Raw genomic sequence first — 115343 nt, 5'->3', positions numbered from 1 at the left:
TATAGATATTACTAGCGATTCTTGAAAAAATACTTTGTTAACGCTATTATGGTTTCAGGAATATTGTAACAATTAAATATAAATGAGGCGAAGCTTTGAATATGTCAGATCCTATTTTAGTAAATGTTACAGAGGAAATTGTGCGTGGTTTAGTAAGTTTTCTACTACGAGGACCGGAATATCAAACATTTTGTAAATGTGAAATCTGTGAACTTGACGCAGTGGCACTTACACTGAATGCATTGCCTAGCAAGTATGTTACATCTATGGAATCCCGAGATGAAGCATTCAAAGTGATGAATACTCCTGGAAATATCGAACGGATCAATAAAGAGATTATTCATGCATTACATGTGGTAAATAAGTATCCTCGACATAAGGAAGAACCAACTTCTATTTGAAGTTGGTTCTTCACGTTTTTGAAAAACAAAATGGTCAAGGAAATCTTAGTGAATGATGTGATGCAATATATGAGGGTGACTTCCGTTCCAGGCTACTCGCTTTCCCCGCTGTGCTCCGTGCAGGGTCTCGCCTGTCTCGCTTTCCCACGGGAGTCGAGTAGCCTTCCACTCCAATCAAAAAATAACGTAGAACTTTAATAAATTTATTTTATGTCAAAAGAGAACGTTAGGGCTATTTCAAAGTAATCAAATAGTCTTAAAACAAACGCCATTGTACATGCTGTCGCTTCGCTTTCGTGCAGAAAACATTTGTTTCCGATGCTACATTAGCACTTTGTATTCTTACAAAATACAACTTGCTGAAACTTCACTTAATTTATAGCGTCATCCAGAAGATACACGCTATGAGAAATGGTTGATCTTCGTTACGACTGGGCGACTCCTTGGGGGTTAGCGTCACAGATGAGACCCTGGAGCGAGCCAGTAGGGGAACGAAGGCTAAGAGCATCACATCCTGTGATAACGCCTTCGTGACCAACATCGTGTTGGCCTAAGCGGCTCAGCGGACGTCCCCAGAAAGCTCTGCTCTGTGTGAAAGCGTAGCGTCAGCAAAACAAATGTTTATCTGTGCGAAAGCGAAGCGTCAGCAACAAAGCACACTGTCGGAACGGAAATCAACCCCTCATTTTGTCGTAAAGCCATACTTTATTTAAAATGACACCTTAATTTCATCGGCACAAATTTTCTAACTAAAGGGGAGCTAACATATGAAGTTGGTTCTTTTTATGGTGCACATGTATTGTTTTTCTGGCATATGTATTTTCAGTTAACTTTTAAGGCAAGCTTGTAGTAAACTAGAGAGTAAGAAAAGGAAAGAGAGGGAATAGGATATGCCAACACCTAGTATGGAGGACCATATCGAACAAATATATTTATTAATCACTAATAAAGGGTATGCTCGTGTGTCTGACATTGCTGAAGCATTATCTGTTCTTCCTTCTTCTGTTACAAAAATGGTTCAAAAATTAGATAAAGATGGTTATTTAGTTTATGAAAAATACCGTGGTCTTACATTGACGCCTAAAGGAGAAAAGCTTGGAAAACGTCTTGTACAGCGCCATGAGCTTCTAGAGCAATTTTTGCGAATCATTGGTGTAGATGAAGAGCGAATATACAATGATGTAGAAGGTATCGAACATCATTTAAGTTGGAATTCAATCGATCGAATTGCGGATCTTGTGCAAGTAATGGAAGAAAATCCGGACATCGCGAAAAAACTAGAGGCATCTAAAACACATCATAACTTTTAATTTCTATCAGCGAATGTTTGTGTAGCGAAAGTGAAACGTCAGCTACAGATGTCTTTTGTAGCGAAAGTGAAACGTCAGCTACAGATGTTAAAATCTTCGGCGGATAAGTTTTTTTGCGAAAATGATGGTAAGAAGGAAAGGAAGACAATATGAACGAATTAAAATCAGGTGAAGTTGTTACATTAACTGTGTTAGAGCAACAAGCATCGAAATGGATCTTAACAAATGGAGTTGACGAACTGCCCTTAAATGCTTCAGAGGTAACAGAGCCACTTGCAGTAGGTGACCGCCTTGAAGTATTTTTATTTGCGGACCGTCGTGGTGATTTAGCGGCTACAACAGCTATCCCATCTTTCGTACAAGGGGAATATGGCTGGGCTCGAGTTCTAAAAGTAGTCGAGCGTGAAGGAGCATTTGTAGATATCGGTTCTTCACGCGAGGTGCTAGTGAAAGCTGAAGATTTACCTGCAATAAAAGAACTTTGGCCGGCACCAGGCGACCATTTATTTATGACATTGCGCACTGATCGCAATGGTGATTTATTTGGACGTTTGGCAACTGAAGAAAAAATTTCGGAATTATATGAAGGTGCATTTGAAGACATGCACAATAAAAACATTAAGGCACGCCCATACCGTTTATTACCAGTTGGCTCATTTTTATTAGGTGTAGACAATCCGTACCGTATTTTTGTCCATGAATCAGAGCGTAATGAAGAACCTCGTCTGGGACAAGATGTTGTTGTTCGTATTATTGATGTAAAAGATGAGGGTTCGATGAATGGTTCACTTTTACCACGTAAACATGAGCGTATTTCAGGTGATGCGCAAAGAATTTTAAATTACCTACAAGAGGTAGGAGGAAGAATGCCATTTGGCGATAAATCCTCACCAGATGAAGTTCAAGAAATGTTTAACATGAGTAAAGGTGCATTTAAACGAGCGTTAGGTACACTTATGAAAGCTGGTAAAGTGAAACAGCAGGATGGGTGGACAGAGGAAATTTAGTGTAGAAGACATTCTTCTACATAAAGAGTATGAACGACTACTAAATAAAATTAAAGAAAATGACGAGAGCCCTTTGAAACCTTCTCGTCTTTTTTTCGTACTAATAATTGTTTAGTTATTGATTGGCATGCATTTTACAGGCCAAATGAGTTTTTGGACGAAAGGGGTCACACAATTTTGAAAAAAACATGGATAAAAATACTAACAGCGACAATGTTAGTATTTGGCGTGATGGCACCCGCAACAGGTTTTGCGGCTGATAATACGCCACCTAAAGCAATTGATGAAAAATTAGGAGTACCGATTGTCGTATATGGTGCAAACTTATCTGAGGCAGAAAAAGAGTCTGTAAAAAAGTCATTAAAAGTGAACGAAGAGCCTGAAGTTGAAGAAATAACAGTATCAGGTCAAGACTTAGCTAAATACATTAAAGATAGTAATTCAAGTTCCCGTATGTATTCTTCTGCCAAAATCACGCGTAAAAATGCAGGAGAAGGATTAGTTATTGAAATTGTTACACCATCAAACATTACACAGGTTACATCTGAGATGTATGCAAATGCCATGCTAACTGCAGGTATTGAAGATGCAACAGTACAGGTGGCTGCACCTAAAGCAGTAACAGGTCATTCAGCGCTTGTGGGAATATACAAAGCTTACGAAGTAAAAACAGGTGAAAAGCTTGATACTGAGCGTACAGATGTTGCAAATGACGAGCTATCAGTAGCAACTACTCTTACGCAATCGGCAGGAGTTGACGATGCCAAGGTTGCAGAGTTACTAACAGAAATCAAAAAAGAAATTGCAGAAGCAAAGCCAGCGACCAAAGAAGAGGTTGAAAAGATTGTGCAAGAGCAATTAAACAAGCTTGAAATTAATTTAAGTGAAAAGGACCGTCAATTGCTAGTTGATCTGATGAACAAGATTAGTAAACTAGATATTGATTTTGGTAAATGGTCTGAACAATTAGATGATATTAGCAATACGATTAAAGAAAAATTCGGATCGCTAATGGAGGATAAAGGATTCTGGGAAAGTGTGAAAAGTTTCTTTGCTAATTTAAAGGATACAATCGCATCATGGTTTAATTAACCCGGACCAATTACATCAATGTAAAATTGATAGAAAAGAATCTGCAACACTTTCTCCTGATTGTTAGAGAAAGTGAGCGGATTCTTTTATTTTTCTAGAAGGTTTAAACTTTTTTAAAGTGCCACTCACTAGCTTTGTAAAAATATAAAAAGCTATGGTACTATGATAAAAAGGAGTGGTGAGAAATGGAATTTCAATTACAACAGCTAGCGGATAAAAAGCATGCTTTTGTTTATGAGCAAGAAGGGGAAAGATTAGCGGAAATTACGTGGCAGCAACAGGGTCAAGTAATGGTCATGGATCACACATATGTATCAGATAAGCTCCGTGGCCAAGGGGTGGCCAAAAAATTGTTGGATCATGCCGCAGCCTATGCACGTGAACAAGGCTATAAAATGGAAGCGGTTTGTTCTTATGTAGTTGCAGCATTTGAAAAATCCGACGCTTACAATGATGTAAAACAATAAAGTGAAACTTTAATCAGTGGGGATTTTTTTCATCCCCACTGATTATTAGTCTTCACCAATCGGGTGTTTACGGGCAGTTTTAATCCAACTTTACTTCTTTAGTTTTGCTAAAATTTTATGGTGAAAACTATTGCCCGTTAACGCGGGATAAAAATAAGCCGATTGCCTTTTAACTTCTTTCAGTAAATGTTTTTGTAAAACACTTACTGAAAGAAGTTAAATCCTCCGGAGGATGTCACAGAATCGGAAAGGAGTTCTATGTGCTTGCATAAATCCGATTATGTACGCAATTATGCCAAGGCATAATTGATTTTTTATAGACCATTCATGTAGCTCCTTACAGTAAAATACTATAAATTAGTATTGTTAAGATGCCTGCTCCACCTATTAATGAAGCCATGTCTACCCAATCATATACTGAATCTAAATCTTTCATGATGATCACTCTCCTGTTATTAGTATAAATTCATTAATTCCCTTTACTTGTCCTTTGTAATCATAAAAAGTTACAAAAATATGGTGAGTATGAAAAAATGATTACCTTAAAATTTTGTAGAAGAATAATTCACTATTTGCGAAAAAATATAGATGTACTAAGAAATGTGTTTATAATATGGAGGCGAAGGGGAATAGATGACTCTCTCTCTTTATATATGCTGTAGCGTATATAAAAATTATGTTTAGTCCTCAAAAAATAGGGAAAAGATATATTACGGAGCTAGTTTTTATATTTTTGGGAGGGATTTATAATGGCCAAACGTAAAGGATCAGGTGTTATGCTAGTAGGGTTAACTTTAGCAGCATCTTATTTAAGTAAAAAAGAAAACCGTGATAAAGCATTGAGTATGTTTAATAATGCAAAATCTAAATTAGCATCTTATTTCAATACAACGAATATGGAGATGCATGGAAACATTACAGAGCGTATATCTACTGAAGTAGCGACAGAAGCAGGAACGTCTCCAACAAAAATAGCTTCAAATGAAATGGTTGCTGAAGGTGGAGGGCATACAGGTATCCATTACTTCAATGGAGAAATTCAGGAACAAGAGAAATAACAACAAAACCTTCTCATTTTACGTGAGAAGGTCTTTTTTGTGTACATATGATGATCGTTGCAAATACTAATAATACAATTCCGGTAAATATAAAGCCACTGACAATACCTAGTGAAAGCCATCCGAGTAATGAGGAACCTAGGACAACTCCTAGTGAGAAGAAGGCATAAAAATAACCATAGGCTTTTCCGCGGATTTCTGCCGTCGTAGAGTCGATTAAAAGTGAATTGACTGATGGGAATAAGAAGCCAAATCCGATACCATAGCAGGCCATTGCAATATAAAGTAACGTACTTGAATCTGCCTGACTAATTAATAATTGACTGATCCCCATTAAACCTATACCAAGTGATAATGTTTTGATGGGAGCAACCTTATCAAAAATACGATTAGTAGGCAAAATAAATATGAGAACAGCAATAATGCCAAACGTACTCATCAAAGTCCCACTTAAACGTGAATCAAAGCCTAAAGATTGCACTTTTAGTGGAAGAAGATAGGCAATAACTCCTTGAGAAAACATTAAAAAGAATGCACTGGTGAAGGCTTTCAATGTATCTGGATTATTAAAAAGTACATAAAAAGGAATGTTTGCAGTTGAAGCAGACTTTTCTTTTTTTACCTGATTTGATTTTAATAAAAAGAAGGCAAGTATCCCTAACAAGAGCATAAAGCATGCAGTTATATTAAAAACGAATGGCACGCTAGTACGACTCGCTAAAATTCCGCTAAATGCAGGACCGATTATTGCAGCGATACCAACAAATGCTCCAGAGACAGCACTGCCCTTACCTCTTTTTTCTTGCTCAGTAGCATTCGCTAAAAATGTGAAAGCAGCAGGAACGATAAAGCCCGCAACTAATCCATGTACAAAGCGGACTACTAATAGAATAATAGGATCTTCTACAAAATTATAAAGGGATAGTGAAAGACCTGTCGTTAAGAGACCTAGCATTAAAATAACGAATGGTCCTTTACGATCTGTTAAAAAACCAGAGATAATATTACCGAATGTATTGGCAAGGGAATACATGCCTACTGCTAGACCAGTTAAGAAGGCTGATGCCCCTAAGGATTCTGCATATGTACTCATGACCGGAAGTTGAGTAAATAGGTCGAAAAACGAAAAGAATATAATCAAATAAATAAGTTTCTTCATAGCTCCTCCGATAGAAAATTATATGTTAATGAGAATGAATATCACTCTTATTATACCACTATCGGCAAAAAAGAACGCCTCATAAGTTTTTTAACTTAATGAGGCGTTCCTAAATTATGAAAATTAAGCTTTAGCAACTTCTTTTTTCATTGTTTTGTTTTTAGCAAGATTTACGTGCCAAGAAAGTGCTTCCTCTAAAATATGAGGAGTTTGATGGCTACCAGTTGCTTCTACAGCACGGTTATAATAATCCCAAAGTTGTTCTTTGTAATCTGGGTGTGCACAGTTTTCGATAATTAAAGGTACACGCTCTTTTGGTGCAAGACCACGTAAGTCAGCAATACCTTGCTCAGTTACGATTACATCAACATCATGTTCAGTGTGGTCAACGTGAGAAACCATTGGCACGATTGAAGAGATAGCGCCGCCTTTTGCGTATGATTTAGTAACAAAAATACCTAGACGTGCGTTACGTGCAAAGTCACCTGAACCACCGATACCATTCATCATACGAGTACCTGATACGTGAGTTGAGTTTACGTTACCGTAGATATCTAATTCTAGAGCTGTGTTGATTGAAATTAGACCCAAACGACGGATAAGCTCTGGGTGGTTAGAAATTTCTTGTGTACGTAGGCAAATTTTATCAGCGTATTTTTCTAAATTGCCGTATACTTTTTTCTGTAATTCTTCAGTTAGCGTAATTGAAGTAGCTGCAGCAAATTTAACTTTACCAGCATCAATTAAGTTGAATACAGCATCTTGAAGTACTTCAGAAGCAACAACTAAATCTTCAAATTCTGAATCAGCGAAGCCGTCAAGTACAGCGTTTGCAACAGAACCAACACCAGATTGTAATGGCATTAATTGTTTTGTTAAACGACCCGCTTTAATTTCATCACGGAAGAAGTCTAATAAAATGTTAGCCATTGTTTGTGTTTCTTCATCTGGTGGTACGATTAATGAAGGAGCATCAGGCTCTTCAGAAATAACAATCGCTTTAATTTTAGCTGGATCAACTTTGATACCGATATCACCAATGCGTTGCATAGCATCAGTCATTGGAATCGCTTCACGTTTACCTTGCTCAGCTGGTACATAGATATCGTGGATACCTACTAAAGCTTCTGGATGAGAGATATTTAACTCGATAATAATATTCTCAGCGTATTCAGCAAAGATAGGTGAGTTACCCACTGAGTTTGTTGGGATGATGAAGCCATCTTCTGTAATAGCAACAGCTTCAAGGATTAAATGTTTAATTGGTCCGATAATTCCTTGGCGAACTAATTCAGCATTATGTGAAAGGTGAGCATCTACATATAGTACATCCCCAGAGTTAATTAAGTTACGAATACCTGCATCTCCTTGGAATGGTCCACGTTTGCGGATAACACCAGCTTCAGCTAAGTATTTATCAACTTCAGGTCCTAAAGAAGCCCCTGTATATACATCAATTTTGAATTTTTCGTTTTTAGCGCGCTCTACTAAGGCCATAGGAACAACTTTTGCGTCCCCCGCACGAGTGAATCCACTCATACCAACTACATCACCGTTTGAGATAAGTGCTGCAGCTTCATCAGCAGTAACAATTTTACTTTCAAGTTCTTTTAAGCCTAGGCGTTTTTGAATAATTGCATCCATTAAAAAGTCCTCCCCTAAAAAGTTTTATGGAAACCGATTACAAAACTAGAAAAAACGTGTAAGAATTTTCTGTTTATTTAGTTGTAGTATGACACCAACCATTTGAATAATACTATCACCAAATTGTCACAATTACTTTAGAAATAGCATTAAATTGAGTAAAAACAGGAAAAATGAGCATAAAAACGAATTTTCGACAGAGAAAACGTTTTAATGTAGAGGTGTATTGTATTTAGAGAATTTTACTTTTGAAAATTCAGTTATATAATGTGGAGTTGATTTCCGTTCCGATTGGTTGGTGAAGAGCATTTAAATTCAGCAAGAAAAAAAGTACAGCGAACAATTAAAATGCTCGCTGTACTTATAAAAAAATTAGAAACCTAAAGAGCGACGGAAGTAACTAGCATAGCGTTGGCTAACTGGAATACGAGTACCGTCTTTCATAATTAATAAAAACGTTGAATGAGAATCTGGTTGAATTTCATCAATGTAGTCAATGTTAACGATATAAGAGCGGTGACAGCGTATAAATGAGTCAGGTGCTAAAAATAGCTCAAGATCACTTAGGTTTAAGCGGTGGTAGCCTTCACGACTCATCGTTTTAACAAATGTTTTTCGAAGCTGTGTTTCAAGATAAATAACTTGATCATGTTTGATTGGGTACCAGCAGTCATCAATTTTAATAGTAATGTAGTTCGTTAAAAATGCTGATGGCTTTTGTGGGAAGATTGCAGTGATAGCACCCTTAGTTTCGCCTTCCTCCATTAAAGGAATACTCATGCCATAATATGCTACTCCAAATACATCAGGCTCAATGTAAGAGCTGATCTTTTGTCCGTAGTTTAACGCTTTATGAGCTGCTGAACCTTCTTTAATTGGGTCACCAGGCTTGATCTTTAAATCAACTTTTTTGCTTGCTTGGTAGTACAAGTATTCATTTGTATCGGAGATTGCGATAGAAGTATTCTCGGGGAAGAACTCTTTAATAATCTCCATAATTTCTTCTATTTGTTTTGGATCCACTATTAACACCTCGTCTAAACTTTTAAAAATAGTATTATCATCTATTTTACTACATATTCATATAAATTATATAGAGAAGATTTCGGAATAAAAAAGAGAAATGTCGATTGATGAAAAATATAGGTGTAAAACAACATTACATAATTTGTAACAAGTTTAAAAAAATTACTAATTCAGTTTAATATAAATATGGTAAAATTTAATTGTGCGAAATAAGTTTACGGGGTTTCTACTGTGTATATATGATAAATTAGAACTAGAGTGAAAGACAAAATGTGGTTGAAAGGAAATCGCAGAATATGGTAAAATTCACTGTATAGTCTATTTTTTTTTGTAACTGATGGTATAGTTGGGTTATTTTCATTATATAATTATGAAATATGACTCAATTCGTACAATTAATAAGGAAATACTATTTTCTTATTTTGAAATAAGTAGATTGGTGTCAAGAATTGTAACAGCAATTCGTGCAATCTGAGGAAAGATGGGGAAGATTATGCAACTACATCAACATTCTATGTCAGAAACGATATCCAAAAGATACTTTCAGGAAATCGATAGTATTAACCAATACATCGGTGTAGAAGAATTTTTTAATATTGAGTCGAAATTAGTATTTGAAATTTACCATTTAGAATCTGTAAAGGCTAAGAAATCTTTGCATAAATTAATTGATATTCTTTCCATACGTTTTGGCAAACAAGTCATTAAAATTGTTCGAAGTTATTTTTCTGTTTTGTCATCAATTGTTGCACGTAAATTGCTAGACAATCAAGTTCCTTCGAAAAAAGCTTTTGCTTTTAACATTGCTTGTAATGATATGATTGAAAATCAAATGAAAGACGCCGAATTTTTACAATTCGCTGATGATTTAATTGATTTTTTTGTCTATTTCATCGCAGATCGCAAGCAACCGACTTTTCGTCACCAGACCGTTAATAAAGTAATAATGTATATAAATGATGAATTGGAAAATGACTTAACAGTGGAAAGCATCGCAAATAATTTTCATATAAGTACTAGTCACTTATCACGTATTTTTAGAGAACATGTTGGTATTACACTTGTTGAATATCTAAATGTACGCCGAGTAGAAGAGTCACAGTACTACCTTAGACACACGAATAAAAGTATAACTTCTATTTCAGATCAATTCCATTTCTGTAATCAAAGCTATTTTACCCGCATCTTTAAAAAATATACTGGGGTAACGCCCAAACATTTCCGAGACGAGCTACATCATGAGTTTTATCGTTTTGAGATGGCGGAATCAGAGCTTCAAAACGTTTAAAGCCATAAAAAGATTAATAAATAGATGCGGACGTATTAGCGATGCTAAAGCTCGCATCTTTTTTATGCTTGCTATTTGATAATAATGGACCCGATAATGTATACTTCATTTTAGTTGATAAATAATAGTAGGTGGAAAAATGAAGAATTTGAAGCTATTTTCAATGCTTGGACTTGTCGTTTTTGTTCTTAGTGGCTGTCAAGCTGTGCAAAACAAAGAAGGTTTTTTCTATAGTATCTTTGTAAAACCTATGGAATTTTTATTGGAATTTTTCGGTAACACTATATTTTCAGGTAGCTATGGTTTAGCAATTATCGCAATTACGGTTCTTATTCGTTTAGTTTTAATGCCGATTATGTTAAAAAATTACCGTCAGCAACAAAAGATGAAAACGAAAATGGATGCGTTTAAACCTGAAATGGAAGCTGTTCAGAAAAAGATGAAGGAAGCTAAGACAAAAGAAGAGCAAATGCAGTATCAGCAAGAAATGATGGCATTATATCAAAAACATGGCATCAATCCACTCAACATGGGCTGTTTACCAATGTTAATTCAAATGCCTATTATCATGGGTCTTTATTTCTCTATCTTATATTCTACAGACGTGAAAACACATGAATTTTTATGGTTTAGCTTAGGTTCACCTGATATCGCTATGACAATTGTCGCAGGTATTGTTTATTTAGTTCAAGCACGTGTATCATTATGGACAGTACCAGAGCAACAAAAAGCACAAATGAAAATGTTTATTTATATTTCACCAATTATGATTGTCTTTATCTCGATGTCATCTATGGCAGCCCTACCACTTTACTGGTCGGTCAGCGGTGCATTATTGATTATTCAAACATATATCGGTCGAAAATTTTATTCGGAACATCCGGAAAAAGTAAACTCATAAAATTATTTGTCGAGGCGCTTATGTAGCCTCGATTTTTTTAGGAGGACAGTAAGATGAATACAAAGTGGCTATCATCTATTCTAGTCGCAATTTTTAGTATCGCGGCTATCGTATTTATTATCATAGGTAATTTTAACTTTGCGGTATTTGCAATGACTATTATGTTTGCCGTATCGAATGGATTTAGAGCAAAAAGTTTTAAAGAGCAAGGTTATATAAAAGAAGCCAAATGGATGAAGTATATGGCAATCTTTTTCTCAGTTGCTTCTATAGTAGTGTTTATTATTATTCTTACAGACTAACAGATTAATTTTGAAATCATTGGTGAAAATCTACACCCTAAATTGTGAACAGTGCTAAAATGAGACTATACCAATATAGTGGATCATCGCTAAAACGTGTGGTTGATTTCCGTTCCGACTGGGCGCTTTGTTGCTGACGCTACGCTTTCGCACAGATAAACATTTGTTGTTGCTGACGCTACGCTTTCACACAGAGCAGAGCTTTCTGGGGACGTCCGCTGAGCCGCTTAGGCCAACACGATGTTGGTCACGAAGGTGTTATCACAGGATGTGATGCTCTTAGCCTTCGTTCCCCTACTGGCTCGCTACAGGGTCTAGTCTGTGACGCTAATCCCCAAGGAGTCGCCCAGTCGTAACGAAGATCAACTTATTTACATAGTAAGTATCCGCAACTTTAGGTGATGAACCAATATAGTACAAAATAGTATCGGTACTTACTAGGACTGTTCTTTCTAAATTCTTTGAAAGAGGATACTTACCATGTAGTACTGGATAATTTTAAAAGGGGTAAAAAATAGTGAAAAAGAAACGTTTTCCACTCATCCTGGGTGCTTTAATCTCGGTGGCGCTTATTGCATCTATTTTCGTAGTTTATAACTATAAAAATAAACAGATAAGTAATGCATCAGATGAACATGAACAACAAACAGCAGAACCAACTAAAAAAGATTCACCTGTAAAAGAAGAGTCGAAAAATACAGCGGATAATCCGGTGAAGCCCGAGCAAAAGGTAGATGAAAATGGCTATATACCAAATCAAACATTACCAACTGAGCCGACATATATTAAAGGAATTTTATTAGCGAATAAAGTATATCCGCTACCATCTACCTTTGCGCCTGAAGAAATTCCAGAGGCACGTCAAGCTCTAAATAAAATGCTTGCTGCTGCAAAACAACAAGGTTTTAATTTAGTAGCTTTTAGTGGCTATCGATCTTTTGAATATCAAACAACATTATATAATAACTATGTAAATCGTGATGGGCAAGCTGCCGCTGATCGCTATAGTGCTCGCCCTGGTTATTCAGAACATCAAACCGGTTTGGCCTTTGATATAGGGGAAGTCGGTAAAGATAAATTATGGCTAACTGAAGAATTCGGTGAAACACCAGCAGGCCAATGGTTATTTACACATGCTCAAGACTATGGCTTTATTTTACGATTCCCCAAAAATAAAGAAGACATCACAGGTTATATGTATGAGTCATGGCATTACCGTTACGTGGGTGTAGACATAGCAAAAGACATAAAAAAACAAAATATAACGCTAGAAGAATATCTAGGTGTGAAATAAAAAAAGGGAAGAGAGTTGTTCGTAACGATACGAACTAGCTCTCTTCCTTTTCTACATTCTACAAGATTGGTGTTAATAAGCGTGAAATGGATTCTTTAAATTTTATTAATGCGGAACGATTTTGGTACATTTCCCAAGTTAATTCAGTGCAATCAAAAATATCCTTTTCAAACAGCTCAGCAAGCTGATGTGAAATCGTTGAGTCATAAATGAAGGCATTTACTTCAAAATTTAAACTGAAACTGCGTACATCAAGGTTGGCAGTACCAATTGTAGATGCTTCATCGTCAATAATAATTGCTTTAGCATGAATAAAGCCCTTTTCATAAATATAAACTTTTGCTCCTGCACGCAATAATTGTCCTACGTATGAATATGTAGCCCAATAAACAAACATATGATCAGGCTTATTTGGAATCATGATCCTTACATCAATGCCTGAAAGTGTCGCAATTTTAATAGCCTCTAAAAAACTAACATCAGGGATGAAATATGGCGTTTGGATATATATATACTTTTTCGCCATATTAATAAGCTTTAAGTAGCCCATTTTAATATGTTCCCAGTTAGAGTCAGGTCCGCTAGACACGATTTGTAAGCCCACATCACCTTTTTTCGGAATAGCAGGGAAGTAACGATCTGAATAGCCCATTTTCTGTTGTGCGGAAGCTTGGTTCCAATCAAGTAAAAAGCGTGTTTGTAATGGATGGACGGAACTTCCTTCAATACGTAAATGTGTATCTCTCCAATAGCCAAACTTTTTTTCTAGACCAAGGTACTCATCTCCAACATTAAAACCACCAATATAACCAATACGACCATCAATCACAACAATTTTTCGGTGATTTCTAAAATTTAAACGAGGGTTTATAAGTGGCAAAATGGATGGGAAAAATACTTCGACTTCTCCACCTGCAGTAAGCAATTCTTTAAAATGGCGTTTTTTTACATTTCGTGAGCCCATTTCATCATATAAGATTCTTACCTTAACTCCTTGCTTTGCTTTTTTAATAAGTGCATTAACAATGCGTGTACCTAGGTCGTCTAAACGGAAAATATAATATTGAATGTGAATATGATCTTTTGCTGCCTCAATATCTGCAAGTAGCTGCTCAAATTTATTTGCACCATCATCAAAAATATCAATGTGGTTATCCTGCGTTAATACAGCATTATTTGTTTTAAGATGCATGTAAATCATTTCTTTATAATTTTCCGCATTTTCGATCCGAAACTCGAACGTATTATCTCGAATCGCTTCTGTCTGATAGCTAATGAGGTTATCGATACCGATATCCTTACGTCCTTCCCAACGGAATAAATGTTTTTTTCGTAGTTGTCGTCCGAACATCAAGTATAAAATAAACCCACCTAATGGAATGAAAAATAGTACGAGAATCCATGCCCAGGTAGAAGTGGCATCTTTACGCTCCAAAAAAATTATGACCATTGCTGCCAAAATATTAACAAACATAATTAAAGGTACTAGATATCCAACATCGGTAAAAATACTCATTCCTACACCTGCCTTTACTATATTTGCACAATACACTTAGTATAACTTACTTTATAAGTGGAAAGAAGATATGAAATTTGGTTAGTAAGCATGGAAAAGGATTACCTCCAAACAAGAACGAGGTAATCCAAAATCCATTTTGCTTTGTTGAATTAAAATAGTTGTATTGTTGCTTTCGCATGGAAAATCATTGCTGAATGAAGATAAATGATTAGTAATGCTCCCATTGAAATAAAATATCAGAGAAATCCTTTTGGAGGAGCTTTTCTCGGTTAATAAAGAATTTCCCAACACCACTATCTGCCCACATAATACCGATTTCATCATTAGAGTCGATTTGGAGTAACAATACATCATATCGTTTAAGAAGCTGTGATTCATGACGGATATCCTCCTCTAAAAAATAGGCGTAACCGCCAATTTTAGCTCCAGCCCCTAAGAAGTTTTGTAAATAAATTTCCCGTATATCTACATCTTCTAATGAGGGAATTAAGTTTGGTAAATAATGTATAGCTCGATAATCTAAAGCAGAAACAGGTTCTTGAATCAGTTGAAATTGTAATGCTAGTTCCTGACGAATAGGGAACTGATCGTCTGCTACTTGTGCTAAAAACTCCTGACTAAGGGGTGTTGCTTCAAAATTTATGGTAGGATAAAAACGTATTTTATAAAATTGCTGAAAAATATCCTCGTGATAATGATCAGCATTCATGAAAATATTAGATGAAATAAAAAATTGCAGAATACCCTGAGATGGGAAATCCTTTAGAGGTGGCATTTCTGCAAAGTTAATTTGAGCTAATAGCCGCATGGGTTCACCTGCAATATCTTTCGGATATGTCTGGTAATTTGGTAAATAAGGTTCTCCAGCAAATTTACTTTCCGTTAACGTAGTTGATCGCTTAAAGGGTGTGATAATCATTGCTGAAATTAGTGTTTCTTCAATTTCAAAACGAAACGATTCTAGTTCTTTTGGAAGAAAAAAATTTGTTGTTTTGTTCATGCAGAGCCCTCCGATAGTCCGCTCCAATATTTCTTGATGCGTTTTACAAGCTTTGAATTACTATTAAGTTACGGCTTTTTATCAACAAATTATTCAAGGCGTAAAGATTTATTTGATGCTTTAAAAATAAATATTAAACTTATTGAAACGACAGCTATTGCTGCTGAAGTATAATAGCCTAAACTAGATTGCATAGTAAATAGCCAAGTAAAGAATAGTGGACTTAGAATGCGTCCCAGGTTATCCATCGAATAGGAAAGACCTGCAGCAGTTCCGTATTGACCACCAGATTCTTTAGTTGATAGAGATACAACGCATGTTCTTGCGAGTGCATTTCCTGCTGTGAAAACACAGAGAGCTAAACCTGCCATAAATAAGTTAACAGTTAAAGTGAATAAAAGCATACCCATTGCTGTGACAATTTGTGCACCTATTAACCAAGTTGTCTCGCTTCCATTTTTAATTCGTCTAACCACACCGCCTTGAATAGCTGCATCTACAAAGCCACTAAACATAAACAAATAACCAATTTGTAATGGTGTAATTTGAATTCGATCAATTTGGAACAACTGGAAAGTCGCTTCTACTCCTGCCAGCATAAAAGTTACTAAAAATGAGAACATAAATAAATAACGCACACGGTACTGCAGCATTTTTGTAGCACCCTTTGGCACAATTGCACGTTTATTTGTATCTTTTCTTTTTGTAGGTTCTTTTAAAACGAAACTTGCATAAATAAATAATAGTGCTATTAGTGTTGCAGAAGCGATGAAGGGTAGCTGCAAGCTATAGTGTCCGAGCATCCCACCAATTGCTGGACCGAAAATAAAACCGAGCCCGATGGACATGCCCATGAGACCCATATATTTATTGCGATCCTCCTCACTCGACATATCTCCTACAAAGCCTGTTACAGCTGTATATAGTGCTCCCGAGAATAAACCACCCACAACGCGTGAGATGTATAACATTACTAAATTATTAATAAATAATGAGAAAATAACAAAGCTTAAGCTAAAACCTACAAGACCTATTAATATAAGTTGCTTACGACCTACCTTATCGGACAGCATACCCCAAAGAGGAGCAGTGAAAAAACTGGCGAGCGAATACACTGTAAGTAAACCACCTACATGTATATTATCCCAATTTTGCTGAACTATAACCTCAGGTAAGACAGGTATAATAATTCCAAATCCAAGGTAGACGAGGAATTGGACAGACATTAATAATAAAATTGCCTTTTTCATACAGTCCCTGCTTTCATACAATATTTTAGTATGTATATTCTACCTCTCTTATTATTGTTATTACAAGAAAACGGAAGAATAAACAGTTTCAATACTTTCTTGATCATTCCTAAAGTAGGGGAGGATATTTTGTAAAGATGTATACGAAGGTTTTATATAGCGAAGGCTGGGTGACTTCTTAAGGAAAGCTGTAAAATTTGAGCGAGCGAAGTAGAGGAAAGAGGCTGAACACTGTATAAAAAATGACAAACTGTTAACAATGGAATTATATTGACACCGAAAATGAGTGGCGAACTAACGTAAGTAACTGGACTCATTCTATTTTTGATTTTTTGTATCGAATGTCGCATAGAGTATTAAATTATATCTAGGGTATACTACTAGAGGGTATATCGGTATTTTATTATGTTTGGATTTTGTTATTTAATGGTAAATGATTTGAAAAGAGGAAAAATTTACATTGTAACAAAAATGAAAAATTTTAAAGCAAAGTTAAATGGTATGATAGAAAGAGATTAACTCGTCAGACATCATACACTTTGCAAAAATGAAACTTTTTTGGAAATAAAACGTTATATAAATTCGAGGAAAGATTGAGGTGGAATGTATGACAAAAGAAGTAGATTTGAAAAAGATTGTTTCGAATTTATCTAAGTTGGGTGTAACAGCCACTGTAACAAAGTCTCGACTTGAACTTTTAAAAGTGCTCACACCACCAACGCAAACACCGCAAGTTCAAGCTTAACTCGTTTTACAAATAAAAATGGGTAGTCTCTTAATGAGGCTACCCATTTTTTATATCCGTAATTAATCGTCATCATCGTGAGTTGTAAACATGTAAGTACGATAGTGGAAACGCATACTGAAAACAAGACCGATGGCTAGAGCGTTCCCCATCAATGAACTTCCTCCATAACTTATAAACGGTAGGGGAATACCTGTAATAGGTAATAGCTGAATAGTCATACCGATATTTTCAAGTACGTGGAATGTAATCATTGCAATAATACCAGAACATACATATGTTGAGAATGGATCTTTCAATAACAGGGTAGTTTTTGTTAAATGATAGATTAATAAAAAGAATAAACAAATAACGATACTAGCGCCAATAAAACCCCATTCTTCTCCGATAACTGTAAAAATAAAATCGGTATGATTTTCGGCAACGTAAACTTCACGACCGCGGTAGCCTTTACCGAAAATCTCACCTGAACCAATGGCATTCAAGGAAGTAATTAAATGGTATCCCTCACTAGAAGAATATGAATATGGATCTAACCAAGAATAGATTCGAGCAAACTGATATGATCTTAAGCCGAATGTGTTCTCTAAAAAACTTTGCATATGGAGTGCCATCCATAAAAAAGAACCACCTACTATTGCGCCACCTAAAAAAGTTGGTAAAATAATTTTCCATGATACACCTGCTACAATGACAATAGCAGCCGTAATGGCGAAGAATACTAAGGCTGAACCAAGGTCAGGCTGCTTCAGAATAAGGGCTAAAGGTAATAATAGTGTAGCAATGATTTTACCTAGCAATATGAAATCCGTTTTTATGGATTTAAAAGTATAAACTTCGTGGTGCTTACTAATAAGTCGAGCAAGTGCTAAAATGTAAAAGGTTTTCATAAACTCAGAAGGTTGAATATTTCCAAGGGGTGTATGATACCAACTTTTTGCACCATTAATTTTTGCACCGATTTGTCCTGGACCTTCTGGCATGAAAATAAGCAGTACTAATAAGAAGATGCCTCCACCGTACATATACCAAGACAATTTTTTATATTGGTCAGGTTCAAAAAACATAACTACTCCAATAATTACTGAGCAAATGACGTACCATCGCAATTGTAAAGGAACATAGTTAACGCCGTACTGACCTGATGTTTGCGCCGACGAAATGGCTAACAAACTTATGACTAGAAAGCAAAGAAGTATAAAAGCGAGCGTCCAGTCAAAACGATTCGCGAAATTTCGTTTATTTTCCATACAAGCCACCTATATCAAAATAGTATCTCTTTAATGAGTAAATTTGATTAAAATTAATTCTGATTCAATATACTACCAAATATATTTATGATGAATCCTCAAGAGGCGAATATTAAACCGAAAGTAGGGGGAGAATATTTGCTTTTGGTTTAGAAATCCTCTCAAATATTTGTAAGAAATGAATAGAATTATATTCGTTCTAAATGTGCTCATTCCGAGTAGTTAAAAAACATATATGCAATAGCATCTTTAACATTCATATTATAACGTAAAAAACACTTTTACGCCTGTGAATATTGTTATGACGATTATTAACATAAAATGTTTCAAAAAATTCAAGTTTAGTTTTATAATATAGTGAAGAATGGGGTGATGGTTGTGGCTAAAAAATTGAAGTCAGCTGACGATTTTATGTATCATATTTATGTTCATATGAATGAGGTCAATAAATTTGTTGTTTTTAGCGGGCTTAAATTCTCGCAATTTGTGGCTGCACTTGAACCACTGCATCACTTACTGTTATTGAAACATACCTATGAAGATGGTTCTTTTAATATGCATACTCAGTTCGATTATATATCAGAAGATGAAGTACCTCAGTTTGTAAAAAAAGCTACAGAATCCAAAGAATTATGTTGGATAGACTTTATGGATGAGAAGAGGCTAGACCAACTAACACCGATGGAACAAGGAGAGCTGCTTTACATTAGTCATAAAAAAGAACCGATTACTTCGCCATTTTTTAATAAATTACAAAATCGATTTGTCTATTATTCTTCAGATTTAGAGAAAATGACTAAAGTTTATTTTCGCCATTTAAGTGATTCCGATTTACTCCTTGCTAATGTTTTGAACAGTTTGATTCGTGAAAAGGAACGTAGCACTGGTTTTTGGCGACGGAAGGTGAAATCGAGTATTCCTGCTATTTCACCGGAATTTTTGCGTGCCTATCGTTCTTTTACTAAAGATGGGGCACTGTTATCATTGTATAGAATTGAAAAGCCTAAAGTAGCTTACGGTATCGAAATTCGCAATCTGTCAGAGTATTCCTATCCGGATGAGGTATGGGATGATTTAAAAAGTACAATTTTGAAAAATGAGCACGATGAATTGATTTATATTATTTAACTTCTTTCAGCGGATAAAAGGATGTTAGCCTGAAATCATCGCATCCATGCGATAATGGCTAACTGACCTGCGTCACGCAGGCTTAAGCACAAAGCTGATTCTTGACGCAATTATGCCTAGGCATAATTGATCTATTCATTTGTACGTAGAATGAATATACACTAAATCTCACCGTCAAAATTACGGTGAGATTTTTAACGTCATTCAGTAATTATTTTGATGTTTTGCGTAGCGTTAGCTACAGATGTTTTATGTAGGGAAAGCAAAGCGTCAGCTACAATTACGGCAAGGCGAAATTGATGTCATTTATAAAGACGTTTCATGATAAACTAATAGTACTCAAGAAGTATGTGGAGGGCACAAAAATGAAAAAAAGAATCGGTTTATTATACGGTGGAAAGTCAGCCGAGCATGAGGTGTCATTATCGACAGCACGTGCAGTCACGGGAGCTTTGAATTTCGAGGAGTATGAAGTATATCCGATTTTCATTACCCTTGAAGGGGAATGGCGCCGCGGTGAGCGTCTAAAAAAACCCGCAAGTACAATTGAAGAATTACAATTTGGTGATAATGCCACTATTTTAGAAAATAATATTACAGATTTTTTAATTGATAAAGATGGTAAATCCATGAAATTTGACGCAATTTTCCCATTGCTTCATGGTACTAATGGTGAAGATGGTACTGTACAAGGTTTACTTGAAGTTCTAAATCTACCTTATGTAGGAAATGGTGTATTAGCATCAGCAACTGGCATGGATAAAGTAGTTATGAAACAATTATTTGAAATTGCCGGCTTACCACAAGTTCCATATACGTATTTTATTCGTAGTGAATGGGCTAATGAACAGGAGGCTATCCTCGCTCGTTGCGAAGAAAAACTGGATTGGCCAATGTTTGTAAAACCTGCAAACTTAGGATCGAGTGTTGGAATTAGCAAGGCAACAAATCGCGATGAATTAGTGAAAGCTATCGAAATAGCCCTACAGTATGATCGTAAAATTGTAATTGAGCAAGGTATAATTGCTCGTGAAATTGAACTTGCTGTGCTAGGAAATGACTTCCCCGAAGTTTCTGTACCAGGTGAAATTAAACCAGTCACTGACTTTTATGATTATGACTCTAAATATAAAGATGGCTCAACAGTCCTTATTATTCCAGCAGAGCTTACTAAGGATACAGTATCTAATTTACAGGAGCTAGCTAAACGTGCGTTCAAAGCTATTGATGGGAGCGGTTTAGTTCGTGCGGACTTTTTTGTGACGGCCGATAACAGCATTTATATTAACGAAGTGAATACAATGCCAGGTTTTACACCTGTAAGTATGTATCCGCTTCTTTGGCAACATACAAATGTAAGTTACCCAGAGCTTATTGATCGTCTGATTACTTTAGCAATTGAGCGTTTTGAAGAAAAACAACAGCTTCACTATAAAAAAGACTGAGTGGGATTATTGTGAAAAAAACATTAAAGCAGTTAGCTACATGGTTAAATGAAGAAGTACCAGCTTTTGGTGACACGGTCGTATCAGGAATTTCCATTGATACTAGAACAATTCAACAAGGGGACTTGTTTGTTCCATTTCGTGGTGAAAAGGCCAATGGTCATAAATTCGTTCTACAGGCTATTGAAAAAGGAGCAGGAGCTTCTCTTTGGCAGAAAGATGAACCGAATCCACCTCAAGGTGTACCATTACTCTTTGTAGATGATCCAGAAGTGGCGCTTCAGCAAATGGCACGTGCCTATCGCAGTGAGCATAAGGCGAAGTTTATTGGCATTACTGGTTCAAATGGTAAAACGTCGACGAAAGATATTTTAGCAGGAACGCTAACACCATTTTTTAAAGTACAAAAGACAATCGGGAATTTTAATAATGAGCTAGGTTTACCTATTACGGTATTACAGCTAGATGAAGATACTGATGTTGCCGTACTTGAAATGGGTATGAGTGGTTTTGGTGAAATTGAGTTTTTAACGAAACTTGCTCGTCCACATATGACAGTGATTACAAACATTGGCGAGGCTCATATGCAAGATTTAGGCTCACGTGCAGGAATTGCTAAAGCCAAATTTGAAATAATCCAGGGAATGCAATCAGATGGAGTGCTGTTTTATGATGGAGATGAACCGCTACTACAAGAGTTAGTTACGAAAGAGCAGCAGTTGAAAGCGGTGGCATTTGGCTTAGAGAACGGCAATCTATTGTATGCAGACAATATTGAAGCAACTGCGGATGGAAGTAGCTTCTCTACACATGGTGTGATAGAAGGAGATTTCTTTATTTCAGTTCTCGGGAAGCATCAAGTGAAAAATACATTAGTGGCAATGTTAATTTCACAACAGCTAGGTTTAAATGATGACCAAATACGTGCATCCTTAAAACAAGTAGCTCTTACGGATATGCGCATGCAGCAAGTGAATGGATCAAATGGGGCATTATTTATTAATGATGCTTACAATGCGGCACCAACTTCTGTAAAGGCGGCTATTCAATTTGTTGCATCGACAACGATTCGCCCAGAAAAATGGCTTGTACTAGGTGATATGCTTGAACTTGGACCAAATGAAAAGCGTTTCCATGAAGATTTATCGAAGGATATTCATGCAGAAGAAATCGACTATGTATGTTTATTTGGCCCACGAATGGCTTATTTAAATGAAGTTTTAAAAGAGCGATTTGATGAGGACCATTTGTTATATGCAGAGGATGATTATACGCCAATTATCGAAAAACTACAGCAAGCTAACGAGGAGTCTATCGTTTTACTAAAAGGCTCTCGTGGTATGAAGTTAGAAACGATCTTACGTGCATTTACGAAGTGATGAAACAAGGAGTCGGTGGGACATTCTCTCACCGATTCTTTCTTTCATTCATCGACTTATATGAGTTACACATTTAGAGGTGAAAGAATGTCAGTAGGTGTGTTATGTATACATGGATTTTCAGGCGGACCTTATGAAGTAGAACCTTTTACTACCTATTTACGAACGCATACAAATTGGCTCATTGAAGAACCTACCTTGTCAGGGCATGGAGAAGAATTACAAATGCGTGGTTTCACTGCTAAGCATTGGTTAATGGATGCCGAGCTCGCTTTTCGTGCTCTTGCCAAAAAAGTAGATGAAGTAATAGTAGTTGGATTTTCAATGGGGGGTATTATAGCACTCTATTTAGCCAAGCGATATAAAGTGAAAAAGCTCGTATTACTTAGCGCTGCTGCCAAATATGTGAGTCCGAAGCAACTGGTCAAAGATTTTAAAATGTTGGCAACTGAGGCATACTATCGTAATTTGTCTAATAACGAGCTGTTTTTACGATACCGGCATAAGTTTAATCATGTGCCACTATCCTCAACGATAGAATTCATGAAGCTTGTTCGAAGGGTGGAGCCGTATTATAAAGATATTAAAATTCCGGTGTATATTGTACAAGGGAAATTAGACGGGATTGTGCCCTATCATACTGCTCGCTTTTTATTTGATCAATTAACTTCAAACGAAAAAACCTTGTATTTATCTGATACTGGCAAGCACCATATTTGTTATGGCGAAGATTGCTCTGAATGGTTTTCTAACGTTTTGTCATTTTTAAAGAGCTCTTAAAGTAGTCAGATTATTACGACTCATGCGTTATCGTTGCATACGTTTTAATCCCATGTTAGACTAGTGTAAGCAATGGATACATTTTGTGCGAAGACTCTTCATATTTGATTGAAGAGTACTTTTTTTTGAACACAACGGTTTTATTCTAAAGTGAATAATTACGACAGAATCAAACCGCTCGGTAAAGACCGGGCTTTCCTTTTCATATAAGAGAGCTCTATGTGACCAACATATAGAGAAAATTTTTAAGTAACGGAAACGTTCCACAACACAGGCTCGAATTTGCCGACAACTTCATCTGAAAATGTAACCATTTGTCAACTTAAAAGCAGAAAAAGGAGATTGAGAAGTTTGACAAATTTTTCAGAATTAAATATTAGCGAATCTACATTACGTTCTGTAAAGCGTATGGGATTTGAAGAAGCAACACCAATCCAAGAAGGTACTATTCGTTTTGCGATTGAAGGCCGTGACGTATTAGGTCAAGCGCAAACAGGTACAGGTAAAACTGCCGCTTTCGGGATTCCACTTATCGAAAAAATTGACCCGAAAAACCCTAACATCCAAGCATTAGTAATTGCTCCAACTCGTGAATTAGCAATTCAAGTTTCTGAAGAGCTTTATAAAATTGGTTATGACAAACGCGTAAAATTATTATCAGTTTATGGTGGTCAGGAAATCGGCCGTCAAATTCGTGCGCTGAAAAATAGACCACAAATTATCGTTGGTACACCTGGACGAATTATAGATCATATCAATCGTCGTACTTTAAAATTAGAAGATGTTCAAACATTAGTACTTGATGAAGCAGATGAAATGTTAAACATGGGCTTTATTGATGATATTAATTCAATCTTAGAAAACGTTCCATCTGAACGTCAAACATTACTGTTCTCAGCAACAATGCCACCAGCAATTCGTAAAATTGCTGAAACATTTATGCGTGATCCAGAAATCGTAAAAATTAAAGCAAAAGAATTAACAGTTGATAACATCGATCAATATTTTGTGAAGTCTGCTGAGCGTGAAAAGTTCGATATTTTATCTCGTTTATTAAACGTTCACCAACCAGAACTTGCAATCATCTTTGGACGTACAAAACGCCGCGTGGATGAGCTTGCACAAGCGTTATCAATTCGTGGTTACCTTGCTGAAGGCATTCACGGTGATTTAAGCCAAGCAAAACGTATTTCAGTATTACGTCAATTTAAAGAAAATAAAATTGATATTCTTGTGGCAACAGATGTAGCTGCTCGTGGGCTTGATATTTCTGGTGTAACACATGTTTATAACTTCGATATTCCTCAAGATCCTGAGTCTTATGTTCACCGTATTGGTCGTACAGGCCGTGCAGGTAAATCAGGTCTTGCGGTAACGTTTGTAACGCCACGCGAAATGGGTTACTTACGTATCGTAGAAGAAACAACGAAAAAACGTATGACACCACTTCGTCCACCAACAACTGACGAAGCTTTAGTTGGTCAACAACGCTTAGCTGTAGAGACACTTGAAGGTCTTATTGCGAACAACGACTTAGGTGATTATCGTACACTTGCTACAGAATTACTTGAAAACCATGATGCAATCGATGTCGTAGCTGCAGCAATTCGTTCATTAACAAAAGAGCCAGATGACTCGCCAGTAACAATTACTGAAGAACGTCCATTACCAATGCGTCGTGAGCGTTCTGGCAATCGTGGCGGAGATCGTGGACGCGGCGGCAACCGTAGCTCTAACGGACGTCGTGATGGCGGACGTGGCGGAGATCGTCGTGGAGGACGCGGCGGAGATCGTCGAGAAGGCGGACGCCGTGATGGAGGTCGCCGTGAAGGTGGACAAGGTCGTTCACGTGCCCCACGTCGTCACGAAGATTAATTTTATCTTCATCAAAATGATAAAACCTTACAGTCTAAGTGGCTGTAAGGTTTTTTTAACTTCTTTTAGCGGATGTCCATATTAAAATACGAAGCGACAGCACGAGAACGCCAAGGCGAAATTGATAAAACTTTGAAACAAAAAGATAATTAGTTACGTATACATAAATAAGGAAAGTGAGGGATCGATTTTGAGATCAGAACCAATGCATAAGATTTCCAGAAAAGGATTAACAGTGTGGCGTTTATATGGTGTATTGCAAACGATAATTCTTTTGATTATAGCGGCTTTAGTATGCTATGGCACCTATTATTTTGAATGGCCATCATTTATTTATTTCATTGCAGTTGTTGTAGTTATACTTAGTGCTATTCTATCTGCTTATCTATTTCCGAAAGTAAGATGGGAACGCTGGCGCTATGAGGTGCGTGAAAGTGAGATTGAAGTGCAACATGGTTTATTCGTTGTTAAACGTACGCTTATCCCAATGGTGCGTGTACAACATGTTGATACAACGCAAGGACCGATATTAAAAAAATATGGTTTAGGTAATATTTCAATATCAACGGCGGCAACTGTACATACGATTCCAGCCCTTGTAATGGAAGAGGCGGATGGACTTCGTGCACGTATTTCGGAATTAGCAAGGGTGGCAGAAGATGATGTCTAAGGAAGTTAATCGATTACACCCAGTATCGGCTGTTATTTCAAGTGCAAAGGCATTAAAAAGTATGATTTTCCCGTTAATTGTTATTATTATAACGAATGGTTTTCACTTCTCGTTTAATATTCATAGTGATAATTTTTGGCGAACTGTTTTCTTATTCGGTATATGGGGAGTAGGGGCTATACTTGCGCTTGTTAGTGGTATTGTTAAATGGCGTACCTTTGTATATTGGTTTGAAGATGGAGAATTGCGTGTAAAATATGGCTTGTTCGTTAAAAAGAAACGTTACATCCCTTTTGAACGTATTCAAAGCTTAAATTACAATGAGGGTATTTTTCATCGACTATTTGGCTTAGTAAAGGTTCAAGTTGAAACTGCGGGAAGCAAGGATAGAAAGCCAGAGGTAGAGTTAACGGCAATAAGAAAGGATGCGGCAGATGCAATAGAGCTGGAAATGCGTCGCACGAAGAACAAAGCCAATGAACAGACGAATGATGAACAGATGAGTAATGAACAGTCGCTAACCGAGGAAGTATTAGCGCCGATGATTTATCATATGTCGATACGTGATTTACTTATATTAGCCATAACTTCGGGCGGAATAGGGGTTGTTCTGTCTGGGCTAGCAGCAATTATCTCTCAGCTTTCAGATATAATCCCATATGAGAAAATCTTTGACGAGCTAGCGGACTTTGCTAAAATTGGCGTATTTTTAGTCGTGTTAACAGTGATATTCAGCTTAATTGTGGCATGGTTTGTATCATTTATTATTACATTGATCAATTATTATGAATATACAGTTCGAACTGAAGATGAAAAGCTTATTATTACAAAAGGGCTACTGGAGAAAAAACGAGTTACTTTACCGTTAAATCGAATTCAGGCGATTCGTATTGTAGAAAATCCATTGCGTCAATTATTTGGCTTTGCAACGGTTGTTGTTGAGAGTGCTGGGGGAAATGGTGGAGAGGGAAATGATAAAAAAATTGCGTTGTTCCCACTTATTCAGAAGCAAGATTGTTTGGAAACGTTAGAGCAGATTTTTCCGGATGTAAATTGGCGACCAGAGTTTATTCATTCGCCAAATCGTGCTCGTCCATTTTTTTACCGAATTGATTTCGTTTGGCTTGTACCTATAATTGGCGCATGTAGTTATTATTTTTATCCGTACGGGTTGCTTTCGCTATTGTTAATTCCATTAACGATATTAATTGGTAATTGGCAACATAAAACAGCTGCTTATATGATAGATGGAAAGCAATTAACTATGCAATATCGTGTGTTTAGTCGTATTACATTTTTTATGGAGAAAAAACGAATTCAATCTATTGGGACTACCCAAACGTATTTCCAAAAAAGAAAGAATGTTATGTCTGTAAAAGCAACGGTAATGTCGGGCATGACTGGTATGACAGGGAATGTGCGAAACTTAGAGCAGCAGGATGCTGAAACTATAGTATCTTGGTACGAACATTGAATGCGAGAATATGGCTAGTCCTCACAATTAATGTGGGGTTAGCCTTTTTTTATGAATCATTTGTTAAAACATTCGAACAACAATATACGAATGAGTGACAAACACCGTACTACTACGTTTATACTACGCTTTCGCACAAAAACATTGTGTTGATCTAAGTGGCTAATCAGATGCTCTTAGAAAAGTTTATAGTCAAAAAGGGAGTTAGGGACACATGATGATGATGATCCTTTTTTACCTATAAATATCCAAATATTCTATTTATAATAAAATTAATCAAACAAAAGGGGGAGTAATAGAAAGAGTAGTAGATGTAGCTACAATGCAACAAAACGTGAATAATAATGGCCTACAAACGGGGGGCTATTGGGGAATCTTGCAGGAGTGGCTATCTTCAAGTGAATTGGCAGCATAAATGGACAAGCATTAATACGGTTTTATTGGGAATAAAATAAAAAAATGAATATAACGCTAGCGTAAAAATAAAAGGAGCAACACTCGATGAAAGCTTATCATCAGAGAATGGCTCCACTTTGAATCTATTACTTACCTGCCATCTTTTGTTTACGCCAGCTTAAAATTCTTCTTGGATGTAAGTAGATGAGTCCGAGAAGGAACCCTGTTACTAAACCGCCCAAGTGAGCATAGACATTCACATTCGGCTGTAAAAAAGTCATAATAACACTTATCACAATGATTGGTAAAATAAGTTTTCGAAGCATCGGCATTGTACGGCGTGTGTAGTATACAAGTGCTCCAAACGCACCGAATATTCCAAAAACAGCTCCACTTGCACCGAGACTTGCATAGTTACTATCATATAGTAGATAGGTAGCCATGTCGCCTACAATACCGGACAATAAATAGATTGTAATAAAACGCGCCTTACCTGCAATTTTTTCAAGCTCTGGTCCGAATAAATACAGTGAAAACATATTAAAGAAAACGTGCAAAAAATCAGCATGTAAAAACATTGCAGAAAAAACACGCCACCATTCACCTGTTTGAACAAGGAAGTTCACTTGGATTCCGTAATTCAATACGTGGTCACCTATTTCAGGTAAAATAGTTATTACATAAATAATTAAATTAACCGCTATTAATGTTGAAACAATAGGATAATACTTTGTATATTGCTTGAAATTTTCTGTTCTACTAAACATAACTCCACCTCAATTTACAATCATTATACATGGCTTTTTAGAAATAGGAAAAGGAGAAGTTCAAATGATTAAAGGAATTGGTCTCGATATTGTAGAAATCGACCGTATTATTAAAGCAATGGGGAGAACAAATAAATTTAAAGACCGCATTTTATCTGAAAGGGAAAGAGTTTTGTTTGATTCACATACAGAAACTCGTAGAATAGAATTTTTGGCCGGACGATTTGCTGTAAAAGAAGCATTTTCGAAGGCGTTAGGAACTGGTATTGGTAAAGAATGTAAGCTTCATGATGTTGAAGTTTTAAGAGGAGAAGCTGGTAATCCTGTTTTATATTTTAAAGGAGAGCTTGTAAATGGATTTGTAAGCATAACACACTCTAAGCAATACGCAGCAGCGCAAGTAATATTATTACAATAAAAAATGTAAAACAAGCTTCCACCATATAAAGTAAAAGGGCTCATTATTAAAAGTTGCGGAAGACATTTATTAAAACTATAAGTTGATTTCCATTCCGACTGACGCCCTAAGAAAGCGCCAAGTCGGAGCAGAAATCAAACACTCTATGGTGGTAGCTATTAAAAAGCAAATAAATTTCTGAGTGAAGATAAATATATTGCCCATGTTCAAATGACATAACTGACAAATACGGTTCATATATTGTCGTAGTGGATTTGAAAGAAGGAAAGGGTGAAAGCGTGGGCAACCGAATAGTTAAATGGCTCGTCTTACTTTGTACGATATTACTTCTATCGGCATGTGGTACAGACTCACAGGAAAAAGTGTTGAAGAAAGTTAATGGGAAATGGGCAGAGACCAATGGTTATGAGTTAAATGCTACGATGGAGATTAAATCTGGTGGGAATCCAAAAAAATATGATGTAACTGTTTGGCATACGAAACCTGATTTCTATCGAGTGGAAGTTGTAGAAAGTGGGAAAGATGTTTCACAAATGATAGTGCGAAATGCAGATGGCGTTTTTGTTGTTACACCTACATTAAACAAAATGTATAAATTCCAAAGTGATTGGCCAAAGAAAAATAGTCAGGCCTATTTAATAGGTGCACTAGCAGAAGATTTAGCTCAAGATAAAAATTTAGTCATGAAAGAAGAGGACAAAGCATATATATTTGAAGCGGCTACTAGAAATAGCTATAAAAATAGTATGCCTCATCAAGTTATAACAGTCGATAAGAAAACAATGCTTCCAACTTCCGTAGTAATTATGAATGATGTAAAAGAAGAGCAAATTCGTATCACATTTAAAAATATTAAATTAGGTGTTCAACATGCGGCTAAAGAGTATGCGGTTGAGCAATTTACAGAAAAAGATGAACCAAAAGGGGAAAACGCTGCATCGCCAGAAAAAGATAACAAGGAAGAAAAGGATAAAGGCGATAAAGAGAGCAATAATAATCCCGATGGAAATGATGGGGAACAAGCAGTAAGTGCAGAAGTCGAAAATACAAAGTTCCAAACACATTACCCTGTTGTAAGTTTAGGAAATACGAAGATGGTGGATGAGAAAGTCATGCAAGAGGGTGGCATGGAACGTGTTATCTTAACGTTCGACGGTGACAAGCCATTTACAGTTATGCAACAGCCAGTTACGAAACAGACTGCAATGTTGCCAGTATCATCGCCTGGTGATCCTGTAGATTTGGGCTTTACAATTGGAGCTATTACAGATACATCTATTAGCTGGGAAAAGGATGGCGTCGAATTCTTTGTAGCATCTAGTAAATTGTCTCGTGAAGAAATGGTGCAAGTTGCCACTTCTATGACGATAGGTAGTATGAAATAATTACTCTAGCTACAGCTTTCTAAATGGAAAGCTGTAGCTTATTAAGAAGAATAGTGCAGTTTTGATGAATATTAACACTGTTTAGAAAGTGTTAAGTCATATATGATAAAAGTTATGTAGAAAATTAGTCTAAAATAGAATAACTTATGGTAAAACTGTAGAGCAAAAGTGATTTAATCAATACATATTGTTTTAATAAAATAATAAAGAGGGTATTCTAATGGAGATACAGCAGTATTTTAGACCAACCAAAGCAATTGTAGACTTACAAGCAATACAACAAAACGTAAAAAAATTAAAAAAGCTACTTCAACCTAATGTTCAAATTATAGCTGTCGTAAAAGCAAATGCATACGGTCATGGAGATATAGCTGTTGCAAAAGCGGCACTCGAGGCAGGGGCAACAATACTTGCTGTGGCAACGCCTGATGAAGCATTACATATTCGAGCGCATTTTGAAGAACCGGACATACTACTATTAGGCGCCTCTCCAATTTCGTTTGTGCCATACGCTGCCAAGCAGCGCATAATTCTTACGGCGTTTGCTAGTGAATGGGTACAGCAAGCTGCTCCGTTCATAACTAATGAAGTAAACCCTTTACGACTACATATAAAAGTAGATAGTGGAATGGGCAGAATTGGCGTTCGTTCAGAACAAGAATTATTGGAATTATATCAAACAATAAAGAATACAATAAATGTAGAGCTTGATGGGATATTCACACATTTTGCGACTGCAGATGAAGAAGATACCTCTTACTTCGATAGACAAGTGCAATTTTTTGAGAAATGTGTGTCAGTATTGCCTGAAAAGCCTAGACTTGTGCATGCATCAAATACAGCTACATCCTTAGTGAAAGATACACATTTACAATTTGATGCTGTCAGATATGGTATTTCAATGTATGGATTATCACCATCGCCTTATGTAGAAGGTATTTTACCATTTTCGTTACAGCCAGCGTTTTCGCTTGAGAGTGAGCTTGTTCATGTGAAACAGTTACAAGCAGGTGATTCAGTAGGCTATGGCGCTACTTTTACGGCCCCATCAGATATGTGGATTGGAACAATACCAATAGGCTATGCTGACGGAGTGATTCGTAAATTAGGCGGACAAGAAGTACTAATTGATGGTCAAAGAATGCAGATTGTCGGACGAATTTGTATGGACCAATGTATGGTTGCCTTGCCAAAAGCATATGCTATAGGTGAGAAAGTAACACTCATTGGACATCAAGGACAGGATGTTATTTCAATGAATGAATGGGCAGCAAAGCTTGAAACCATTAATTATGAAGTACCATGCATTATTACAGCTAGAGTTCCTAGATTATACATTTAACTCTAAATTAAAAATCGGAATCAATTATGCTGAGGCATAATTGATTTAGGACAAATGAATTTTTTATCAGAGCAACTAAACAACTTGGTGAATAAGTACTTACTAATCAATATGTTAAATTCGGGTAGATGAGTCAATCATAATTTTTGACATATTGCAAGGTGAATAAATCGGCATTTACCTTCGACAACCTACATATTTTTACAACTTGGACTTTAAATTGTCAGATATTTTGTCATTTCGTGTCTTTTCAACAATATCTTTCAATGGTAGAATGGGTAGTAATGAAAAGTGGATGGTTCCGTTGGAGGTGCTTGCTGTGTACGAGAAAAAGTTAAGAGAAGCTACAATTGCTGTTCAGGATAGACTATTTCTACAAACAAAGGAAGTAATTGAGAGTGAATCTTTTGCGCGTATTTTGTCGCGCAAAGTTTTAATGCAGGAGCAACCAAATCAAATACGGGAAGCTATGATGAAAGGATATGTTGAAATGTCTCATATAAATCTGAGTATTGCGAGTGAATGCTTGCAAGCAGAATATGAAGCACAACATACAGTGGAGCGTCTCGTTAGCGGGGGATGACACTTTGAATGTAAAACGTGGTGACGTTTTTTTTGCAGATTTATCGCCGGTAGTTGGGTCCGAGCAAGGGGGCACTAGGCCGGTGCTGATTATTCAAAATGATATTGGAAATCGATTTAGTCCGACTGTCATCATCGCAGCTATTACTGCACAGATTCAGAAAGCAAAATTACCGACGCACGTCGAAATTAATGCTGAAAAGTATGGTTTTGAACGTGATTCGGTTATTCTGCTCGAGCAAGTGCGGACGATTGATAAGTCAAGATTGACAGATCGTATTACACAACTTGACCATGCGTTGATGGAGAAAGTTGATGGTGCATTGATGATTAGTTTAGGGCTTGTTAAATTTTGATATACATATGTGTATAGCGGCATCGAGATGTTTTCATCTCGATGCTTTTTTGTATTGTTCCTCCAATATACATATTAAAATCGCTTTTAAAAAATGATGCACATAGATTTGAGGTATATTCAAGATCTAAAATTAGCATCGATTTTTGAAAAAGTAATGAGAGGTTTAAGAAAATATACATAGAATTTACCTTCATTCAGCAAAAGTGTTTCTCTGTGCGAAAGCGAAGCGACAGCAATAAAATTTTTTTTGTGAAATACAAACTTAGCGACAGCAACCATTTCCCTGAGGTAAAATCTTTAATATAATTAAAATATTTAAAATATTTAGGTAAGTAGGTCGAAAAAAAGTGTAAGAGTAAAACTCCGAAAGGAATTGGGGGGACAGCAGTGACAATTAAGTCTTCGGTTGAGATTATTACTGAGTGGGATATAGTTGCAGCAAGACAACTGGGGCGTGACGAAGCAAAAGCGCTTGGATTTGACACTGTTGATCAGGCTCGAATCACCACAGCTATAAGTGAACTAGCTAGAAATATATATTTATATGCAAGGATAGGTGTCATTGAAATTGAAAAATTTGAGTCAGACACAGAGAAAAAAATAATTGTTATAGCAACTGATCAAGGACCAGGAATAGAGGATGTTCGGAAAGTGATGGAGGATGGTTACTCTACTTCAGGTGGGCTAGGTGCAGGTTTACCAGGCGTTAATCGATTGATGGATAGTATGAATATTCAATCGGTTATTGGTGAGGGAACAACGATAAGAGCTGAAAAATGGCTGCGTTAGGATGTGGAGTTGTTGGATAGATTAGAATCTCAATATAAAAAGATTTTGTCAGATTATATGACTGATCAAACTGAAAAGAATTTGTATATTGCTCAAAATTTCACTCGTCAGTTAATCCAAAATAATATATCTCCAGAGGATGTTGTAAGTATTCATAAAAACGCAGTTGAAAAGCTATTTCCTTGTAGAATGAGTGAAGAACAGCTTGCATATGATTTTCTTATCGAAGTGATGGTGCATTATGGAATGGCTCATAGGGAGCACCAAAGCTTATTACAAAAACAAGCTGAGTATGAGATAGAAATGAAAATTGCTACAAGTATCCAGAGTACATTACTTAAAACAGAGGTACCACAACTTTTAAATATCGATTTAGGAATGATATCTATTCCAATTCGGAAAATGAATGGGGATTATGTCCACTTTTTATATAATCGAGATGATTATTTGAGTGTAGCTGTGACGGATGTGGTAGGTAAAGGTGTTCCAGCCGCATTATGTATGTCTATGGTGAAATATGGTTTGGAGGCATTGGATTATGCATGTGGAGATCCTTCATATGTATTAACGGTCATTAATCGAGTAATTGAAAAGAGTGTAGATGACAGTATGTTTGTGTCTATGTTCTACGGTTGTTTGGATATGCGAAAAAGCATTTTTTCTTATGCTTCTGCCGGTCATGAGCCAGCTCTTCATTACAGTGCTGAACGCAATCAATTTATCCCTTTGGAATCAACGGGATTATTATTAGGGGTGTTGCCAGAAACAAAATATTCTTATAACGAAATTACTTTGGAAGAAAACGATATCGTAATCATGATGACGGATGGTGTTACTGAATTCAGATTGCAGGATGAAGTGAATGCAAGAGAGGTCATTACATCATTAATATTTGAAAATAAATACTTGTCAGCCCAAGAATTATGTAATCTTCTTTATAAGCAAATTGAAAAAATACAGGATTTTAAACTATCAGATGATTTTACAATTGCAATTATAAAAAAATAGTTATTTAGGTTTGACTGTTAATAATTACGGGAATAGAAATTTAGTCTAACAAATTGGTGGAGGTGTGCTGTATGGATATGGCGATACACTTTAAAGAACTTGATAATAAACTATACGGATTTGTAGAGGGTGAAATAGATACTTTTACTGCTTCAGGACTCAGGGAAGAATTAGAGGCAGTGAAAATTACTGAAGGATTAGAAATAGTACTTAATTTATCAAAAGTTAATTATATGGATAGTACAGGGCTAGGTATCTTTGTAGCCTTTTATAAAAGAACACTACGCGAAAATGGTAAAGTTAAATTAGTTGGTTTATCGAATAGATTACAAAGGTTGTTTGAAATTACTGGTTTAAGCGATCTAATGGATATTGAAACTGATAAAAAGGTGGAATTACGAAAATGAAGGAATTTGATTATATTGAGATAAGGGTTCCTGCAAAACCGCAATTTGTCAGCGTGATTCGATTGACGGTTTCTGGCTTAGCTAGTCGAGTTGGATTTAATTATGATGATATTGAAGATTTAAAAATTGCTGCAAGTGAAGCGGTAACAAATGTTGTACATCATGCATATAAGGACGAAGAAGAGGGAGAAATCGTCATTGGTTGTGCTCTGTATGAAAGTAAACTAGAAATGATGATTGCAGATTACGGTAATAGTTTTAATTTTGAGGAGATAAAATCGAAAATTGGTCCGTATCATCCTGAAGAGAGTATAGCAGGTCTTCGCGAAGGTGGTTTAGGGCTTTATTTAATGGAAACTTTGATGGATGAGGTGATGATAAATAACGATGGTGGCGTAACTGTTTTCATGACTAAGTATGTCGCTAGAGAGCAGGTGGAGAAAAATGTCGAAAGAATCACTACCTAAATCTTCGTCTAATGAAGATATACTAAGGTGGATTGCCCAGTACCAATTAACGGAAGATAATGATGCTCAAACAAATTTAGTGATTCATTATCGATATTTAGTAGAGTCCATTGCACGTAAATATTCGAATGGTAAATCTAGTTATGATGATATTACTCAAGTAGGTATGCTAGGATTGCTAGGTGCAATAAGACGTTTTAATCCTGATGTTGGTCGAAGTTTTGAAGCATTTGCTGTTCCAACGATTGTTGGAGAAATTAAGCGCTTTTTACGAGATAAGACTTGGGATATTCATGTGCCAAGACGGATAAAAGAATTAGGGCCACGAATTAAAACAACAGTTGAAGCGTTGACAGTTGAGTTGCAACGTTCTCCGTCTATTAAGGAAATTGCAGATCAATTAGAAGTAGCAGAAGAGGAAGTGTTAGAGGCTATGGAGATGATCCGTAGTTATCATGCTCTTTCTATGGATCATTCAATAGAGTCGGATTCTGACGGTAGTAAAGTAACGTTATTTGATATTATGGGTAAAGAAGATGACGGCTATGAAATGACTAATAAAAGAATGATTGTTTCTGAAGCAATGAGTATTTTAGATGAGAGAGAAAGACAAATTATTCAGCTTACATATTTAGAGCAACTCACTCAAAAAGAAGTTGGAGAACGATTAGGGGTTTCTCAAATGCATGTATCTAGAATACAAAGGAAGGCAATAAAAAAATTGCAAGAAGCTATCTTAGTAAGAGATGGTGTCTCGCTTTAAAATTTTTTAGCGAGAGGGGCTTTCCTGTTGTTGTTGCAAATACAAGCAATAGTACGAGCTTTGCAGGAAGTGCTAGAGAGAATAGTCTCTTCGTATTGATTAAAATAGTTTACTCTTCCGTTAGAGTAGACTATTTTTTTGCATTTTTAGTAAAGTGTAATGGTAAAATGAAAAGAAAAAAGGTAGTGATGATGTGGAACAAAAGCAAATGTTACAGCTCATTGCAAAGGATGTAGCTGTTAAGCCGGGTCAAGCTGAGGCTGTTATTAAATTATTAGAAGAAGGAAATACCGTGCCATTCATTGCACGTTATCGAAAAGAAGCTACTGGGTCCCTTGATGAAGTGCAGATAAAAGCTGTGGAGGATCGTTATCATTACATACAGCAGCTTGAGCAACGTAAAGAAGAGGTCGTACGATTAATTCAGGAACAAGATAAACTAACACCTGAATTAGAACAAGCGATTCAAGCAGCAACTGTTTTACAACGTGTAGAGGATTTATATCGACCGTATAAACAAAAACGCCGAACAAAGGCAACAATTGCGAAAGAGAAAGGGTTAGAACCTCTTGCAGATCTTCTATTAGAGTATCGTAATGGTCCTTTAGAGAAATTAGCAATGGCCTTCGTAGATGAGGAGAAGGTTGCTAATGTAGAGGATGCATTAGCTGGGGCACGAGATATTTTGGCAGAGCGCTTTGCTGATGACGCGGCAATCCGTGAAAAAATTCGTACGTATTCCTGGAAAGATGGAGTACTCGCTACAAGTGTGAAGGATGCAGAAGCAGACGAAAAAAATGTGTTTGAAATGTATTATGAATATGAAGAACCGGTAAATCGTATTGTCCCACACCGTATTTTAGCTGTAAATCGTGGTGAGAAAGAAGAAATCTTAAAAGTAGCAATTCAAGTACCGATAGATCGAGTATTGATGATTATGTGGAAGGAGTGGATTCCGGCTACAGGTTCCTCTCCAGCAATTGCTGAAGTAAAGTTAGCAATCGAGGATTCGTACAAGCGTCTAATTCAGCCTTCTATAGAACGAGAGTTACGAAATGAATTAACAGAAAAAGCAGAGATGCAGGCTATTCATATTTTCTCTGAGAACTTACGTAATCTTTTATTACAGCCTCCAATGAAAGGGAAGTATGTATTAGGGGTAGATCCAGCGTATCGTACAGGCTGTAAGCTAGCTGTTGTAGATGAAACTGGGAAAATGCTTGAGGTTACAGCCATTTATCCACATCCGCCAAAACCAGATGTAGCAAAATCAAAAGCAATTGTGAAAGAGATTTTAGCAAAATACCCAATTACTATAATCGCTATTGGTAATGGGACTGCCTCACGGGAAACAGAACAATTTATAGCGGATGTATTGAATGAACTTGAAACAGATATTGCCTATGTGATCGTCAATGAAGCAGGAGCTTCAGTTTATTCAGCATCCGAAGTTGCCCGTACAGAGTTTCCGGATTTACAGGTAGAACAGCGTAGTGCCGTTTCTATTGCACGCCGCTTGCAAGATCCGCTGTCGGAGTTAGTGAAAATTGAGCCAAAAGCAGTTGGAGTAGGCCAATATCAGCATGATGTCTCTCAAAAGAAATTGAATGAGTCCTTAACATTTATAGTAGAGACGGCTGTAAACCAAGTTGGTGTTGATGTTAATACAGCCTCAGCTTCTTTACTACAATACGTTTCAGGATTATCTAAAACGGTTGCAGAGAATATCGTGAAGGTGCGGGAGGAAAATGGGCAATTTACTACTCGTGCTCAACTAAAGAAAATTCCACGACTTGGTGCAAAAACGTATGAACAAGCAATAGGTTTCTTACGTGTGCCAGGAGCCAAAAATGCATTCGATGCTACGGGCATTCACCCTGAAAGCTATAGTGTAGCAGAGCAGATTTTAGAGGTTGTACAAGTTGATAAAAAAGAGTTAGGGACACAAAAGGCCGAGGAAGCCATTGCAAAACTAGATCAAGAAAAATTAAGTGGCATTTTAGATGTTGGAGTAATCACAATAAAGGATATTGTGGATACATTAATGAAACCAAGTCGCGATCCACGTGATGCATTCCCTCAGCCTTTACTGAAAACAGACGTATTGAAAATGGAAGATTTACAAGTTGGGATGGAATTGCAAGGTACAGTGAGAAATGTAGTTGATTTCGGAGCATTTGTAGATATTGGAGTGAAGCAGGACGGGCTTGTGCATATTTCTAAATTACAAAAAAAACGCATTAAACATCCATTAGAGGTTGTTGCGCTCGGTGATATTGTGACGGTTTGGGTAGAACAAATAGATGTCAATAAAGGACGCATATCATTAACGATGCTGCCTCCTAAAGATCAAACTATCGAAGCGTAATTAAGTGAAACTTTAATCATCGTGGATTCTCTTGATCCCTGTTGATTATTAGTCTTCACCATATGCGGGCAGTTAATCTCCCACTTAAATTCTAGTCTTTACTATAATTGTACTGATCGCTTTATTTTTAATGCAGATAAATTACTGCCTGTTAAAGCGGGATAAAATTTACCACACTGTCTATACTAGACAGTGTGGTATTCTTGTTGTTAGAGGTGATATAGATATGAACAATGAGGAACTTCAACATCTTGTTAGTCGAATATCATTAGATAGTTTCCGGAAGCCGTTTATGCATCGAGCATATTTTAATTCAAGGTTACGTTCAACTGGTGGACGTTATCTTTTGCAATCGCACAATATTGAAGTTAACCCAAAAGCCTACGAATTGTATGGTATTAGTGAAGTAGAAGGAATAGTTCGACACGAATTATGTCATTATCATTTACATTTGGAAGGCAAAGGGTATCAGCATCGAGACAAAGATTTTCGAGAGCTATTAGGAAAAGTGAATGCTCCTCGTTTTTGTGCAGTATTACAAATCCCTAAGACAGCTTCCAAAAAACAACGTCGACTGTATACATATACATGTGTAAAATGCCAACAATCATATGTAAGAAAAATAAGAATGAATGTGGAGAAATACTGCTGTAGCAAGTGTTTAGGGCGTTTAAAACTAATAGAATAAAAAAAATAGTAAAAAAGGGTTGACGTTTACTGCAGATGTCCCTATAATAGTAAAAGTCGACAAGATAACGACGACAAAACATGTGAATTATTCCGAAGTAGCTCAGTTGGTAGTAGCACCTGACTGTTAATCAGGTTGTCGCAGGTTCGAGTCCTGCCTTCGGAGCCATGGCCCCTTGGTCAAGTGGTTAAGACACCGCCCTTTCACGGCGGTAACACGGGTTCGAATCCCGTAGGGGTCATTTCATTATTTTAATTCATGAAGATATAGTAACGTTGGTCCCGTGGTGTAGCGGTTAACATGCCTGCCTGTCACGCAGGAGATCGCCGGTTCGATCCCGGTCGGGACCGCCACTTATTGGGGTATAGCCAAGCGGTAAGGCAACGGATTTTGATTCCGTCATGCCTAGGTTCGAATCCTAGTACCCCAGCCATTCATTTCTTAATACGAGCCATTAGCTCAGTTGGTAGAGCATCTGACTTTTAATCAGAGGGTCGAAGGTTCGAGTCCTTCATGGCTCATCTTTTTAAGAAAAAAAGTTGACTTTTTAGGTTATCATAGTATAATAAGAAAGTTACTAATTGAATGCGGTCGTGGCGGAACGGCAGACGCGCTAGGTTGAGGGCCTAGTGGGGGCAACCCCGTGGAGGTTCAAGTCCTCTCGGCCGCACCAAGTCAATTCATTAAATACATGCGCCCGTAGCTCAATTGGATAGAGCGTCTGACTACGGATCAGAAGGTTATGGGTTCGACTCCTGTCGGGCGCGCCATTTTAAATAAATATTATTCATATCGCGGGTGTAGTTTAATGGTAAAACCTCAGCCTTCCAAGCTGATGTCGTGAGTTCGATTCTCATCACCCGCTCCAAAAAACTTATTGACATTCATATTTTGATATAGTATGATGTAGAAGTTGTCGCTTAGAAGCGACATCATGAACCTTGAAAACTGAACAAGCAAAACGTAATCAATAAAGTTTTCAGTAGCTAACCTTGAGTTAGTGAACGAAACAAAAATTTGGACATCAAACATGATGCCAGCAAAACAATTTGAGCTAATCAAATTTCTTTTATGGAGAGTTTGATCCTGGCTCAGGACGAACGCTGGCGGCGTGCCTAATACATGCAAGTCGAGCGAACAGAGAAGGAGCTTGCTCCTTTGACGTTAGCGGCGGACGGGTGAGTAACACGTGGGCAACCTACCTTATAGTTTGGGATAACTCCGGGAAACCGGGGCTAATACCGAATAATCTATTTTACTTCATGGTGAAATACTAAAAGACGGTTTCGGCTGTCGCTATAAGATGGGCCCGCGGCGCATTAGCTAGTTGGTGAGGTAACGGCTCACCAAGGCGACGATGCGTAGCCGACCTGAGAGGGTGATCGGCCACACTGGGACTGAGACACGGCCCAGACTCCTACGGGAGGCAGCAGTAGGGAATCTTCCACAATGGGCGAAAGCCTGATGGAGCAACGCCGCGTGAGTGAAGAAGGTTTTCGGATCGTAAAACTCTGTTGTAAGGGAAGAACAAGTACAGTAGTAACTGGCTGTACCTTGACGGTACCTTATTAGAAAGCCACGGCTAACTACGTGCCAGCAGCCGCGGTAATACGTAGGTGGCAAGCGTTGTCCGGAATTATTGGGCGTAAAGCGCGCGCAGGCGGTCTTTTAAGTCTGATGTGAAAGCCCACGGCTCAACCGTGGAGGGTCATTGGAAACTGGGGGACTTGAGTGCAGAAGAGGAAAGTGGAATTCCAAGTGTAGCGGTGAAATGCGTAGAGATTTGGAGGAACACCAGTGGCGAAGGCGACTTTCTGGTCTGTAACTGACGCTGAGGCGCGAAAGCGTGGGGAGCAAACAGGATTAGATACCCTGGTAGTCCACGCCGTAAACGATGAGTGCTAAGTGTTAGGGGGTTTCCGCCCCTTAGTGCTGCAGCTAACGCATTAAGCACTCCGCCTGGGGAGTACGGTCGCAAGACTGAAACTCAAAGGAATTGACGGGGGCCCGCACAAGCGGTGGAGCATGTGGTTTAATTCGAAGCAACGCGAAGAACCTTACCAGGTCTTGACATCCCGTTGACCACTGTAGAGATATGGTTTTCCCTTCGGGGACAACGGTGACAGGTGGTGCATGGTTGTCGTCAGCTCGTGTCGTGAGATGTTGGGTTAAGTCCCGCAACGAGCGCAACCCTTGATCTTAGTTGCCATCATTTAGTTGGGCACTCTAAGGTGACTGCCGGTGACAAACCGGAGGAAGGTGGGGATGACGTCAAATCATCATGCCCCTTATGACCTGGGCTACACACGTGCTACAATGGACGATACAAACGGTTGCCAACTCGCGAGAGGGAGCTAATCCGATAAAGTCGTTCTCAGTTCGGATTGTAGGCTGCAACTCGCCTACATGAAGCCGGAATCGCTAGTAATCGCGGATCAGCATGCCGCGGTGAATACGTTCCCGGGCCTTGTACACACCGCCCGTCACACCACGAGAGTTTGTAACACCCGAAGTCGGTGGGGTAACCTTTTGGAGCCAGCCGCCGAAGGTGGGATAGATGATTGGGGTGAAGTCGTAACAAGGTAGCCGTATCGGAAGGTGCGGCTGGATCACCTCCTTTCTAAGGATATTTTCGGAATACAAACCTAGGGTTTGTAAGATTACGTTTTGCGTTCAGTTTTGAAGGTTCATTCTTAACGAATGAAATACTTCAAAACTTGTTCTTTGAAAACTGGATAAAACGACATTGAAATTGTAACAAACACATTTATTTTTTAAGTTTTTTTATAGGCTTAATAACGAATAAGGTTTCAAGACACGAGCAGTTCTAGGAAGCAATCGAGAGAAGGAAGGAGCGTACCTTTGTACGTGACTGACTGAACGAGTGAAGCTGACGACAAAATGCGATGTGTATTGAAAGCTGTAGGTTAAGTTATTAAGGGCGCACGGCGAATGCCTTGGCACTAGGAGCCGATGAAGGACGGCACTAACACCGATATGCTTCGGGGAGCTGTAAGTGAGCTTTGATCCGGAGATTTCCGAATGGGGGAACCCACTACGTTTAATCGCGTAGTATCTTGACGTGAATACATAGCGTCTTGAAGGCAGACCCAGGGAACTGAAACATCTAAGTACCTGGAGGAAGAGAAAGAAAAATCGATTCCCTGAGTAGCGGCGAGCGAAACGGGAAGAGCCCAAACCAAGAGGCTTGCCTCTTGGGGTTGTAGGACACTCTATACGGAGTTACAAAAGAGCGAGTTAGATGAAGCGACTTGGAAAGGTCCGCCAGAGCAGGTAAAAGCCCTGTAGTCGAAAGTTCGTTCTCTCCTGAGTGGATCCTGAGTACGGCGGAACACGTGAAATTCCGTCGGAATCCGGGAGGACCATCTCCCAAGGCTAAATACTACCTAGTGACCGATAGTGAACCAGTACCGTGAGGGAAAGGTGAAAAGCACCCCGGAAGGGGAGTGAAAGAGATCCTGAAACCGTGTGCCTACAAGTAGTTAGAGCCCGTTAATGGGTGATAGCGTGCCTTTTGTAGAATGAACCGGCGAGTTACGATTACGTGCGAGGTTAAGCTTTAGAAGGCGGAGCCGCAGCGAAAGCGAGTCTGAATAGGGCGAAATAGTACGTGGTCGTAGACCCGAAACCAGGTGATCTACCCATGTCCAGGGTGAAGGTGAGGTAACACTTACTGGAGGCCCGAACCCACGCACGTTGAAAAGTGCGGGGATGAGGTGTGGGTAGCGGAGAAATTCCAATCGAACTTGGAGATAGCTGGTTCTCTCCGAAATAGCTTTAGGGCTAGCCTCGTGATGAGAATACTGGAGGTAGAGCACTGTTTGGACTAGGGGGCCATCCCGGTTTACCGAATTCAGACAAACTCCGAATGCCAGATATTTATACACGGGAGTCAGACTGCGAGTGATAAGATCCGTAGTCAAAAGGGAAACAGCCCAGACCACCAGCTAAGGTCCCAAAGTAATCGTTAAGTGGAAAAGGATGTGGCGTTGCACAGACAACCAGGATGTTGGCTTAGAAGCAGCCATCATTTAAAGAGTGCGTAATAGCTCACTGGTCGAGTGACGCTGCGCCGAAAATGTATCGGGGCTAAACGATTCACCGAAGCTGTGGATTGACATCTACGATGTCAGTGGTAGGAGAGCGTTCTAAGTGCGTTGAAGTCAGATCGGAAGGACTGGTGGAGCGCTTAGAAGTGAGAATGCCGGTATGAGTAGCGAAAGACGGGTGAGAATCCCGTCCACCGTATGACTAAGGTTTCCTGAGGAAGGCTCGTCCGCTCAGGGTTAGTCGGGACCTAAGCCGAGGCCGATAGGCGTAGGCGATGGACAACAGGTTGATATTCCTGTACCACCTCCTCACCGTTTGAGAAATGGGGGGACGCAGTAGGATAGGGTAAGCGCGCTGTTGGATATGCGCGTCCAAGCAGTAAGGCGTGTGTGTAGGCAAATCCGCACACTGTAACGTTGAGCTGTGATGGCGAGTCCGTATGGACGAAGTTCCTGATTTCACACTGCCAAGAAAAGCCTCTATCGAGGTGAGAGGTGCCCGTACCGCAAACCGACACAGGTAGTCGAGGAGAGAATCCTAAGGTGTGCGAGAGAACTCTCGTTAAGGAACTCGGCAAAATGACCCCGTAACTTCGGGAGAAGGGGTGCTCTTGAGCGTGCAAGCGCATGAGAGCCGCAGTGAATAGGCCCAGGCGACTGTTTAGCAAAAACACAGGTCTCTGCAAAACCGTAAGGTGACGTATAGGGGCTGACGCCTGCCCGGTGCTGGAAGGTTAAGAGGAGTGGTTAGCGCAAGCGAAGCTGCGAATTGAAGCCCCAGTAAACGGCGGCCGTAACTATAACGGTCCTAAGGTAGCGAAATTCCTTGTCGGGTAAGTTCCGACCCGCACGAAAGGCGTAACGATCTGGGCACTGTCTCAACGAGAGACTCGGTGAAATTATAGTACCTGTGAAGATGCAGGTTACCCGCGACAGGACGGAAAGACCCCGTGGAGCTTTACTGTAGCCTGATATTGAATTTTGGTACAACTTGTACAGGATAGGTAGGAGCCAGAGATCTCGGAGCGCCAGCTTCGAAGGAGGCGTCGGTGGGATACTACCCTGGTTGTATTGAAATTCTAACCCATGCCCCTTAGCGGGGCAGGAGACAGTGTCAGGCGGACAGTTTGACTGGGGCGGTCGCCTCCTAAAAGGTAACGGAGGCGCCCAAAGGTTCCCTCAGAATGGTTGGAAATCATTCGTAGAGTGTAAAGGCACAAGGGAGCTTGACTGCGAGACCTACAAGTCGAGCAGGGTCGAAAGACGGGCTTAGTGATCCGGTGGTTCCGCATGGAAGGGCCATCGCTCAACGGATAAAAGCTACCCCGGGGATAACAGGCTTATCTCCCCCAAGAGTCCACATCGACGGGGAGGTTTGGCACCTCGATGTCGGCTCATCGCATCCTGGGGCTGTAGTCGGTCCCAAGGGTTGGGCTGTTCGCCCATTAAAGCGGTACGCGAGCTGGGTTCAGAACGTCGTGAGACAGTTCGGTCCCTATCCGTCGTGGGCGTAGGAAATTTGAGAGGAGCTGTCCTTAGTACGAGAGGACCGGGATGGACACACCGCTGGTGTACCAGTTGTCTTGCCAAAGGCATCGCTGGGTAGCTATGTGTGGACGGGATAAGTGCTGAAAGCATCTAAGCATGAAGCCCCCCTCAAGATGAGATTTCCCATTACGCAAGTAAGTAAGATCCCTCAAAGACGATGAGGTAGATAGGTTCGAGGTGGAAGTGTGGTGACACATGGAGCTGACGAATACTAATCGATCGAGGACTTAACCAAAATGTTTGAAACATTCAATGAACCGTTTATCCAGTTTTGAAAGAACAATTTCTTTCATATAGGTTTCAAGATACGAGTAGTTCGAGGAAGCGATGGAGAGAGGGAAGGAACGTACTCAAGTACGTGACTGACTGAACGACTGAAGCTGACGAAGAAATGCGACGTATATTGAAAGCCGAAAATAGTCTAGTGATGATGGCAAAGAGGTCACACCCGTTCCCATACCGAACACGGAAGTTAAGCTCTTTAGCGCCGATGGTAGTTGGGGGCTTCCCCCTGTGAGAGTAGGACGTCGCTAGGCAATGTAAACAGTCAGCTGTGTGCTGGCTGTTTTTTTATTATAGAAAAGAAATTAAAGCTGTTGACGATGAAACAATGTAAAGAGCAACTACAAAACATTAGTATTGTAGCTACTCTTTTATATTTACCTCCTTTCTTTTTTCAGCAAGAGTGTTTTCGTAGCAAAAGTGAAACATTAGTTACAAATATCTTTTGTATTGTAAGCATAGCGTCAGATACAAAACTTTCCTACTCTATAGATGGTGAGAGGAATGTGAATTTAAGCTGCTTTTCAGGAGGTGTTCAAACACCCCCTGAAATAGAGGAGCTCAGGCTAAAAATCCCACGCCTTGTGGCATTACCGAAATGACCGAATCGTGTCGACTCTCATGTTGTGCTGCCGCTTAGCTTTCACGCAAAAATCTGCAGGCATAAGCCAAAGCCAATCTTGCGTCGACATAATAGATATGCAAAGTCGATACGTAAAAGATAGAGAATATAAAAATAAAAATATATAAAAAAGTATTGCATACCTGAATTACATATGATATATTTATAAATGTCTTAAAGAGGTCCCGTGGTGTAGCGGTTAACATGCCTGCCTGTCACGCAGGAGATCGCCGGTTCGATCCCGGTCGGGACCGCCATTATAATTGATAATATAGTTCTTATGATGCTTTTAAATCATAAGAACTTTTTTTATTGTTATTATAAGGAAATTAGTGGATATGTATAATTTCTAAAAATATTATTTCTTGTATTCAATACAATTTAAGATGGAGGTGAACCCCTGCATAAAACAGACTAGGAAAGACCCTATAGTGCTTGTAGGGGGGAGCATTTGTAGAACTACAGTTGATGAAGAGTGACAGAAATAAAGAGCTGGGCAATAAATCTAACAAATAGGGCATTAACTATACAAATGACGATGATTATCGATTCCTCTCGTGTGAAAAAGATTTGGAGGTGTTACATGAGAAATTATTATTACATAAAACGTCTTAATATAAGCTTGATCATAGGTGCTGCTGTATTACTAGTAGGATGTGGAGATCCTATCTTAGATATTGAGGAATCCAATGCGTACCACTGGCAAAAAAATATGAATGAAACGGAATTTGAAAAAATAAAAGAAGGTATGACATATATGGAGGTAGTAAAAATTGCAGGGGGAGCAGGAGAAACATTGAAAAATGATCAATACCGCTGGAATGATGAAATACTTATGACAAAAGCTTACAATGTACAATTTAAAGATGATAAATTGGTTAAGAAAGAGATTAGTGAGATAAAGGGTAAAAAAAAATAAGCACTTCTTTCTATAAGCGTGTTGTCACTTCATTTTGCACATGTTTTAGTAGCGATAGCTATAATTACACCAAAGCATGATTGTTTTAGGCTGTTGATGAATGCTTTCTTGCATAAGTTGTATAGTAGTGACGTTGAAATGTTCTTTTTTTCTCTAGCAATCTACATGGATAGGTTTGCCTTGTATAAAAAATAGGCAAACCTGCCCTCATGCCAAAGCACAAAGCTAATTCCAGAATCAATTATGCAGAGGCATAATTGATTAGTAGTTTCACCTTTTCGACTCATCCTATGATGAGCATCAACTCGGAGTGAATATTACTTTTGTTAATTCGATATACAGTAATTTATATTTTTTTGTCGACAAGCTGCAACAATTACGCTAAGGTGTAATTGTTTTTTTTAAAATCCATTGGATGCTTTGAACATTTACGCTTGTTTCGGTAAACTAGAAGTAATGGAGCTAGGAGAGGAAAAAGAGATGATGTATGAAAAAATAATGAATTCACTTGATGATACTGAGCATTTTGCGCTGAAGCTAGCAAGCTTACTAGAAGCCCAGGATACAATTACATTAGAGGGTGATTTGGGCGCTGGCAAGACGACATTTACGAAAGCATTAGCGAAGGGGCTTGGCGTGAAGAGAACAGTCAATAGCCCGACGTTTACGATTGTAAAGCAATATGAGGGGCGTTTACCATTTAATCATTTAGATGTTTATCGTTTAGCAGAAAGCGATGAAGACCTTGGATGGGACGAGCTATTTTATGGTGATGCGGTGTCAGTTGTCGAGTGGGCTCATTTGATTGAACAAGATTTACCACAGGAGCGCCTTGCGATAGAAATTTACCGAATGGGAGAAAATCAACGACGATTTGTATTAACACCTCTTGGAAAGCGATATGAGGCATTATGTGAGGAGCTAATGAAATGATTTGGTTAGGGATTGAAACAGCGAATGCACCACTTTCTATTGCTGTAATAAGGGATGGTAAAGTGGTCGCAGAGATTGTACAAAATATAAAATTAACGCATTCGGCTGGTGCTATGCCAGCCATTGAAGAAGTGCTAGCAAACGCTGGCATAAAGCCAAGCGAGTTGGATGCGATTGCTGTATCAGAAGGACCTGGTTCTTATACAGGTGTACGAATAGGTGTGACGCTTGCAAAAACATTAGCATGGACATTGAAAAAGCCTTTAGTTGGAATATCTAGCTTAAAGTCATTGGCCGCAAATGCAGCACTATATGATGGGTTTATTTGTCCTATTTTCGATGCGCGAAGAGGCAATGTTTATACGGCCGTTTATAAAGGTCGTGAGCTTGAAACAATTATAGATGATTATCACGATCATATTGATGGCTTATTAGAGCGTTTACAGGCGTTAGAGGCACCGATTTTATTTGTTGGAGTAGATGTGGATGTTTTTTGGCATAAAATCGTAGAGGTGCTAGGTGACTATGCTCAACGCATACCGTTTAGTCAGGACTTGCCAAGAGCAAGTGAAACAGTTCGATTAGCGACGAAAGTGGAGCTACCAAGTGTGGATGCTGTTCATCATTTTGTCCCGCAATACAAACGTATTGCAGAGGCGGAGGCGAATTGGCTGAAGGAACAAAAGGAGAAGGCACATGAGTAGTAATGTAATATTTCGTAAAATGGTATCTGAAGATGTCCCAGTAGTGTATGAAATTGAGCTTGCTACATTTTCTACGCCATGGACGTTAGACTCTTTTTATTATGAAGTGCATGAAAATCGGTATGCACATTATGTGCTAGCTATAGATGAATATAATAACATTATCGGTTTTTGTGGAATGTGGATGGTTATAGACGCAGCGCAAATTACGAACGTAGCCGTTATAGATGCTGCTCGCGGTCGCGGAATTGGTGAAGGATTAATGCGAGAGGCAATGCGTATTGCGAAAGACCATAGTATGGAAGTCATGAGTTTAGAGGTACGAGTGACAAATACAGTTGCTCAAAATCTTTATCGAAAGCTTGATTTCCAAGACGGTGGCATACGTAAAGGCTATTATACAGATAACGGGGAGGATGCCCTTGTCATGTGGGTGAATTTATGATGGAAGATCGAATTATATTAGCAATAGAATCGAGCTGTGATGAAACAGCAGCGGCGATTATTCGAAATGGCTCTGAAATTGTTTCAAATGTGGTTGCATCTCAAATAGAAAGTCATAAACGATTTGGTGGGGTTGTACCTGAAATTGCATCTCGCCATCATGTTGAGCAAATTACGGTGGTCATTGAAGAAGCATTAGCACAAGCAAATATGAAGTCAACTGATTTAGACGCTGTGGCAGTTACTGAAGGTCCTGGTCTTGTAGGTGCATTGTTAATTGGGATTAATGCAGCGAAGGCTTTTGCATTTGCCAATGATTTACCGATAATCGGTGTGCATCATATAGCTGGACATATATATGCCAATGCACTCGTGCAGCCCATGGAATTTCCATTATTAGCACTAGTTGTATCAGGTGGACATACAGAGCTAGTTTATATGAAAGAACATGGCTCTTTTGAAGTCATTGGTGAGACAAGAGATGATGCAGCTGGTGAAGCTTATGATAAGGTTGCACGTGTTTTAGGCTTACCGTATCCAGGTGGTCCACGTATTGACAAGCTAGCACACGAGGGAGATGAGGCCGTAACCTTCCCACGAGTGTGGTTAGAGGAAGATTCTTATGATTTTAGCTTTAGCGGTTTAAAATCAGCCGTTATTAATTATAAGCATAATATGGATCAGCGTGGAGAAGAGATTTCTCCGACTGCCGTAGCCAAAGGATTTCAGGATAGCGTAGTTGAAGTGCTAACAGCTAAAACATTACGGGCAGCACGTGAATATAAAGTGAAACAAGTTATTGCAGCTGGAGGTGTAGCTGCAAATAAGGGCTTACGTACATCACTTGAGTCTGTATTTGCGGAAGAAGGTATCCCGTTGTATGTACCGCCATTAAAGCTGTGTACAGATAATGCCGCTATGATAGGGGCAGCAGCAACACCTATGTTTGAAACGAATATTCGAGGCAATTTATCAATGAACGGTCGCCCTGGAATGGAGTTAAAATCCTGGGTGTAAATTCTTTCACTATAGAGAAAGAGGTGTTTTAGATTTAATTCTAAAAACATCTCTTTTTTGCTTTTGTGAAAAAAATGTTGAGAAAACAGTGGACATAAGAAAATATAAAGCCGATTAGTTGACAAATTTTTCAGAAAATTATCCACAGGCAAGGAGAAAATAAAAGAGCGAACATCCGTACTTATGCACAAAATGTTGATAACTTGTGCATAACTTGTGATTATTCAATATATAGTAGCCTGTTTTGCACAGAAACATGTGAATAAAATATTTTTGAATTGTGGACAATGTGGAAAAGTCTGTTGATATGTTGGTATTACTAGATTTATAGTGTGTATAAAGTTGTGGGCATTTTTTGTCGAAAAATAGCACTTGACCAATATATATGAAAAATGAAGACGAGTAAAGTAAAAAGCCATGCGACAAGGCACATGGCTTTACAATACTCCCACCGTAAAGAAAGAAGTTTGGTAGGGGATGTTATAAGGTGATATTTTCAAGTTCTTCACTTAGCTCAAGCCATTCCATTTCAAATAACTCGTACTGTTCTTTAGAAGTGGATAAATCATCCTGGAGCTGTGTTATTTTTTCGTGGTCTGTGAAAATCTCAGGATCGCAAAGAGCTTCCTCTAAGCGAGCTATTTCAAGGTTTTCTTGCTGCATTTTCCCTTCTAGTTCCTCAAGCGTGCGTCTTATTTGACGTTCTCGTTTTTTAGCCTCTTTATCAATTTTAGAGGTAGAGATCTTCTCAGGTACATCAGCTTGAGCGTGCGGTTGAGCAGCAGCCTTCATTTGGGCGATTTCTAGTAGCTCTTGTTTTTTCTCAAGATAATAATCATAGTCACCTAAGTACTCAAAGGAACCATCACCAGACAGTTCGATTACTTTAGTAGCGATTCGATTGATAAAATATCGGTCATGCGATACGAATAAGAGCGTTCCGGGATAATCAATAAGTGCGTTTTCCAGTATCTCTTTACTATCTAAGTCTAAGTGATTGGTAGGCTCATCAAGAATTAAGAGATTTGCCTTTTGCATCATCAACTTAGCTAATGCAAGTCTAGCCTTTTCTCCACCAGATAAAGACGACACGGTTTTATCTACATCAACTCCACTGAATAAGAAACGGCCTAGCACTGTACGAATATCTTTTTCATTCATTAAAGGCCATTCATCCCATAGCTCTTTTAGAACACTTTTATTGCTCGATAGCTTTGCCTGCTCTTGATCATAATAACCAATTTGAACATTTGTACCATAGCGAATCTCTCCAGTGAATGGTAGCAAATCTTTGACAATGGTTTTTAATAAAGTGGATTTACCAACACCATTTGGTCCAACAAGTGCAATGCGATCTTCTCGGAAAGTGCGTAGTGTGATGCCGTTTGATATTTTCTTATCACCATAACCTATCGTTAAGTCATCGATAGATAATACATCGTTACCACTTTGACGTTCAATTGTAAAACCGAAGCTCGCTGACTTTTCTTCACCTTCAGGAGAGTCCATCCATTCTGTTCGTTCGAGCATTTTACGACGACTTTGTGCCATTTTTGTAGTAGAAGCACGAGCAATATTTTTTTGAATAAATTCCTCAAGCTTGGCTTTTTCATCTTGCTGACGTTCATATAGCTTCAAATCACGCTCATAATTTTTCGCTTTCTCATCTAAATAGGCACTATAATTGCCTGTATATTTTGTGACGCGATGACGAGATACTTCGTAGACAATGGAAACAACCTGGTCTAAGAAGTAGCGGTCATGGGAAACAATTAGAATAGCCCCTTCATAACCCTTTAAATATGATTCCAACCAAGAGAGGGTTTCAATATCTAAATGGTTAGTAGGTTCATCAAGTATTAATAGGTCAGGCTTACTTAAAAGAAGCTTAGCAAGTGCTAACCGAGTCCGTTGTCCTCCTGATAGTGAGCTAATTGACTTTTGGTAATCCTCAGGATAAAACTGCATGCCATGGAGCACAGAACGAGTATCCGATTCATATTGATAGCCACCCGCATCCTTAAAATTATGCTGTAAATGATCGTATTCAGACATTATTTTTGCATATAAAGTAGGATTTTCATAAACAGCTGGGTCGGCCATTTGTTGTTCTAATGATCGTAGGGTTAGTTCTTGGGCAATAAGCGGCTCAAAAATTGTCATCATTTCATCCCAAATCGACAATGTTGAGTTTAAACCAGCATGCTGCTCTAAGTATCCAATTTGTATACCTTTCGGGATAATAATATCGCCAGAGTCATAGGACATTTGACCAGCAATAATTTTAAGTAAAGTGGATTTACCAGCACCGTTACGACCTACTAATGCAACTCGGTCACGATGTTGAACTTCTAATTTTACACCGCTTAAAATTTCATCTGCAAGGAAGGATTTATATAGTTGATTGACCTGTAAAACAATCATTCTTGACACCTCAATTCTTCCTTAGTGTAATGGATGAGCGATTGGCTTGCAATGTCGATGCTTTACTTATTCCAAGCTGTCATGTAAGATTGAAACGATTTCCCTTTAGTTAGTGGCGTAAAAGCGCCATTAACTAAAGGGAAATCCTCCAGTGAATATTATAAACTTAGAAATATAAAGTCTGTATCATAAATAGAACTTGATACATTTTAAGGAGGAAAAAGTTTGAAACAAGAATTGAAAATTCCACAAGCCACTACGAAAAGACTTCCTCTTTACTATCGTTTTATCCAAAACTTTGCACAAGAAGGCATGGAACGCATTTCGTCGAAGGAACTAAGTGAAGCGATGAAAATTGATTCTGCAACTATTCGCCGAGATTTTTCTTATTTTGGTGCTCTTGGGAAAAAGGGATATGGCTATGATGTGCAGCATCTCTTACAATTTTTTAGTCAAACGCTCGATCAACATGAAGCGACAAAGGTTGCGTTAATTGGTGTAGGGAATTTAGGTAGTGCATTATTAAAATATAATTTTCAAAAAAACCACAATACTCATATCGTTGTTGCATTTGACTCGAAGGCCCCAAAAGAAGGGAAGATGATTAGCAATATTCCTGTTTTTCACCCTGACTTATTGGAAGAAAAATATGCGGAATACGGAGCGGAGCTTGCAATTTTAACAGTTTCACCACGCTCTGCACAGAAAATGGCTGATAGATTAGCAGTGATGAACGCAAAAGGAATTTTGAACTTTACGCCAGAGCGTATTACTGTACCAGATAAAATGCAACTTTTAACAATCGATTTATCGGTAGAGTTGCAGGCGCTTATTTATTTAATTCGTAATCAGGAAGAGTGATCAAGGTACATAATTTAACTTCTTTCAGCAGGTGTACATACGCCAGTTGAAAGAAGTTAAAGCCTTAGGACGCAATTAGACCGAGGCATAATTGATAGAATAGCTCACAGTTTCTGTTGAATGGAAGTAAGTATAAAATTGAGAGAATGACGAAAAACTTTCACATATAATTAGTTAGCAAAATGGCGAAATATGCGTTAAAATGATGGATATAAAGAGGAGGTGGCTTTAATGGGTGGTATTGGTCCTATGAGCCTCATTATTATCGGAATTGTCGCATTACTAATTTTTGGTCCTAAGAAGTTACCAGAGCTTGGTAAAGCATTTGGTTCAACATTACGTGAATTCAAAAATGCTACTAAAGGTTTAGCCGACGAAGATGATGATGACAAGAAAAAGAAAGAATTAGATAAGTAAGTTAGGATGTTTGAGGAATGAATCCAAGAGATCTAACTGTCATTGAACATATAGAAGAATTAAGAAAACGGCTTTTCATTGTTGCCGTTTTCTTTGTTCTAGCTATGGCTGGTGGCTTCTTTGTTGCAAAGCCGCTTGTTAAATACCTTCAAAGTACTGGAGCGAATTACAATATAGAGCTCCATGCATTTGATGTAGTAACACCACTTGCAATTTATATCCAAGTCGTTTTTTTAATAGCATTTATCCTATCTTCACCGGTATTGATGTATCAATTGTGGTCTTTTATTAGCCCAGGATTAAGGGACGTAGAACGAAAGGCAACTTTAAGCTATATACCGTATTCATTTTTATTGTTTTTAGCAGGGCTGTCTTTTTCATACTTTTTACTATTCCCTTATGTCATAAAGTTTATGATGAATTTATCAAACGATTTAGAAATTCAACAAACAATTGGCATACATGAATATTTTTCGTTTTTATTTAAGCTTACAATACCTTTTGGTTTCCTTTTCCAATTACCGATTGTAGTCTTGTTCTTTTCACGTATTGGGATTCTATCTCCTGAGTTACTAATTCGTATTCGTAAGTATTCATACTTTGGCTTATTTGTATGTGCTGCACTAATCGCGCCACCTGAATTAGCTTCGCACTTAATGGTTTCAGTACCGTTGTTTGTTCTTTATGAAATTAGCATTATGATTTCTCGTGTTGGCTATAAGAAATACTTAAAATCAGAGGAAATGCGAATGAAGGAAGAACAAGAAGCTGAGCAAAAACGCCAGATTGAAGAGGCACTTGAACAGCAGAGACGTCAAATCGAAGAATTGAATCAATAATAATAGAAGCTCGATGCTAATTAGTAGCATCGAGCTTTTTCGTCGTGATAGATAAAGCTTAAATTTAACTTCTTTCAGCGGGTGTTCAAACACCCGCTGATTTTTATTGCATTTTTTCTAGTTCTTGAAGAAACTTTTGTAATGGTTCTGCATACACTTGTACAAGTGTCACAAAACCGTTCAGCATGACATGGGCGATAATGGACGTCCAAATACGTTTTGTTTTGTGATATAAGAAGGCAAAGATCAATCCACAAATTGTATAAAGCAAGATATGTGAGAAGTCCATATGAATAAGGGCAAAGAAAATGGCGCTTACTATACCGGCTATCCAGAAATTAGTTGTTTGGACAAGCGATCCGAAAATAACACGACGGAAGACAAACTCTTCTAATATTGGTCCAAAAACAACTATCGCTAATATCGCAATAGGAGCACCTTTTGCAATACCCACAATATCAGCTGTGTTTTGCGATCCGCCTTGGATACCGAATATAGCCATTTCGATCGCTGCGCCAATCATTTGGCCAAAGAAAACTAAGAAGAAACCAATAATTCCCCACATAATTGACAGTGGTATCGTTTCTTTCTTCCCTTTATAAATTTCCCAAAATGCTTTATCGCGAGATGTTAGGATTAAGCTTAGTATTAACGCAATGGCAAAGCTAAGTGCAATATACCAGCCTTGCGTAAGCGGAGCAGCTTGCTCGCTAGGTAAACCAGTTGTACTCATAACAAGCTTGTGAAACGGTTTTGCTAGCAATATACCTGATAAATGCATGACGATATAAATCACTAAAACATAAAGGGCTGTTTTTTTATGCTTATTTATTTTTGTAGAATTGTTCACAGTCAAAATCCTTTCCATTCAGTATGCTACCTTTCTATTGTAGAGGAATATGGAAAGAAAACAAAATTTTTCGAAGTTCTGACTTGCAAAAAAAAGTGTGATTGATTATCATAAGAATTGTGTTAGCACTCGTATGAGTAGAGTGCTAATAGACTTAATCTAATACTTAATTAATAGGAGGTTGTTTCACTTGTTAAGACCACTAGGAGATCGTATTGTAATCGAACTAATCGAGGTAGAAGAAAAATCTGCATTCGGTATTGTACTGCCAGACTCTGCAAAAGAAAAGCCACAAGAAGGTAAAATTGTAGCAGTTGGGACAGGTCGTATATTAGAGAACGGACAACGTGTAGAGCTTGACGTTAAAGTTGACGACCGCATTATTTTCTCTAAATACTCAGGTACAGAAGTTAAATATGAAGGTAATGAATACCTAATTTTACGCGAAAGCGATATTCTTGCAATTATTGAATAAGTTCATACTTTTTTAGTTTATTAAAGTTAATACCTTTAGTGATTGTCACAGATAAACATATGAATGGGTGACAATGACGGTATGGCGAAATTTTTATAAATATATTGATGAAGCTTAACGAATATTCCATTTCAGGAGGGTAAATTCAAATGGCAAAAGATATTAAATTCTCAGAAGACGCTCGTTCATTAATGCTACAAGGTGTAGATAAATTAGCAAACGCGGTAAAAATTACTCTAGGGCCAAAAGGTCGTAACGTAGTTTTAGAAAAAAAATTTGGTTCACCACTTATTACAAATGATGGTGTAACGATTGCAAAAGAAATCGAGCTAGAAAATCCATATGAAAACATGGGTGCAAAATTAGTAGCAGAAGTTGCTTCTAAAACGAACGAAATCGCTGGTGACGGTACAACAACTGCAACAGTATTAGCACAAGCTATTATTCGTGAAGGCTTAAAAAACGTAACAGCTGGTGCAAATCCTGTAGGCATTCGTAAAGGGATTGACAAAGCAGTTGTAGCAGCCCTTACAGAATTAAACGCTATTTCTCGTCCAGTAAGCAACAAAGAGGAAATCGCACAGGTTGCGGCTATCTCTGCTGCTGATGATGAAGTAGGACAATTAATTGCAGAAGCAATGGAGCGTGTGGGTAACGACGGTGTTATTACAATTGAAGAATCTAAAGGCTTCACAACTGAGCTTGATGTAGTTGAAGGTATGCAATTCGACCGTGGGTATGCATCACACTACATGGTAACAGATACAGATAAAATGGAAGCGGTATTAGATAATCCATACATTTTAATTACTGATAAAAAAATTACAAACATCCAAGAAGTATTACCATTATTAGAACAAGTGGTGCAACAAGGTCGTCCACTGTTAATCATTGCTGAAGATGTTGAAGGTGAAGCTCTTGCAACACTTGTAGTGAACAAGCTTCGTGGTACATTCAATGCTGTAGCGGTTAAAGCTCCAGGATTTGGTGACCGCCGTAAAGCAATGCTTGAAGATATCGCAATTTTAACAGGTGGTCAAGTAATTACAGAAGAATTAGGCTTAGATCTTAAATCAGCTGATATTACATCACTTGGCCGTGCCGCAAAAGTGGTTGTGACAAAAGATAATACAACAATCGTAGAGGGCGTTGGCGGTGCAGATGCAATCGAAGGCCGTATTGGTCAAATCCGTGCTCAGCTTGCTGAAACAACTTCAGAATTCGATAAAGAAAAATTACAAGAACGCCTTGCAAAATTAGCAGGTGGTGTAGCAGTAATCAAAGTTGGTGCTGCAACAGAAACTGAACTAAAAGAACGTAAACTTCGCATAGAAGATGCTCTAAACTCAACTCGTGCAGCAGTTGAAGAAGGTATTGTATCAGGTGGTGGTACTGCACTTCTTAACGTATATGCAGCAGTTGAAAAAGTTGCAGATGCAGAAGAAGGCGACGTAGCAACAGGTGTAAAAATTGTTCTACGTGCTTTAGAAGAGCCAGTACGTCAAATCGCAAATAATGCAGGTCTTGAAGGCTCAATTATTGTGGATCGCCTAAAACGTGAAGCAATCGGTGTAGGTTTCAACGCTGCGACAGGCGAATGGGTAAACATGATTGAAGCGGGCGTAGTAGACCCAGCGAAAGTAACTCGTTCAGCTTTACAAAACGCAGCATCTGTAGCAGCTCTTTTCTTAACAACAGAAGCAGTAGTAGCAGATATTCCAGAACCAGCATCAGCAATGCCAGATATGTCTGGTATGGGCGGCATGCCAGGAATGATGTAACCTACAGTTCTAGCCAATAAAAGCACTTCTCAAATTTGAGAAGTGCTTTTTGTGCTTTAGTGAATATTTAGACTTGCTGATACAGATAGAAATCGCTGAAAAAAGCTGGCTTTTCACAAAGATATGTAGCTTAGGGGTGGTGGTTTATATGCAATTTCTTTTCATAATGGTTTGACACTAGCTTTAATTCTGTTGTGTGACATATTGAATCAATAATAATTTTCTTTTAATAGATAAAAAGGTTATCCATTAGGTCGTATTTGAAGTTCTGAATAGCCTTTTTAGTCATTTGTATTGAACTTTTATTAGGTTGAGAATCTAGATTCCTGGTAGGTTTAAACCAGGCCATTGTCCATTTTGATATGACATTGGAAGTTGCGGGGGGCGTGGCGGATACGGTAATGGACTACCAGAAGGCATGATGGGATGAAGTGGAATGTTAACATCAACATCGTCGGGTTTTGAATTAGGATTGACCAATGAAACACACCTTTCTTCGTTTTTCTTGTCCAACTATGCCTACTATTATGACCGTCGTAGGCATTAAACTAGGTAAAAGTAATTAATAAAATATACTTCGTTAAAGTAGAAAATGTTATAAAATATATCAAATTTAATTATAATAGAAGAAAATATTATTTGAAGGATGTTTAGATAAATGGCCATTATAAAAATCAAGAAAATTAAGATACAAAATTTACGAAATGTACGACATGGTGAAATTGTTTTAGCGGTGAATTTTGAGACATTTTTTAAAGCTAACGTTGTAGGTTTATACGGACAAAACGGTTCAGGGAAAACAACTATTGTTGATGCATTTGGCTTGTTAAAGGCACTGATCTCCGGCTGGATTACTGAAATAAAATTACCGTCTCAGGAAAAGAGATTAATTATGGCAGGAGAGGATTCGGCAAGTATTGAGTTCGAGTTTCTTGTAGAAAATCCATTTGGCACTTTTTTTCTCAATTATTATGTAGAGTTACAAGAAGATCAAAACAGACTGTATACAACGGTTGAACGTATAGCTTACAGAGAGAATGAGAAAGGTAAGCGTTCAAAGATTCTAATTAATATTACAGAGGAAGACATACAACTACGTAAAGCAAATCTTTCTGATATGAATGAAAAAACACGCATCCAATTACTAGTCATTCATCAACTATCTAAAAAACAATATACGTCCTTTATCTTTCACAAAGATTTAAAGCCATTATTACAAGCCAGATTGTCAGAGCTAGAAATGCAATTACTTCATAATTTAGCAATAGATTTTAATCGAGATCTACATGTTGTTAATAATCAAAATATCGCACCATTATTTGAGGAGCGCAGCATGCCATTTAGTATCCATCTAGAAAAAACTCGTGGTTCTATCCCTTACAATTTGAAAGGACCAGCGTTATTGCCAGAGGATACGTTTAATGTGTTATGTGAAGTAATAGAACAAAGTAATCGTGTATTATCAGCAATTATTCCGGGTCTGACTATTAAGATTAATGTCATTACAAAACAAACGATGGATAATGGAGAAAAAGGTGTCCGTTTTGAATTTTTATCACAGCGAGGGGAGCGCGTATTACCACTACGGACAGAGTCGGAAGGAATTTTGAAAATTATTTCTGTACTCAGTGTGCTCATTGCCGTTTATAATAACCCAAATGCTTGTGTAGTAATTGATGAATTAGATTCTGGTGTTTTTGAATATTTATTAGGCGAGTTGTTAACAGTGATTGATGAGGACGGAAAAGGCCAGCTTATTTTTACGTCTCATAATTTACGCGTGTTAGAGGTGCTTGCTATTAAAAACTTATGGTTTACGACAACGAACGAGGAACGTCGTTATATGCAGCTAAAAGGTATTAAAGAGGTAAATAATGCTCGAGATGTTTATCTACGTGCAATTCAGTTGGGTGGACAGGACGAAGAGGTTTATAAAGAAACGAAGATATTTAAAATTAAGCGTGCCTTTAGAAAAGCAGGTGTCAAGCGTGACTAGAAAGGTTCTTTTAATCATTGTAGAGGGGCAGACGGAGCAAATTGTTTTAGAGGATTATCTAGATGAACATTTTGCAAATTCTACGATTCGTTTCGATGTACAGCGGGAGGATATTTTAACGAAATGGGATGCCAATAAAAGGATACCTAATATTAAAAATAGTGTTACGCGAGTGATTCAGAACTATTTGCAAAAGTATAAGTTTTTAGCGAAGGATTTAACTGCTGTCGTTCATATTACCGATGCAGACGGTTGTTTTATTGACCCCGAATTTGTCAAAGTGAAGGAAGATATTGAGCAAAAACTATACTATACAGAAGATTCAATATTGGTAAAAAATGAGAAGCGTAAGGAACAAATCGAGCAACGAAATGAAATGAAGGCGAATAATGCCAAAATCCTTGTAGCGAATGATCATTTTAGCATTCAGCGATTAAGAATACCGTACCAGCTATTTTATTTTTCGACAAACTTAGAGCATGTACTTTGGAATGAGCGCAATGAAATAGCAACGGAAAAGGTGCAAAAGGCAGATGAATTTATGGACAATTTATCGAGTTCCATAGAAGAGTTTTTAAAAGACTATCTTCCAGTGAATGCAGAGCTTCCGTATAAAGAAAAAATGAAAATGAGCTGGTCATTTTTAATGGAGGGCTGCAATTCTTTACAACGCGGAACGAATGTACCGTTATTATTTGAGATGATTAAATCAGATGTACAATAAAATCCCCTCCGATGTTCAGTGGAGGGCAGTGCATAGTGCTGAAAAACAAAATGGCTAAGGTAAACTTTGTGAATGATGATTTCCGTTCCAGGCTACTCGCTTTGTCGCTGACATAATTTAAAGCTTTATTTTGACGGTAATGTCATTTATCTTAGAGCTAGGTCAATGGCTAGGCTATAGTATACTAGAGGAAATTGGTGTACAGTTTATGCAATTTTTATTCATCATCTTTATGTATTGGGTTTTTCAATTATTATTACACATTCATAATAATAAACCTCTTGAAGTTAAAACATTTAAAACATACCAGAAATTCATGGCATTTATGCTTTGCGGTTTTATCATGCAGGCATTTTCAGTAAATGTTGATACAAGTATGCGAGAAAATGTCCATTTTATAGGTTCTTTACTTCAGGTGTTTGCTTATTTTTTATTTATATTCTATTATCGAGCGTGTCATAAATACTATAAAAAAATTAATGGAAATAAGGTTCATTCGCTGTAACAAGCGATGGATCTTTTTTTGTTTTAGGGAATCTGTGCTTACTTAGTAATGACATCTTTTCCTTTCTTAATTCATAAGCTTTATAGGTGTGATTTTATCAAGCTAGAAGGAGGCACTGCCATTCAAATACATGTTGTACGGGCAGGGGAGTCCATATGGGTTATTTCGCAGGCGTATGGGACAACAGTTCAAAGTATTGTAAATGCCAATCAAATTCCTGAACCGAATCGATTAGTCGTTGGGCAAGCGCTTGTAATACCGATTGTCGGAAATTTTTATTATGTTCAGTCAGGGGATAGTCTATATTCAATCGGCCAACGCTTTGGCATTAATTATTTAACACTTGCTCAAGTCAACAATATCAGTCCGAGTCAGCCTTTATCAATAGGTATGCGACTTTATATTCCACCTCAACCAAAAACAAAAGCTGAAACATTGGCATATTTAGAGCCGAGAGGGACATTCGTTAGTGAGGCATTATTGAGACAAGCGAGAGAAGCAGGGCCATTTTTAACCTATCTTGCTTTATTTAGCTATGAGGCAAGGCGAGATGGAACGCTTAAGAGTCCTCCGAGTCAAGGGGTGACGCAAATTACTAACGATACAGGAGCTTCTCTAGCAATGGTTGTCTCAAATTTGGAGAATTTTAGTTTTAGCGGTGATTTAGCGAGAGATATTTTTCAAAGTACAGCAGTACAGGATTTACTTTTTAATAATATTCTTGAAGAGGCAAAGCGTTTAGGAAGCGTTAAAGATATTCATTTCGATTTTGAGAATTTGCCGGGTGATCAACGAGAAGCGTATAACAATTTTTTAAGGAGAGCGGTGAGTCGATTCCATCCAGAGGGGTATACCGTATCGACAGCACTAGCTCCAAAAACAAGTGCTAGTGAGCGAGGTCCGTGGACGGAGGGGCATGATTATAAAGCACATGGAGAAATAGTGGATTTTGTTATGTTAATGACTTATGAATGGGGATATTCTGCAGGACCGCCTATGGCAGTATCGCCACTTCCAGAGGTAGAAGCGGTTGTTAAATATGCAGTAAGTGAGATACCACGGAACAAAATTATACTTGGACAGAATTTATATGGGTATAACTGGACGCTGCCTATTGTACAGGGAGGCCCGAATGCAGAAGCAATTAGTCCACAAAGAGCAATTGAAATTGCTAAAAAATATAATGCTGCTATTCAGTTTGATTTGAGATCTCAAGCTCCGTTCTTTGAATACTATGATGAGCAAGGTAGAGCACATGTGGTGTGGTTCGAGGATGCAAGATCCATTCAAGCGAAGTTCAATTTAATCAAAAGGTACAATCTTAGAGGAGTAGGCTATTGGAAATTAGGTCTACCGTTCCCGCAAAATTGGCTATTGATCGAATCAAACTTTGATGTAGTAAAGAAATGAGAATCTTAAGGAGTAAATATTTCGTTGCAAAAGGAGCTCATTCCCTTTTCTCATAAATATTAATAATCCGCAAACAGAGTTTCCATTTATGGAAATATATATTATAATTATGGAAAATGATATTTTAGGAGGTATATTTTGGATAAGTTTAAAAAGTTAGGTATCATACTAGCGTCTACTGCATTTTCTGTGGGTGTAATTTCGCCAATGGCACAAGCTTCGGCAGATGTAAAAGAACCACAAGAGAGAATTGCAATTCAAGTTTCTTCAACAGAAACAAAAGTAACAAAAAGTATGCTTATTAAGCAATTGAATACAATATTCCCAGACAAGTTCAATTTTGCAACAGAGAAAGATTTCTCAATGGGGGAAGCGCACTACTTTAGTGATGACAAAACGATACGCTATGAATTGAATTTTAGTAAGACAATCAATGGCAAAGACATTTATGGTGATTTTACTTTTAAAGGCGAAGATTTGGAATTAGAAAACTTCAACTATCAGCCTGTCAATTTAGCGGAAGCATTGTACCCAGTGAAGTATTCAGAGGGTGAAGCAAAGAAAGTTGCTCAAGACTTATTAAAGAAATTGCCGAGCACTGCGAATTACAAGCTTCGTGAAGACAATAGATATATTGACTTTGGTTTTAGTTATAGTAGACCTTTATCCGAACCAATATCATATTCATTCATGTACTCGCCTACACAAAATGGTGTGTCACTTAGGGATGAGTTTATCAATATTACAGTTCTAGCAAATGGTGAAGTTACAAGTATGTATCGTAATACTGAATCAACTAGCAAGGCAACATTCGATAACTTAGATCAGAAAAAGAATGAGTCTGACATCCTTGCACAGGTTCGAGAAAATCTGCCAGTTGAGTTACGTTATATGGTTGACTATAACTACCAAACAGGCGAAGCTATTGCTAAGCTTGCGTATATGCCACCAACAGGCTTCAATGGTGTACATGCAATAAATGGGCAGTGGCAAACAATGAATGGTTTCACTTCTCAAGTACCAAAGGCAAAAGGTGTAGAAAAACTTGTATCGCAACCACTTGCACCTAAAAAAAATGGTATTACATTAGCAGAAGTTGAAGAGTTAGCTAAGTTTATTTTAAAAGTTGATTCAGACAAAGCCAAGTTACAAATTCATTCGGTTAATGAAAGAGAAAACGAAAATGGAGAAACAATTTATGATGTGAATTATATGTATGATCTCGGTAATTATGGCACAGGCAGTTCACTAGAAGTGAACAAGGCAACAGGTGAGATTACAAAATTCTGGGATACAAGTAGAGAATTCATGCAGATAGATGATAAAGTAGAACCAATTTCAAAAGATGCTGCATTAACAAAAGCGATAGACTACTTAAAAGAGTGGGCTCCGTCATATATTCATAACTATTCAAAACCAATAGAAGATGTAGAATATGACACATACAGCAAACAGTATAACTTCTCCTTCCCACGTATTGTTAATGGCATTGCCGTAGTAGGGGATGAAATTTACGTTGGTATCAGTGCAGATGGAAAATTAAGTTCTTTAAATGTTAATAATCGCAAGATTGATAATTGGCCGTCTGTAAACAAAGCTATTCCTGCTGATAAAGCAAAGGCAATGTTCAATGAGGGGCTGAAATTGGAGCTACAGTATGCAAAACAGGATGGCGAGGATAATCACCACTATGATTTAGTATACTCTCCGGTTTATAATGGAAGCTTGTTCAATATTATTGATGCAACAACTGGTGAATGGCTTCTAAAAGTTGATGATTCTAAAGAAAAACCAGCCATTTCACATCCTACAGCTGGAGGAGAATTAACTTATTTATTACGCCAAAACGTGTTAGAGGTTAAAGACCTAGCTAACTTTAATGCTGATACAGCCGTAACAAAGGGAGAAGCTTTGAAAATTTTAGTTAAATCATTATCATACGAATATGATTTCGGTTCGTATGGAAGAGACAAAGATAAGCAATCCTTCGATAATATTGACAAAAAGCATCCATTATACGGAATTGTTGAACAAGCTGTAACAATGGGCATTTTAAAGCCTGCAGATCAATTTGCAGTAGATACTGCATTGACTCGTCAAGAGCTTGCCGAATGGTTAGTTCGTGTACTAAAATTAGAGAGTGCTGCTAAGCATAGTGACATTTACAAATTAAACTTTACTGATGCAAGCTCAATTGACCCAGCGTACTCAGGTTATGTTGCTTTAGCGAGTGCAATGGGACTAATAGATGGACAGCAAAATAAATTCAATGCTACTGAGAAAGTGACGTATGCAGATTTAGCTATATCTACAATTCGTCTAGCAAAGGCTGCCTTTGAACAAAACAGCAGCGGTCGTCATTACTATTAATAATCTATAATTTATACATGAAAGGGCATCGCCTGATTTTAGGGGGATGCCTTTTTTGTGATTATAGTAAAAAGGATTGCTGATTAGCAGCTTATATGTTATTATTATCTCGAATTAGAGATAATTAAATTCGAAGTAAGTGGAAAGAGGGAGTCGTATGAAGGAAAATAATCGTAATTTAAAAGCTTTTACGGTATTGTTCCGGGCGTATCAAACGATTCAGGATGCAACAAAGAGAGATTTACTTCAATACGATTTAAATCAAACCGAATTTTCAGTACTTGAGTTTTTATATCACCATGGTGAGCAACCAATTCAAGTGATTGGAAAGAAAATTTTAATTGCAAGCAGTAGTATTACGTATGTTATTGATAAGCTCGAACAAAAAAGTTTTGTGTATCGACGTGCTTGCCCAAAGGATCGTCGTGTCACATATGTTTTATTAACATATGAAGGACAAACATTGATGGAAGAAATATTTCCAAAACATGAACAAAAAATTAATGAGATTTTCGAAGTATTAGATCAACAGGAGATGGACACAATGATCCTGTCTTTAAAAAAGGTTGGTTTAAACGCAGATAAAAAATAAAAAAATTTTACGTATATATCTCGAAATCGAGATAAATAGGAGGAGCATAAAATGAATCATTTAAAAGGAATTCACCACGTTACTGCTATTACAAGTAGTGCGGAAGAGAATTATAAATTCTTTACTTATGTGTTAGGGATGCGATTAGTGAAAAAAACAGTTAATCAGGATGATATCCAAACTTATCATTTATTCTTTGCAGATGATAAAGGTAGTGCTGGTACTGATATGACATTTTTCGATTTCCCAAACATCCCAAAAGGTGTGCATGGGACGAATGAAATTTCCAAAACTTCATTCCGCGTGCCTACAGATGCGGCATTGGACTATTGGGAAAAACGTTTTGATCGATTAAATGTTAAACATACAGGTATTCAAGAGCAATTTGGCAAGAAAACTTTATCATTCGTTGATTTTGATGATCAGCAATATCAACTTATTTCTGATGAAAACAATACAGGCGTTGCATCAGGCACTCCATGGCAAGATGGACCGATTCCTCTAGAATATGCAATTACAGGCTTAGGTCCGGTTTTTGTAAGAGTTGCTAATTTAAAATATTTCAAAGAGGTGCTAGAAAAAGTGATGCTCTTTACAGAAATTGCAGAGGAAGGAGATTTCCATTTATTTGAGGTTGGTGAAGGCGGAAACGGTGCACAAATCGTTGTAGAGTTTAACGCAGTTTTACCAGTAGCTCGTCAAGGCTTCGGTACAGTGCATCATGCGGCATTCCGCGTAGAGGATCGTGCTGTATTAGATGAATGGACTGAACGATTTGAAAGCTTTGGCTTCCATACTTCAGGTTATGTAAACCGTCACTTCTTTGAATCCCTTTATGCGCGAGTTGCACCTCAAATTTTATTTGAGCTAGCTACTGATGGCCCAGGATTTATGGGGGATGAGCCTTATGAAACATTAGGTGAAAAATTATCGTTGCCACCGTTTTTAGAGCCAAAGCGTGCACAAATTGAAGAGCTTGTTCGCCCTATAGATACTGTAAGAAGTACGATTACGTTCGATAAAGAATAAGAGTAATACTTTTCATTCCATTCAGTAGAGAAACACAAGCCTCGCTGAATGGAAATTACATATTTTAAAAGAAAATGATTGGAGGTCAATTGGATGGAATTTGTAAAGGTAATAGATAAACGTCGTTCTGCAAATAATTTTATAGAGGGCATTAAGATGAGCGAAGAAGATATACGTCCCATTTTGGAGGATGTCAAACTTGCTCCATCTGCCTTTAATTTACAGCATGCTAATTACATCGTTGTCTTAGATGAAGAAAAAAAAGAAAAAGTAAGAGAAGCGGCATACGGGCAATATAAAGTGCACTCAGCCTCAGCGGTTATACTGGTTTTAGGAGATAAAGAAGCCTATAAAAATACTGCTAACCTTAGTCAAGGGATGGTAGACTTAGGCATTATTAATGCTTGTGAGTTAGAAAATCTTGTCGAAGAAAATACAAAATTTTATGAAGAACGCGGCGAGGAGTTTAAGAAAGCGGAAGCCATTCGTAACGCTTCACTTTCAGCTATGTTATTTATGTTGGCAGCCAAAAATCGTGGATGGGATACATGTCCAATGATTGGCTTTGATCAGCAACAAATGAGAGCCCTTTTTAATGTCCCGGAAACACAAGAAATTGTGCTAATGATTACAATTGGTAAGGAAAAAGAAAGTAGTCGCCGCTTGCGTGGTTATCGTAAACCAGTTGAGGAATTTGCAACCTATTATTAGGTCGGTATAAAATGAAAGTGCTTTACAAAAATAAATTTAATGCACATTTAGGAGGAAATATTGTGAAAGTAGTAGCAATCGTAGGTAGTATCCGTAAAGAATCTTATAATCTGCAGTTAGCGAAATTTATTCAAAAGCGTTATGCGGAGAAATTGGATCTTGAAGTATTAAGCTTAAATGACTTACCAATGTATAACCAAGATATCGAAAATGAAGCACCGCAAACAGTATTAAATTTTAAAGCAAAAGTAAAAGAGGCGGATGCAGTTCTTTGGCTGACTCCAGAATATAATGGTACAGTGCCAGGTGTTATGGTTAACGCCATCGATTGGTTATCTCGCGTTGATAAAGTAATGATTGGCAAGCCATCATTCATGATGGGCGCATCTATGGGTAACTTAGGGACTGTTAAAGCACAATTACACTTAAGAGATATTTTATTCTCACCTGGAGTAAATTCACCTTTACTTAGTGGCAATGATGTTTATATTGGTGCAGTACACACTAAATTTGATGCTGAAGGCAATTTAACAGATGAGGGTACTATCAAATTCCTAGATGTAGTTATTGATAACTTCTTAAACTGGATGAAAAAATACGTTTAAAAATAAAAAACTGGGATCAGCACCAAAACGTGTGGTTGATTTCGTTCCGACTGGGTGCTTTGCCGCTGCCGCTTCGCTTTCGCGCAGTTAAAACATTTGCCGCTGCCGCTTCGCTTTCGCGCAGTTAAAACATGCCTTCGTTCCACTATTGCAGATCCCCGAGGAGTCGCCCAGTCTCCACTACAATCAACTATTTGCATAGTATACGTTTTAACAAAAGTCATCCACAACTTTTGGTGATGAACCAAAAACTGTCCAATTAAGTACGCTATATACTTTTGGACAGTTTTTTTATCTCTTTATTTAATTGGGATTATTTTTAAAACTTTTTGAAGACGGTATGCAAAAATACCCGCGAATATAGCTAAAATAATATCCTTTGGCAAAGGGGGCATCATCCAAAGCCATGCTATTTTATAATTGAAAGCATCAGGCGCACTAGCCCATAGCTTATAGGCAAAATACATCCAATTTGTCCCTAGTAAATAATTAATTGCAGTTGCAACTAATGCAGCAACTACATAGCTTTTCTTCGTTCCACTGCGCTCTACAATAAGCCCTGCGACAAATGCAGCTAATATAAAAGTGACAATGAAACCAAATGTAGGACTTAAAATTTGTCCAAAGCCTCCGCTGAATCGTGCAAATACAGGTGCGCCTGCTAAACCGATGCACATATAAACAGTACAAGCGAGAGCCCCTTTTCTACTACCGAGAATAAGTCCCGCTAAAATAGCAAAAAATGTTTGCAATGTGATCGGTACTCCGCCAACAACCATGAAAGGTACAATGGACGTAATATTAGCTCCTATCATCATTAATGTTGAAAATAGTCCAATGTATGCAATATCTACTGTTCTTAATTTTTGATGTGTATGTTCCGCAACGGTTGTCATTATTTCACCCCTAAAAAGTAAAGTTGATAATAATAGTGTAAAAAAATAAAGTTTTTGTGTCAACTTGATTATTTCTTTTAGTTAACGTAAAGGTGTTTCGTGACTTGATAAATGATTGATAGTATAGACTAACTATTGAAATATATGATAGAATTGTCATAATTTTAAATCATTCGATACTAATGGTGTGACATCTTGTACAATGTGTCACTTAAAAGGGAAATCGGTGCAAATCCGACGCTGTCCCGCAACTGTAACGAGGAGTTCTATGATGATTTAGCCACTGTTTTAGAATGGGAAGGCAATCATAGGTACATTGATTCGAAGCCAGGAGACCTGCCATTTAGTTATTCCTGTAATGCCCACGAGGATGAAAGCGATTACGGACAATAGTAGGAGTAAATCTAACTTTGTTTAATCTCTTTTAGAGGTGTCCAAACACACGCTGAAAGACGCAATTATGCCAGGCATAATTGATTCTAGGGTATTTCCATGCGCATTTGCATGGAATACCCTTTTTTCTTTCATTTATCTTCGTACTGTAAATGTTAGCAAAGTATCAGCTACAGTTACGTCTAGATGAAATTAATGTTTAGTGATTAGGAGTTAATAAACAGATGAATAGAAAATTTATGTTACTTTCAATGACCCTTCTTCTAGTACTTATAATTTCAATGACTATTGCAATTATGGTTGGATCGGTTTCCGTTACACCACTTTATGTATGGAAGGTTATCCTTTCTAAAATTCCTATTATACAAAGCTCAATCGAACAAGATTGGAGTCGTTCACAGGAAATTATCATTTGGCAAATAAGGGCTCCTCGTGTATTACTCGCTGCTATCGTCGGAGCAGGCTTGGCAATTGCAGGAGCAGCTATTCAGGCACTCGTTCGTAATTCAATTGCAGAACCATATATTTTAGGGATTTCTTCTGGAGCGACGGTTGGTGCCACAGCTGTCATCATTTTAGGTGCCTTTTCATTTCTGGGCGTTTATGCTCTTTCCGTATCAGCTTTTTTAGGCTCTCTCACAGCAATGGGGTTAGTTTTTTTCTTATCACATATTGGCGGTAGAGTGTCCGTCTTTCGACTTTTACTTTCAGGGATGGCGGTGTCATTTATTTTATCTGCTATTTCAAATTTTATCTTAATGCTGTCGAAGCAAGAGGGGGGAATGAAGGCAGTCATGTTTTGGATGCTAGGAAGCCTAGCAGGTGCGAAATGGAGTATTCTTGTAATTCCGGCAGTCATTTTTTTTGTAGTATTTGCCTTGTTATGGCTCAACTATCGCAGCTTAAATTTATTACTTCTTGGAGAAGAAGCAGCAGTTACATTAGGGGTTAACTTACAACAATTTCGAATACAGCTTATTTTATTAGTATCATTATTAACGGGTGTGCTAGTTGCTGTAAGTGGCTCAATTGGATTTGTTGGTTTAATCATTCCACATATTGTACGGCTAATTGTAGGTTCAAATCATAAGTATGTCATACCGATTAGCGCATTATTAGGGGGGATCTTTTTAGTTTGGGCAGATGCACTTGCTCGAATATTAATTGCCCCTGAGGAAATGCCGATAGGAATTATCACGGCTTTTTGTGGAGGTCCATTTTTCATTTGGCTGCTACGTCGTAACAATTATTCTTTCGGTGAAGGAGATTAAAAATATATGACATTAGAAGCGAAACAAATATCATTCTCCATTTCTAATGAACGCATATTACATGAAGTAAATGTTCAAATAAAGGACAAGCAATTTGTTGGGTTGATCGGTCCTAATGGTAGTGGGAAGTCAACGCTATTAAAGAATATGTATCGTTTATTAAAACCAGAAAGTGGAACAGTGTTATTAAATGAACAAGATATTCTAAAGCAATCGAGTAAAAACATAGCTAAAAATCTAGCAGTTGTGAGTCAAGAAACACCGGTCTTATTCGATTTTACAGTGCATGATTTAGTGAGTATGGGGAGAACACCTCATAAAAAACTATTGGAGCTTGATCAAGAGCAAGATTTTCAAATCGTAAAGGATGCACTGAAGCAAACGGGTATCGCTCATTTAGAGAAACGTAGCTATAATTCTCTTTCGGGTGGCGAAAAAAAGCGTGTGATGGTTGCCCGTGCTCTTGCTCAGCAAGCACAAGTGCTTATTTTAGATGAGCCAACAAATCATCTAGATATTCAGCATCAATTGCAGCTTATGGATCTAATCCAAACCTTACAATTAACAGTTGTTGCTGCAATCCACGATTTAAACATTGCGGCTATGTATTGCGATCAAATTTATGTTTTACAGCAAGGTCGAATAGTTTGTTTTGGCACGCCAGAAGAAGTACTTACACCGGCATTATTAAAAGATGTATTTGGGGTTTATGCCGATATTCAAACACATCCACTTACAGGTAAGCCATATTTAACGTATATCCCAGAGCAATTCACGAAGGAAGTTAAATGATTGATACATATTGTTATGGAGAGATTTGAAAGTAAAAATGTATATAGAAAAGTGAAAAATTTGTTGTTGCTGTCGCTACGCTTTCGCACAGATAAAACATATGCTGACGCTTCGCTCTCGCTTAGATAAACAATGCTGGGGTTTCTTTTTATCTCTATAAATTGTGGTTGATCTTCGTTACGACTGGGCGACTCCTTGGGGATCAGCAATAGAGTCACGAAGGTTAAAACCATCACACCCTGTGGCAACGCCTCCGTGACTCGCTGCCGCTTCGTTAGCACTACGCTTTTGCGCAAAAAACATCTGTTGGGCCAAAACCCTGGAGCGAGCAAGTAGGGGAACGAAGGCTAAGAGCATCACGTCCTGTGATAACGCCTTCGTGACCAACATCCTGTTGCCCCAAGCGGCTGCTCATCGGACGCCCCCAGGAAGCTCTGCTCTGCGCGAAAGAGAAGCGTCAGCTACAATGTTTGAACTGTGCGAAAGAGAAGCGTCAGCTACAAAGCGCCCAGTCGGAACGGAAATCAACCCCTCGCTTTGCCAATGGGCTATAAGCTTAATGACTCATTTACCTTACTGAGAATTGAAGTTAAATTAAGATACTGCTTTTAAACCTGCTACACCAATGATAATGGCGATGATACTAATAATTCGAGTCAGGTTTTTAGATTCACCGAAGAATATAATATTCACGAGAACAGCCCCAACTGTACCAATACCAATCCACACTACATAGGCAATGCTTAACTGTAGATAGTTAAAGGATGTATATAAAAGCACAAAGGACATACCAAAGCCGCCTACATATATTAATAAATTACGTATAGTTTTGTTCTGACTATAAAAGCGTAAACCTACAACACCGATAATTTCTGAAATTGCGGCTAATAAAACAAGTAACCAGCCCATTATGCATTAGCTCCTTTCTTTTCTTCATACTCTTTTGAAGGATTATCAGCTAAATTAAGACCAATAACACCTAATACTAAAATAAACATGAAAATTCCTTTAATCGTATTAAACTCACCGTCGAAAATAAAAATGTCCATTAATGTAGTACCAATCGCACCGACCCCTGCAAAAGTCGCATAAACTGTGCCAGTAGGTAGGTTTTCACAAGCCTTCGACAAGAAATGAAAATCCAACGCAATTAAGGACACAATAATAATCCAATGCCACCAAGCACTGGCAACATTAAAACCAAATATCCAAAACAACTCAAACAAACTAGTTAATCCAACATAAATCCAATCTTTTTGCATAGTTATTCCTTTCATTTATCCAAGATTATGACTGACAATCAGTCATTTTAGTGTAAAAGAGAACGTCACTTAGGCGTGACGTAAATCGAGTGCATGATGTAAAAAGTTGAGGAGCTCAAGCTTTTGAAGTCTAATTGTTTCTTCTTCAATGTCATCGTACAAATAAATTTGTTCAGCAGCAGATTCTACTAGACCGATGATAAGTTTAGAAGAACGTGTAGTGTTTAAAGATTCGCGTATTGTTCCTTCTTGTTGAGCTTCGTATAAGAAATTATTCATCCATTCGTAATAGGGAGCATATATATTTTCCCATTCTTTCATATGCTCGGTTTGTGTAATACCGGCATAGATAAGTGCAAATACATCTCGATATTCCTCTGTTAGTGAAAAAACAATATCTACTAACTTTTCAAGCCGCTTTGCAAAAGGTGCCTGTGTTGAAATACCATCGTTTATAGCAGCAATAATTTTCTCAACCATAACTTTTGCAATGGCTGGCATAACTGAAAGCCGTGATGGGAAATAAAGATAAAATGTCCCTTGCGCAATACCCGCCGCTTTTACGATATCTGAAACCTTAGTCTTTTCAATTCCTTTTTCACGAAAAACTTCAATTGCAGCTTGAATAATTTTCTCTTCTTTTGACATGGAATCCCTCGCTTTTAGCCTGCTTATTTATTATGTTACAAAATAGCTTAAACAAAGTCAATAAAAAAATGACTGACAATCAGTCATTTTTTCTGTGTATATATGTTTCTTATTTAGGGAACTTTATTCGTGAAAGGATTTGATGAAAAAATGGAAGAGATAAAGATTGCGCAACTAGATCAGCAACAGCTTAAAAGAATTAATGAGTTAGAAAAGAACATTGGAGTGACCTTAGTAGCATATGATTCTTCAACGATGCCATCACAGGGCTCGGGTGCCTTTGAGTCAAATAATAGCACTAACAGCAATCATCCATCATAATTACGAATAAAATGCCTTGCAGCAATGTAGGGTTTTTTTATTTCACTTAAAGAGTGTATAGGGGGTTACAATGATGCAGGATTTCTATGCAGATTTACATATTCATATTGGACGCACTTCAAGTGGACGTGCTGTTAAAATAACTGGCAGTAAAACGTTAACACTAGCGAGAATTTTAGAGATTTCAAGCACAAAAAAGGGACTAGAAATTATCGGGATTATTGATTGTCATTCACCAGAAGTAATGGATGAAATGGAAAAGATGATAGAACAGGGCGAACTGAAGGAGCTGGAACAGGGAGGACTTCGTTTTCAAGAAACTACACTTATTCCAGGTTCTGAAATTGAGATTTATGATCAGCATTGCCTTGGACCCATCCATGTGCTTACTTATTTTCCAACACTTTCGCTTATGAGGGAATTTTCAAACTGGATGTCTAATCATATGAAAAATATTCATTTAAGCTCTCAGCGAATTTATTGTGATGGGCGAACATTGCAGCAAAAGGTGCGTGAATTAGGAGGTCTTTTTATTCCCGCTCATGTCTTTACTCCATTTAAAAGTTTGTTCGGTAAAGGTGTACATCGTAGTTTAACAGAAGTTTTTGACCCTCAGCTTATAGATGCGATAGAGCTTGGGTTAAGCTCTAATACTGATATGGTGAGTAACATTAGTGAGCTGCAAGCATATACATTTGTCAGCAATTCTGATGCACATTCACTTGGGAAAATTGCACGTGAGTATCAAAAATTGAGACTTTCTAATGCGAACTTTACAGAATTAAAGATGGCGCTTCATGAGCAACAAGGTCGAGCAGTAACAGCCAACTATGGCTTAAATCCTTTGCTTGGTAAATATCATCAAACCGTCTGTGCAAAATGTGGTGAGCAACTCAGCAACTCGGCAACAATTTGTACAAACTGTGAAAGCACGCAAATTATAAAAGGGGTTGCAACACGCATAAAGGAGCTTTCGGAACAAGTAACTGATAAACGTGCACGACCACCATATATTCACCAAGTACCACTAGACTTTATTCCAGGATTAGGGCCGAAAATGATGGAACGATTAGTACAAGCATTTGGTACAGAGATGAACATCTTGCATCGAGTTACGCTAGAACAACTTGAACAAATCGTGCCACATAAAATTGCCAAGATGATTGATTTAGCAAGAATGGGGCAATTGGCAATCGAAGTGGGTGGTGGCGGCATTTATGGGAAGGTTCAGCTGGAATAAAAAAGGTTCATCACCATTGGCACAGTTCACTGTTCCCAAGGAGTCGCCCAGCCGGAACGAAGACATGGCGTACATTTTAACAAATATCATCACAACTTTTGGTGATGAACACTAAAAAAACAATTATCCTTTTTTAGCCCATTTCCATCTCCTGTATATTAAAATAGTAATTAGTAAAAATTGGAGGGGTGAGAGTGTGCAATTATCAAAGAAATTTCGTTTTTTAGCGGCTAGCATTCTGGCATGTCAATTAGTAGTACCAATAGGTGTAAATGCTGAGGAACAAAGAGACTACATAGCGCCAAGTTGGGTAGTTCAAGCAGATTATGTAGCACTGGGTGATTCCTTAGCACATGGTATGAATGAGGTTGGTATGATCGGGTTAGGTTACACGGATTTTGTTGCACAAGCTTTACAACAAGATGGGTTAATTACTTCTTATAATAAGGGTTTTGCCAATTCAGGCTATACAACGAATGATGTATTAAAGGATATACAAGATAATGTGGAAAAGTCAGTGGTAGGATTCGGTTATCCAAGCGAGAAGGTAAAGATTCGCACATCTATTAAAGAGGCTGAAATTATTACACTAACCGTAGGTGCCAATGATTTAATACCTATTTTAGAAGAATCGCAGACAACAGGCATTAATGCAGCAATGATGCTAAAAGCTTCCCAGGGAGCAATAAAAAATATAGCTGCTATTTTAGAAGAAATTAAGAAGCTTAATCCTAATGCTCAAATTTATGTGATGGGCTATTATAATTCTTTTCCGTACTATAGTGAGGATGTACAGCAACAATTTAAAATGCTATTAAAAGTTATGAATGCAACGATAAAAACAACTGCTGAAAAAGCAGGTGCCATTTTTGTACCGACATACAATATTGTAGCAAAAGATGTTCCAAGCTATTTACCAAACCCTGATAATATTCATTTAAGTGAAGCAGGATATTTAGCAGTAGCGAACGAGGCATTTTTACCAGCAATTAAAACAAGTACGTTATGGGATGTATCAAAAACGATCCAAGCAAACATGATGGATAGTACAACGGTAAAAATAAGCTGGCAGGAAGCAAAGGATAATGTAGGTGTCACTAGTTACAAAGTATATGTAAACGGTAAGCAAACATTTACACAAGATGCTGCAATACCCACTAAAACTTTGGATAATTTAATAGCGAATACAGCGTATACGATAGCCGTTAAAGCAGTTGATGCGGCTGGGAATGAAAGTGTTCAAAGTCCAACAGTTACTTTTACTACAGGAAGAACTTTAAGCTTTACTGATATAGAAAATCATTGGGCAAAGGAGTTTATATTGAAGGCAGCTGAAGCGGGTATTATGAACGGTTATCCAGATGGTACGTTTAGACCTGAGCAAAATGTTACTCGTGCACAGGCCGCTACGATGCTTGTTAGAAGTCTCGGTTTAACGACAAAGGAACAGGCACCATTTACAGATATCGCAAGCTATGATGCCGGGATGCAATCAGAAATTGCAGCAGCTTATGCATATGGGCTAATTAAGGGGATTGATGGGAAGTTTAACCCAGGAATGCCGGTTACTCGCGCTCAATTAGCGGTAATGATTGGACGTGCTTACGAACATCAACAAAAGCAACCTTATGCTGTGAAAGGAAAAGCACCATTCTCTGACATTGCCTCTTATGATGAAGAAACAAAACATGCAATAACAATGTTGTATGAACAAGGCATTATTATAGGTAGTGAAGGAAAATATTCACCAGGGGCTTTGACAAAGCGTAGCCATGCAGCAAAAATATTTGTGAATTTTAATAGTTTATTAAAGAAGTGAAACAATCAAGGTAGAGGCTCTGGATAGAAACCTCTACCTATAGATGTTTACATATGTTATTTTTATTGAATGGATATCTAGTACAATTTAGGTGGTTATCATCAAAAGTTGGGATGAAATTTGTTGAAAAGTATGCAATATGGATAAGTTGATGATGAGTCAATTTAGAATTGTAATAACGCTGAAGCGAAAATGGATCAAAGGAGAATGCGATGCTGTCATTTATTTTATCTGCGAAAAGATTGTTAGTAGGCATGTGGAAGTCATTCAAGCGTCCACAGTTTCTATCTTTGTTTACAACATTATTTTTTATCATTCTTTCAGGGACAATGTTTTATAAAGGAACGGAAGGGTGGTATTGGATTGATGCCATATATTTTGCAGTAGTGAGTTTAATTCCAACCGGTGTTGAGACGGGATTGTATCCTACTAGTAATTTTTCAAAGATATTTACGATGATTTATTTAATCGTTGGAACAGGCGTCATGTTTATTACGCTATTAATGCTCGGCAGGTCAATAGTCGATTTTACAATTGAGGAAGAAAAGAAAGAACAAGCAATAAAACGTCTGAAAAAATAAAAAAGCAGTTCAATAAATCTATAAGATTTACTGAACTGCTATTCTTTACTTATTTATGATAGTTTAGCAATGATGCCTTCTTCATCGTCTAAGACTAATTCGATTCCTGTTGAAAATGGATCACCATGTAGGACGTCTTTAATCCATACACGTAGTGCGCCAATCATTGCTGATGTATTGAACATCTCGACTTGACCATTCGTTTCAACTTCTGCACCGAAGCCCGCGTCATCATCGTATGTTAGTTCTACAAGTACATCCTCAGGGCGAATGTTTTTATAGTAAGCCTGAGATAAGCAAATTGCATTAATAATATCTTGCTCATTAATTATTTGTGCCATTGTGCTTCCTCTTTACGCTTTTTATCTTTAAACATATTAACAATTTTTACAACTAGCATTATGATAACCATGATGGCTGCAACGTTAATTAATAAGCCTAAAATATTACCAAGCATACCCATACCACTGAAAAGACTTCCGAATAATAAGCCAGCTAAGCCACCAAGCATTAAGCCTTTCATAAGACCGCCTGAGAAGAAGCCACCTTTCTTAGCTGTTGAATCCGTTTTGTTTGTGCTTTTATTTGTTGTCGCATTATTTTGATCTTTAGATTTATCCTGAGATTTTTGGAAATTTGAGCTATTGTTATTATTATTGTTTGAGAAGCCTTTTTTACCTGACTTATAGGATTTAGCTTCTGCAGTTGGTGTATCTGAGATGAACAATGTTGCACCTACAGCTGCAAACATAAGTGTCGCTGCAAAAAGAGCGGCAAGAATTTTTTTCATTACTTACATTCCTCCAATATAATTTTTAGTTTTGTCATAAACTAATCTAATAGTAATTTTACATGAACCATCTCGAAAAATAAAATAAACGCTTTCATCAATTTAGGTATATGCACAAATTTGAACAAGTAGTGACAATGTTAATCCAAATGTTGGACATGCATTACTTATATCGTTAATTGTAGTGGAGGTTGGACGTCCGCCCCTAGTAGGAACGGAATTCAATCTCGAGTGAAGAGGATAAGCCTTAAAAAGGGTATATGGAAAGAAAGGAGTGAAACGATGATTTCAACATTACTACTATTAATTTCAATTTTTTTAATTTTTTATATAACGGAAAGAAGACGTTTTTTCAATGCAGTAGTTCTTGGTTTTGTAGGGTTATTTATTTTAGGCAATATACTTAGTCATCCTGTATTTCTCCCGAATGAGCAGGGGATTGTGTCGAAGATGGGTATAGTCGTAATACTTGGAAGTTTCCCGAGTATAATGTTTATTTTATCGATAGCTACGTTTTTTAATAGTAAAGTTTTACTTGAAAAAGAAGGGCGTAAAGTACGAAATCTATTGTTAGCTGTTTTTGGTTTGAGTTTTTTTATTATGATGATTTGGTATGTATTTGTGATTTTTATGAATATAGAAAATGATCTTTGGCATATTCTTTTCTTCTATGGGTTCTTGGTTTTCGGTTATACAATGTTTTTATATACAAGCATAATGGCCTACGCTACTCTATATCATTTTACGCCTATCTTTTATGAGCCTAACTATATTATTGTGTTAGGGTCAGGACTAATCGGAGATAAGGTACCGCCGCTTTTAGCTAGCCGTTTAAACGAGGCAGTAAAGCAGTTTCAAAAATATGATGAACGACCTTATATTATCGTCTCAGGTGGACAGGGAAATGATGAAAAAGTATCAGAAGCATATGCCATGAAAAAATATATAGTTGACGAACATCAAATACCGTCTCAAAAAGTATTTATGGAGGATCAATCGACAAATACTGAGCAGAATATGGCATTCTCAAAAGAAATTATGGATAAACATGCTCAGGGGAAAAAATATCGATCCTTATTCGTAACGAATAATTTTCATGTTTTTCGTGCAAGTATTTATGCCAAAAAGGCGAAGCTTGATGCACAAGGTGTTGGTTCAAAGACAGCCTTTTATTATGTACCTAATGCATTTACTCGTGAATTTATTGGTTTATTAGAAATGTATAAATGGATTCATGTCACTGTCTTTTTGTTTATTACATTGTTTATTGGCTTAATATTGAGAGCATATGTGTAACCAATATATAGCTGTCTTCCATATAATAGTGGCAAGGTGCATTTTATTTCCATTCAGTCTAAGAGTGCCACGTCCTGTGGCAATTGATCTGTGCGACAGCGGCAAATGTTTTCTGTAGTGAAAGTGAAGCGACAGCAACAAAATGTTTTCTATGCGAAAGCGCAGTGCAACGAAGCGACAGCAACAAAATGTTTTCTGTGTGAAAGCGCAGTGCAACGAAGCGACAGCAACAAAATGTTTTCTGTGCGAAAGCGCAGTGCAACGAAGCGACAGCAACAAAATGTTTTCTGTGCGAAAGCGCAGTGCAACGAAGCGACAGCAACAAAATGTTTTCTGTGCGAAAGCGCAGTGCAACGAAGCGACAGCAACAAAATGTTTTCTGTGCGAAAGCGCAGTGCAACGAAGCGACAGCAGCAAAATGTTTTCTGTGCGAAAGCGCAGTGCAACGTAGCGACAGCAACAAAATGTTTTCTGTGCGAAAGCGCAGTGCAACGTAGCGACAGCAACAACAATTATGCCAAGGCGAAATTGATAGTAGTGTGCGAGGGGGGAAACGAATGTATGGGCAATTTTTAGCAAAAAAAAATAAAGAGCGAATAGGGTCCCTACAAAAGCTCGCGCAAACACAAGATACGTGTTTTGCGCAAAATATTGATTTGATAGCAGTCAAAGAAGTACAGTTAGCAGCCTTGCACAAAATTGTATATCGAGTTGTGCAGGGATTATTGAAAAAAAAACAACAACGACATTTACAAATAATACATCCAGAACAGACACAGTCAGTACAGGAGAATGTGCTAACGCTTTTAGCTGAATATGATGATTTACTGCGTGAAGCAATTCCACTCCCTATCTATATTTTCATTTGGCAAATTTCTTCATTGGAGAAGTTAGCTAATTGCGTTGAAGTTGTTGATGATGTACTTGATATATTGGAATGGTATTTTATTCATCAAAATGAGCAAGTTGAAGCATTTGACGAAGAAGATCTTGATCATGAAGTAATCATTGACTTGTACAAAGATGCCATCGAGGAACAGGATGCGGATGCACAGTTTCAACTTGGTGAATATTATAGTGCAATCGATGGGACACATTTCCAACCAGAAAAATCTGTGAAGTGGTTCGAGTTAGCGGCATCACAAGATAATGCTGATGCACAATATGCTCTAGGTAATTTTCACTTTGAAGGTATAGGTGTAGAAGAAAACTATAACATGGCTTTTTCGCTGTACGAGGCTGCAGCAAAGCAAGGGCATCCAGATGCCGCGAATAATTTAGCGGATATGTATTTTAACGGTGAGGGAGTGCCAGAAAATTTGGTACTTGCGAAGAAGTGGTTCGAATTTGCCGCACAACAAGGTGTGGCAGAGGCCATGTTTACACTCGGAATTATATACGAGCAGGGATTAGGAGTCGACAAAGACGAGGAGCAAGCTTGTAGCTATTATAAAAAATCTGCTGAAGTAGGCTATGTTGAGGCACAATATAGGCTTGGAGGAATCTATCTAGAGGGTCGGTTAGGGCAACAGAAAGATGTGAACCATGGATTATATTGGTATGAAAGAGCAGCGAAGCAATATCATGTCGATGCCTTTTATGATTTGGGCTTTATTTGGAGCCAAGGGTTAACAGGTATACGGAATATTGAAAAAGGTATTCATTGGTTTAAACAAGCCGCCCTTCAAGGTGATTCGGAAGCAAAATTACAACTAGGGCACATATACAATAAAGGGGAAGGAATAGCTAGAAATATTAAAGAGGCTATAAAATGGTATGGACTTGCAGCAGATGCAGGAAGTGAGGAAGCGGTAATTTTACTGCAAGAATTGAAAGGGAAATAAGTATTTTTTATTAAAAAAAATAATAGGTTTTTAGATTCAATTATCACCCTTTTTGAGATAGATATTAAGTTTTAATTTTGTTGCGTCTTATGGGTATATATCATCATTTGTAATTGGCCGTGAAAATATCAATATAATAAAGTGGTAATACCCCGAACTAAAACAAAGGAAAAATAGGCATAAAAAAACAGAGATGATGTCAATTAGCTACCCAAAAGTATTGTGGTAGCTTTTTTTCTGTTTTAGATAATAAGTAAGATAACAGGTACTTTTTATTCAATTAATGTAAAAAAATGTATTTGTGAAAATTGACAGCTATTTATAAAATGTATAAGGTATATGAGGGATTTTGCAAGGCAGTTAGTAGCGATAGCTAATATAAAGTTACCAATTTTAGTTGATTGTAGCCCGTAACAAAAAATAGAGTCATAAGTAATACATATTAATATCCTGAGGGTGTTCTCACTAAAAGTTAGGGATGACAATTCCACAGGAAGGCGCCTAGCTCGAATGGAAACCAACTCTACGTTATGGTGATGTTTTTTATTTTTTAGTGAATGGAATAAAATTTTTCTCAGCTTTTAAAAGTACACGGCATGAAAGAGGGTAAATGTGTGATTTTTCAAAAACAGAGAAAGACAATGGCGTTAGATTTAGAGCAATACATTGTAGAAATGGATATAGCGAATCGCCATTCAATAAAAAAGCAAATTGATTTGCTTAAATTGACGAAGCGGGATTTACAATATTTAAAAGCCTTTCAACCTTTTGTAGAAGGCAATATTGATAACATTGTTAATCGATTTTATGAAATGATTGTAACTGAACGTACTCTAGTAGATATTATTAACAAACATAGCTCTGTAGAGAAGCTGAAAATTACTTTAAGACGTCATATTATTGAAATGTTTAATGGTACGATTAATGATGATTTTTATCAAAGAAGAGTAAAAATTGCTAAAGTACATGTACATATAGGGCTTAAAACACAATGGTATATTTGTGCTTTTCAAGATTTAACGGCATCATTTATAGACTTAGTTGAAGAACATGTTCATCATCCAATGGATCAACTTAATACAATTAGGGCTATCTCAAAGATATCTAATTTTGAGCAACAGTTAGTTTTAGAGGCTTTTGAGCATACCATTGAACAACATCATGAAAAAATAGAACGTAGAAAAGAAGTAATAGAGAAAAAGATCGTAGCGTCTTCGGAAGGTCTTGCCACAATATCATTGGAAACAAACAATTCGTTTTATCGCTTAAGTGAACAATCGGATGAAATTAAACAACTGGCAAAAAATTCACTTCAAGTGTCGACAATGGCTGAGAGTCAGGCATTAGAAGGTCGTGAACGATTAAAGAATCAATCGCAAAATATGAGTAATATTATTAACTCGCTTGATGGTATAGCGGAAAATATTACACAGTTGGCAGATATGTCAAGGGAAATGGAATTGATTATGAATGTTGTGACAAATATTGCTAATCAAACGAACTTGTTAGCTTTAAATGCGGCAATAGAAGCGGCTCGCGCTGGAGAAGCGGGTAAAGGCTTTAGTGTTGTTGCAGATGAAGTGAGAAAACTATCGATTCAAACAAAGGAATCTGTCACATCGGTTGCGACTTTACTACATAAAACGAATGAGCGGACTGATAAACTTGTTTACTCGCTTAGTAATATTCAAGAAGAGGTAACTTCTGGTGAGGAAAACATGGTTCGAACGGAAGGTCAATTTACTAACATATTGGACGCTATGACCGAAGCCAAAGAACAAAATGGACAGATGGAACAAGAAGTACAAGCAATAGTAGAAGTACTAAGTCAATTAGGTATTGCTTTTAATGAAGTGAAAAATTCCGCTGAAGAACTAGCTAGCTTTGCACAAAATTTAAATTAATGGAGTGAAAAGCTATAAATATCACTATATCAACTGTTAATATATACGATCGATCCACTAGGTAGATAAAAGATGCCGGTGAAAATATGCTGTTAAATTCAATATATACTAATTGAACATAGAGAAAATGGAGCTATCCTATGCGCTGGATAGCTCCATTTTTGCTAAATTTGTAAAGGGTTTAACGTAATTTTCGATGAAAAAAGTTTATACTGAAATAAAGAACTAAAAATAGGGGCGGTTAATATGAAAACAGTTGTTGTATTAGGTGGCGGAATTACGGGTTTGTGTACGATGCATTATTTACAACGCCAAGTTCAGGAGAAAAACTTAAATGTAAAGCTTGTACTCGTTGAAAAAAATACATACCTTGGTGGTAAGCTTCACTCTGCACATGAACAAGGCTTTATCATGGAAACAGGAGCAGATTCTATAGTAGCGCGTCATAAAGGTGTTAGGGAGTTAGTAGAAGAACTTAATTTTGAACAAAATCTTGTGTATAACGAAACGGGTGTTTCGTATATTTACACAAATAATGAGCTACATGCTATCCCAGCAGATTCAACGTTTGGTATTCCTATGAGCGTACAATCTCTTGAGGAAAGCACGCTTGTATCAGAGCAAGGTAAAAAAGAAGCATTAAAGGATTTAACCATGCCAAATGGAGCGTTTACAAAGGAAAGTTCGATTGGGGAATTTTTAACGTACTATTTAGGTGAGGAGATTGTTCAAAACCAAATAGCGCCCGTACTTGCAGGTGTATACTCGGGAGATTTATATCAACTTTCAATTGCTTCCACTTTACCGTATTTAATCGATTACAAAAACGATTACGGTAGTATTATTAAAGGCTTTGATGCAAACAGGGAACAATTTTTGAAAGCAGCCAATAAAAAATTTATTTCATTTAAAAATGGTTTATCATCACTAATTGATCGACTTGAAGAAACATTAACGGATGTAGAAATTATAAAAGGGATTGCCACTACAAGTGTTAAAAAGCAGGAGAATCAGTACTCCATTACATTAGCAAACGGTAAAATAATTGAAGCAAATCATGTTGTCATGGCACTGCCAAATGAAGCGGTACAAAGTTTATTGCAGGATGAATCTTTGAATGGCTATTTTGAACAATTTAATACTGCATCCGCCATTACGATTTACTTAGGGTTTGATGTACCAGATAATAGATTACCTGCGGATGGAACAGGCTATATTGTGTCACATAATTCGGATGTTATTTGTAATGCAGCAACGTGGACAAGTCGCAAGTGGAAACACACGTCAGCAGAAGGAAAATTACTTGTACGACTTTTTTATAAGAGCATTAACCCTGAGTATGAGAGATTGCGTTTGATGTCAGATGAAGAGTTAGCAGCGGTTGCTCTAGAGGATGTAAGAAAAAGCTTGGGGATTGAGGAAACGCCAACAATTGTGGACGTGACAAAATGGATCGACCAAATGCCAAAGTATGATTTGGCACATCGTGAAGCGTTGCAAGGTCTCGTACAAGAGCTTGAGAAAAACTATCCGAATTTATCAATAGCGGGGTGCTCTTATTTCGGAGTAGGCATAGGTGCGTGTATTCAAAATGGTAAAAAAATTGGTGAGGAGCTTGCTGAAAAACTATCGTAATTGTTTGATTTAAATCAAAATCTGGTATTTTTCGTGAAGTTTTACCTCTGTTCTGTGAAATAGTCTTGACTCAATCGTTCGTAAACGATATGATTCTTTTAATTATTTAAAAAATTCATACAACATTCTTATCAAGAGAAGCTGAGGGACTGGCCCTATGAAGCTTCAGCAACCAACTTATTGTCAGGTGCTAAATCCAGAGGACCGTAGTGTCGAAGATGAGAAGGAAAAACAATGACGAAACGTTAAAGCCTTCTTTTTTTGTAAAAGAAGGCTTTTTTATTTTCATAAATAAAGGAAGAGAGGCTAGTTTTATGGGATTGCTTGAAAGGTTGAAAACGCATGTTCTTACAGCAGATGGTGCAATTGGTACAGTTTTATATGGCTATGGCTTGGAGTATTGCCATGAGGAAATGAATATACAAAGACCTGAATTAATTGAAAAGATTCATAGAGAGTATATAGCAGCAGGTGCCGATATTATTCAAACGAACACTTACGGAGCTAATGCCATAAAATTAGCCCGCTATGGATTAGAATCTCGTGTGCAGCAGTTTAATGAAGCTGCTATAACGATTGCAAAACGAGCAGCGGCAGAAGGTGGACAATTTGTCTTAGGTACTATTGGGGGAATCCGTGGTATTCGAAAAAGCGATGCAACGTTAGAGGAAATTTTAGCAACAGTTGATGAGCAGGCAACCGTTTTACTTGCAGGAAATCCAGATGGCCTTTTACTTGAGACATATTATGATTTTGAAGAATTAACAGAGACTTTAGCAATGCTACGAGCTAAAACGAAATTACCGATTATTGCTCAAGTTTCAATGCACGAACCAGGAATTTTACAAAATGGAATGAGCTTAAATAACGCTTTACATGAACTTGAAGCTCTAGGTGCTGATCTCGTAGGTGTTAACTGTCGCTTAGGTCCTCACCATACAATACAAGCATTTGAAGGTGTAGAGCTTCCTAAGAAAGCATTTATGTCAGCGTATCCGAACGCTTCTCTTCTTGATGTAGAGGATGGCCGTGTCGTTTATGAGTCGGAGGCAGATTATTTTGGTCGAGCAGCTGTAGAGCTTCGTGATCAGGGGGTACGTTTAATTGGTGGTTGCTGTGGTACGACACCAAAGCATATTGCTGCAGCGAAAAAGTACTTAGAGGAGTTATCCCCAGTCGAAGAAAAGTATGCAAAGCCAGAAAAAGTAGAGATTGTCCGTGAGGCTGAGCCAGCAAATTATGAACCATTACATGTAAAAGTAAAACGTGAACGCTCAGTTATAGTGGAATTAGATACACCAAGACATTTAGAAATCGAAGGCTTTATTGCAGGAGCAAGAAAAATATATGAGGCAGGCGCAGATGTAGTCATGATGGCAGATAATTCACTTGCTTCTCCAAGGATTAGTAATGTCGCAATGGGTGCCTTACTGAAAGAAACACACGGGGTAAGACCGTTAACTCATATAACATGCCGAGATCGTAATTTAATTGGACTTCAATCACATTTAATGGGATTAAACGCACTAGGCATTCACGATATTTTAGCAGTGACTGGAGATCCGACGAAGGTGGGCGATTTCCCAGGGGCCACAAGCGTTTATGACGTATCTTCAATGGAGCTAATCCAATTAATAAAACAGTTAAACGAAGGTGTATCGTTCTCTGGGAAACCACTTCGTAAAAAGGCGAATTTCTCTGTAGCGGCTGCCTTTAATCCTAATGTACGTGTACTAGATCGCGCGGTATCTCGATTAGAGAAGAAAATTGAATATGGGGCAGATTATTTTATTTCGCAGCCTGTCTATACAAAGGAAAAAATCGTGGAAATTTACGAGGCGACAAAGCATTTAGAAACACCGATTTATATAGGCATTATGCCAGTAACGAGCTATAAAAGTGCGGAGTTTTTACATCATGAAGTGCCAGGTATCAAACTATCCGATGATGTATTAGCCCGTATGAAGGCATGTGGCGATGATAAAGAACGCGCAACACTAGAAGGAATTGCAATTGCGAAGGAATTAGTAGAAGTAGCAGCGGAATATTTCAATGGTATTTACCTCATCACACCATTTTTACGCTATGACATGACACTAGAATTGATGAAATTTATTGAGCAATTGGATGAACAGAAAAAAGGGGTAAGTATAAATGGCTAAGCACTTGATTGAAGAACAACTAGAGAAACGAATTTTAATTCTTGATGGCGCAATGGGTACAATGCTACAAAATGAAAATTTATCAGCAGAGGATTTTGGCGGCGAGGAATATGATGGCTGTAATGAAAATCTCGTGCTAACTAGACCAGATGTGCTTGAAAAAGTTCATAGAAAATATTTAGAAGCTGGAGCAGATATTATTTGTACAAATACATTTGGAAGTACACCACTTGTATTAAATGAATATGATCTTGGTGCAAAGGCAGAAGAAATCAATACACGTGCTGTGGAAATTGCACGCAAAGTAGTAGATGAGTTTTCTACATCCGATTGGCCACGTTTTGTAGCGGGGGCTATGGGACCAACTACAAAAACCTTGTCGGTTACAGGTGGTATTACATTTGATGAGTTAGAGGAAAACTTCTATGTTCAGGCCAAGGCATTAATCGAAGCTGGAGCCGACGTTCTGTTGCTAGAAACTAGTCAGGATATGTTGAATGTTAAGGCAGGAACATTGGGGGTATCTCGTGCTTTTAAGGAAACTGAAAAAGAGCTACCTGTGATGATATCGGGAACAATTGAACCGATGGGAACAACATTGGCCGGCCAAACAATTGATGCTTTTTACATTTCCATCGAGCATATTAAGCCATTATCAGTTGGCTTAAACTGTGCAACTGGACCAGAGTTTATGACGGATCATATCCGTTCACTTGCAGAGCTTTCAACAGGCTATATTAGCTGTTACCCGAATGCAGGCTTACCTGACGAGGAAGGCTGCTATCATGAGTCACCTGAATCGCTGTCACAAAAGCTAAAAGGCTTTGCAGAAAAAGGGTGGCTAAATATTGTAGGAGGCTGCTGTGGTACAACTCCAGCACATATTGCTGCTATTCGAGAAGTGCTAAAGGACCAACAGCCTCGTCAATTACCAGATGCCACACATGGTCATGTAGTTTCAGGTATCGAGCCATTGGTGTATGACGATTCTATGCGTCCGTTATTTATTGGAGAACGGACAAATGTAATCGGTTCTCGTAAGTTTAAAAATTTAATTATTGACGGGAAGTTTGAAGAAGCTGCAGAAATCGCGCGTGCCCAAGTGAAAAATGGAGCACACGTTATCGATATTTGTTTAGCAAACCCTGACCGCGATGAACTAGAAGATATGCGTGGCTTTATGCAGGAGGTTGTAAAAAAAGTAAAAGTACCTCTTGTAATTGACTCGACAGATGAAAAAGTAATTGAGGAAGCACTTAAGTTTTCTCAAGGAAAAGCAATCATTAACTCTATAAACCTAGAGGATGGCGAGGAGCGCTTTGACGCAGTTTTACCGCTAGTGAAAAAATATGGTGCCTCTTTAGTAGTGGGGACAATTGATGAGCAAGGCATGGCGGTTGATCGACAGCGCAAGCTTGAGATTGCTGAACGTTCCTATAAATTGTTAACAGAAAAGTGGGGTATTGCTCCTGAAGATATTATCTTTGACCCATTAATGTTCCCAGTAGGAACGGGAGATGAGCAGTATATTGGCTCAGCACTTGAAACGGTAGAAGGAATTCGCCTGATTAAAGAAAAAATGCCACGTACATTAACGGTACTTGGTGTAAGTAATATTTCGTTCGGATTACCACCAGTAGGTCGTGAAGTATTAAATGCCGTATATTTATATCACTGTACACAGGCTGGATTAGATTATGCAATTGTGAATACGGAGAAGCTAGAACGTTATGCATCCATTCCTGAGGAAGAAATTAAGCTAGCCAATGATTTACTCTTCCATACAAATGATGAAACATTAGCTGTATTCACGGATTTCTATCGTGATAAAAAGAAGGAAAAAACAGAGGCAGATATTCCGAAAACAGTAGAAGGTCGCTTAGCTTACTATATTTTAGAAGGTACAAAGGAAGGGCTTATTGAGGATCTAGATGCTGCTCGTGAAATTTTTGAAACACCGCTTGATATTATTAATGGCCCATTAATGGACGGAATGGCAGAGGTAGGCCGTTTATTTAACGATAATCAGCTCATCGTAGCGGAGGTGTTGCAATCAGCAGGGGTTATGAAGGCAGCAGTGGCACATTTAGAGCAATTCATGGAGAAAAATGAAGAGAGTGCTGGCAAGGGGAAAATGGTACTCGCTACTGTAAAAGGCGATGTGCATGATATTGGGAAAAACCTTGTCGATATTATTTTAAGTAATAATGGCTATAAGGTAATTGATCTTGGCATTAAAGTAACACCTGCTCAGTTAATAGAAACGATTCGTAAGGAGAAGCCAGATTTCATCGGGCTTTCAGGCTTACTTGTAAAATCAGCACAGCAAATGGTTATTACAGCTCAAGATTTCAAAGAAGCGGGCATTGATGTTCCTATTTTAGTAGGGGGAGCGGCATTATCCCGTCGCTTTACCGAAACAAAAATCGCCGGCGAATATAATGGTCCTGTCATTTATTCAAAGGATGCGATGCAAGGATTAGAGCAAGTAAATCGGTTAATGGGGACAGATACACGTGCTGATTTCTTAGTTGAAATTGAGGAATCTCGCAAAAAACGCTTAGAAGCAGACGAAAAAAGAGCGGCTCGCCCGGCTAAAGAGGTAACTGTTAAGCCTGTACGCACGGTAAAGGAAGCTTCTGTCTTTCTTCCGGCTGATTTGCGCCGCCATGTAAAGAGAGATTATGCTGTTTCACATTTATATCCATATGTTAATATGCGGACATTACTTGGACATCACCTAGGCTTAAAAGGTCAAGTACAGCAGTTGCTTGATGCTGGCGATGCAAGGGCAACAGAGTTAAAAGATTTAGTCGACGCTTATTTACAAAGTGATTTATTGAAGCCTTCGGGTGTGTATCAGTTTTTCCCTGCACAAGCCGATGGGGATGATGTAGTCGTTTATGATCCAGCAGATAGCAAAACAGAAATTGAACGATTTACCTTCCCACGTCAGCAAGTTGAACCGTTTTTATGTCTTGCAGATTTCCTGAAAACAGTTGAAAGCGGTGAAATGGACTATATTTCCTTAATGGTAGTAACAGCTGGACAAGGGGTTATGACGAAGGCTCGTCAGCTAAAAGAGGAAGGGAAATTCCTTGATAGTCATGCATTACAATCTACAGCACTTGAGCTTGCGGAAGGCTTTGCGGAGCGTATGCACCAAGAAATTCGTGATCAATGGGGCTTCCCGGATGCGACAGATTTTACAATGCGTGATCGTTTCGCAGCAAAATATCAAGGGCAGCGCTTCTCATTTGGTTATCCTGCATGTCCGAACTTAGAGGATCAAGAGAAATTGTTTGGCTTATTAAAACCAGAAGACATTGGTGTACATTTAACGGAAGGCTTTATGATGGAGCCTGAAGCTTCTGTTTCAGCAATAGTCTTTGCACATCCAAATGCTCGTTATTTTAATGTGTAATGCTAGGAAAAGTGGTATAACTTTATGTAAAGAGGTTAAGGTTAAAGCTTCTGCATAATTGAAGTAGGGCGTGAACATGATGATTCGATTAATGGAAGAGAAAGATTTACCTGGTGTTTTAAATATTTACAATGACATTATTTTAACGAGCAAAGCCGTTTATCGATATGAAACTCAATCGTTAGAAGAAAAAAGACGATGGTTCAAGGAGCAGCAAACAATCGGTAATCCACTGCTAGTCTTTGACGTAAATGGCACAGTAGCGGGGTTTGCAACATATAGTCAGTTCCGTCCATATCCAGGCTATAAGCATACGATGGAGCACTCTGTATATGTGCATAAAGATCATTATCAAAAGGGAATAGCTATCCAATTAATGCATGAGCTTATTCGAATTGCTAAAGAGCAAGATGTGAAAACACTCGTAGCGGGCATTGATGGTGAAAACATCGGAAGCATTAAAGTACATGAAAAACTAGGCTTCGAATATGCGGGCACAATAAAAAACGCAGGCTATAAATTTGGGCAGTGGCTAGATCTTGTATTTTATCAGCTACAGTTAACCGGACCGAAAGTATAGCAAGTATTCGACATGACATATCTTTTCAGCTTGCCTGCTTATACTAGTGGTTGAAGATGAAATACGGGTTGTATAATAGGTTGATTGGAGTGTAGGCTGGGCGACTCCTCGGGGATCAGCGATATAGAGGAACGAAGGCTAAAAGCATCACGTCCTGTGATAACGCCTTCGTGACCAACATCCTATTGCCCCAAGCGGCTCATCGGACGCCCTCTGCGCGAAAGCGAAGCGTCAGCAACAAATGTTTTAACTGTGCGAAAGCGAAGCGTCAGTAACAAAGCGCCCAGCCGGAACGGAAATCAACTCCACTTTATAGTGATAAGCCATATTTATATTTATTCCTATATACACATTATAAAAGGATATGACAAATGTCATATCCTTTTTATGATGTTTGCTCCTGTTGCATGATTGTACTCTTGTTTTATGATGAGGTCATAAGAAAAAAGGAAACGAGGGAGTAAATATAATGGCAACAGATAAAGAAAAAACAAAAAAACTGCGCCAAGACGTAGCACCATTTGCTAAATCTGATACGGCTAAAAGTATCTTTCAAATGGTTAATACGATTATACCTTTAATTGCTCTTTGGGTAGCTGGCTATATGTTAGTGGATGTTTCACCATGGTTAACAGCTGGGTTAAGTGTAATTTCTGCTGGATTTGTCGTACGAACTTTTATTATTTTCCATGATTGTACACACGGTTCATTTTTCAAAAGTAAAAAAGCAAACGACTGGGTTGGTTTTGTAACTGGGGTTTTAACATCATTCCCATATGAAAAATGGAAACGTGAGCATACAATTCACCACGCAACTAGCTCGAACTTAGATAAGCGTGGTATCGGTGATATTGATATGATGACAGTGGAAGAGTTTTTACAAGCATCTAAAGGGCAACGTTTATGGTATCGTTTTTACCGTAATCCATTTGTAATGTTTGGCTTAGGTCCACTGTTTATGGTGTTCATTTTAAATCGTCGTAATCGAAGTGATGCTAAACAGAAAGAACGTATTAACACGTATTTAACAAATGTAGTCATCGTAGGAATCTGTGTAGCCTTAATTTTCTTTATGGGATGGCAAGCATTTTTATTAGTGCATGGGGTAACATTGTTTGTGGCTGCTTCTCTTGGCATTTGGTTATTTTTTATCCAGCATACGTATGAAGATTCTTATTTTGAGCATGACGCAGAATGGGATTATGTAAAGGCTGCTGTCGAAGGTAGCTCGTATTATAAATTACCAAAGCTATTACAATGGGTTACAGGCAATATTGGTTTCCACCATGTACACCATTTAGCTCCTCGTGTACCGAACTATAATCTTGAAAAGGCGCATAATGACATACCGCCATTACACACTGCAACGACAATCACGTTACGTACAAGCTTAGAATCATTACGTTACAAGTTGTATGATGAAGAGCAAGGCAAGTTTGTAACTTTTAAAGACGTTAACGAAATAATTAAGCGAAAAGAAAGAGGCAGTATTGCTGCTTAGTAAAATTTTTTCAGCCATCTCTTCTAAGGGATGGCTGTTTTACGTAAACATTGTACAACAGGCTCAGTAAAAATCATGTACAGGCATAAAATAAATTTTCTTGTTATAATGAGGGAAAAGTAGGAAAGAGCGTGAGATTATGTTGAGGAAATGGCAAAGTATTATCCCGAATAGTCCAATGCTCAGTATATATTTATGGATTATTTTCTGTTTCCTACCGTTTTTCTTCATTTTTAGAAAATCATCTTATCTAGAAATATCAATTGGCATTACATTTTTAATGCTATACTTTATTTTCTATCGGTTTTCCATGAATTCGAAAAACGGTCTTGTTTATATGTGGATTAGCTTTGAAATGGTTATTAATATCGTTATGACGATATTGTATGGCTATGTGTATTTATCAATTTTCACAGCTTTCTTCATTGGAAATCTTCGTAAACCGGTTGGCTTCTATATTATATATGGTTTACATATTGGTTTTACGGTTATTTCTACAGGTGTGGGCTTTTTTGTTGAGCTACAGTTATTTTTATCACAACTACCATTTGTTGTTTTAACTATTTTAGCGGTTGTGCTTCTCCCACTAACGATTTATTCAAAAAATAAACGCGAAAATTTAGAAGGTCAGCTTGAGACTGCTAATGAACGAATAGCTGAGTTAATTGTTTTTGAAGAACGCCAACGTATTGCTCGGGATTTGCATGATACTCTCGGTCAAAAGTTGTCGATGATAGGTTTAAAAAGTGACTTAGCTTCAAGATTAATTGAGCGTGATCCACAGCAGGCTCTAACAGAGATTAAGGATATTCGTCAAACGGCGAGTATCGCATTAAAAGAAGTACGTGAATTAGTATCGGGCATGCGAACGGCTAGGTTTGAGGACGAGCTTATGCGTATTGCTCAAATATTAAAGGCTGCTGAAATGGAATTTGTATTTAATGGTGATAAAGATACATTACAAGCTCCACCGCTTGTAGAAAATGTATTATCCATGTGCTTAAAAGAGGCAGTCAATAATGTCGTTAAACATAGTGGTGCTACAAAATGCGAAATTGCCTTCCATCAAAATTTTAAGGAAGTATATTTAGTTGTTCGTGATAATGGGCAAGGAATCTCCAAAAAGCAAGCATGGAAAACAGGGAACGGATTAAAGGGAATGCGAGAACGGTTAGAGTTTATAAACGGTTCTTTTAAAATCGAAAGTGAAGAGGGCACTACATTAACAGTGTCGATTCCAGTGGCGATTACGCATCAGAAGGTCAAAGAAAATCTGAAGAACATATAGAAATGAGGTCTGTGACATGATACGAATTGTAATTGCTGAAGATCAGGGTATGCTATTAGGCGCACTCCGTTCATTACTTAGTATGGAGGAAGATATGGAGGTCGTCGGCTTAGCAAAAAATGGTGAGGAAGCATTGGCGCTTGTTGAAGAGCATCAGCCTGATATTTGTATTATGGATATTGAAATGCCAGTAAAAACTGGATTGGATGCTGCCGAGGAACTGCATGCCTCAGGTTCTAATTGTAAAGTGATTATATTAACGACATTTGCAAGGCCAGGTTATTTTGAGCGTGCAAGAAAAGCCAGCGTTCGTGGCTATTTACTAAAGGATAGTCCGATAGAAGAATTGGCAAGTGCCATTCGCACAATTATGGACGGCAAAAGAATATATGCGCCTGAACTCGTTGATTTTGTCTATGAGGATGATAGTGAAAATCCTTTAACTGACCGCGAGAGTCAGGTACTGACACTCGTTGCAGAGGGCAAGACGACAAAAGAAATTGCTGCAGAACTGTTTTTATCGGCAGGAACTGTCCGTAACTATATTTCCACTATTTTAGAAAAATTAAATGTTGGAAATCGTATTGAAGCCATCGCTCGTTTTAAGGAAAAAGGGTGGAATAAGTAATAATACACTTATACTAAGAAAAAATAGACAAAAGGCATTGAATAATTAAAATTCAGTGCCTTTTGTCAATATAAAAGAATAATTGATATTGTATATTTTGACTACTAATGATAATATTTAGTAAATATAAAACTTTTTAATGGTAAGGATGGTAATGATTATGAGAAAAATTACAAAAATTACTTCAATAGCTTTTTTATCAACAACATTTGTCGTGACAAGCGTAAATCCTTCAGCTGTTTTGGCTGCAAGCAACGATATAGTTGAGACAGAGTCATCTATCCCATTAGAAAGTAGTATGGATCAAGCTGTTCAGGCAGCATTAGTTGGACCTGAAATCAAAAAACTAAATGTACTAGGTCATGAATTTAATGTAAAACCTGTTTCTATTTCGAAAAAGGATCATCTAACAGTTGTGAATGGGCAAATATCCCATCACTTAAGCTGGCGTCCAGATGATCAGTTTTACTATCGTATTGAAAAAGAAAACGGAGAAGTAAAACAAGTGGAGATCAAAATTGATCGTGGCGGATGGACAAGTTTATCTGCTCCGTTTATTGCTACATTAGCACAAAAAAATGATATCCCGATTACGCTAGAAATGATCCAAGAGCTTGGGCAAAAATTAGGTAGTCTTATAGATGGTAAATGGGAGTATGCAGCAGAAGCCATTGTTTCTACCATTGCTTTACATGTTGAGTAATCTAAAACTTTAATCAGTGGGGCTTCTCATCACCCTCACTGATTATTTTTATTACACGTTTTTAATATATTTCTAATAAATGGAATTTAACTTGTGAGAATAACAGATAAACTGAGAATTTGAAATAAAGCAGTGAGTGAGGGGAGCGGTTTAGTGGTTGCCTGTCGAAAGTACGTTCTTGAAAAGAATAAAGCCAGAAGCTTAATCAATTAAGCTTCTGGCTTCTTTATGTTAGACCTTATTTTTTACGTTTTGTTAAACGTCCAAGAACGAATGCACCTGCTGCTACTGCAAGGACTGTGTTCGTTTTTTTCGTAAATACTTGTTTTGTAACAAGATTAAGATTTTGAGGACGCTCTGCTAAACGGCGCATAAAGTAGCCGTACCAATCTTCGCCGAATGGTACATATACACAGAAGTTATAGCCTTCTTTTGCAAGCTCTTTTTGCAGATCTGTACGGAAGCCGTAAAGCATTTGGAATTCGAATTTATCAAGTGGAATATTATTGTCCTCTACAAAGCGTTTTACGTGTGCAATAACATTATGGTCATGTGTTGCGATGGACGTAAATTTACCATGTAGTAAATGATATTCAATTAACTCAATGAAATTTAAATCAATATCTAATTTATCTTGGAAAGCAACTTCTACAGGCTCCTTATAAGCACCTTTTACGATACGAAGGCGGTAATCCTGGAATTTTTCAATATCGTCCTTTGCACGGTAAAAATAAGATTGGATAACAGTACCCACATTATTAAATGTTTTGGAAAGCTCTTCAACCATATCGAAAGATGTTTGTAAACGATCATAGTCTTCCATGTCAAAGTTTACGAATATATCATATGTTGCTGCTTTTTCTACAATTTCATATAAGTTATCGTAGCAAAAATCAACATCAATATCTAAACCTAATTGAGATGGCTTTAACGAAATATGCGCATCAACGCTATTCTCGTGAATAGTCTCAATAACAGCAAGGATTTGTTCTTTAGCTTTTATTGCTTCTTCTTTGGTTGAAACAAATTCCCCTAAATTATCTACTGTACAAGAGATTTTATGCGCGTTTAGCTCTTTGATACTAGCAATCGTTTCTTCAATATTTGTACCAGCTACTACACTTTGTGCTCCTAATTTTAGGCCGTATTTTTTTGCAGTATTATTTAATAGTTGGTTTTCAGATAAATGGATGAAAAAATCGCGTAATAACATGGTCATTCTCCTCACTGCTGCATTTTTCTTTTTATTATAACATAATTTAGAAAATATATATTGTTTTTAATATAACGATTATTTCGTTTCAAGAACTTGCATGTGTTCATTAAAAAGTGCAGGATAACTTAAAAAACCAATCATTATGCTTGATAATGTCGCTGCTGTTAGCAGGGCGAAAATGATTAATAGTTGGAATTGCACCGCTTGAATAGGGTCTGCTCCACCGATTATTTGGCCACTCATCATACCTGGCAATTGAACAAGACCAATTGTTTTTTGGCTTTCAATCGTAGGAATCATACTTGCTTTTATCGCACGCATTAGCTGTCGATGAATAGCCTGTTTTGGTGTGCCGCCAAGCGATAATATTAACTCGATTTCGTTCTGATGACTTGCAATTTCTGATGTAAAACGATTTAAAAATAGAACTGATAATACCATTGAATTACCAATCATCATGCCACTAATTGGAATAATATACTGCGCTGTTGATGGTACAATATCAAAACCAAGTAATACCCCTTGTGTAACACATTCAACGGTAATGAGAGTTAGTGCTATTTTCCATGTAATTCCTTTAATGCCTTTCCCCTTTTTACGAGCATTGAGTGTTGCTACTAAAATCATTAATGCAATCATGAGGAAAATATACATATAGCTTTGAGTATCGAAGACAAATTTTAAAATGTAACCGACGGCAAGTAATTGAATAATAGAACGAATAGTAGCGATGAGCGTATCTTTTTCAAGTCCTAGCTTTAAGGTTTTTGATAGTAGAAGTGGAATTAACACAAAAATTAACGTTAAGGAAAGCGAAGTATATGTCATTCATTCACCCCCTGTACAAATTCAGCGACAAGTGGATTTTTAGGTGCATGAAGTAAGGAGCTTTGTCCAGTTTCAATTAGTTCCCCATCCATCATGACCCATGTATAGTGGCCGATTGTTAGTGCTTGCTGTAAATTATGTGTAATCCAAATTATTGTGACATTAAACTTTTTATTGATCGTAGCAATAAGCGTCTCAATTTCTTGCACGGATTGACGGTCTAGTGCAGATGTGATTTCATCTAGCAATAAAATGGAGGATTGATTAATAAGTGTTCTAGCAATAGAAACTTTTTGTCGTTGTCCACCTGATAATTTATTCGTAGGGCGTTGTAAAAAGCTTTGATCAAGTCCGACATCATGTAAATATTGGATTGCTTCCTGCTCTGTAAGCTTTTCTCCTTGTAACGAACGAGGAAGTGCAAGATTATCAAATACAGAACCTTCTATCATAGGGGCCGCTTGAAGTGCCATGCTCACATGTCTTCTTAAAGCGGTTGGTTCATATGTAGAAATGTTTTGATTATCAATTAATATTTGACCATCAGTAGGTGATAATAGTCCATTGCACAATTTAAGTAGAGTTGTTTTACCAGCACCGGAAGGGCCGACTAATGTAGTGATTTTTCCTTTTGGGAATGACCCAGTAATTGATTGTAAGATTGTCTTGTCATTCGCTGAAAAGCTGACCTGTTGAAAGTGAATGGCAGGCTCATATGACGTATTCATAAAGTTAAAACTCCTTTATACTATTAGGTAAAATAACTGTAGCATGAAACAAAGGGAAGCTAAAGTTATTTAACATTGAGTAATAAAGTTAAGGGGGATAGAGAATGGATATATTATATGTAGATACTTTAACATATGCACAAGGCACTATGTATATCATTGCCTCAGATGATGGACTAGTATATATCGGAACACCAAATGCACCATTCGAAGAGGTGGAAATATGGGCGAAAAAGCCATTTGAAGGCTATCGTTTTGAAGAGAATAAAGACAAGTTACAGCAATATGTTAAGCAATTATCGGCTTATTTCAATAAGGAACTTACTGAGTTTGATTTACCAATACATGTTAAAGGGACGCCATTTCAACTAGCAGTATGGGATGCTTTAAAGGAACTATCATATGGTACAACTACAACATATTCAGATATAGCACACCGTATCGGTAATCCGAAAGCGGTAAGAGCTGTAGGTAGTGCAATCGGCGCCAATCCAATATTAGCGATTATTCCTTGTCATCGTGTGATTGGCAAAGATGGTAAACTAACCGGCTTTCGTAGTGGGCTTGCTATGAAAGAATTTTTACTGGAGCTAGAGAGAGCATAGAACAAGAATCTGCATAACCTTTGGGGAAACCGATTGCCGAAGAGATTGCAGATTCTTGTTTTTTGTATTAAAGAAGATGAAGTTTAATAAATACTATACATGTTCTTCTTGGACATTGTTATTTGCCTTACCGAAATGAGTTAAACGGTGAGCAAATGTTTCTCCTCGCACTGCAGAGCCCTTGAAGATATCCTGAAACTCATAAGCCGGAGCACCGTGTTCGATGACATCTAGGCCAGTGACTTCATCTTCAGCAGAAACTCGTAATGGCACAAATGCTTTTATAATAAGTAAACCAGCAGCTACTGAAACGCTAACCCAAACAATGGTAGCAATAACCCCAATGGCTTGCACTTCTAATTGGCCGAAACCTCCTCCATAAAATAATCCTTGACCACCGATATCAAACAAGCCAATTGCTAGAGTACCCCAAATACCACAGATACCATGGACGGCGATTGCACCAACAGGATCATCGACTTTTAATTTCCATTCAATGAAGCGAACGCCCTCGACTAATAATGGAGCAGCAATTAATCCGATAATGAGTGAACCGACAATACTAACATTAGCTGCACCAGCAGTAATACTTACAAGCCCTGCTAAAGCACCGTTTAATGTGAGAGACCCATCGATATGACCATATCGGAATTTCGTATAAAGGGCTGTAACCACAACGCCAGCAGCAGCAGAGAAAAATGTATTTGCAATTACGCTAGGAACAAGTTTAGGATCGGCAGCTAATGTTGAGGCACCATTGAAGCCAAACCAACCAAACCAAAGTAAAAATACGCCTAAAGCTCCTAATGGAATACTATGTCCTGTAATAATGTTAACACGACCATTTTCATATTTACCGAGACGAGGACCGACCATTACCGCAGCTACAAATGCCGCAACTGCACCTGTTAAATGTACAACGGTTGATCCAGCAAAGTCGATAAAACCAAGATTTGTTAACCATCCATGACCACTCCAAACCCAATGACCAACGACAGGATACACAAGTAACGACATGAGAATAATTACGCAAATATAAGCAAAAATATTAGTACGTTCTGCCACTGCTCCAGATAAAATTGTTGCTCCAGTTGCTGCAAACATCGTTTGGAAAATAAAGAAGGAAAGATCATCTACACCATTTAAGGCAAAGCCACTAGTACCGAAGATACCGCCAACTGAATCACCAAACATAATAGCGTAACCACAGAGAAAATAGACAATGCCGCCAAGTGATATAGTTAGGAAGTTTTTCATAATAATATTGACTGCGTTTTTTGAGCGTGTAAAGCCCGCTTCAACCATCGCAAATCCTGCATGCATAAAGAATACTAAAATTGTACCGAGCATCATCCAAACTAAATTTATAGATAATGTTATCTCATCCATATATATCGCCCCCTTATTCTACTGCAATTGATCCGACTTCTTTTGTACGGATACGAATTGCTTGTTCTATTGGGTAAATAAAGATTTTTCCATCTCCAACATTGCCAGTTGCTGCTTTACTTAATAAAACTTCAACAATGGAATCTACTTTTTCATCATCAACAATCATTTCTAATTTCAACTTCGGCAAAAATTCAATTTCGTAGGTATTTCCACGAAATAACCCTGTACGCCCTAATTGACGACCGCAGCCAGCAATTTCTGAAACACTGAGCCCTGCAATTCCTTCCTGTGCAAGTCCGTCCCTGACCGCGCCGAAAACTTCGGGACGGACGATTGCTTCTATTTTTTTCATCAATATCAGCTCCTTGAGTAAATTTAATTTACATGTTAAAACGCTATGGAAAACGGCGCAATAATTATTTGAATATTCATGTTACTTTTTGTCACATGTAATATTTCGACTCTCGTAATAGTTTGCTGAAAATGTTTTTAAAAGGGGAATGAAAGCGGTGCTAAAAAGTGTGTCTGAAATGTGAACATTTCTAAATTTTCTGATTATTAATGTAAGGAAACCTGACATTAAAGTTGAAGGATGTAATACGCAAGAATTTGGGTATATAGTGTATACTAGGACTAATTATCAAAGCGGAAGAAGGGTTTTCTTGTGAGATCAAATTATGCAGATGATAGCTTAGCGCTACACACAGACTTGTACCAAATCAATATGGCAGAATCATATTGGGCTGATGGTATACATAATAGAAAAGCGGTTTTCGAATTATATTTTAGAAAGTTACCGTTTGGCAATGGCTATGCAATTTTTGCGGGATTAGAGAGAATTCTTGAGTATTTACGTGATTTTCGTTTCAGTGATTCGGACATAGCATATTTGCGTGAAGAGGTTGGGTATAAAGAGGATTTTATCGAGTATTTAAAAAATATTCGTTTTACGGGGGATATGTATTCGATGGTGGAAGGAGAAACGGTTTTCGCTAATGAACCGATTGTCCGCATCGAAGCACCTTTGGTGGAAGCGCAGTTAATTGAAACTGCATTACTTAACATTGTGAACTACCAAACATTAATTGCAACGAAAGCTAGTCGTATTAAACAAATTATAAAAAATGAAGTGGCGATGGAGTTCGGCACACGACGCGCGCATGAGATGGATGCAGCGATTTGGGGAACGCGTGCAGCGTTTATAGGCGGTTTTGCTTCAACTAGTAATGTGCGAGCAGGTAAACTTTTTAACATTCCAGTATCTGGTACACATGCGCATGCACTTGTACAGGCCTATAAAAATGATTATGATGCATTTCATTCTTATGCAAAACGTCATCGTGATTGCGTATTCCTTGTAGATACTTACAATACGTTGAAATCGGGTGTGCCAACAGCAATCAAAGTGGCAAAAGAACTTGGTGACAGCATTAATTTTATTGGAATTCGTTTAGACAGTGGGGATATTGCTTTCTTGTCAAAAGAAGCACGTCGTATGTTAGATGAAGCAGGTTTCTCGAACGCTAAAATAATCGTATCGAATGACTTAGATGAATACACGATCTTAAACTTAAAGGCTCAAGGCGCAAAAGTTGATGTGTGGGGAATTGGTACAAAGCTCATTACAGCTTATGACCAACCTGCTTTAGGGGCTGTTTATAAAATGGTGGCGATTGAAAATAACGATGGGCAATTAGAAGATACGATTAAAATTTCAGCGAATACTGAAAAGGTAACGACACCTGGCCTTAAAAATGTATATCGCATTATTGATAGAAAGAATGGCAAGGCAGAGGGAGATTACATTACGATGCACGATGAAAATCCTCAATCAGAGGAACGCATTAAAATGTTCCATCCTGTTCATACATTCGTATCAAAATTTGTTACAAATTTTGAAGCTAAAAACCTACATCAACAAGTGATTAAAAATGGCGAAATACATTATCAAAATCCTACTTTGGAAGAAATGCGCGATTATGCAGCAGATAATTTAGAACTGTTATGGGATGAATATAAACGTGCTATGAATCCTGAGGAATACCCAGTCGATTTAAGCCAAAAATGCTGGAATAATAAAATGCGAAATATTGAAGAAGTAAGTGAAATGGTCAATCGATTGTAAAGCGTAAGGAGTGAGGGACAAAATGACATTACAACAAGAAATCATAAAGGAATTACGTGTATTACCTACTGTTGATGCGCAGGAAGAGATTCGCAAATCCATTGATTTTTTAAAGGAATATGCGCGTCGCTATAGTTTTGTAAAGGGATTTGTTCTCGGAATATCAGGTGGTCAAGACTCCACATTAACTGGAAAATTAACGCAGCTTGCAGTCGACGAATTAAATGCCGAAATGGGAGAAGCAAAGTACTCATTTTGGGCTGTTCGTTTGCCATATGGTGTGCAGGCAGATGAAAAGGACTGTCAAGATGCGATTGACTATATCAAACCTACGAAAACTTTTACAGTAAACATTAAAGATACAGTCGATTCAAGTGTTAGAGCATTAGCGAATGCAGGTATTGAACTAAGCGATTTTGCAAAAGGGAATGAAAAGGCACGTGAGCGAATGAAGGTGCAATATTCTATCGCTGCGATGAATAATGCTGTTGTGCTTGGGACAGATCATGCTGCGGAGGCAATTACAGGTTTTTACACAAAATTTGGGGATGGCGGTGCAGATTTAATGCCTATCTTCCGTCTCAACAAGCGTCAGGGTAAGCAGTTGTTAGCGGCACTTGATTGCCCAGAGCACTTATATTTAAAAATACCAACTGCTGACTTAGAGGAAGATCGTCCTTCACTACCAGATGAAGTAGCGCTTGGTTTAACGTATGACCAAATCGATGATTATTTAGAGGGGAAGGCTATCCCTGAAGAAGCTCGTAAAACATTAGAAGGACATTATTTACGTTCACAGCACAAACGCCATATGCCAATTACAATATTTGATGATTTTTGGAAGTAATATATAGCTATCGCAATAGCGTGGGGTTGATTTCCGTTCAGGCTGGGCGCTTTGTTGTTGCTGACGCTTCGCTTTCGCACAGTTAAAACAATTGTTGCTGTCGCGTCGCTTTCGCACAGAGCAGAGCTTCCTGGGGGCGTCCGATGAGCCGCTTGGGGCAACAGGATGTTGGTCACGAAGGCGTTATCACAGGACGTGATGCTTTTAGCCTTCGTTCCTCTATATCGCTGATTCCCGAGGAGTCGCCCAGCCCCCACTCCAATCAACCTATATAATGGAATACGTTTTAATAAAAATAATTTCCAACTTTCGGTGATTAATATATAAATATTTAGGAAAAGAGTTATGAGAAAAAGTGAAAAACATTTTTTCTTATAACTCTTTTCTATTTTTTTTAAGCAATTTGGTTCTGTATTATTAAGTTCGAGCATATAATGTCGATATATATACCTACAAAGTTGATGAAAAGTAAAGGAGGGTGATTATTTATGAGGACTTCTAGAGTAAGTTCGACGACTAGTAGTATATTTCGTAATGAACAACAGTATTTACATGCTGGGGATTTAAGCCATAATTTCGGCCAAAATCCGAAGAAACAGTTTAAAAACAGTTTGTTAAAGAATAAAGATAAAAAGCTTTTAAGTAACACTAGACAAATCCAGCAGCAACGTCCAAATAAAGTAGTAGCTAGTTTTGTGGACAATGCGTACGATTTACAAATACGTAATGAATTAAATGAAACAGCTGTTAAGCTAAGTCTGGTCAGCAAGCAAAAGAAGTTTCTCAATAGTTACCGTTCTTCTATATAACATCATAAATTCAAACTCTCTACATCATTTAGGATGTAGGGAGTTTTTTTGTTGAAAAACAAATTGGTGTCAATAAAATTTATATGAATTGTGAGGCATTTTGAATCAGGGTGACTTCTGTTCCGGGCTACTCACTTTTTTGTAGACCAAGATATCATTTGCTTCTGTCGCTTTGCTTTCGCATAGATACATTGCGAAGTTCGGTTTGAATTTAAAATTGCATGTTAGAAGATACATGCTTGGTGAAGTGGTTGATTTGCCGAAGAGCATTATCAAAAATAGGAATCGAAATATTTTTTATTCAAAATATTTGAAGTCGAGACGTTCAATGAATATTCAAGGTAATTTTTCCAATACTTCACAGTGATTTTTAACTTATTTCACAACTTACCTGTAAAGTAATTATTAGTAATAGAAAAACGAAATTGGGGGAAACAATTGTGAAAAAAATATGGTTACCAGTATTGGCTGCATCACTTTTACTCGCGGCTTGTGGTACAGACAAAGATCAAGTGAAGAAAGAAGAAACGAAGCAAGATATCACGGCAAATGAGGCAGAAGCAAAGGATAAATCTACGCAAGTCGCTTCTTTAGTGGATCCACGTTTGCAAGAGCCAAAAGAAGATACAATGTGTGAAATGTGTAATATGAAAGTATATATGAAAGACGAAGAAATGGGGGAATTCTCTACTCAAGCAATAAAAGAGGATGGAACAGTTACCTTTTATGATGACATCGGCTGTTTAGTAAATGCCGAGGTTGCAAATAATGAAAAGAACGAAAAATTTGTACGTGATTTTAATACAAAAGATTGGGTAAAGGTTGATGATGCAACTATCGTCAAAACAGACCTGAAATCTCCGATGAACTGGGGATATGTTTATTTCAAAGATAAAGCTGATGCAGACAAATATATCGCTGACAATCCAACTGCACATGTAGAGGAACTACAAAAAATTAAAGACGATGCATTAGAGCGTCGTGAAAAGAAAATGAAAGAAAAAGCTGAAAAAGAGGCCAAGGGTGAATCTGACTCCATGCATATGGAAGAAAAGAATCAAGACGGTCATAGTCATTAATCGAATGGACTAGGGGGATTCCTCTAGTCTTTTCGTGCTGAACTGGGAGGTAAGGATTGGTGAAAAAAATAGGGTTGGCCTTATTATTTTTTCTATTCATGAGTCAGACAGTGTACGCCGATTTCGATGTACAGGAGGCGATTAATGTCGCAAAGACAGGGGAGATCGTTCATATTCCTGCTGGTCGTTACCGAGGTAATTTTATTGTGACAAAACCGATAACACTACAAGGCGAAGAGGGAACTGAACTAATCGGTGAAAGTGACACACCTGCACTTCGAATTGAAAACACTACTAATGTCAGTGTGGAAAATATAACGTTATCAGGAAAAAGTAAAGCGATCGTTGTTAGTAATGTAGATGGACTTGAGCTACGTAAGTTACAAATGAAAGATGTTCATACAGGTGTTCATATACAACGCTCCAAAAATGTGCGCATACAGGAAATCAATGTGACTGGTATCGAGGATCATTATTCCCAAAAAGGTAATGGGTTGGCTGTTTTTAAAAGTGAGGACATTACGATCGAAGGCAATACTATTGAGCAAGTACAGGATGGAATTTATGTAGAAGAGGTAAAGCGTATTGTTGTTCAACGTAATAAGGTGACGAGCAGTCGTTATGGTACGCATTTTATGTATACAAGTGATGCCAAAGCACTTTTTAATACATATGTTCACAATGTGACTGGCCTTATGATAATGATGACAACAGACATTCTCCTTGAAAATAATACAATAGCTAATCATTTTGATTTTAATGGCTATGGTATGCTGCTGTATGATGTGACGCAAGCAAAAATTAAACATAACACAATCAAAAATAATCGGACTGGTGTTGCGATGCAGAAAAGTTCAACTATCCAAATTGAAACAAATGATTTTCAGATGAACCAAACTGCCCTTGAAGGTACAAAGGTCAGTAACGACACATTGGCTAGTAGTAATAACTTTACAGGGAATATTTTAACGGCGCGCTCCGATCAGCAAGGCTTTCAACTGAAAAATAATTTTTATGATGATTACTCAGGAATTGATTTAAAAGACAATGGCATCGGTGATATTCCATATGTAGCTGTGTCAAGCTTTGGTCAATGGATGGTACGCCAGCCTGTTTACCAATATTTCGTAGCATCTCCGAGCGTCCTTTTACTGACATCTCTAGATCAGCAAATTAATAGAACTGAAAAGAACATGCTTGTTGATCATACGCCGAAATTGGTGATGAAGCATGTGCAAGAGAAGAACAAGATGAACGTGGTGCAAATGCTAGTAGGTTTATTCTTGGCATTAAGTAGTTTATGGCTATGGAAAAGAGGGATCACAGAATGAAAAAATGGCTGATGAGTATATTTTTATGTTGTGGTGTATTGGTGGGCTGTAGTGAAAAAACATATGAGCCTCGTGAAATAGTTAGTGAAACTGATGTATGTAATATTTGTAATATGAGTATCGTTCATAATGCATATGCTGGCCAGATTGCATTGAAAAATGGCGATTATGAAATTTTTGATGATATTGGTTGCCTTATGGAATATATGAAAGCGAACGGGGAAGATGAGGTTGGAGCAGCCTATATTAAAGATGCGGCAAAAAATGAATGGATTGACGTTTTTAACGCTGTTTATGTGTACAACAAAGATTATTGGACACCGATGAATTATGGGGTAGTTGCATTCAATTCGAAGGAAGCAGCACAGGAATGGATGACGACAGAGGGAGAAGGCCGGCTACTAGCCTATAAGGATTTACATGATTTTAAATGGGGGATCCATAAGTGATGAATAGTATGCTTATTAAACTAGAATTAAAGCAAATGCTCAGAAGTCGATGGATGCAACTTGTAGGCTTACTTTTCACGTTCGTGTTTACAGCTATCATTGTCATTCAGCAAATGGCACTACCAGATGTAGACGGTTTTACACGACAGACAGCCTCCTTTTTAAATGTATTGTTGTTTTTATTGCCGTTGTTTATATTAACGATCGGTAGTATGAGTGTAGCTGGTGATGTGGAATCAGGATGGTTTTCTTTATTAAAGACATATCCAATGACACGTAGGCAATATATTGCAGGAAAGTATATTGCCTCTGTGCTTGCTTTTTTATTGGTCGTGGCCGTGGCGTTCGGCGTAATATTAGCGTTTGGTGGATTTCTTGGTGGAGTGCGTTTGCCATTTATCTTCATTGTTCTAACTTTGCTATGCATTTTCATTTTTGTGTCATTGGCCATTGCGGTAGGAGCCTTTGCAAAAACAAGATTATTTGCACTTTCGTTGTCCCTTGTTTTTTGGTCCATTTTTTTATTGCTAATCTCTTACGCTTTAATGGCTATCGGAACTGTCGTGGCTGGTCATATTCTTCAAAAACTGACGATCATAGCGATACATATTAATCCTGTGGAGTGGCTACGCTTCGGTTACTTTATTTTTACAGATCAGGCGAGTGTTCTTGGGCCAGCATTTTATAAAGTAACGCAGTTTTATTCGTCGCCACTAGGTTATGCATTATACGTAGCTGTGACATTGCTATGGATAGTATGTCCATTAGCTTACACTAGCATTCTTTTAAAGAAAGGGGATAGAAGATAATGCTATTAGAAACAAAGAAGTTATCAAATATCTATGATAATAATAGAGGTCTTCATGAAGCCTCCTTTTCTTTACAAACAGGGCGTATTTTAGCGCTTGTAGGGGGAAATGGCGCTGGTAAGAGTACTTTAATTCGCCTGCTAACTGGACAGGAAAAGCAAAAATCAGGAGAAATAATATGGCATAAACCACAAGCCATTCGATACATGCCTGATGATGTGGATTTTCCTTCTATGTTAACAGCAGCAGAAATTTTGCAGCTACTTGCCTCTTTAAAGAAGATTGGTAAAAAGGAACAGGAGAAAGTACTAAGGCGCGTTGCTTTATGGGATGTTCGAAAGCAAAAAGTGAAGCATTTCTCTAAGGGGATGCGTCAACGTCTTAATCTTGCCCAAAGTTTACTCGGTGAAGGCTCTTTGCTTATTTTAGATGAGCCGACTAATGGGCTCGATCCTTTCTGGATTGCAGAGCTAAAAAAATTGATGCTAGAGGAAAAAGCAAGGGGCTATACGGTCATATTTTCTACTCATTTACTGTCTTTTGCGGAAGAAGTAGCGGACGATGTGTTGGTTTTACACGAAGGGAACATACTTATTTCTGGTGAATTAGAGGAAATGCTTTTACAAGAAAATTCATCTTCGTTAGAGAATTTATGGTTAAAAAAATTAAATCTGTAACATTCTGATAGATAATGACGTTATACTAAAAGATAGGTTTGCTTTGATTGTACTCAGGCAGGCCTTCTTTTTCATGCTGAAGTATTATTACTTTTCTCGCTAAGTGCTCAACTATAGTGGTAAAGCAATAGATGAACGTCTCATATAATTGTGTTACTAAACATATTTCGTTATTCTTAAGTAAGTTATCGTACAATTCTAATAATTGTCGGATGAAATAGGAGGTTTTTTAATTATGAATTCACAAATACAAAATGTATTAGAAAATATAGAAAAAGTAATGATCGGCAAAAGAGAGGTTGCAGAGCTAAGTATAGTAGCCTTGCTAGCAAAGGGACATATCTTGCTTGAGGACGTACCAGGTGTCGGTAAAACAATGATGGTTCGAGCACTGGCAAAATCATTTAAGGCACAATTTAAAAGGATTCAATTTACACCGGATTTATTACCGTCAGATGTTGTAGGGGTGTCGATTTATAATCCGAAAACGCTGGAATTCGAATTTCGACCTGGTCCGATCATGGGAGATGTAATTTTAGCGGATGAAATTAACCGTACATCTCCAAAAACGCAATCTGCATTACTTGAGGGGATGGAGGAAGCATCTGTCACTATTGATGGTAAAACCTTAACAATCAACCAACCATTTTTCGTTATGGCCACTCAAAATCCAATTGAGCATGAAGGAACATATCCGTTACCAGAAGCACAGTTAGATCGTTTCTTACTAAAAATAAAAATGGGCTATCCTTCAAGAGGGCAAGAAGTGGAGATTCTTCGTCGTGCTGAGCATGGTAAACCGATTGAAAAAATTGAAGCAGTACTAACAGTTGCACAATTAATTGAATTGCAGGAGCTTGTACAGGGTGTGTATGTTGAGGATTCAGTAAAAAACTATATGGTCGAATTGGCAACTCAAACGAGGGAAAATAACTATGTACATTTAGGAGTAAGTCCTCGCGCAACGATTGCTTTAATGAAGGCTTCACAAGCTTATGCATTTATAAAAGGGCGTAGTTTTGTTACTCCTGATGATGTTCAATACTTAGTACCATTTGTCTTTAGCCATCGTTTAATATTAAAGCCAGATGCTCGCTATGACAACGTAACGGCAGAAGAAATTATTGAGCGAATTATAGCGAAAACACCTGTGCCAACAAAGAGGTTTGCAGAGCAATGAAGAAATGGCAAGCCTTAATAGAGAAAAGTAAACATTTCCTTTTAGTTTCTTTGTTAATAATCATAACGTTTTGTTATGCCATGTTCCAAGGTGGATTTGTCAGTTGGTTTGTATTTTTTACAGTTAGTCCGTTTTTGTTATATGCATTTATTTTCTTACTAGTGAAAGAAGATATTGTACTGGTGGAACGCAAAATTGAGCCCTCCCGTGTAGAGAGTGGACAATCTGCTAAGGTAACAATTACGGTAGAGCGAAAAACACGCTTTCCGTTTGCTTATATGATGATGGAGGAACTTGTAAACAGTGAAGTCCTTATTCAATCGAGGGTGCAAGGAACGAATACCATTAAGTTCGTTGGCTTCAGGAAAAAATTTAGCTGGAATTATGTGCTGGGAAATATGTCCCGTGGCGAGCATCGTTACTTAGGTGTTAATATTGTTTTTTGTGATTTTTTTGGCTGGGCAAAAAAGCGAGTTGCGGCAGACAAGGAACAAGTCATTTTAGTATACCCGAGAGTACACGAAATGAGGTATGCCGCGCTTCAAACAAAATTTGATGTTGGAACAATGATGTCACCTTATTCAATTGTTAAGGATACATCAATGGCTGTTGGTTTACGTGAGTATGTTCCAGGTGACCGATTTTCGTGGATTCACTGGAAATCATTTGCGAAAACACAAACGTTGAAATCTAAAGAATTTGAAGATCGACAATCACAGGAGTTAATGCTAGTACTCCATGCCGGAAAGTCTTCCTTATTTGAAGAAAAAATTGAGCTTGTAGCATCGATACTTCAAACCATTGTCAAAGAACATGGGGATATTTCATTTGTTTCAGCTGGTTTTAATACGAAGGTGTTTCCGATTATTCAAGGTAATAAGCAGCTAGATAAAGTAATGCATCATTTAGCTGCTATAAAACCTGCTGAAACTGTCAAATTCCAATTTCGAGATCAGCAAGTGTTTAAGCATGTTGCAACATTATTATATGTTACGAATGAAGTATCAGATGAATTAATACATTCTCTTGCCAATATGGTGAAAAGCTGTATTTGTTTTGTAGTAGCGGAGGAGCCGCCTATGCAAACAAATTTGGCAATGCGTTATAGTCATATTCAAGTTGTACATGTAAATCCAACAGATTATTACAAATTGTTCACGGAGGTGATGAAGCCGTGAAAAAATCACTAGGAAATTTTATCGAATTAGCAATAGCATACGTAATTATTTTTCTAATTTTACGTGAATGGCTTATTCCTGTAATGCAGCTAACAAATACAGGCGTGTTTCATTTATTTTTAGTGTTCATCGGTTTATCATTGGCACTCAGTTTACTTAAAGTGCACCCAATACTGTCGGGATTGGTGAAATTTAGTTATATTACTTGGTTTATAGTGTTTGTTTATAGTGAAAGTCCCTTTTTTTCTGGACAGACAATACCGTTTTTAATGCATGAATGGAAATGGAATATGACTGCCATCCTTTCGGGCGATTTTGGAAAAGTATCGGATTCTTTTAGAACGGTGCTATTCGTCGCGCTTATTTGGATGTTAATATACCTGATACACCACTGGATAACCGTGCGAAAAAATATATTCTATTTCTTTGCTTTAACAGTATTCTTTATTGCCACACTAGATACATTTAGTGACTATGATGGAAAGGTGGCAATTGTTAAAGTTATTGTGCTTGGATTAATAATGACAGGCTTGCTTTTTGTTAAGCGCTTATGGCTTCAAACAGATGCACCGAACAATTTCATAGGAAAATGGAAACTGGTTATTCCGATGGTAGTTTCGGTAATGCTTGTTAGTGGAGTGGCATTCTATTTACCTAAGACAGGGCCAACTTGGGCTGATCCAGTCCCTTTTATTAAGGGGGTGGCAGGGCAAGATGGCATTGGAACAGGCGAAAAAACAGTTGGTTACAGCGAAGATGATAGTCAATTAGGAGGACCGTTCCAAGGTGATAATACACTAATATTTACGGCATCTACCCGTGATCGTCATTATTGGCGTATCGATACAAAGGATACTTATACTTCGAAGGGCTGGATTCTTTCTAAGGGGAACTTTGGAAAAAATGTCTACAAGACCAATACTCCTATCCAAACATCATTACAAGTAGGATCTCCTGAAACTGAGCGACAGGTTCAAATGGACATTGCTGTTCCGATGCCTTTTTTAATTCAAACATATGGCATGATATCTGTTTCTACACAGGATTCACCGCTCTTTATTCAAGATGAACTCACTGAAAAAATAGCAATAGAACAACAGAATGGCGAGTCAAAATTATTATCTAACTATACGATCTCTTATAGTGAGCCAGTATTTAGCATGGAACAGCTCCAAATGGCAGACCCATCCACGCTAAAAACAATAGATCCTTCCTTTGACCGTTTTTTACAATTGCCAGACACACTTCCACAACGTGTAGGGAATTTAGCGAAAGAAATCACAAAGGATAAAGCTTCGGTCTATGATCAAATAAAAGCGGTTGAAAAATATTTTTCTTCTCATAGCTTTAGATACGATAAAAAAGAAGTAGCCATCCCGGCTGATGATCAGGACTATGTTGATCAGTTTTTATTCGATACTAAAGTTGGCTACTGTGATAATTTCTCAACATCAATGGTTGTGCTCCTCCGTTCGGCAGGGATACCCGCACGCTGGGTAAAAGGCTTTGCACCTGGTAATCCTGGTCGAATATCAGACGGTTTACAAGAGTATCAAATTACAAATGATAATGCACACTCTTGGGTGGAAGCGTATATCCCTGGAACAGGGTGGATGGAGTTTGAACCGACAATTGGATTTTCAGGAAATGTGAATATTGATTATGATATTGAGCAAGATACTCCTCAACAGGAGCAAGTACTGGAGCCAGAAAAAAAGCAAGAGCAACCAAAGAAGGAAGAGCGAGAGCCAAAGAAAGTAACTTCTAGTTCAACATCGTTTAGCTTTGATTCTGTGTGGACATGGGTGAAAAAGCATATTTACGTATGGATTGCTCTAGTCATTTTGATGATCATCGCTAGTATCGCTTTGTTTATGCAACGTAAAACGTGGATACCTAAAATGCAAGTACGCGCATTTCGTAAAAAAGAAGCGGACTGGACAAATTTCGATGCTTCATACCATGTTTTAACGAAGCAATTATCTCGTATTGGATTACGCAGGAAAGATGGCGAAACATTACGAGCATTTGCTATAAGAGTAGATGAGTCGCTAGAGACAGAAGAGATGCAAAAACTGACTGCTGTATATGAACAACATATTTATGGAAAAGATAAACAAGAGATTGATTTTATAAAACTGAAAGAAAGTTGGGAAAATTTAATCAATCGCACTATCAGTTGATTTTGATGGGTACAAAGAGTAAAATGAAAAAAATTATATATGATGAGGATTGCTTTCATATAAGTTCGATAATAAGGTTCGGATGTTTCTACGAAATCACCGTAAATGATTTCTCTATGAAGGTGAATGTTTTGGTTAGGTGAGAAGGTTAGTAAATCACTTTTCTTTGCTACGCATTCGCCTTTATAAATTAAGAGCTTATGAACGCGTAGGAAGTTTTTACTTTCATACGCGTTTTTCTTTGAACATATGAAAAAGTCCTTTAAAAATAGTAGAAGAGGTGGAAATATTGTCAGCAAGCCCTTTATTAGAGCAAGAAAAAATCGTCGTTCTTGATTTCGGTAGCCAATTTAACCAATTGATTACGCGTCGTATCCGTGAATTTGGTGTTTTCAGTGAGTTACATCCTCATACGATTACAGCTGAAGAAATTAAAAATATGAACGCAGCAGGTATCATCTTTTCAGGTGGTCCAAACTCAGTTTATGACGAAAAAGCCTTCCATGTAGACCCAGCTATTTTCGAATTAGGCTTACCAATCTTAGGTATTTGCTATGGTATGCAATTAATGGCACATACGCAAGGTGGTAAAGTTGAAGGTGCTGAAACACGTGAATATGGTAAAGCAGAAATTAAAGTAACAGCTTCAAACAAGTTATTCGGTAACTTACCAACTGAACAAATCGTTTGGATGAGCCATGGTGACCATGTAACAGAAGTACCTGCTGGTTTTGAAGTAATCGCAACAAGTGCTGCTTGCCCTATCTCTGCAATGGCAAATGTAGAACGTAAATTATATGCAGTACAATTCCACCCAGAAGTACGTCACTCTGTACACGGTAACGACTTATTACGTCAATTCGTATTTGACATTTGTGGAGCAAAAGGCGATTGGTCAATGGCAAACTTCATTGAACTTGAAATCGCAAAAATCCGCGAAATAGTAGGTGACAAAAAAGTATTATGTGCACTTTCTGGCGGTGTAGACTCATCAGTTGTTGCTGTTCTAATTCATAAAGCAATTGGCGACCAATTAACTTGTATGTTCGTAGACCACAACTTGAACCGTAAAGGTGAAGTTGAGCAAGTTATGAAAACATTCACAGAAGACTTTGACATGAATCTTATTAAAATTGATGCACGTCAACGTTTCATGGATAAACTTGCAGGCGTTTCTGATCCAGAGCAAAAACGTAAAATTATCGGTAACGAATTTATTTACGTATTCGATGAAGAAGCAGCTAAACTTGAAGGAATGGACTTCTTAGCACAAGGTACGCTTTACACAGATATCATTGAATCTGGAACATCAACTGCACAAACTATTAAATCTCACCATAACGTTGGTGGTCTTCCGGAAGACATGCAATTCCAACTAATTGAGCCACTTAACACATTATTTAAAGACGAAGTGCGCGCACTAGGATTAGAGCTTGGTCTTGACGAAAAAATCGTTTGGCGTCAACCATTCCCAGGCCCTGGTCTAGGAATCCGTGTACTTGGTGAAGTAACAGAAGAAAAACTAGAAATTGTACGCGAATCTGATTTCATCTTACGTGAAGAGATCGCAAAAGCTGGTCTTGATCGCGATATCTGGCAATACTTCACGGTATTACCTGACATCCGTTCAGTTGGCGTAATGGGCGATGCACGTACGTATGACTACGCAATCGGTATTCGTGCAGTAACATCTATCGACGGTATGACTTCAGACTGGGCACGTATTCCTTGGGATGTACTAGAGAAAGTCTCTGTCCGCCTAGTAAACGAAGTAAAACACGTTAACCGCGTGCTGTATGATATTACATCTAAGCCACCAGCAACTATCGAGTGGGAATAGACCTTGTATTTATAAGGTAGTTGATACAGCTTTAAAAGCTGATATATCAACGTTGATCGTTTAGTGGAATCACTTCTAACGTACAACTATTTATAGGTAAAATTAAACTCTCTTTTATTTAGTTTCGGTAACTAAATAAAAGGGAGTTTTTTTATTGGTTAGAATTACGGAACTGATGGATGATTTTGAATTGAGTCAATAGGTTCAGGAATGGAAGAAGCAATATACTGCACTTTGTAGGTATCGTTCATGTATTTCATAAGACTTCCTGGAAGGTAAAAATTGGGCATTGTTAAACAATTTTAAATAGAATATTATGAATATTATAGAAGGGGTGTGTTTAATATGAATCTAAAGACTGCTAAAGAAGTTATTGACGAACTACAGGTAACTATGTCACATATGTGTCCAGAAGAAAAAATGAATTTAGAAGTTTGGCTTAAAGAGTATTACATAGACGAAATAATAAAAAAAGAGAGTAATAGTGCACGTACATAAGTTTATATTTAGAATGCATTCGTATAGCTAGTCATCAGAAATGGGGGCACTTCTTTTTGGGGGTGACCTTTCCAACTGAACATCACGCCCCACATAGTTGTCACACTATTAGTTCGTTATATGAACTAGTAGGGCAATTTTTTTGTTTTCTAGGTTTGAAAATGGTCTGTATATTGTTGGAGGGGAAAGAGGTTTTTCTTAGACCTTTTATTTTGTGATACCAATTTTAATACTATAAATTTAAATAAAGGAAGTTTTTGTTGTTTTGTTGAATATAAAAATTAGAGCTATAGCGGATCAAAATTCACAATTTGAACAGTTGAGTTTTCTTAATAAGTGAGGGGTAATTGAATTAATTCCAAAGTATTTTCCAGACTGGGCTATTCAAAGAACCAAATTTGTATTAAGAAAGAGTTATACGTTGAATCGTTAGGTATAGTAAACTAATAAATGTAAATAATACTCTATGTCGCTGTTTAGTTTAAGGGGGAATAAGATGGGAAAAGGTAAAGCGATGCTACATACACTTGCTATTGGTATGCCAAAAGAATTGCATTATAGTAATGGGCGTTCAATGATTACAGGAATCGAAAAACAAAAAGTACAAGAAGTTTATTTGTCCGCTCGTGGATTTGAGGGGGACGATGTAGCAGATAAAAAACATCATGGTGGTCCTGACCGTGCTGTTTGTTTATATCCCGCGGAGCATTACATACAATGGGAACAGGAACTGAGTAAACCGTTGCCGACAGCAGCGTTCGGTGAAAACTTAACAGTAACAAATATGTTAGAAGTCGATGTTTGTATTGGCGATATTTATAAAATAGGTGATGCTGTCATCCAAATTACACAAGGACGTGTACCATGTAGTACGATTGATAAATATACTGAGGCGAACATATTACTTAAACGTTTAATTGAAACAGGTTATACAGGCTTTCTTGCACGTGTACTGGAAGAAGGGACAATCTGTGCAGATTCAAAAATTGAATTATTGGAAAAGTACCCTGAACGTATTTCAGTTTTACATTGCAACGAAGTGTATTTTAAAAACAAAGACGCACTTGCGATGAAGCGTATACAAGCAGTTGATGCATTAGCGGAAGATTGGAAACAAAAATTAGAAAAAAGAATTCAACTCTTGCAAAGTAAAGTGATGAATTAAATGTTTGTTGATTAAGGGAGCTCTCCTTAATCGCAGTAATCAATTATGCCTCGGCATAATTGTGGTTGGCTTTGCTTTCGCTCATTTGTTGAAAGA

General features: G+C 37.7%; 102 protein-coding genes, 9 tRNA genes, 3 rRNA genes and 3 riboswitches. Of the genes, 93 read left to right on the top strand and 21 right to left on the bottom strand.

What is annotated here, in order from left to right; all coding sequences use genetic code 11:
• The first annotated feature begins 101 nt into the window (after nucleotides 1-101).
• From AC3WSO_RS22195 to AC3WSO_RS22170, 6 genes are all read left to right on the top strand, one after another.
• Nucleotides 102-401 (top strand): late competence development ComFB family protein, encoded by a 300-nt coding sequence (locus AC3WSO_RS22195; protein WP_492534458.1) that lies wholly within the window; start codon nucleotides 102-104, stop codon nucleotides 399-401.
• Between the two features lie 890 nt (nucleotides 402-1291).
• Nucleotides 1292-1711, top strand: coding sequence for a transcriptional regulator MntR (gene mntR, locus AC3WSO_RS22190; RefSeq protein ID WP_079562516.1), 420 nt, complete (start codon nucleotides 1292-1294; stop codon nucleotides 1709-1711).
• Nucleotides 1712-1860: 149 nt separating this feature from the next.
• A complete protein-coding gene (locus tag AC3WSO_RS22185) occupies nucleotides 1861-2718 on the top strand; it encodes a CvfB family protein (protein WP_492533697.1) in 858 nt (285 codons plus the stop codon).
• A gap of 177 nt (nucleotides 2719-2895) precedes the next feature.
• On the top strand, nucleotides 2896-3810 hold the full coding sequence (locus AC3WSO_RS22180; protein WP_492533695.1) for a DUF1002 domain-containing protein: 915 nt from the start codon (nucleotides 2896-2898) through the stop codon (nucleotides 3808-3810).
• Nucleotides 3811-3995: 185 nt separating this feature from the next.
• On the top strand, nucleotides 3996-4277 hold the full coding sequence (locus tag AC3WSO_RS22175) for a GNAT family N-acetyltransferase (protein WP_492533694.1): 282 nt from the start codon (nucleotides 3996-3998) through the stop codon (nucleotides 4275-4277).
• Nucleotides 4278-5026: 749 nt separating this feature from the next.
• Complete coding sequence (locus AC3WSO_RS22170) at nucleotides 5027-5335, top strand: YbyB family protein (protein ID WP_492533693.1); 309 nt, start codon at nucleotides 5027-5029, stop codon at nucleotides 5333-5335.
• 13 nt (nucleotides 5336-5348) lie between these two features.
• On the opposite strand, the gene AC3WSO_RS22165 is transcribed toward AC3WSO_RS22170, so the two are convergent.
• The 3 genes from AC3WSO_RS22165 to AC3WSO_RS22155 all read right to left on the bottom strand — a co-directional run bounded on the left by AC3WSO_RS22165 (nucleotide 5349) and on the right by AC3WSO_RS22155 (nucleotide 9161).
• Entirely contained in the window at nucleotides 5349-6494 is a 1146-nt protein-coding gene (locus AC3WSO_RS22165) for an MFS transporter (RefSeq protein ID WP_492533691.1), read from the bottom strand.
• 123 nt (nucleotides 6495-6617) lie between these two features.
• Nucleotides 6618-8138, bottom strand: a complete 1521-nt coding sequence (scpC, locus tag AC3WSO_RS22160) for a succinyl-CoA:acetate CoA-transferase ScpC (protein ID WP_349661723.1) — start codon at nucleotides 8136-8138, stop codon at nucleotides 6618-6620.
• Between the two features lie 372 nt (nucleotides 8139-8510).
• A complete protein-coding gene (locus tag AC3WSO_RS22155; RefSeq protein ID WP_049663393.1) occupies nucleotides 8511-9161 on the bottom strand; it encodes a LytTR family DNA-binding domain-containing protein in 651 nt (216 codons plus the stop codon).
• Nucleotides 9162-9657: 496 nt separating this feature from the next.
• Here AC3WSO_RS22155 and AC3WSO_RS22150 point away from each other — a divergent pair, with 496 nt between their 5' ends.
• The 4 genes from AC3WSO_RS22150 (at nucleotide 9658) to AC3WSO_RS22135 (ending at nucleotide 12949) form a co-directional block, all read left to right on the top strand.
• The gene (locus AC3WSO_RS22150; RefSeq protein ID WP_492533689.1) at nucleotides 9658-10452 is read left to right on the top strand and encodes a helix-turn-helix transcriptional regulator; all 795 of its coding nucleotides are present in this window, start codon (nucleotides 9658-9660) and stop codon (nucleotides 10450-10452) included.
• A gap of 139 nt (nucleotides 10453-10591) precedes the next feature.
• Complete coding sequence (yidC, locus tag AC3WSO_RS22145; RefSeq protein WP_492533687.1) at nucleotides 10592-11353, top strand: membrane protein insertase YidC; 762 nt, start codon at nucleotides 10592-10594, stop codon at nucleotides 11351-11353.
• Nucleotides 11354-11406: 53 nt separating this feature from the next.
• On the top strand, nucleotides 11407-11655 hold the full coding sequence (locus AC3WSO_RS22140) for a hypothetical protein (RefSeq protein WP_492533686.1): 249 nt from the start codon (nucleotides 11407-11409) through the stop codon (nucleotides 11653-11655).
• Between the two features lie 517 nt (nucleotides 11656-12172).
• Nucleotides 12173-12949 carry a M15 family metallopeptidase gene (locus AC3WSO_RS22135; RefSeq protein WP_492533685.1) on the top strand — a complete coding sequence of 259 codons (777 nt, stop codon included), beginning with the start codon at nucleotides 12173-12175 and terminating at the stop codon, nucleotides 12947-12949.
• Between the two features lie 58 nt (nucleotides 12950-13007).
• Here AC3WSO_RS22135 and cls read toward each other — a convergent pair whose 3' ends face one another.
• From cls to AC3WSO_RS22120, 3 genes are all read right to left on the bottom strand, one after another.
• Entirely contained in the window at nucleotides 13008-14465 is a 1458-nt protein-coding gene (cls, locus tag AC3WSO_RS22130; protein WP_492533683.1) for a cardiolipin synthase, read from the bottom strand.
• Between the two features lie 211 nt (nucleotides 14466-14676).
• Nucleotides 14677-15468, bottom strand: a complete 792-nt coding sequence (locus AC3WSO_RS22125) for a YwqG family protein (RefSeq protein WP_492533682.1) — start codon at nucleotides 15466-15468, stop codon at nucleotides 14677-14679.
• 89 nt (nucleotides 15469-15557) lie between these two features.
• Nucleotides 15558-16718 (bottom strand): MFS transporter, encoded by a 1161-nt coding sequence (locus tag AC3WSO_RS22120; protein ID WP_492533681.1) that lies wholly within the window; start codon nucleotides 16716-16718, stop codon nucleotides 15558-15560.
• A 607-nt stretch (nucleotides 16719-17325) separates the two neighbouring features.
• Between AC3WSO_RS22120 and AC3WSO_RS22115 the strand changes: the two genes are divergently transcribed.
• Nucleotides 17326-17463 (top strand): Lmo0850 family protein, encoded by a 138-nt coding sequence (locus tag AC3WSO_RS22115; RefSeq protein ID WP_004232019.1) that lies wholly within the window; start codon nucleotides 17326-17328, stop codon nucleotides 17461-17463.
• 62 nt (nucleotides 17464-17525) lie between these two features.
• On the opposite strand, the gene AC3WSO_RS22110 is transcribed toward AC3WSO_RS22115, so the two are convergent.
• On the bottom strand, nucleotides 17526-18713 hold the full coding sequence (locus tag AC3WSO_RS22110) for an FtsW/RodA/SpoVE family cell cycle protein (protein WP_492533679.1): 1188 nt from the start codon (nucleotides 18711-18713) through the stop codon (nucleotides 17526-17528).
• 372 nt (nucleotides 18714-19085) lie between these two features.
• Between AC3WSO_RS22110 and AC3WSO_RS22105 the strand changes: the two genes are divergently transcribed.
• The 7 genes from AC3WSO_RS22105 (at nucleotide 19086) to AC3WSO_RS22075 (ending at nucleotide 27464) form a co-directional block, all read left to right on the top strand.
• Entirely contained in the window at nucleotides 19086-19841 is a 756-nt protein-coding gene (locus AC3WSO_RS22105; RefSeq protein ID WP_492533677.1) for a hypothetical protein, read from the top strand.
• Between the two features lie 365 nt (nucleotides 19842-20206).
• The gene (locus tag AC3WSO_RS22100; RefSeq protein WP_492533676.1) at nucleotides 20207-21286 is read left to right on the top strand and encodes a D-alanine--D-alanine ligase; all 1080 of its coding nucleotides are present in this window, start codon (nucleotides 20207-20209) and stop codon (nucleotides 21284-21286) included.
• A gap of 11 nt (nucleotides 21287-21297) precedes the next feature.
• On the top strand, nucleotides 21298-22665 hold the full coding sequence (locus AC3WSO_RS22095; RefSeq protein ID WP_492533674.1) for a UDP-N-acetylmuramoyl-tripeptide--D-alanyl-D-alanine ligase: 1368 nt from the start codon (nucleotides 21298-21300) through the stop codon (nucleotides 22663-22665).
• 87 nt (nucleotides 22666-22752) lie between these two features.
• Entirely contained in the window at nucleotides 22753-23445 is a 693-nt protein-coding gene (locus AC3WSO_RS22090) for an alpha/beta hydrolase (protein WP_492533672.1), read from the top strand.
• A gap of 351 nt (nucleotides 23446-23796) precedes the next feature.
• Nucleotides 23797-25320 (top strand): degradosome RNA helicase CshA, encoded by a 1524-nt coding sequence (gene cshA / locus AC3WSO_RS22085; RefSeq protein ID WP_492533670.1) that lies wholly within the window; start codon nucleotides 23797-23799, stop codon nucleotides 25318-25320.
• Nucleotides 25321-25510: 190 nt separating this feature from the next.
• Nucleotides 25511-25990, top strand: a complete 480-nt coding sequence (locus AC3WSO_RS22080; protein WP_492533668.1) for a PH domain-containing protein — start codon at nucleotides 25511-25513, stop codon at nucleotides 25988-25990.
• Nucleotides 25983-27464: a PH domain-containing protein gene (locus tag AC3WSO_RS22075; protein WP_492533666.1), complete on the top strand. Its 1482-nt coding sequence runs from the start codon at nucleotides 25983-25985 to the stop codon at nucleotides 27462-27464. The genes AC3WSO_RS22080 and AC3WSO_RS22075 overlap by 8 nt, the downstream gene beginning before the upstream one ends.
• Nucleotides 27465-28006: 542 nt before the next feature.
• Here AC3WSO_RS22075 and AC3WSO_RS22070 read toward each other — a convergent pair.
• Nucleotides 28007-28627 (bottom strand): rhomboid family intramembrane serine protease, encoded by a 621-nt coding sequence (locus tag AC3WSO_RS22070; RefSeq protein WP_492533665.1) that lies wholly within the window; start codon nucleotides 28625-28627, stop codon nucleotides 28007-28009.
• Between the two features lie 64 nt (nucleotides 28628-28691).
• Between AC3WSO_RS22070 and acpS the strand changes: the two genes are divergently transcribed.
• The 29 genes from acpS (at nucleotide 28692) to tsaD (ending at nucleotide 49741) form a co-directional block, all read left to right on the top strand.
• Nucleotides 28692-29045, top strand: coding sequence for a holo-ACP synthase (acpS, locus tag AC3WSO_RS22065; protein WP_492533663.1), 354 nt, complete (start codon nucleotides 28692-28694; stop codon nucleotides 29043-29045).
• A 278-nt stretch (nucleotides 29046-29323) separates the two neighbouring features.
• Entirely contained in the window at nucleotides 29324-30430 is a 1107-nt protein-coding gene (locus AC3WSO_RS22060) for a LolA family protein (protein ID WP_492533662.1), read from the top strand.
• A 220-nt stretch (nucleotides 30431-30650) separates the two neighbouring features.
• The gene (gene alr / locus AC3WSO_RS22055; RefSeq protein WP_492533661.1) at nucleotides 30651-31772 is read left to right on the top strand and encodes an alanine racemase; all 1122 of its coding nucleotides are present in this window, start codon (nucleotides 30651-30653) and stop codon (nucleotides 31770-31772) included.
• A 319-nt stretch (nucleotides 31773-32091) separates the two neighbouring features.
• Nucleotides 32092-32355 carry a hypothetical protein gene (locus AC3WSO_RS22050; protein WP_492533660.1) on the top strand — a complete coding sequence of 88 codons (264 nt, stop codon included), beginning with the start codon at nucleotides 32092-32094 and terminating at the stop codon, nucleotides 32353-32355.
• A 4-nt stretch (nucleotides 32356-32359) separates the two neighbouring features.
• The gene (locus tag AC3WSO_RS22045; RefSeq protein ID WP_049663446.1) at nucleotides 32360-32710 is read left to right on the top strand and encodes a type II toxin-antitoxin system PemK/MazF family toxin; all 351 of its coding nucleotides are present in this window, start codon (nucleotides 32360-32362) and stop codon (nucleotides 32708-32710) included.
• Between the two features lie 389 nt (nucleotides 32711-33099).
• Complete coding sequence (locus AC3WSO_RS22040; protein ID WP_197141543.1) at nucleotides 33100-33501, top strand: anti-sigma regulatory factor; 402 nt, start codon at nucleotides 33100-33102, stop codon at nucleotides 33499-33501.
• A 12-nt stretch (nucleotides 33502-33513) separates the two neighbouring features.
• Nucleotides 33514-34509 carry a PP2C family protein-serine/threonine phosphatase gene (locus AC3WSO_RS22035; RefSeq protein WP_492533659.1) on the top strand — a complete coding sequence of 332 codons (996 nt, stop codon included), beginning with the start codon at nucleotides 33514-33516 and terminating at the stop codon, nucleotides 34507-34509.
• Between the two features lie 71 nt (nucleotides 34510-34580).
• A complete protein-coding gene (locus AC3WSO_RS22030) occupies nucleotides 34581-34916 on the top strand; it encodes an STAS domain-containing protein (protein WP_079562544.1) in 336 nt (111 codons plus the stop codon).
• Entirely contained in the window at nucleotides 34913-35383 is a 471-nt protein-coding gene (rsbW, locus tag AC3WSO_RS22025) for an anti-sigma B factor RsbW (RefSeq protein ID WP_492533657.1), read from the top strand. The genes AC3WSO_RS22030 and rsbW overlap by 4 nt, the downstream gene beginning before the upstream one ends.
• Nucleotides 35361-36146, top strand: a complete 786-nt coding sequence (gene sigB / locus AC3WSO_RS22020; protein WP_492533655.1) for an RNA polymerase sigma factor SigB — start codon at nucleotides 35361-35363, stop codon at nucleotides 36144-36146. Before rsbW ends, sigB begins: the two co-directional genes overlap by 23 nt.
• Before the next feature lie 193 nt (nucleotides 36147-36339).
• Nucleotides 36340-38514, top strand: coding sequence for a Tex family protein (locus AC3WSO_RS22015; RefSeq protein WP_492533654.1), 2175 nt, complete (start codon nucleotides 36340-36342; stop codon nucleotides 38512-38514).
• Between the two features lie 226 nt (nucleotides 38515-38740).
• Nucleotides 38741-39202, top strand: a complete 462-nt coding sequence (locus tag AC3WSO_RS22010; RefSeq protein ID WP_492533653.1) for a SprT family protein — start codon at nucleotides 38741-38743, stop codon at nucleotides 39200-39202.
• Nucleotides 39203-39293: 91 nt separating this feature from the next.
• A tRNA-Asn gene (locus AC3WSO_RS22005) sits at nucleotides 39294-39370 on the top strand.
• 1 nt (nucleotide 39371) lies between these two features.
• A tRNA-Glu gene (locus AC3WSO_RS22000) sits at nucleotides 39372-39443 on the top strand.
• A gap of 36 nt (nucleotides 39444-39479) precedes the next feature.
• A tRNA-Asp gene (locus AC3WSO_RS21995) sits at nucleotides 39480-39555 on the top strand.
• Between the two features lie 5 nt (nucleotides 39556-39560).
• Nucleotides 39561-39635 (top strand) — tRNA-Gln (locus AC3WSO_RS21990).
• 15 nt (nucleotides 39636-39650) lie between these two features.
• Nucleotides 39651-39723: transfer RNA gene (locus tag AC3WSO_RS21985), tRNA-Lys, on the top strand.
• Nucleotides 39724-39789: 66 nt separating this feature from the next.
• A tRNA-Leu gene (locus AC3WSO_RS21980) sits at nucleotides 39790-39875 on the top strand.
• Between the two features lie 20 nt (nucleotides 39876-39895).
• Nucleotides 39896-39972 (top strand) — tRNA-Arg (locus tag AC3WSO_RS21975).
• 24 nt (nucleotides 39973-39996) lie between these two features.
• Nucleotides 39997-40070 (top strand) — tRNA-Gly (locus tag AC3WSO_RS21970).
• Between the two features lie 200 nt (nucleotides 40071-40270).
• Nucleotides 40271-41822, top strand: a 16S ribosomal RNA gene (locus AC3WSO_RS21965).
• Between the two features lie 305 nt (nucleotides 41823-42127).
• Nucleotides 42128-45055: ribosomal RNA gene (locus tag AC3WSO_RS21960) — 23S ribosomal RNA — on the top strand.
• 185 nt (nucleotides 45056-45240) lie between these two features.
• A 5S ribosomal RNA gene (gene rrf / locus AC3WSO_RS21955) occupies nucleotides 45241-45356 on the top strand.
• The 16S, 23S and 5S rRNA genes sit together here with 8 tRNA genes alongside, the layout of an rRNA operon.
• Nucleotides 45357-45905: 549 nt before the next feature.
• Nucleotides 45906-45981: transfer RNA gene (locus AC3WSO_RS21950), tRNA-Asp, on the top strand.
• Between the two features lie 326 nt (nucleotides 45982-46307).
• Complete coding sequence (locus AC3WSO_RS21945; protein WP_492533651.1) at nucleotides 46308-46643, top strand: hypothetical protein; 336 nt, start codon at nucleotides 46308-46310, stop codon at nucleotides 46641-46643.
• 483 nt (nucleotides 46644-47126) lie between these two features.
• Nucleotides 47127-47576, top strand: coding sequence for a tRNA (adenosine(37)-N6)-threonylcarbamoyltransferase complex ATPase subunit type 1 TsaE (gene tsaE / locus AC3WSO_RS21940; protein WP_492534456.1), 450 nt, complete (start codon nucleotides 47127-47129; stop codon nucleotides 47574-47576).
• A complete protein-coding gene (tsaB, locus tag AC3WSO_RS21935) occupies nucleotides 47573-48280 on the top strand; it encodes a tRNA (adenosine(37)-N6)-threonylcarbamoyltransferase complex dimerization subunit type 1 TsaB (RefSeq protein WP_492533650.1) in 708 nt (235 codons plus the stop codon). The genes tsaE and tsaB overlap by 4 nt, the downstream gene beginning before the upstream one ends.
• Entirely contained in the window at nucleotides 48273-48725 is a 453-nt protein-coding gene (rimI, locus tag AC3WSO_RS21930; RefSeq protein WP_492533648.1) for a ribosomal protein S18-alanine N-acetyltransferase, read from the top strand. The genes tsaB and rimI overlap by 8 nt, the downstream gene beginning before the upstream one ends.
• Nucleotides 48722-49741 (top strand): tRNA (adenosine(37)-N6)-threonylcarbamoyltransferase complex transferase subunit TsaD, encoded by a 1020-nt coding sequence (gene tsaD, locus AC3WSO_RS21925; RefSeq protein ID WP_492533647.1) that lies wholly within the window; start codon nucleotides 48722-48724, stop codon nucleotides 49739-49741. Before rimI ends, tsaD begins: the two co-directional genes overlap by 4 nt.
• A 480-nt stretch (nucleotides 49742-50221) precedes the next feature.
• Here tsaD and AC3WSO_RS21920 read toward each other — a convergent pair whose 3' ends face one another.
• The gene (locus AC3WSO_RS21920) at nucleotides 50222-52165 is read right to left on the bottom strand and encodes an ABC transporter ATP-binding protein (protein ID WP_492534454.1); all 1944 of its coding nucleotides are present in this window, start codon (nucleotides 52163-52165) and stop codon (nucleotides 50222-50224) included.
• 225 nt (nucleotides 52166-52390) lie between these two features.
• On the opposite strand from AC3WSO_RS21920, the gene AC3WSO_RS21915 reads away from it, so the two are divergent.
• The 3 genes from AC3WSO_RS21915 to tatC all read left to right on the top strand — a co-directional run bounded on the left by AC3WSO_RS21915 (nucleotide 52391) and on the right by tatC (nucleotide 54282).
• Nucleotides 52391-53026, top strand: a complete 636-nt coding sequence (locus AC3WSO_RS21915; protein ID WP_079563611.1) for a redox-sensing transcriptional repressor Rex — start codon at nucleotides 52391-52393, stop codon at nucleotides 53024-53026.
• 231 nt (nucleotides 53027-53257) lie between these two features.
• On the top strand, nucleotides 53258-53443 hold the full coding sequence (locus AC3WSO_RS21910; protein WP_010857065.1) for a twin-arginine translocase TatA/TatE family subunit: 186 nt from the start codon (nucleotides 53258-53260) through the stop codon (nucleotides 53441-53443).
• 17 nt (nucleotides 53444-53460) lie between these two features.
• Entirely contained in the window at nucleotides 53461-54282 is an 822-nt protein-coding gene (gene tatC, locus AC3WSO_RS21905) for a twin-arginine translocase subunit TatC (protein WP_492533645.1), read from the top strand.
• A gap of 103 nt (nucleotides 54283-54385) precedes the next feature.
• On the opposite strand, the gene AC3WSO_RS21900 is transcribed toward tatC, so the two are convergent.
• Entirely contained in the window at nucleotides 54386-55150 is a 765-nt protein-coding gene (locus AC3WSO_RS21900) for a CPBP family intramembrane glutamic endopeptidase (RefSeq protein WP_492533643.1), read from the bottom strand.
• 172 nt (nucleotides 55151-55322) lie between these two features.
• Between AC3WSO_RS21900 and groES the strand changes: the two genes are divergently transcribed.
• The 11 genes from groES (at nucleotide 55323) to AC3WSO_RS21845 (ending at nucleotide 67330) form a co-directional block, all read left to right on the top strand.
• Nucleotides 55323-55607 (top strand): co-chaperone GroES, encoded by a 285-nt coding sequence (gene groES / locus AC3WSO_RS21895; protein ID WP_079563614.1) that lies wholly within the window; start codon nucleotides 55323-55325, stop codon nucleotides 55605-55607.
• Nucleotides 55608-55756: 149 nt separating this feature from the next.
• Nucleotides 55757-57388: a chaperonin GroEL gene (gene groL, locus AC3WSO_RS21890; protein ID WP_386830440.1), complete on the top strand. Its 1632-nt coding sequence runs from the start codon at nucleotides 55757-55759 to the stop codon at nucleotides 57386-57388.
• Between the two features lie 658 nt (nucleotides 57389-58046).
• A complete protein-coding gene (locus AC3WSO_RS21885; RefSeq protein ID WP_492533640.1) occupies nucleotides 58047-59384 on the top strand; it encodes an AAA family ATPase in 1338 nt (445 codons plus the stop codon).
• Nucleotides 59377-60108 (top strand): hypothetical protein, encoded by a 732-nt coding sequence (locus AC3WSO_RS21880; protein WP_492533638.1) that lies wholly within the window; start codon nucleotides 59377-59379, stop codon nucleotides 60106-60108. The genes AC3WSO_RS21885 and AC3WSO_RS21880 overlap by 8 nt, the downstream gene beginning before the upstream one ends.
• 130 nt (nucleotides 60109-60238) lie before the next feature.
• The gene (locus AC3WSO_RS21875) at nucleotides 60239-60613 is read left to right on the top strand and encodes a hypothetical protein (protein WP_492533636.1); all 375 of its coding nucleotides are present in this window, start codon (nucleotides 60239-60241) and stop codon (nucleotides 60611-60613) included.
• 120 nt (nucleotides 60614-60733) lie between these two features.
• Nucleotides 60734-62023 carry a LysM peptidoglycan-binding domain-containing protein gene (locus AC3WSO_RS21870; RefSeq protein ID WP_492534452.1) on the top strand — a complete coding sequence of 430 codons (1290 nt, stop codon included), beginning with the start codon at nucleotides 60734-60736 and terminating at the stop codon, nucleotides 62021-62023.
• Nucleotides 62024-62161: 138 nt separating this feature from the next.
• On the top strand, nucleotides 62162-64393 hold the full coding sequence (locus AC3WSO_RS21865; protein WP_492533635.1) for an S-layer homology domain-containing protein: 2232 nt from the start codon (nucleotides 62162-62164) through the stop codon (nucleotides 64391-64393).
• 157 nt (nucleotides 64394-64550) lie between these two features.
• Complete coding sequence (locus AC3WSO_RS21860) at nucleotides 64551-64985, top strand: MarR family winged helix-turn-helix transcriptional regulator (protein ID WP_492533633.1); 435 nt, start codon at nucleotides 64551-64553, stop codon at nucleotides 64983-64985.
• A 51-nt stretch (nucleotides 64986-65036) separates the two neighbouring features.
• Nucleotides 65037-66014 (top strand): ring-cleaving dioxygenase, encoded by a 978-nt coding sequence (locus AC3WSO_RS21855; protein ID WP_492533631.1) that lies wholly within the window; start codon nucleotides 65037-65039, stop codon nucleotides 66012-66014.
• A 93-nt stretch (nucleotides 66015-66107) separates the two neighbouring features.
• Entirely contained in the window at nucleotides 66108-66725 is a 618-nt protein-coding gene (locus tag AC3WSO_RS21850) for a nitroreductase family protein (protein ID WP_492533629.1), read from the top strand.
• 62 nt (nucleotides 66726-66787) lie between these two features.
• The gene (locus tag AC3WSO_RS21845; protein ID WP_492533627.1) at nucleotides 66788-67330 is read left to right on the top strand and encodes an NADPH-dependent FMN reductase; all 543 of its coding nucleotides are present in this window, start codon (nucleotides 66788-66790) and stop codon (nucleotides 67328-67330) included.
• Between the two features lie 299 nt (nucleotides 67331-67629).
• Here the strand turns inward: AC3WSO_RS21845 and AC3WSO_RS21840 are convergent, their stop codons facing one another.
• Nucleotides 67630-68226, bottom strand: a complete 597-nt coding sequence (locus tag AC3WSO_RS21840; RefSeq protein ID WP_492533626.1) for a biotin transporter BioY — start codon at nucleotides 68224-68226, stop codon at nucleotides 67630-67632.
• Nucleotides 68227-68392: 166 nt separating this feature from the next.
• Nucleotides 68393-68584: riboswitch (cobalamin riboswitch) on the top strand.
• A 259-nt stretch (nucleotides 68585-68843) separates the two neighbouring features.
• Between AC3WSO_RS21840 and AC3WSO_RS21835 the strand changes: the two genes are divergently transcribed.
• Both AC3WSO_RS21835 and AC3WSO_RS21830 read left to right on the top strand, forming a co-directional pair.
• The gene (locus AC3WSO_RS21835; RefSeq protein ID WP_492533625.1) at nucleotides 68844-69890 is read left to right on the top strand and encodes a FecCD family ABC transporter permease; all 1047 of its coding nucleotides are present in this window, start codon (nucleotides 68844-68846) and stop codon (nucleotides 69888-69890) included.
• Nucleotides 69891-69896: 6 nt separating this feature from the next.
• Complete coding sequence (locus AC3WSO_RS21830; protein ID WP_492533623.1) at nucleotides 69897-70682, top strand: heme ABC transporter ATP-binding protein; 786 nt, start codon at nucleotides 69897-69899, stop codon at nucleotides 70680-70682.
• Between the two features lie 594 nt (nucleotides 70683-71276).
• Here the strand turns inward: AC3WSO_RS21830 and AC3WSO_RS21825 are convergent.
• The 3 genes from AC3WSO_RS21825 to AC3WSO_RS21815 form a co-directional block, all read right to left on the bottom strand.
• Nucleotides 71277-71591: a DMT family transporter gene (locus AC3WSO_RS21825; RefSeq protein WP_079563631.1), complete on the bottom strand. Its 315-nt coding sequence runs from the start codon at nucleotides 71589-71591 to the stop codon at nucleotides 71277-71279.
• Nucleotides 71591-71944, bottom strand: a complete 354-nt coding sequence (locus AC3WSO_RS21820; protein WP_492533621.1) for a DMT family transporter — start codon at nucleotides 71942-71944, stop codon at nucleotides 71591-71593. Before AC3WSO_RS21820 ends, AC3WSO_RS21825 begins: the two co-directional genes overlap by 1 nt.
• Before the next feature lie 69 nt (nucleotides 71945-72013).
• Nucleotides 72014-72592, bottom strand: a complete 579-nt coding sequence (locus AC3WSO_RS21815) for a TetR/AcrR family transcriptional regulator (protein WP_492533620.1) — start codon at nucleotides 72590-72592, stop codon at nucleotides 72014-72016.
• Nucleotides 72593-72742: 150 nt separating this feature from the next.
• Here AC3WSO_RS21815 and AC3WSO_RS21810 point away from each other — a divergent pair, with 150 nt between their 5' ends.
• The 4 genes from AC3WSO_RS21810 to AC3WSO_RS21795 all read left to right on the top strand — a co-directional run bounded on the left by AC3WSO_RS21810 (nucleotide 72743) and on the right by AC3WSO_RS21795 (nucleotide 76553).
• Nucleotides 72743-72913 carry a hypothetical protein gene (locus tag AC3WSO_RS21810; protein ID WP_492533618.1) on the top strand — a complete coding sequence of 57 codons (171 nt, stop codon included), beginning with the start codon at nucleotides 72743-72745 and terminating at the stop codon, nucleotides 72911-72913.
• Between the two features lie 73 nt (nucleotides 72914-72986).
• Complete coding sequence (locus tag AC3WSO_RS21805; RefSeq protein WP_492533617.1) at nucleotides 72987-74153, top strand: endonuclease Q family protein; 1167 nt, start codon at nucleotides 72987-72989, stop codon at nucleotides 74151-74153.
• 196 nt (nucleotides 74154-74349) lie between these two features.
• A complete protein-coding gene (locus AC3WSO_RS21800) occupies nucleotides 74350-75972 on the top strand; it encodes an S-layer homology domain-containing protein (RefSeq protein WP_492533615.1) in 1623 nt (540 codons plus the stop codon).
• Nucleotides 75973-76184: 212 nt separating this feature from the next.
• Complete coding sequence (locus AC3WSO_RS21795) at nucleotides 76185-76553, top strand: ion channel (RefSeq protein WP_492533614.1); 369 nt, start codon at nucleotides 76185-76187, stop codon at nucleotides 76551-76553.
• Between the two features lie 53 nt (nucleotides 76554-76606).
• On the opposite strand, the gene AC3WSO_RS21790 is transcribed toward AC3WSO_RS21795, so the two are convergent.
• Nucleotides 76607-76894 (bottom strand): DUF2653 family protein, encoded by a 288-nt coding sequence (locus AC3WSO_RS21790; protein ID WP_492533612.1) that lies wholly within the window; start codon nucleotides 76892-76894, stop codon nucleotides 76607-76609.
• Nucleotides 76882-77343 (bottom strand): hypothetical protein, encoded by a 462-nt coding sequence (locus tag AC3WSO_RS21785; protein ID WP_492533611.1) that lies wholly within the window; start codon nucleotides 77341-77343, stop codon nucleotides 76882-76884. Before AC3WSO_RS21785 ends, AC3WSO_RS21790 begins: the two co-directional genes overlap by 13 nt.
• Nucleotides 77344-77625: 282 nt before the next feature.
• Here AC3WSO_RS21785 and AC3WSO_RS21780 point away from each other — a divergent pair, with 282 nt between their 5' ends.
• From AC3WSO_RS21780 to AC3WSO_RS21730, 11 genes are all read left to right on the top strand, one after another.
• Nucleotides 77626-78639 carry a YdcF family protein gene (locus tag AC3WSO_RS21780; RefSeq protein WP_492533609.1) on the top strand — a complete coding sequence of 338 codons (1014 nt, stop codon included), beginning with the start codon at nucleotides 77626-77628 and terminating at the stop codon, nucleotides 78637-78639.
• Between the two features lie 557 nt (nucleotides 78640-79196).
• Nucleotides 79197-80483 (top strand): SEL1-like repeat protein, encoded by a 1287-nt coding sequence (locus tag AC3WSO_RS21775; RefSeq protein WP_492533607.1) that lies wholly within the window; start codon nucleotides 79197-79199, stop codon nucleotides 80481-80483.
• Nucleotides 80484-81097: 614 nt separating this feature from the next.
• Nucleotides 81098-82387, top strand: coding sequence for a protoglobin domain-containing protein (locus tag AC3WSO_RS21770; protein ID WP_492533606.1), 1290 nt, complete (start codon nucleotides 81098-81100; stop codon nucleotides 82385-82387).
• A 246-nt stretch (nucleotides 82388-82633) separates the two neighbouring features.
• Nucleotides 82634-84022, top strand: a complete 1389-nt coding sequence (locus AC3WSO_RS21765; protein ID WP_492533604.1) for a protoporphyrinogen oxidase — start codon at nucleotides 82634-82636, stop codon at nucleotides 84020-84022.
• Between the two features lie 125 nt (nucleotides 84023-84147).
• Nucleotides 84148-84247: riboswitch (SAM riboswitch) on the top strand.
• An 89-nt stretch (nucleotides 84248-84336) separates the two neighbouring features.
• Entirely contained in the window at nucleotides 84337-86184 is a 1848-nt protein-coding gene (locus AC3WSO_RS21760) for a bifunctional homocysteine S-methyltransferase/methylenetetrahydrofolate reductase (RefSeq protein WP_492533602.1), read from the top strand.
• Complete coding sequence (metH, locus tag AC3WSO_RS21755; protein WP_492533600.1) at nucleotides 86177-89608, top strand: methionine synthase; 3432 nt, start codon at nucleotides 86177-86179, stop codon at nucleotides 89606-89608. The genes AC3WSO_RS21760 and metH overlap by 8 nt, the downstream gene beginning before the upstream one ends.
• A gap of 79 nt (nucleotides 89609-89687) precedes the next feature.
• A complete protein-coding gene (locus AC3WSO_RS21750) occupies nucleotides 89688-90188 on the top strand; it encodes a GNAT family N-acetyltransferase (protein WP_492534450.1) in 501 nt (166 codons plus the stop codon).
• Between the two features lie 469 nt (nucleotides 90189-90657).
• Entirely contained in the window at nucleotides 90658-91689 is a 1032-nt protein-coding gene (desA, locus tag AC3WSO_RS21745) for a Delta(5) desaturase DesA (protein WP_492533598.1), read from the top strand.
• A 139-nt stretch (nucleotides 91690-91828) separates the two neighbouring features.
• Entirely contained in the window at nucleotides 91829-92977 is a 1149-nt protein-coding gene (locus AC3WSO_RS21740) for a sensor histidine kinase (RefSeq protein WP_492533596.1), read from the top strand.
• 16 nt (nucleotides 92978-92993) lie between these two features.
• Nucleotides 92994-93605, top strand: a complete 612-nt coding sequence (locus tag AC3WSO_RS21735; RefSeq protein WP_492533594.1) for a response regulator — start codon at nucleotides 92994-92996, stop codon at nucleotides 93603-93605.
• Nucleotides 93606-93765: 160 nt separating this feature from the next.
• Nucleotides 93766-94308 (top strand): methyltransferase, encoded by a 543-nt coding sequence (locus AC3WSO_RS21730; protein WP_492533592.1) that lies wholly within the window; start codon nucleotides 93766-93768, stop codon nucleotides 94306-94308.
• 238 nt (nucleotides 94309-94546) lie between these two features.
• On the opposite strand, the gene AC3WSO_RS21725 is transcribed toward AC3WSO_RS21730, so the two are convergent.
• The 3 genes from AC3WSO_RS21725 to AC3WSO_RS21715 all read right to left on the bottom strand — a co-directional run bounded on the left by AC3WSO_RS21725 (nucleotide 94547) and on the right by AC3WSO_RS21715 (nucleotide 97080).
• Entirely contained in the window at nucleotides 94547-95521 is a 975-nt protein-coding gene (locus AC3WSO_RS21725) for a proline dehydrogenase family protein (RefSeq protein WP_492533591.1), read from the bottom strand.
• Nucleotides 95522-95599: 78 nt separating this feature from the next.
• Nucleotides 95600-96352, bottom strand: a complete 753-nt coding sequence (locus tag AC3WSO_RS21720; RefSeq protein WP_492533590.1) for an ABC transporter permease — start codon at nucleotides 96350-96352, stop codon at nucleotides 95600-95602.
• Nucleotides 96349-97080, bottom strand: a complete 732-nt coding sequence (locus AC3WSO_RS21715; RefSeq protein WP_492533589.1) for an ABC transporter ATP-binding protein — start codon at nucleotides 97078-97080, stop codon at nucleotides 96349-96351. Before AC3WSO_RS21715 ends, AC3WSO_RS21720 begins: the two co-directional genes overlap by 4 nt.
• Before the next feature lie 104 nt (nucleotides 97081-97184).
• Here AC3WSO_RS21715 and AC3WSO_RS21710 point away from each other — a divergent pair, with 104 nt between their 5' ends.
• Nucleotides 97185-97685 carry a methylated-DNA--[protein]-cysteine S-methyltransferase gene (locus tag AC3WSO_RS21710; protein ID WP_492533587.1) on the top strand — a complete coding sequence of 167 codons (501 nt, stop codon included), beginning with the start codon at nucleotides 97185-97187 and terminating at the stop codon, nucleotides 97683-97685.
• A gap of 93 nt (nucleotides 97686-97778) precedes the next feature.
• Here the strand turns inward: AC3WSO_RS21710 and AC3WSO_RS21705 are convergent, their stop codons facing one another.
• Both AC3WSO_RS21705 and AC3WSO_RS21700 read right to left on the bottom strand, forming a co-directional pair.
• The gene (locus AC3WSO_RS21705) at nucleotides 97779-99074 is read right to left on the bottom strand and encodes an ammonium transporter (protein ID WP_492533585.1); all 1296 of its coding nucleotides are present in this window, start codon (nucleotides 99072-99074) and stop codon (nucleotides 97779-97781) included.
• Nucleotides 99075-99087: 13 nt separating this feature from the next.
• A complete protein-coding gene (locus tag AC3WSO_RS21700; protein ID WP_492533583.1) occupies nucleotides 99088-99429 on the bottom strand; it encodes a P-II family nitrogen regulator in 342 nt (113 codons plus the stop codon).
• A gap of 312 nt (nucleotides 99430-99741) precedes the next feature.
• Here AC3WSO_RS21700 and AC3WSO_RS21695 point away from each other — a divergent pair, with 312 nt between their 5' ends.
• From AC3WSO_RS21695 to AC3WSO_RS21630, 14 genes are all read left to right on the top strand, one after another.
• The gene (locus tag AC3WSO_RS21695; protein WP_492533581.1) at nucleotides 99742-101202 is read left to right on the top strand and encodes a nicotinate phosphoribosyltransferase; all 1461 of its coding nucleotides are present in this window, start codon (nucleotides 99742-99744) and stop codon (nucleotides 101200-101202) included.
• 22 nt (nucleotides 101203-101224) lie between these two features.
• Nucleotides 101225-102049 carry an NAD(+) synthase gene (nadE, locus tag AC3WSO_RS21690; protein ID WP_492533579.1) on the top strand — a complete coding sequence of 275 codons (825 nt, stop codon included), beginning with the start codon at nucleotides 101225-101227 and terminating at the stop codon, nucleotides 102047-102049.
• 488 nt (nucleotides 102050-102537) lie between these two features.
• Nucleotides 102538-102858: an NAD synthetase gene (locus AC3WSO_RS21685; protein WP_492533578.1), complete on the top strand. Its 321-nt coding sequence runs from the start codon at nucleotides 102538-102540 to the stop codon at nucleotides 102856-102858.
• Between the two features lie 440 nt (nucleotides 102859-103298).
• Nucleotides 103299-103937, top strand: coding sequence for a nitrous oxide reductase accessory protein NosL (locus AC3WSO_RS21680; RefSeq protein WP_492533576.1), 639 nt, complete (start codon nucleotides 103299-103301; stop codon nucleotides 103935-103937).
• 59 nt (nucleotides 103938-103996) lie between these two features.
• On the top strand, nucleotides 103997-105268 hold the full coding sequence (locus AC3WSO_RS21675) for a right-handed parallel beta-helix repeat-containing protein (RefSeq protein ID WP_492533574.1): 1272 nt from the start codon (nucleotides 103997-103999) through the stop codon (nucleotides 105266-105268).
• Complete coding sequence (locus AC3WSO_RS21670) at nucleotides 105265-105717, top strand: nitrous oxide reductase accessory protein NosL (protein WP_492533572.1); 453 nt, start codon at nucleotides 105265-105267, stop codon at nucleotides 105715-105717. Before AC3WSO_RS21675 ends, AC3WSO_RS21670 begins: the two co-directional genes overlap by 4 nt.
• On the top strand, nucleotides 105717-106526 hold the full coding sequence (locus AC3WSO_RS21665; protein WP_492534449.1) for an ABC transporter permease: 810 nt from the start codon (nucleotides 105717-105719) through the stop codon (nucleotides 106524-106526). Before AC3WSO_RS21670 ends, AC3WSO_RS21665 begins: the two co-directional genes overlap by 1 nt.
• Nucleotides 106526-107203: an ABC transporter ATP-binding protein gene (locus AC3WSO_RS21660; protein ID WP_492533571.1), complete on the top strand. Its 678-nt coding sequence runs from the start codon at nucleotides 106526-106528 to the stop codon at nucleotides 107201-107203. The genes AC3WSO_RS21665 and AC3WSO_RS21660 overlap by 1 nt, the downstream gene beginning before the upstream one ends.
• 235 nt (nucleotides 107204-107438) lie before the next feature.
• Nucleotides 107439-108383 carry an AAA family ATPase gene (locus AC3WSO_RS21655; protein WP_492533569.1) on the top strand — a complete coding sequence of 315 codons (945 nt, stop codon included), beginning with the start codon at nucleotides 107439-107441 and terminating at the stop codon, nucleotides 108381-108383.
• Entirely contained in the window at nucleotides 108380-109561 is a 1182-nt protein-coding gene (locus AC3WSO_RS21650) for a DUF58 domain-containing protein (RefSeq protein WP_492533568.1), read from the top strand. Before AC3WSO_RS21655 ends, AC3WSO_RS21650 begins: the two co-directional genes overlap by 4 nt.
• Entirely contained in the window at nucleotides 109558-111744 is a 2187-nt protein-coding gene (locus AC3WSO_RS21645) for a transglutaminase TgpA family protein (RefSeq protein WP_492533566.1), read from the top strand. The genes AC3WSO_RS21650 and AC3WSO_RS21645 overlap by 4 nt, the downstream gene beginning before the upstream one ends.
• A gap of 35 nt (nucleotides 111745-111779) precedes the next feature.
• A riboswitch (purine riboswitch) is annotated at nucleotides 111780-111881 on the top strand.
• A 152-nt stretch (nucleotides 111882-112033) separates the two neighbouring features.
• A complete protein-coding gene (gene guaA, locus AC3WSO_RS21640; RefSeq protein ID WP_492533563.1) occupies nucleotides 112034-113584 on the top strand; it encodes a glutamine-hydrolyzing GMP synthase in 1551 nt (516 codons plus the stop codon).
• A gap of 345 nt (nucleotides 113585-113929) precedes the next feature.
• The gene (locus AC3WSO_RS21635) at nucleotides 113930-114082 is read left to right on the top strand and encodes a hypothetical protein (protein ID WP_492533561.1); all 153 of its coding nucleotides are present in this window, start codon (nucleotides 113930-113932) and stop codon (nucleotides 114080-114082) included.
• A 496-nt stretch (nucleotides 114083-114578) separates the two neighbouring features.
• Nucleotides 114579-115247, top strand: a complete 669-nt coding sequence (locus AC3WSO_RS21630; protein WP_492533559.1) for an MOSC domain-containing protein — start codon at nucleotides 114579-114581, stop codon at nucleotides 115245-115247.
• Nucleotides 115248-115343: the final 96 nt, after the last annotated feature.

Source organism: Lysinibacillus sp. EB106-09-02-XG168 (assembly GCF_058791475.1).
This window is presented reverse-complemented; position numbering and strand designations above follow the sequence as displayed.

Coding starts and splice junctions, on each gene's coding strand:
- AC3WSO_RS22195 (WP_492534458.1), top strand. CDS start 102: ATGTCAGATCCTATTTTAGTAAATGTTACAGAGGAAATTGTGCGTGGT.
- mntR (WP_079562516.1), top strand. CDS start 1,292: ATGCCAACACCTAGTATGGAGGACCATATCGAACAAATATATTTATTA.
- AC3WSO_RS22185 (WP_492533697.1), top strand. CDS start 1,861: ATGAACGAATTAAAATCAGGTGAAGTTGTTACATTAACTGTGTTAGAG.
- AC3WSO_RS22175 (WP_492533694.1), top strand. CDS start 3,996: ATGGAATTTCAATTACAACAGCTAGCGGATAAAAAGCATGCTTTTGTT.
- AC3WSO_RS22170 (WP_492533693.1), top strand. CDS start 5,027: ATGGCCAAACGTAAAGGATCAGGTGTTATGCTAGTAGGGTTAACTTTA.
- AC3WSO_RS22165 (WP_492533691.1), bottom strand. CDS start 6,494: ATGAAGAAACTTATTTATTTGATTATATTCTTTTCGTTTTTCGACCTA.
- scpC (WP_349661723.1), bottom strand. CDS start 8,138: ATGGATGCAATTATTCAAAAACGCCTAGGCTTAAAAGAACTTGAAAGT.
- AC3WSO_RS22150 (WP_492533689.1), top strand. CDS start 9,658: ATGCAACTACATCAACATTCTATGTCAGAAACGATATCCAAAAGATAC.
- yidC (WP_492533687.1), top strand. CDS start 10,592: ATGAAGAATTTGAAGCTATTTTCAATGCTTGGACTTGTCGTTTTTGTT.
- AC3WSO_RS22140 (WP_492533686.1), top strand. CDS start 11,407: ATGAATACAAAGTGGCTATCATCTATTCTAGTCGCAATTTTTAGTATC.
- cls (WP_492533683.1), bottom strand. CDS start 14,465: ATGAGTATTTTTACCGATGTTGGATATCTAGTACCTTTAATTATGTTT.
- AC3WSO_RS22125 (WP_492533682.1), bottom strand. CDS start 15,468: ATGAACAAAACAACAAATTTTTTTCTTCCAAAAGAACTAGAATCGTTT.
- AC3WSO_RS22120 (WP_492533681.1), bottom strand. CDS start 16,718: ATGAAAAAGGCAATTTTATTATTAATGTCTGTCCAATTCCTCGTCTAC.
- AC3WSO_RS22115 (WP_004232019.1), top strand. CDS start 17,326: ATGACAAAAGAAGTAGATTTGAAAAAGATTGTTTCGAATTTATCTAAG.
- AC3WSO_RS22110 (WP_492533679.1), bottom strand. CDS start 18,713: ATGGAAAATAAACGAAATTTCGCGAATCGTTTTGACTGGACGCTCGCT.
- AC3WSO_RS22105 (WP_492533677.1), top strand. CDS start 19,086: ATGGTTGTGGCTAAAAAATTGAAGTCAGCTGACGATTTTATGTATCAT.
- AC3WSO_RS22100 (WP_492533676.1), top strand. CDS start 20,207: ATGAAAAAAAGAATCGGTTTATTATACGGTGGAAAGTCAGCCGAGCAT.
- AC3WSO_RS22090 (WP_492533672.1), top strand. CDS start 22,753: ATGTCAGTAGGTGTGTTATGTATACATGGATTTTCAGGCGGACCTTAT.
- AC3WSO_RS22075 (WP_492533666.1), top strand. CDS start 25,983: ATGTCTAAGGAAGTTAATCGATTACACCCAGTATCGGCTGTTATTTCA.
- AC3WSO_RS22070 (WP_492533665.1), bottom strand. CDS start 28,627: ATGTTTAGTAGAACAGAAAATTTCAAGCAATATACAAAGTATTATCCT.
- acpS (WP_492533663.1), top strand. CDS start 28,692: ATGATTAAAGGAATTGGTCTCGATATTGTAGAAATCGACCGTATTATT.
- alr (WP_492533661.1), top strand. CDS start 30,651: ATGGAGATACAGCAGTATTTTAGACCAACCAAAGCAATTGTAGACTTA.
- AC3WSO_RS22030 (WP_079562544.1), top strand. CDS start 34,581: ATGGATATGGCGATACACTTTAAAGAACTTGATAATAAACTATACGGA.
- rsbW (WP_492533657.1), top strand. CDS start 34,913: ATGAAGGAATTTGATTATATTGAGATAAGGGTTCCTGCAAAACCGCAA.
- sigB (WP_492533655.1), top strand. CDS start 35,361: ATGTCGAAAGAATCACTACCTAAATCTTCGTCTAATGAAGATATACTA.
- AC3WSO_RS22010 (WP_492533653.1), top strand. CDS start 38,741: ATGAACAATGAGGAACTTCAACATCTTGTTAGTCGAATATCATTAGAT.
- AC3WSO_RS21945 (WP_492533651.1), top strand. CDS start 46,308: ATGAGAAATTATTATTACATAAAACGTCTTAATATAAGCTTGATCATA.
- tsaE (WP_492534456.1), top strand. CDS start 47,127: ATGTATGAAAAAATAATGAATTCACTTGATGATACTGAGCATTTTGCG.
- tsaB (WP_492533650.1), top strand. CDS start 47,573: ATGATTTGGTTAGGGATTGAAACAGCGAATGCACCACTTTCTATTGCT.
- rimI (WP_492533648.1), top strand. CDS start 48,273: ATGAGTAGTAATGTAATATTTCGTAAAATGGTATCTGAAGATGTCCCA.
- tsaD (WP_492533647.1), top strand. CDS start 48,722: ATGATGGAAGATCGAATTATATTAGCAATAGAATCGAGCTGTGATGAA.
- AC3WSO_RS21920 (WP_492534454.1), bottom strand. CDS start 52,165: ATGATTGTTTTACAGGTCAATCAACTATATAAATCCTTCCTTGCAGAT.
- AC3WSO_RS21910 (WP_010857065.1), top strand. CDS start 53,258: ATGGGTGGTATTGGTCCTATGAGCCTCATTATTATCGGAATTGTCGCA.
- tatC (WP_492533645.1), top strand. CDS start 53,461: ATGAATCCAAGAGATCTAACTGTCATTGAACATATAGAAGAATTAAGA.
- AC3WSO_RS21900 (WP_492533643.1), bottom strand. CDS start 55,150: ATGGAAAGGATTTTGACTGTGAACAATTCTACAAAAATAAATAAGCAT.
- groL (WP_386830440.1), top strand. CDS start 55,757: ATGGCAAAAGATATTAAATTCTCAGAAGACGCTCGTTCATTAATGCTA.
- AC3WSO_RS21885 (WP_492533640.1), top strand. CDS start 58,047: ATGGCCATTATAAAAATCAAGAAAATTAAGATACAAAATTTACGAAAT.
- AC3WSO_RS21860 (WP_492533633.1), top strand. CDS start 64,551: ATGAAGGAAAATAATCGTAATTTAAAAGCTTTTACGGTATTGTTCCGG.
- AC3WSO_RS21855 (WP_492533631.1), top strand. CDS start 65,037: ATGAATCATTTAAAAGGAATTCACCACGTTACTGCTATTACAAGTAGT.
- AC3WSO_RS21850 (WP_492533629.1), top strand. CDS start 66,108: ATGGAATTTGTAAAGGTAATAGATAAACGTCGTTCTGCAAATAATTTT.
- AC3WSO_RS21840 (WP_492533626.1), bottom strand. CDS start 68,226: ATGACAACCGTTGCGGAACATACACATCAAAAATTAAGAACAGTAGAT.
- AC3WSO_RS21835 (WP_492533625.1), top strand. CDS start 68,844: ATGAATAGAAAATTTATGTTACTTTCAATGACCCTTCTTCTAGTACTT.
- AC3WSO_RS21830 (WP_492533623.1), top strand. CDS start 69,897: ATGACATTAGAAGCGAAACAAATATCATTCTCCATTTCTAATGAACGC.
- AC3WSO_RS21825 (WP_079563631.1), bottom strand. CDS start 71,591: ATGGGCTGGTTACTTGTTTTATTAGCCGCAATTTCAGAAATTATCGGT.
- AC3WSO_RS21820 (WP_492533621.1), bottom strand. CDS start 71,944: ATGCAAAAAGATTGGATTTATGTTGGATTAACTAGTTTGTTTGAGTTG.
- AC3WSO_RS21815 (WP_492533620.1), bottom strand. CDS start 72,592: ATGTCAAAAGAAGAGAAAATTATTCAAGCTGCAATTGAAGTTTTTCGT.
- AC3WSO_RS21810 (WP_492533618.1), top strand. CDS start 72,743: ATGGAAGAGATAAAGATTGCGCAACTAGATCAGCAACAGCTTAAAAGA.
- AC3WSO_RS21805 (WP_492533617.1), top strand. CDS start 72,987: ATGCAGGATTTCTATGCAGATTTACATATTCATATTGGACGCACTTCA.
- AC3WSO_RS21795 (WP_492533614.1), top strand. CDS start 76,185: ATGCTGTCATTTATTTTATCTGCGAAAAGATTGTTAGTAGGCATGTGG.
- AC3WSO_RS21790 (WP_492533612.1), bottom strand. CDS start 76,894: ATGGCACAAATAATTAATGAGCAAGATATTATTAATGCAATTTGCTTA.
- AC3WSO_RS21785 (WP_492533611.1), bottom strand. CDS start 77,343: ATGAAAAAAATTCTTGCCGCTCTTTTTGCAGCGACACTTATGTTTGCA.
- AC3WSO_RS21780 (WP_492533609.1), top strand. CDS start 77,626: ATGATTTCAACATTACTACTATTAATTTCAATTTTTTTAATTTTTTAT.
- AC3WSO_RS21775 (WP_492533607.1), top strand. CDS start 79,197: ATGTATGGGCAATTTTTAGCAAAAAAAAATAAAGAGCGAATAGGGTCC.
- AC3WSO_RS21765 (WP_492533604.1), top strand. CDS start 82,634: ATGAAAACAGTTGTTGTATTAGGTGGCGGAATTACGGGTTTGTGTACG.
- AC3WSO_RS21760 (WP_492533602.1), top strand. CDS start 84,337: ATGGGATTGCTTGAAAGGTTGAAAACGCATGTTCTTACAGCAGATGGT.
- metH (WP_492533600.1), top strand. CDS start 86,177: ATGGCTAAGCACTTGATTGAAGAACAACTAGAGAAACGAATTTTAATT.
- AC3WSO_RS21750 (WP_492534450.1), top strand. CDS start 89,688: ATGATTCGATTAATGGAAGAGAAAGATTTACCTGGTGTTTTAAATATT.
- desA (WP_492533598.1), top strand. CDS start 90,658: ATGGCAACAGATAAAGAAAAAACAAAAAAACTGCGCCAAGACGTAGCA.
- AC3WSO_RS21740 (WP_492533596.1), top strand. CDS start 91,829: ATGTTGAGGAAATGGCAAAGTATTATCCCGAATAGTCCAATGCTCAGT.
- AC3WSO_RS21735 (WP_492533594.1), top strand. CDS start 92,994: ATGATACGAATTGTAATTGCTGAAGATCAGGGTATGCTATTAGGCGCA.
- AC3WSO_RS21730 (WP_492533592.1), top strand. CDS start 93,766: ATGAGAAAAATTACAAAAATTACTTCAATAGCTTTTTTATCAACAACA.
- AC3WSO_RS21725 (WP_492533591.1), bottom strand. CDS start 95,521: ATGTTATTACGCGATTTTTTCATCCATTTATCTGAAAACCAACTATTA.
- AC3WSO_RS21720 (WP_492533590.1), bottom strand. CDS start 96,352: ATGACATATACTTCGCTTTCCTTAACGTTAATTTTTGTGTTAATTCCA.
- AC3WSO_RS21715 (WP_492533589.1), bottom strand. CDS start 97,080: ATGAATACGTCATATGAGCCTGCCATTCACTTTCAACAGGTCAGCTTT.
- AC3WSO_RS21710 (WP_492533587.1), top strand. CDS start 97,185: ATGGATATATTATATGTAGATACTTTAACATATGCACAAGGCACTATG.
- AC3WSO_RS21705 (WP_492533585.1), bottom strand. CDS start 99,074: ATGGATGAGATAACATTATCTATAAATTTAGTTTGGATGATGCTCGGT.
- AC3WSO_RS21700 (WP_492533583.1), bottom strand. CDS start 99,429: ATGAAAAAAATAGAAGCAATCGTCCGTCCCGAAGTTTTCGGCGCGGTC.
- nadE (WP_492533579.1), top strand. CDS start 101,225: ATGACATTACAACAAGAAATCATAAAGGAATTACGTGTATTACCTACT.
- AC3WSO_RS21685 (WP_492533578.1), top strand. CDS start 102,538: ATGAGGACTTCTAGAGTAAGTTCGACGACTAGTAGTATATTTCGTAAT.
- AC3WSO_RS21670 (WP_492533572.1), top strand. CDS start 105,265: ATGAAAAAATGGCTGATGAGTATATTTTTATGTTGTGGTGTATTGGTG.
- AC3WSO_RS21665 (WP_492534449.1), top strand. CDS start 105,717: ATGAATAGTATGCTTATTAAACTAGAATTAAAGCAAATGCTCAGAAGT.
- AC3WSO_RS21660 (WP_492533571.1), top strand. CDS start 106,526: ATGCTATTAGAAACAAAGAAGTTATCAAATATCTATGATAATAATAGA.
- AC3WSO_RS21655 (WP_492533569.1), top strand. CDS start 107,439: ATGAATTCACAAATACAAAATGTATTAGAAAATATAGAAAAAGTAATG.
- AC3WSO_RS21650 (WP_492533568.1), top strand. CDS start 108,380: ATGAAGAAATGGCAAGCCTTAATAGAGAAAAGTAAACATTTCCTTTTA.
- AC3WSO_RS21635 (WP_492533561.1), top strand. CDS start 113,930: ATGAATCTAAAGACTGCTAAAGAAGTTATTGACGAACTACAGGTAACT.
- AC3WSO_RS21630 (WP_492533559.1), top strand. CDS start 114,579: ATGGGAAAAGGTAAAGCGATGCTACATACACTTGCTATTGGTATGCCA.